Annotated in this window: 110 protein-coding genes, 1 tRNA gene, 1 other RNA gene and 1 pseudogene; 19 read left to right on the top strand and 94 right to left on the bottom strand. The window is 48.6% G+C overall.

What is annotated here, in order from left to right; all coding sequences use genetic code 11:
- Nucleotides 1-92: 92 nt before the first annotated feature.
- From BKD12_RS07290 to BKD12_RS07230, 13 genes are all read right to left on the bottom strand, one after another.
- Complete coding sequence (locus BKD12_RS07290; RefSeq protein WP_070088649.1) at nt 93-752, bottom strand: V-type ATP synthase subunit D; 660 nt, start codon at nt 750-752, stop codon at nt 93-95.
- A 21-nt stretch (nt 753-773) separates the two neighbouring features.
- Nucleotides 774-2,147: a V-type ATP synthase subunit B gene (locus BKD12_RS07285; protein WP_070088648.1), complete on the bottom strand. Its 1,374-nt coding sequence runs from the start codon at nt 2,145-2,147 to the stop codon at nt 774-776.
- Nucleotides 2,148-2,149: 2 nt separating this feature from the next.
- A complete protein-coding gene (locus BKD12_RS07280; RefSeq protein ID WP_070088647.1) occupies nt 2,150-3,919 on the bottom strand; it encodes a V-type ATP synthase subunit A in 1,770 nt (589 codons plus the stop codon).
- 24 nt (nt 3,920-3,943) lie between these two features.
- Nucleotides 3,944-4,261: a V-type ATP synthase subunit F gene (locus tag BKD12_RS07275; RefSeq protein ID WP_070088646.1), complete on the bottom strand. Its 318-nt coding sequence runs from the start codon at nt 4,259-4,261 to the stop codon at nt 3,944-3,946.
- Nucleotides 4,254-5,222 (bottom strand): V0D/AC39 family V-type ATPase subunit, encoded by a 969-nt coding sequence (locus BKD12_RS07270; protein ID WP_070088645.1) that lies wholly within the window; start codon nt 5,220-5,222, stop codon nt 4,254-4,256. Before BKD12_RS07270 ends, BKD12_RS07275 begins: the two co-directional genes overlap by 8 nt.
- Before the next feature lie 18 nt (nt 5,223-5,240).
- On the bottom strand, nt 5,241-5,840 hold the full coding sequence (locus BKD12_RS07265; RefSeq protein WP_070088644.1) for a V-type ATP synthase subunit E: 600 nt from the start codon (nt 5,838-5,840) through the stop codon (nt 5,241-5,243).
- 50 nt (nt 5,841-5,890) lie between these two features.
- Nucleotides 5,891-6,376: a V-type ATP synthase subunit K gene (locus BKD12_RS07260; protein WP_070088643.1), complete on the bottom strand. Its 486-nt coding sequence runs from the start codon at nt 6,374-6,376 to the stop codon at nt 5,891-5,893.
- Between the two features lie 2 nt (nt 6,377-6,378).
- Nucleotides 6,379-8,394, bottom strand: coding sequence for a V-type ATP synthase subunit I (locus BKD12_RS07255; protein ID WP_070088642.1), 2,016 nt, complete (start codon nt 8,392-8,394; stop codon nt 6,379-6,381).
- Nucleotides 8,395-8,452: 58 nt separating this feature from the next.
- Nucleotides 8,453-8,761, bottom strand: a complete 309-nt coding sequence (locus tag BKD12_RS07250) for an ATP synthase subunit B family protein (protein WP_070088641.1) — start codon at nt 8,759-8,761, stop codon at nt 8,453-8,455.
- 107 nt (nt 8,762-8,868) lie between these two features.
- The gene (locus BKD12_RS07245; protein WP_070088640.1) at nt 8,869-9,360 is read right to left on the bottom strand and encodes a tRNA (cytidine(34)-2'-O)-methyltransferase; all 492 of its coding nucleotides are present in this window, start codon (nt 9,358-9,360) and stop codon (nt 8,869-8,871) included.
- A gap of 113 nt (nt 9,361-9,473) precedes the next feature.
- Nucleotides 9,474-10,034: an AIR synthase-related protein gene (locus tag BKD12_RS07240; RefSeq protein ID WP_070088639.1), complete on the bottom strand. Its 561-nt coding sequence runs from the start codon at nt 10,032-10,034 to the stop codon at nt 9,474-9,476.
- A 28-nt stretch (nt 10,035-10,062) separates the two neighbouring features.
- Nucleotides 10,063-11,523 (bottom strand): VanW family protein, encoded by a 1,461-nt coding sequence (locus tag BKD12_RS07235; protein WP_094078743.1) that lies wholly within the window; start codon nt 11,521-11,523, stop codon nt 10,063-10,065.
- Between the two features lie 195 nt (nt 11,524-11,718).
- Nucleotides 11,719-13,455 carry a B12-binding domain-containing radical SAM protein gene (locus BKD12_RS07230; RefSeq protein ID WP_070088637.1) on the bottom strand — a complete coding sequence of 579 codons (1,737 nt, stop codon included), beginning with the start codon at nt 13,453-13,455 and terminating at the stop codon, nt 11,719-11,721.
- A 39-nt stretch (nt 13,456-13,494) separates the two neighbouring features.
- Here BKD12_RS07230 and ffs point away from each other — a divergent pair.
- Nucleotides 13,495-13,757: signal recognition particle sRNA large type (gene ffs, locus BKD12_RS07225), an RNA gene on the top strand.
- Here the strand turns inward: ffs and tadA are convergent.
- From tadA to BKD12_RS07200, 5 genes and pseudogenes are all read right to left on the bottom strand, one after another.
- Nucleotides 13,756-14,238: pseudogene (gene tadA / locus BKD12_RS07220) on the bottom strand (tRNA adenosine(34) deaminase TadA); the annotation flags it as partial. The gene ffs and the pseudogene tadA overlap by 2 nt on opposite strands.
- A 43-nt stretch (nt 14,239-14,281) precedes the next feature.
- The gene (locus tag BKD12_RS07215) at nt 14,282-15,166 is read right to left on the bottom strand and encodes a DUF6128 domain-containing protein (RefSeq protein ID WP_070088667.1); all 885 of its coding nucleotides are present in this window, start codon (nt 15,164-15,166) and stop codon (nt 14,282-14,284) included.
- A gap of 63 nt (nt 15,167-15,229) precedes the next feature.
- Complete coding sequence (locus tag BKD12_RS07210) at nt 15,230-16,657, bottom strand: deoxyguanosinetriphosphate triphosphohydrolase (RefSeq protein ID WP_070088636.1); 1,428 nt, start codon at nt 16,655-16,657, stop codon at nt 15,230-15,232.
- A gap of 15 nt (nt 16,658-16,672) precedes the next feature.
- Nucleotides 16,673-17,770, bottom strand: a complete 1,098-nt coding sequence (locus BKD12_RS07205; RefSeq protein WP_070088635.1) for a hypothetical protein — start codon at nt 17,768-17,770, stop codon at nt 16,673-16,675.
- 110 nt (nt 17,771-17,880) lie between these two features.
- A complete protein-coding gene (locus tag BKD12_RS07200; RefSeq protein ID WP_070088666.1) occupies nt 17,881-18,543 on the bottom strand; it encodes a 4'-phosphopantetheinyl transferase family protein in 663 nt (220 codons plus the stop codon).
- A gap of 254 nt (nt 18,544-18,797) precedes the next feature.
- Here BKD12_RS07200 and aroF point away from each other — a divergent pair, with 254 nt between their 5' ends.
- From aroF to BKD12_RS07185, 3 genes are read left to right on the top strand one after another with little or no spacing between them, the layout of a single operon-like run.
- Nucleotides 18,798-19,811 carry a 3-deoxy-7-phosphoheptulonate synthase gene (gene aroF / locus BKD12_RS07195; RefSeq protein WP_070088634.1) on the top strand — a complete coding sequence of 338 codons (1,014 nt, stop codon included), beginning with the start codon at nt 18,798-18,800 and terminating at the stop codon, nt 19,809-19,811.
- Between the two features lie 47 nt (nt 19,812-19,858).
- Nucleotides 19,859-20,917, top strand: coding sequence for a 3-dehydroquinate synthase (gene aroB / locus BKD12_RS07190; RefSeq protein WP_070088633.1), 1,059 nt, complete (start codon nt 19,859-19,861; stop codon nt 20,915-20,917).
- 26 nt (nt 20,918-20,943) lie between these two features.
- The gene (locus tag BKD12_RS07185; RefSeq protein ID WP_070088632.1) at nt 20,944-21,687 is read left to right on the top strand and encodes an SDR family NAD(P)-dependent oxidoreductase; all 744 of its coding nucleotides are present in this window, start codon (nt 20,944-20,946) and stop codon (nt 21,685-21,687) included.
- A 148-nt stretch (nt 21,688-21,835) separates the two neighbouring features.
- On the opposite strand, the gene BKD12_RS07180 is transcribed toward BKD12_RS07185, so the two are convergent.
- Nucleotides 21,836-22,867 carry a YeiH family protein gene (locus BKD12_RS07180; protein WP_070088631.1) on the bottom strand — a complete coding sequence of 344 codons (1,032 nt, stop codon included), beginning with the start codon at nt 22,865-22,867 and terminating at the stop codon, nt 21,836-21,838.
- Nucleotides 22,868-23,058: 191 nt separating this feature from the next.
- On the opposite strand from BKD12_RS07180, the gene BKD12_RS07175 reads away from it, so the two are divergent.
- The gene (locus BKD12_RS07175) at nt 23,059-23,940 is read left to right on the top strand and encodes a LysR family transcriptional regulator (RefSeq protein ID WP_070088630.1); all 882 of its coding nucleotides are present in this window, start codon (nt 23,059-23,061) and stop codon (nt 23,938-23,940) included.
- A gap of 186 nt (nt 23,941-24,126) precedes the next feature.
- Here the strand turns inward: BKD12_RS07175 and BKD12_RS07170 are convergent, their stop codons facing one another.
- A complete protein-coding gene (locus BKD12_RS07170; RefSeq protein WP_070088629.1) occupies nt 24,127-25,110 on the bottom strand; it encodes a PD-(D/E)XK nuclease family transposase in 984 nt (327 codons plus the stop codon).
- A gap of 384 nt (nt 25,111-25,494) precedes the next feature.
- Here BKD12_RS07170 and BKD12_RS07165 point away from each other — a divergent pair, with 384 nt between their 5' ends.
- Together BKD12_RS07165 and BKD12_RS07160 are read left to right on the top strand one after the other, a co-directional pair.
- Entirely contained in the window at nt 25,495-26,661 is a 1,167-nt protein-coding gene (locus BKD12_RS07165) for an IS91 family transposase (protein ID WP_070088628.1), read from the top strand.
- Between the two features lie 55 nt (nt 26,662-26,716).
- Nucleotides 26,717-26,911, top strand: coding sequence for a hypothetical protein (locus BKD12_RS07160; RefSeq protein WP_070088627.1), 195 nt, complete (start codon nt 26,717-26,719; stop codon nt 26,909-26,911).
- A gap of 138 nt (nt 26,912-27,049) precedes the next feature.
- Here BKD12_RS07160 and atpC read toward each other — a convergent pair whose 3' ends face one another.
- From atpC to BKD12_RS07025, 27 genes are all read right to left on the bottom strand, one after another.
- Nucleotides 27,050-27,466 carry an ATP synthase F1 subunit epsilon gene (gene atpC / locus BKD12_RS07155; RefSeq protein ID WP_070088626.1) on the bottom strand — a complete coding sequence of 139 codons (417 nt, stop codon included), beginning with the start codon at nt 27,464-27,466 and terminating at the stop codon, nt 27,050-27,052.
- A gap of 28 nt (nt 27,467-27,494) precedes the next feature.
- A complete protein-coding gene (gene atpD / locus BKD12_RS07150) occupies nt 27,495-28,889 on the bottom strand; it encodes a F0F1 ATP synthase subunit beta (protein ID WP_070088625.1) in 1,395 nt (464 codons plus the stop codon).
- A gap of 11 nt (nt 28,890-28,900) precedes the next feature.
- Entirely contained in the window at nt 28,901-29,797 is an 897-nt protein-coding gene (gene atpG, locus BKD12_RS07145; protein ID WP_070088624.1) for an ATP synthase F1 subunit gamma, read from the bottom strand.
- A 12-nt stretch (nt 29,798-29,809) separates the two neighbouring features.
- On the bottom strand, nt 29,810-31,315 hold the full coding sequence (atpA, locus tag BKD12_RS07140; RefSeq protein ID WP_070088623.1) for a F0F1 ATP synthase subunit alpha: 1,506 nt from the start codon (nt 31,313-31,315) through the stop codon (nt 29,810-29,812).
- Between the two features lie 5 nt (nt 31,316-31,320).
- Nucleotides 31,321-31,854 (bottom strand): ATP synthase F1 subunit delta, encoded by a 534-nt coding sequence (gene atpH / locus BKD12_RS07135; protein ID WP_070088622.1) that lies wholly within the window; start codon nt 31,852-31,854, stop codon nt 31,321-31,323.
- Nucleotides 31,835-32,335, bottom strand: a complete 501-nt coding sequence (gene atpF, locus BKD12_RS07130; RefSeq protein ID WP_070088621.1) for a F0F1 ATP synthase subunit B — start codon at nt 32,333-32,335, stop codon at nt 31,835-31,837. The genes atpH and atpF overlap by 20 nt, the downstream gene beginning before the upstream one ends.
- 46 nt (nt 32,336-32,381) lie before the next feature.
- Nucleotides 32,382-32,609 (bottom strand): ATP synthase F0 subunit C, encoded by a 228-nt coding sequence (gene atpE, locus BKD12_RS07125; protein WP_070088620.1) that lies wholly within the window; start codon nt 32,607-32,609, stop codon nt 32,382-32,384.
- Between the two features lie 34 nt (nt 32,610-32,643).
- Nucleotides 32,644-33,306 carry a F0F1 ATP synthase subunit A gene (locus BKD12_RS07120; protein ID WP_070088665.1) on the bottom strand — a complete coding sequence of 221 codons (663 nt, stop codon included), beginning with the start codon at nt 33,304-33,306 and terminating at the stop codon, nt 32,644-32,646.
- 371 nt (nt 33,307-33,677) lie between these two features.
- Nucleotides 33,678-34,154 (bottom strand): DUF1648 domain-containing protein, encoded by a 477-nt coding sequence (locus tag BKD12_RS07115; protein WP_083262881.1) that lies wholly within the window; start codon nt 34,152-34,154, stop codon nt 33,678-33,680.
- Nucleotides 34,155-34,156: 2 nt separating this feature from the next.
- A complete protein-coding gene (locus BKD12_RS07110; RefSeq protein WP_176730933.1) occupies nt 34,157-35,467 on the bottom strand; it encodes an amidohydrolase in 1,311 nt (436 codons plus the stop codon).
- A 2-nt stretch (nt 35,468-35,469) separates the two neighbouring features.
- A complete protein-coding gene (locus tag BKD12_RS07105) occupies nt 35,470-36,303 on the bottom strand; it encodes a purine-nucleoside phosphorylase (protein WP_070088619.1) in 834 nt (277 codons plus the stop codon).
- Nucleotides 36,287-36,814: an anaerobic ribonucleoside-triphosphate reductase activating protein gene (gene nrdG / locus BKD12_RS07100; RefSeq protein WP_070088618.1), complete on the bottom strand. Its 528-nt coding sequence runs from the start codon at nt 36,812-36,814 to the stop codon at nt 36,287-36,289. The genes BKD12_RS07105 and nrdG overlap by 17 nt, the downstream gene beginning before the upstream one ends.
- A gap of 125 nt (nt 36,815-36,939) precedes the next feature.
- Complete coding sequence (nrdD, locus tag BKD12_RS07095) at nt 36,940-39,129, bottom strand: anaerobic ribonucleoside-triphosphate reductase (protein WP_070088617.1); 2,190 nt, start codon at nt 39,127-39,129, stop codon at nt 36,940-36,942.
- A gap of 153 nt (nt 39,130-39,282) precedes the next feature.
- Nucleotides 39,283-40,416: an aldo/keto reductase gene (locus BKD12_RS07090; RefSeq protein ID WP_070088616.1), complete on the bottom strand. Its 1,134-nt coding sequence runs from the start codon at nt 40,414-40,416 to the stop codon at nt 39,283-39,285.
- A 144-nt stretch (nt 40,417-40,560) separates the two neighbouring features.
- Nucleotides 40,561-40,893 carry a cupin domain-containing protein gene (locus tag BKD12_RS07085; RefSeq protein WP_070088615.1) on the bottom strand — a complete coding sequence of 111 codons (333 nt, stop codon included), beginning with the start codon at nt 40,891-40,893 and terminating at the stop codon, nt 40,561-40,563.
- Nucleotides 40,890-42,629 carry a hydantoinase B/oxoprolinase family protein gene (locus tag BKD12_RS07080; protein WP_070088614.1) on the bottom strand — a complete coding sequence of 580 codons (1,740 nt, stop codon included), beginning with the start codon at nt 42,627-42,629 and terminating at the stop codon, nt 40,890-40,892. The genes BKD12_RS07085 and BKD12_RS07080 overlap by 4 nt, the downstream gene beginning before the upstream one ends.
- Nucleotides 42,629-44,677: a hydantoinase/oxoprolinase family protein gene (locus BKD12_RS07075; RefSeq protein WP_070088613.1), complete on the bottom strand. Its 2,049-nt coding sequence runs from the start codon at nt 44,675-44,677 to the stop codon at nt 42,629-42,631. Before BKD12_RS07075 ends, BKD12_RS07080 begins: the two co-directional genes overlap by 1 nt.
- Nucleotides 44,678-44,729: 52 nt before the next feature.
- Nucleotides 44,730-45,281 (bottom strand): helix-turn-helix domain-containing protein, encoded by a 552-nt coding sequence (locus BKD12_RS07070; RefSeq protein WP_070088612.1) that lies wholly within the window; start codon nt 45,279-45,281, stop codon nt 44,730-44,732.
- Between the two features lie 215 nt (nt 45,282-45,496).
- Complete coding sequence (locus BKD12_RS16450; protein WP_242872733.1) at nt 45,497-46,462, bottom strand: transcriptional regulator; 966 nt, start codon at nt 46,460-46,462, stop codon at nt 45,497-45,499.
- A 64-nt stretch (nt 46,463-46,526) separates the two neighbouring features.
- A complete protein-coding gene (locus BKD12_RS07060) occupies nt 46,527-47,174 on the bottom strand; it encodes a Spy0128 family protein (RefSeq protein WP_141736935.1) in 648 nt (215 codons plus the stop codon).
- A gap of 20 nt (nt 47,175-47,194) precedes the next feature.
- The gene (srtB, locus tag BKD12_RS07055; protein ID WP_070088610.1) at nt 47,195-48,109 is read right to left on the bottom strand and encodes a class B sortase; all 915 of its coding nucleotides are present in this window, start codon (nt 48,107-48,109) and stop codon (nt 47,195-47,197) included.
- Nucleotides 48,110-48,127: 18 nt separating this feature from the next.
- Nucleotides 48,128-49,273 (bottom strand): DUF7601 domain-containing protein, encoded by a 1,146-nt coding sequence (locus BKD12_RS07050; RefSeq protein ID WP_070088609.1) that lies wholly within the window; start codon nt 49,271-49,273, stop codon nt 48,128-48,130.
- A 57-nt stretch (nt 49,274-49,330) separates the two neighbouring features.
- Nucleotides 49,331-49,837 (bottom strand): signal peptidase I, encoded by a 507-nt coding sequence (lepB, locus tag BKD12_RS07045; protein WP_070088608.1) that lies wholly within the window; start codon nt 49,835-49,837, stop codon nt 49,331-49,333.
- On the bottom strand, nt 49,830-52,670 hold the full coding sequence (locus tag BKD12_RS07040) for a DUF7601 domain-containing protein (RefSeq protein ID WP_070088607.1): 2,841 nt from the start codon (nt 52,668-52,670) through the stop codon (nt 49,830-49,832). The genes lepB and BKD12_RS07040 overlap by 8 nt, the downstream gene beginning before the upstream one ends.
- 375 nt (nt 52,671-53,045) lie before the next feature.
- Nucleotides 53,046-53,903: a tyrosine-type recombinase/integrase gene (locus BKD12_RS07035; RefSeq protein WP_070088606.1), complete on the bottom strand. Its 858-nt coding sequence runs from the start codon at nt 53,901-53,903 to the stop codon at nt 53,046-53,048.
- A 129-nt stretch (nt 53,904-54,032) separates the two neighbouring features.
- Entirely contained in the window at nt 54,033-54,251 is a 219-nt protein-coding gene (locus tag BKD12_RS07030) for a hypothetical protein (RefSeq protein ID WP_070088605.1), read from the bottom strand.
- Nucleotides 54,252-54,338: 87 nt separating this feature from the next.
- Nucleotides 54,339-54,411, bottom strand: a tRNA-Lys gene (locus tag BKD12_RS07025).
- Nucleotides 54,412-54,551: 140 nt separating this feature from the next.
- Between BKD12_RS07025 and BKD12_RS17555 the strand changes: the two genes are divergently transcribed.
- The 3 genes from BKD12_RS17555 to proC all read left to right on the top strand — a co-directional run bounded on the left by BKD12_RS17555 (nt 54,552) and on the right by proC (nt 56,751).
- Complete coding sequence (locus tag BKD12_RS17555) at nt 54,552-55,088, top strand: DUF6512 family protein (RefSeq protein ID WP_334293017.1); 537 nt, start codon at nt 54,552-54,554, stop codon at nt 55,086-55,088.
- Nucleotides 55,089-55,134: 46 nt separating this feature from the next.
- Nucleotides 55,135-55,830 (top strand): L-2-amino-thiazoline-4-carboxylic acid hydrolase, encoded by a 696-nt coding sequence (locus BKD12_RS07015; protein ID WP_070088604.1) that lies wholly within the window; start codon nt 55,135-55,137, stop codon nt 55,828-55,830.
- A 120-nt stretch (nt 55,831-55,950) separates the two neighbouring features.
- On the top strand, nt 55,951-56,751 hold the full coding sequence (gene proC, locus BKD12_RS07010; RefSeq protein ID WP_070088603.1) for a pyrroline-5-carboxylate reductase: 801 nt from the start codon (nt 55,951-55,953) through the stop codon (nt 56,749-56,751).
- A 129-nt stretch (nt 56,752-56,880) separates the two neighbouring features.
- On the opposite strand, the gene BKD12_RS07005 is transcribed toward proC, so the two are convergent.
- The 9 genes from BKD12_RS07005 to BKD12_RS06965 all read right to left on the bottom strand — a co-directional run bounded on the left by BKD12_RS07005 (nt 56,881) and on the right by BKD12_RS06965 (nt 65,505).
- A complete protein-coding gene (locus tag BKD12_RS07005) occupies nt 56,881-57,492 on the bottom strand; it encodes a V-type ATP synthase subunit D (protein WP_070088602.1) in 612 nt (203 codons plus the stop codon).
- A 165-nt stretch (nt 57,493-57,657) separates the two neighbouring features.
- Nucleotides 57,658-59,040 carry a V-type ATP synthase subunit B gene (locus tag BKD12_RS07000; protein WP_070088601.1) on the bottom strand — a complete coding sequence of 461 codons (1,383 nt, stop codon included), beginning with the start codon at nt 59,038-59,040 and terminating at the stop codon, nt 57,658-57,660.
- Nucleotides 59,041-59,060: 20 nt separating this feature from the next.
- Entirely contained in the window at nt 59,061-60,833 is a 1,773-nt protein-coding gene (locus tag BKD12_RS06995; RefSeq protein ID WP_070088600.1) for a V-type ATP synthase subunit A, read from the bottom strand.
- Nucleotides 60,826-61,413 (bottom strand): V-type ATP synthase subunit E, encoded by a 588-nt coding sequence (locus tag BKD12_RS06990; RefSeq protein WP_070088599.1) that lies wholly within the window; start codon nt 61,411-61,413, stop codon nt 60,826-60,828. The genes BKD12_RS06995 and BKD12_RS06990 overlap by 8 nt, the downstream gene beginning before the upstream one ends.
- Before the next feature lie 18 nt (nt 61,414-61,431).
- Nucleotides 61,432-61,740 carry a V-type ATP synthase subunit F gene (locus tag BKD12_RS06985; protein ID WP_070088598.1) on the bottom strand — a complete coding sequence of 103 codons (309 nt, stop codon included), beginning with the start codon at nt 61,738-61,740 and terminating at the stop codon, nt 61,432-61,434.
- A gap of 6 nt (nt 61,741-61,746) precedes the next feature.
- A complete protein-coding gene (locus BKD12_RS06980) occupies nt 61,747-62,181 on the bottom strand; it encodes an ATP synthase subunit C (RefSeq protein WP_070088597.1) in 435 nt (144 codons plus the stop codon).
- Nucleotides 62,182-62,209: 28 nt separating this feature from the next.
- On the bottom strand, nt 62,210-64,147 hold the full coding sequence (locus BKD12_RS06975; protein ID WP_070088596.1) for a V-type ATP synthase subunit I: 1,938 nt from the start codon (nt 64,145-64,147) through the stop codon (nt 62,210-62,212).
- A complete protein-coding gene (locus BKD12_RS06970) occupies nt 64,144-65,190 on the bottom strand; it encodes a V0D/AC39 family V-type ATPase subunit (RefSeq protein ID WP_070088595.1) in 1,047 nt (348 codons plus the stop codon). The genes BKD12_RS06975 and BKD12_RS06970 overlap by 4 nt, the downstream gene beginning before the upstream one ends.
- Before the next feature lie 3 nt (nt 65,191-65,193).
- Nucleotides 65,194-65,505: a hypothetical protein gene (locus BKD12_RS06965; protein WP_070088594.1), complete on the bottom strand. Its 312-nt coding sequence runs from the start codon at nt 65,503-65,505 to the stop codon at nt 65,194-65,196.
- Between the two features lie 179 nt (nt 65,506-65,684).
- On the opposite strand from BKD12_RS06965, the gene trmB reads away from it, so the two are divergent.
- From trmB to BKD12_RS06950, 3 genes are all read left to right on the top strand, one after another.
- Nucleotides 65,685-66,368, top strand: coding sequence for a tRNA (guanosine(46)-N7)-methyltransferase TrmB (gene trmB / locus BKD12_RS06960; RefSeq protein WP_070088593.1), 684 nt, complete (start codon nt 65,685-65,687; stop codon nt 66,366-66,368).
- A 183-nt stretch (nt 66,369-66,551) separates the two neighbouring features.
- A complete protein-coding gene (locus BKD12_RS06955) occupies nt 66,552-66,875 on the top strand; it encodes a thioredoxin family protein (protein ID WP_070088592.1) in 324 nt (107 codons plus the stop codon).
- A gap of 99 nt (nt 66,876-66,974) precedes the next feature.
- Nucleotides 66,975-68,252: a DUF1002 domain-containing protein gene (locus BKD12_RS06950; protein WP_242872732.1), complete on the top strand. Its 1,278-nt coding sequence runs from the start codon at nt 66,975-66,977 to the stop codon at nt 68,250-68,252.
- Nucleotides 68,253-68,347: 95 nt separating this feature from the next.
- Here BKD12_RS06950 and glgB read toward each other — a convergent pair whose 3' ends face one another.
- Both glgB and BKD12_RS16895 read right to left on the bottom strand, forming a co-directional pair.
- Complete coding sequence (gene glgB / locus BKD12_RS06945) at nt 68,348-70,258, bottom strand: 1,4-alpha-glucan branching protein GlgB (RefSeq protein ID WP_070088591.1); 1,911 nt, start codon at nt 70,256-70,258, stop codon at nt 68,348-68,350.
- Nucleotides 70,259-70,363: 105 nt separating this feature from the next.
- Entirely contained in the window at nt 70,364-73,174 is a 2,811-nt protein-coding gene (locus BKD12_RS16895) for a tetratricopeptide repeat protein (protein ID WP_070088659.1), read from the bottom strand.
- A 211-nt stretch (nt 73,175-73,385) separates the two neighbouring features.
- On the opposite strand from BKD12_RS16895, the gene BKD12_RS06935 reads away from it, so the two are divergent.
- Nucleotides 73,386-74,999 (top strand): mannitol dehydrogenase family protein, encoded by a 1,614-nt coding sequence (locus BKD12_RS06935; RefSeq protein WP_070088590.1) that lies wholly within the window; start codon nt 73,386-73,388, stop codon nt 74,997-74,999.
- A 799-nt stretch (nt 75,000-75,798) separates the two neighbouring features.
- Here BKD12_RS06935 and BKD12_RS06930 read toward each other — a convergent pair.
- The 14 genes from BKD12_RS06930 to BKD12_RS06865 form a co-directional block, all read right to left on the bottom strand.
- A complete protein-coding gene (locus tag BKD12_RS06930) occupies nt 75,799-77,679 on the bottom strand; it encodes a beta-propeller domain-containing protein (protein ID WP_070088589.1) in 1,881 nt (626 codons plus the stop codon).
- 15 nt (nt 77,680-77,694) lie between these two features.
- Entirely contained in the window at nt 77,695-78,174 is a 480-nt protein-coding gene (locus tag BKD12_RS06925; RefSeq protein WP_070088588.1) for an RNA polymerase sigma factor, read from the bottom strand.
- Nucleotides 78,175-78,369: 195 nt separating this feature from the next.
- Nucleotides 78,370-80,652: a hydratase gene (locus BKD12_RS06920; protein ID WP_070088587.1), complete on the bottom strand. Its 2,283-nt coding sequence runs from the start codon at nt 80,650-80,652 to the stop codon at nt 78,370-78,372.
- 17 nt (nt 80,653-80,669) lie between these two features.
- Entirely contained in the window at nt 80,670-81,716 is a 1,047-nt protein-coding gene (locus BKD12_RS06915; protein WP_176730932.1) for a PucR family transcriptional regulator, read from the bottom strand.
- 231 nt (nt 81,717-81,947) lie between these two features.
- The gene (locus BKD12_RS06910) at nt 81,948-83,060 is read right to left on the bottom strand and encodes an ABC transporter ATP-binding protein (protein WP_070088585.1); all 1,113 of its coding nucleotides are present in this window, start codon (nt 83,058-83,060) and stop codon (nt 81,948-81,950) included.
- Between the two features lie 350 nt (nt 83,061-83,410).
- Nucleotides 83,411-84,262 (bottom strand): 16S rRNA (cytidine(1402)-2'-O)-methyltransferase, encoded by an 852-nt coding sequence (gene rsmI, locus BKD12_RS06905; protein ID WP_070088584.1) that lies wholly within the window; start codon nt 84,260-84,262, stop codon nt 83,411-83,413.
- Nucleotides 84,263-84,275: 13 nt separating this feature from the next.
- Nucleotides 84,276-85,031, bottom strand: coding sequence for a tRNA1(Val) (adenine(37)-N6)-methyltransferase (locus BKD12_RS06900; protein WP_070088583.1), 756 nt, complete (start codon nt 85,029-85,031; stop codon nt 84,276-84,278).
- Entirely contained in the window at nt 85,024-85,935 is a 912-nt protein-coding gene (locus BKD12_RS06895; protein WP_070088582.1) for a PSP1 domain-containing protein, read from the bottom strand. The genes BKD12_RS06900 and BKD12_RS06895 overlap by 8 nt, the downstream gene beginning before the upstream one ends.
- A gap of 4 nt (nt 85,936-85,939) precedes the next feature.
- Nucleotides 85,940-86,929, bottom strand: a complete 990-nt coding sequence (gene holB, locus BKD12_RS06890) for a DNA polymerase III subunit delta' (protein ID WP_070088581.1) — start codon at nt 86,927-86,929, stop codon at nt 85,940-85,942.
- Complete coding sequence (locus tag BKD12_RS06885) at nt 86,916-87,503, bottom strand: nucleoside/nucleotide kinase family protein (RefSeq protein ID WP_070088580.1); 588 nt, start codon at nt 87,501-87,503, stop codon at nt 86,916-86,918. The genes holB and BKD12_RS06885 overlap by 14 nt, the downstream gene beginning before the upstream one ends.
- Nucleotides 87,496-88,938 (bottom strand): aminotransferase class I/II-fold pyridoxal phosphate-dependent enzyme, encoded by a 1,443-nt coding sequence (locus tag BKD12_RS06880; protein WP_070088579.1) that lies wholly within the window; start codon nt 88,936-88,938, stop codon nt 87,496-87,498. Before BKD12_RS06880 ends, BKD12_RS06885 begins: the two co-directional genes overlap by 8 nt.
- A 7-nt stretch (nt 88,939-88,945) precedes the next feature.
- A complete protein-coding gene (locus BKD12_RS06875) occupies nt 88,946-90,295 on the bottom strand; it encodes a glucose-6-phosphate isomerase (RefSeq protein ID WP_070088658.1) in 1,350 nt (449 codons plus the stop codon).
- A gap of 125 nt (nt 90,296-90,420) precedes the next feature.
- A complete protein-coding gene (locus tag BKD12_RS06870) occupies nt 90,421-91,242 on the bottom strand; it encodes a hypothetical protein (protein ID WP_070088578.1) in 822 nt (273 codons plus the stop codon).
- 139 nt (nt 91,243-91,381) lie between these two features.
- Nucleotides 91,382-92,077, bottom strand: coding sequence for a 5'-methylthioadenosine/adenosylhomocysteine nucleosidase (locus BKD12_RS06865; protein ID WP_070088577.1), 696 nt, complete (start codon nt 92,075-92,077; stop codon nt 91,382-91,384).
- A 173-nt stretch (nt 92,078-92,250) separates the two neighbouring features.
- On the opposite strand from BKD12_RS06865, the gene BKD12_RS06860 reads away from it, so the two are divergent.
- Nucleotides 92,251-92,493: a TIGR03905 family TSCPD domain-containing protein gene (locus BKD12_RS06860; RefSeq protein ID WP_070088576.1), complete on the top strand. Its 243-nt coding sequence runs from the start codon at nt 92,251-92,253 to the stop codon at nt 92,491-92,493.
- Between the two features lie 296 nt (nt 92,494-92,789).
- On the opposite strand, the gene BKD12_RS06855 is transcribed toward BKD12_RS06860, so the two are convergent.
- Entirely contained in the window at nt 92,790-93,272 is a 483-nt protein-coding gene (locus BKD12_RS06855; RefSeq protein ID WP_070088575.1) for a DUF6147 family protein, read from the bottom strand.
- A 72-nt stretch (nt 93,273-93,344) separates the two neighbouring features.
- Nucleotides 93,345-94,271, bottom strand: coding sequence for a DUF4367 domain-containing protein (locus BKD12_RS06850; RefSeq protein ID WP_070088657.1), 927 nt, complete (start codon nt 94,269-94,271; stop codon nt 93,345-93,347).
- Nucleotides 94,272-94,428: 157 nt separating this feature from the next.
- Here BKD12_RS06850 and BKD12_RS06845 point away from each other — a divergent pair, with 157 nt between their 5' ends.
- The gene (locus BKD12_RS06845; RefSeq protein ID WP_070088574.1) at nt 94,429-95,496 is read left to right on the top strand and encodes an undecaprenyldiphospho-muramoylpentapeptide beta-N-acetylglucosaminyltransferase; all 1,068 of its coding nucleotides are present in this window, start codon (nt 94,429-94,431) and stop codon (nt 95,494-95,496) included.
- Nucleotides 95,497-95,538: 42 nt separating this feature from the next.
- On the opposite strand, the gene BKD12_RS06840 is transcribed toward BKD12_RS06845, so the two are convergent.
- Both BKD12_RS06840 and BKD12_RS06835 read right to left on the bottom strand, forming a co-directional pair.
- Nucleotides 95,539-96,099, bottom strand: a complete 561-nt coding sequence (locus tag BKD12_RS06840; protein ID WP_083262878.1) for an RNA polymerase sigma factor — start codon at nt 96,097-96,099, stop codon at nt 95,539-95,541.
- Nucleotides 96,100-96,122: 23 nt separating this feature from the next.
- A complete protein-coding gene (locus BKD12_RS06835; protein ID WP_070088573.1) occupies nt 96,123-96,527 on the bottom strand; it encodes an HIT family protein in 405 nt (134 codons plus the stop codon).
- Nucleotides 96,528-96,614: 87 nt separating this feature from the next.
- On the opposite strand from BKD12_RS06835, the gene BKD12_RS06830 reads away from it, so the two are divergent.
- The gene (locus BKD12_RS06830) at nt 96,615-97,376 is read left to right on the top strand and encodes a sensor histidine kinase (protein ID WP_070088572.1); all 762 of its coding nucleotides are present in this window, start codon (nt 96,615-96,617) and stop codon (nt 97,374-97,376) included.
- On the opposite strand, the gene BKD12_RS06825 is transcribed toward BKD12_RS06830, so the two are convergent.
- The 12 genes from BKD12_RS06825 to BKD12_RS06775 all read right to left on the bottom strand — a co-directional run bounded on the left by BKD12_RS06825 (nt 97,320) and on the right by BKD12_RS06775 (nt 106,547).
- Nucleotides 97,320-97,928, bottom strand: coding sequence for a rhomboid family intramembrane serine protease (locus tag BKD12_RS06825; RefSeq protein ID WP_070088571.1), 609 nt, complete (start codon nt 97,926-97,928; stop codon nt 97,320-97,322). The genes BKD12_RS06830 and BKD12_RS06825 overlap by 57 nt on opposite strands.
- 115 nt (nt 97,929-98,043) lie before the next feature.
- A complete protein-coding gene (locus BKD12_RS06820; protein ID WP_070088570.1) occupies nt 98,044-98,751 on the bottom strand; it encodes a DUF6382 domain-containing protein in 708 nt (235 codons plus the stop codon).
- Nucleotides 98,752-98,755: 4 nt separating this feature from the next.
- Nucleotides 98,756-99,184, bottom strand: coding sequence for a TadE family protein (locus tag BKD12_RS06815; protein ID WP_094078738.1), 429 nt, complete (start codon nt 99,182-99,184; stop codon nt 98,756-98,758).
- Nucleotides 99,181-99,615 carry a prepilin peptidase gene (locus BKD12_RS06810; protein ID WP_070088568.1) on the bottom strand — a complete coding sequence of 145 codons (435 nt, stop codon included), beginning with the start codon at nt 99,613-99,615 and terminating at the stop codon, nt 99,181-99,183. Before BKD12_RS06810 ends, BKD12_RS06815 begins: the two co-directional genes overlap by 4 nt.
- Nucleotides 99,603-100,403, bottom strand: coding sequence for a hypothetical protein (locus BKD12_RS06805; RefSeq protein ID WP_070088567.1), 801 nt, complete (start codon nt 100,401-100,403; stop codon nt 99,603-99,605). Before BKD12_RS06805 ends, BKD12_RS06810 begins: the two co-directional genes overlap by 13 nt.
- Nucleotides 100,404-100,504: 101 nt before the next feature.
- Entirely contained in the window at nt 100,505-101,824 is a 1,320-nt protein-coding gene (locus tag BKD12_RS06800; protein ID WP_242872731.1) for a DUF5702 domain-containing protein, read from the bottom strand.
- Nucleotides 101,825-101,886: 62 nt separating this feature from the next.
- Nucleotides 101,887-102,063, bottom strand: coding sequence for a Flp1 family type IVb pilin (locus tag BKD12_RS16445; protein WP_083262877.1), 177 nt, complete (start codon nt 102,061-102,063; stop codon nt 101,887-101,889).
- A gap of 28 nt (nt 102,064-102,091) precedes the next feature.
- Nucleotides 102,092-103,366, bottom strand: a complete 1,275-nt coding sequence (locus BKD12_RS06795; RefSeq protein WP_242872730.1) for a type II secretion system F family protein — start codon at nt 103,364-103,366, stop codon at nt 102,092-102,094.
- The gene (locus BKD12_RS06790; RefSeq protein ID WP_083262876.1) at nt 103,303-104,019 is read right to left on the bottom strand and encodes a type II secretion system F family protein; all 717 of its coding nucleotides are present in this window, start codon (nt 104,017-104,019) and stop codon (nt 103,303-103,305) included. The genes BKD12_RS06795 and BKD12_RS06790 overlap by 64 nt, the downstream gene beginning before the upstream one ends.
- Nucleotides 103,985-105,217, bottom strand: a complete 1,233-nt coding sequence (locus BKD12_RS06785) for a TadA family conjugal transfer-associated ATPase (RefSeq protein WP_070088566.1) — start codon at nt 105,215-105,217, stop codon at nt 103,985-103,987. Before BKD12_RS06785 ends, BKD12_RS06790 begins: the two co-directional genes overlap by 35 nt.
- Nucleotides 105,214-106,128 carry a P-loop NTPase family protein gene (locus BKD12_RS06780; protein ID WP_070088565.1) on the bottom strand — a complete coding sequence of 305 codons (915 nt, stop codon included), beginning with the start codon at nt 106,126-106,128 and terminating at the stop codon, nt 105,214-105,216. The genes BKD12_RS06785 and BKD12_RS06780 overlap by 4 nt, the downstream gene beginning before the upstream one ends.
- A 209-nt stretch (nt 106,129-106,337) precedes the next feature.
- Nucleotides 106,338-106,547, bottom strand: coding sequence for a pro-sigmaK processing inhibitor BofA family protein (locus BKD12_RS06775; RefSeq protein WP_070088564.1), 210 nt, complete (start codon nt 106,545-106,547; stop codon nt 106,338-106,340).
- A 120-nt stretch (nt 106,548-106,667) separates the two neighbouring features.
- Between BKD12_RS06775 and BKD12_RS06770 the strand changes: the two genes are divergently transcribed.
- Nucleotides 106,668-106,913 carry a YaaL family protein gene (locus tag BKD12_RS06770; protein WP_070088563.1) on the top strand — a complete coding sequence of 82 codons (246 nt, stop codon included), beginning with the start codon at nt 106,668-106,670 and terminating at the stop codon, nt 106,911-106,913.
- A gap of 55 nt (nt 106,914-106,968) precedes the next feature.
- Here BKD12_RS06770 and BKD12_RS06765 read toward each other — a convergent pair whose 3' ends face one another.
- From BKD12_RS06765 to BKD12_RS06740, 6 genes are all read right to left on the bottom strand, one after another.
- Complete coding sequence (locus tag BKD12_RS06765; protein ID WP_083262875.1) at nt 106,969-107,457, bottom strand: deoxycytidylate deaminase; 489 nt, start codon at nt 107,455-107,457, stop codon at nt 106,969-106,971.
- Between the two features lie 33 nt (nt 107,458-107,490).
- Nucleotides 107,491-108,120, bottom strand: a complete 630-nt coding sequence (upp, locus tag BKD12_RS06760; RefSeq protein WP_070088562.1) for a uracil phosphoribosyltransferase — start codon at nt 108,118-108,120, stop codon at nt 107,491-107,493.
- Between the two features lie 16 nt (nt 108,121-108,136).
- Nucleotides 108,137-109,201: an L-threonylcarbamoyladenylate synthase gene (locus tag BKD12_RS06755; RefSeq protein WP_070088651.1), complete on the bottom strand. Its 1,065-nt coding sequence runs from the start codon at nt 109,199-109,201 to the stop codon at nt 108,137-108,139.
- A 20-nt stretch (nt 109,202-109,221) separates the two neighbouring features.
- Nucleotides 109,222-109,917, bottom strand: a complete 696-nt coding sequence (locus BKD12_RS06750) for an N-acetylmuramoyl-L-alanine amidase family protein (RefSeq protein ID WP_070088561.1) — start codon at nt 109,915-109,917, stop codon at nt 109,222-109,224.
- 61 nt (nt 109,918-109,978) lie between these two features.
- Nucleotides 109,979-111,952, bottom strand: a complete 1,974-nt coding sequence (locus BKD12_RS06745; protein WP_083262874.1) for a glycosyl hydrolase family 18 protein — start codon at nt 111,950-111,952, stop codon at nt 109,979-109,981.
- Nucleotides 111,953-112,067: 115 nt separating this feature from the next.
- The gene (locus BKD12_RS06740; protein ID WP_070088560.1) at nt 112,068-112,280 is read right to left on the bottom strand and encodes a hypothetical protein; all 213 of its coding nucleotides are present in this window, start codon (nt 112,278-112,280) and stop codon (nt 112,068-112,070) included.
- 438 nt (nt 112,281-112,718) lie between these two features.
- Between BKD12_RS06740 and BKD12_RS06735 the strand changes: the two genes are divergently transcribed.
- Nucleotides 112,719-113,447, top strand: a complete 729-nt coding sequence (locus BKD12_RS06735; RefSeq protein WP_070088559.1) for an adaptor protein MecA — start codon at nt 112,719-112,721, stop codon at nt 113,445-113,447.
- Nucleotides 113,448-113,484 lie beyond the last annotated feature (37 nt).

Genomic DNA, 113,484 nt, shown 5'->3' with positions numbered 1-113,484 from the left:
GTGCGCCGCCAGGCGCACATCTGCAAAAAGCGCCGCAGTCTCACCTTGTCAAGGTGCTCCTGCGGCGCTTTGCTTTTTCACTTTCTGCTGTCTTAAGCCCTCTCGCTGTAGTGATGGGCCTCCTCCAGCATCATATCTTTTACTTTCATCAGACGAATCTGGGAGCTTCTCTCGTTCTCATCCAGCTTCATCGTGATATATTTGATGGTCTCCTGTGCTTCCGGGATGATCACATGCTCCAGTGCATTAACACGGCGTCTGGTCTTCTCGATCTCTGCCGCCATCAGCTGGCACGCTTTCTCCCTCTCCGCAAGCTTTAACATATCCGGCAGGATATCTGCCAGGGATTTTACCGCTCCATCCAGATCGCTGGACGTAAAAGCAAATCCGTAAGAGTAAATATCGTTTGCGTCTGCCGTCCTGGTCTTTGTCTCAAACACCGGAATATTAACGCTCATGACATTTTTCTTATCTACTCCCAGGCTTACTTCCTGCTTCGGCGCCATCAAAGCCGTATTCAGAGTTGCCTCATCCATTCCGGCTTTCGCAATGACAAAGTTCTTATTTGCAGAGAGGATCCCGGCTTCTACCTTCTGGCGGAGTTCCATGTTCTCCTTCGCCATCTCCAGGAACTGACGCATCAGCTCGTCACGTTTATCCTTCAGAAGCTTATGGCCCCTTCTGGCGGTAGCAAGCTTTCTTTTGGTTTTTGTCAGTTCCATACGGGTAGGCGTGATCTGCGTAGATGCCATATATCTGCCTCCTTCTATGGCTTATTGTTTGCCGTAGTACATATCTAAGAACTTGTCATCGATACGTTTCAGCTCGGATCTTGGCAGGATGGACAGTAACTTCCATCCGATCTCCAGCGTCTCTTCGATAGACCGGTCTGTATTGTAGCCCTGGTTTACATATTCCTTTTCAAAAGCGTCTGCAAACTGAGCGTAGATCAGGTCAATCTCTGTCAGAGCCGCCTCTCCTAAGATGGTCATCAGCTCTTTTGCGTCTTTACCACGGGAGTAAGCCGCAAACAACTGGTTCATGGTGTTGGAGTGGTCCGCTCTTGTCTTGCCCTCGCCGATACCTTTGTCCTTCAGACGGGACAGGGACGGCAGCACGTCGATCGGCGGCTGGATGCCCTTGCGGTACAGGTCACGGCTAAGGATTACCTGTCCTTCGGTGATGTATCCTGTCAGGTCAGGAATCGGATGGGTCTTATCATCTTCCGGCATGGTCAGGATCGGGATCATGGTGATACTTCCGATCTTGCCTCTCTGACGTCCGGCACGCTCATACATCTGAGCCAGGTCAGTGTACATGTATCCAGGATATCCGCGGCGTCCCGGGACCTCCTTTTTCGCTGCTGAGATCTCACGAAGAGCGTCCGCATAGTTTGTAATATCTGTCAGGATGACCAGTACGTGCATATCCTTTTCGAACGCCAGGTACTCTGCTGCTGTCAGCGCCATACGCGGCGTGGAAATACGCTCTACCGCCGGGTCATTTGCCAGGTTGACGAACAGGACCGTTCTGTCAATGGCTCCTGTCTCTTTAAAGGATTCTACGAAGAAGTTGGATTCTTCGAATGTGATACCCATAGCTGCAAATACAACGGCGAAGTTTTCATCTTTGCCGCGTACCTTTGCCTGTCTTGCGATCTGGGCTGCCAGCTGTGAATGTGGCAGACCGGAACAGGAGAAGATCGGCAGCTTCTGTCCACGTACCAGAGTGTTCAGTCCGTCGATGGCTGACACACCGGTCTGGATGAACTCGGAAGGATATACACGGGCCGCCGGGTTCATAGGCAGACCATTGATATCTCTTCTTTCTTCCGGAAGAATTTCCGGTCCGTCGTCGATAGGGCGTCCCAGTCCGTCAAAGACACGTCCCAGCATATCTCCGGATACGCCAAGCTCCATGCTGCGTCCCAGGAAACGTACCTTACTGTTGCTTAAGTTGATGCCGGCAGCATTTTCATAGAGCTGTACTACTACATTGTCTCCGTCTACTTCCAGCACCTTGCAGCGGCGCTTCTCGCCGTTTGCAAGCTCGATCTCGCCCAGCTCGTCGTAGGCTACGCCTTCGACTCCTTTTACCATCATCAGCGGTCCGGCAACTTCCTGTATGGTTCTATATTCTTTTGGCATAATTAGAAGTCCTCCTTCCCGAATGCACCGGCGATCTCTTCACTCAGTTCATTCATGATCTTTTCATACTCGGTCTCGATATTCTCTACCGTAGTATATTTATAACGGCCGATCTTTTCTCTGACATCCATGCTAAGCAGCACTTTCATGGAAGCGCCCTTGTTCAGAGCTTCTAAGGACTGTTCATAGAACGCCAGCACCAGTTTCATCATCAGATACTGTTTCCGGAGTGGCGTATAGGTATCTACTTCATGGAAGGAGTTCTGGTGCAGGAAGTCTTCACGGATAGATCTTGCAGCTTCCATTTTCAGACGGTCTGTCGGCGACAGGGCATCCATACCTACCATCTGCACGATCTCTTCCAGCTCTGCCTCGTCCTGCAGAAGGCTCATCATCTTCTGACGGTCTTCCATCCAGTCCTCTGCCACCGTGCTGTTAAACCAATCGCTGACATTATCCAGATACAGGGAGTAACTGGTCAGCCAGTTGATGGCCGGGAAATGTCTCTTGTATGCCAGGTTGGAATCCAGTCCCCAGAATACCTTTACGATACGGAGGGTTGCCTGGGATACCGGCTCGGAAGTATCACCACCCGGAGGAGATACGGCTCCGATTACGGACAGGGAACCTTCTCTTCCCTCTTTTCCAAGAGAAACCACGTGTCCGGCTCTTTCATAGAACTCTGCCAGACGGGATCCTAAGTATGCCGGGTAACCTTCCTCACCAGGCATTTCTTCCAGACGTCCGGACATCTCACGAAGGGCTTCCGCCCAGCGGGATGTGGAGTCTGCCATCAGGGCTACCGAATATCCCATATCACGGAAATACTCTGCGATCGTGATTCCTGTATAGATAGAAGCTTCACGGGCTGCAAACGGCATATCCGAAGTGTTGGCAATCAGAACGGTCCGCTCCATCAAAGAACGTCCGGTCTTCGGGTCTTTCAGCTCCGGGAACTCGTTCAGAACGTCGGTCATCTCATTTCCACGCTCTCCGCATCCGATATAAACCACGATATCAGCTTCCGCCCATTTTGCCAGCTGATGCTGGATGACTGTTTTTCCACTTCCGAAAGGTCCGGGAACCGCAGCCACACCCCCTTTTGCGATAGGGAAGAAGGTGTCAACGACACGCTGCCCGGTAACCAGCGGCTTATCAAGCGGCAGCTTCTTCACATACGGACGTCCTCTTCTTACCGGCCATTTCTGGACCATGGTAAGTTCCTTGTCTCCGTCTTTGGTCTCGATCACGGCGATCACGTCTTCTACCGTATACTCACCGGATTTGATTTCTTTTACGGTACCTTCCACGCCATAGGGAACCATGATCTTCTGCTGCACGATGGCAGTTTCCTGTACGGTTCCCAACACGTCTCCGGCTTCTACTTCGTCTCCGGCCTTTGCCACCGGGACAAACTCCCATTTCTTATCTCTCTTCAGGGCAGCTACCTCTACACCTCTCTGCAGGTTGTTGCCTGAAATCTTCATAATATCGTCAAGCGGACGCTGGATTCCGTCATAGATACTGGAGATCAGTCCTGGTCCCAGTTCTACGGACATCGGCGCTCCGGTAGACTCTACCGGCTCGCCCGGGCCAAGGCCTGACGTCTCCTCATATACCTGGATCGACGCCTCGTCTCCGTGCATCTCGATGATCTCACCGATCAGACGCTGCTTGCTTACACGTACAACGTCAGACATGTTCGCATCGCGCATGCCGGATGCAATGACCAGCGGTCCTGCTACTTTTTTTATCGTACCTGTACTACTCATAATGGACGAATCACCTCTACTTTCTTAGTTACTGAATAAGATATCAGAGCCTACCGCCTGTTCCACAGACTTCTTGACTCCCCGCACTCCGTTTCCGGTATTTCCGGAAATTCCCGGAATTTCTATGATTGCCGGAATCAGCTGATTCTGATATCTTGCAATCTCATGCTTCATTCCTGCCGCCAGCGCTTCTGTGATATAGATGATTCCATATCCTCCCGCCGCCAGCTCCTGTAATCGTTCTCCGGCTTCCTCCTGGGCCGTCACGGGAAATGTATCCAGTCCCAGCGCCGCAAAGCCGTAGATACTGTCATAATCGCCTACTACTGCAATCTTATACATACATCTCCCTTACCCTTTCTCGGATTGAATCATCCGGTAAGTCATTGAGTTTGCCGGAAAGAATGATTCGTACCGTTTTTATTTCATTTTGTCTGGCAATCACATAGGCGATTACAGGTCCTATCGTAAATGCCTGATATTTCTGCGGACTGATCGTCTGAATGATCCGGTTGTCGCACCAGCGTTCAAATGCAGACGGCGATTCCGCAAGCGCCTCTGCTCCTTCCGCATAGGCTGTGCCCTGCAGGTAATCACGGATCGCATCCATGCCGCCAAGCGCTGCTTTTGCAAGCTGGTCTACATTCACACTTTCACACTCTGCCATAGCCCGCTTCATAAACTCGATTGATTTCGCGGTTTTCTGTGAACGGACAGCGATCTTGATATCCGCCACGGCCACCGTAGACTCCGCATAATCACGGATGATCGCGGCGTCCGAGCGTTTCCCCGCCTCATAGATGGCGTCTAGCGCCGCCCGGTCAATGATGCAGTCGCACAACTGTCCGTCCCCGGTATGGAGAAGTGACTCGTAAGCCTCTTCTGCCGCATGCTGCATATATGCCGGAAGTCTTCCGAACTCCTTTTCCCGAACGATCTCGGACATGACACTTCCCGGAATCTGCACATCCTCATAATAAATATGCTGGATCTTTGCTCCCGTACATGCCTCTTTCACCGCAGCTTTCAGGTTATGGAAAATCTTCGGATAGGAAAGTACTGCAAAATGCTCCATGTCAATATGCAGATCCTTTACGACCTCCCAGATCTTCTCTTCCTCTCTGGTCAGCATCGCCTCTGCATTGCCGGAGCTCTCACTGTCTCCCCAGCCCTTTTCCTCCAGAAACTGCAGGCACTGTCCGTAATCCTGGCAGGCAATGAGCTGCTCGATCGTACTGCCTGAAAACAGTCCAACCTCCAGGGCACGTATGCGCGCAACCGCGTAGGTATATTGTTCGCTCATTTTATTCCTCCCATCTGGTTACGCCTGTAAAAATACTAATTGGTGCACAATGTCGGACAGTTCGTCTTTCTTTGCATCAAACATGGCCCGGATCGTACAGTTTTCTTCAATCCCGCCATAAATCAGAATAAATCCGTTGTCAATCTTTCTGCCTTCCCTGGACAGTCTTAAGCTACCGCCCTTTGAAGCCGCGGTTTCAGAAACCTTTGCTTCAAATCCATCCGGCAGCCTTGCTAGGTCAGCCGCAGAAAAGCAGATCTCCCCTTCTTGGGGCAGCGCATACTTTTCTACCATTTTAAGGAGCATAGAAAAATATTCCTCCTCACTCATGGCTTTTACTTTTTCGTATGCTTTCTCCAGCACTTCGGCGATCACTTCCTGCTTTGCAGCCAGGATCTTGGTCCTCTTCTGCAGGTCGATCGAGGACACCATGCGCTCCTGATAATTCGCCACGTCTTCCTCTGCCTTTTTCTGGATGCTCTCTGTCTGCTTTGCCGCATCTTCTTTTGCCAGGCGGATCATCTCGTCTGCCTGTGCGTTTGCCTCGGAGATCTTCTCCTCGGCAGCTTTCTTTGCTTCGTCCAGGATCTGACTTTTCATTTTATCTAATCCAGTCATAAACCCTTGCACTCCTTTTTTTGATTTCTGCTGCTTTTCGTTTCCTGTGACTAAACCTGGATCGCAGTAACTGCCAGGATAGAAATCAGAAGTGAAAGGATCGCGTAGGTCTCAACCATTGCCGGGAACAGCATGGCTTTACCAAACTGATCTGGTTTCTTTGCAATAATGCCGATCGCTGCCGCGGAACACTGTCCCTGGGATTTTCCTGAGATCAGTCCTACAATACCTACCGGGAGGCACGCTGCCAGGATCAGAAGTCCGGTCTGCGGTGTCAGCTCTGCCGCGCCGCCGCCTAAGAGACCGATCTTGGAAAGTGTGATAAATCCTACCAGAAGTCCGTAGATACCCTGTGTACCAGGCAGAAGCTGCATAACAAGAACCTTTGCAAATTTACTCGGATCTTCTGTTACAACTCCGGAAGCCGCCTGTCCCGCGATACCTACACCAAGCGCAGAGCCCGCGCCTGCCAGAAATACTGCTGCCGCCGCACCAAGAAGTGCATATACCAGTCCTAAATTATCCCATATACTCATGATTAACGTTCCTCCTTAATATCTACATATTTTGTATCTGTTTCAAACGGTTCAAACGGCCGTCCGCCGCCTTCATAGAATTTTCCGAAGAATTCTACAAACTGGAGACGATTGGTGTGTACATATGCCCCCAGAAGGTTGATCGAAAGGTTCATTGCATGACCGATGACGAAAATGATCGCAAATCCGATGGCTCCTACAATTCCTCCGCCCAGCATGCTTCCCATCTGATTAACTACGGATGCAATAACACCTGTCGCAAGGCCAAGGGCCAGCAGACGGGAATACGACAGCACGTCGCTGAGCCATCCTGTGATATTGTAAATATCATACGCACCAAGCGCCAGCCGCAGCACCGGATTTTTGCTGGATCTTCCTGACATCAGCAGAAGTCCGACAGCACCGATAATAGACAGTGCCTTTGCCAGTGTATTAAGCACCGGCGGGAATACGATCTTCACCTGTGCGATCGATGCAAAGATGTCCGACGGGATCAGCATCATGATCAGGCCGATCAGGAAGATAAACCACAGCACCACATCGCAGAAGAAATCCAGGTACTGTTTATCCTTGATCTGCATATAGCCCTTGATCCCAAGACCCACAAACAGGTGTACCAGTCCAAAGGCCATAGAATAGATCAGAAGCTTCATCGGATCATTAAGCGGTGCGAACCAAAGCGGCGGCACAGACACTTCCACTCCAAAGAAGGTTCTTCCGATCACATCCACCGCATCGCCGAAATATCCCGAAAACAGGATTCCCCATACGATGGTGGAAAGTCCGCAGAACATAAACAGCTTTATCGACTTGTGCATACTGGCGCTCATCCGCGGATATTTCTTGAGTACCACGAAGCATGCGATAGCAACAATCGCTCCATATGCCGCATCTGAGAGCATCATTCCGAAGAAGAACACGTAGAAAAATGACATGATCGTCGTCGGGTCAAACTCTCCTTTATGCGGAAGTCCATACGCCTCCAGCACACCTTCCACGCTGGAAGAAAATGCATTGTTCTGGAGTACGGTCGGCGGTTCCTCGTCTTCCTTCAGTTCATCAATGTCGATCACACAGTCGTAATGCTCACCGATGGCCTTTTCCACTGCCCCGGCTGCCTTCTTCGGAATATAACCGCTGATCACGAAGGTTCTCTGTGACTGTGGAAGGGTTCCGAGGATCTCATACTTCTTCGCCCTCATCCGGTAATAATCACCGATCACCTTCAGCTCTTCCCGGAATTTGGCACATCCTTTGATTTCCTCTTCAATCTCTTCGATCTTCTTATTCAGTTGTTCAATTTTCGTTTTTAACTCTGCCGTTTCTTTCGCCGGCACCGCATGTACGGTCTGCGAAGGCTTTGCAAATCCTGCCGCCCTTAAGGCCTCTTCCACTGCCCCGGCATCTGCCTTCAAACATAATACAGCCAGATATGTGGCATCCTGATCACTGTTTATGATCTCTACATCCACGGCATCTGTTTGTGCTTCCCCGGTCTGGATCTGTTCATAGACCGATTCCAGAGTTGTTTCTCCCGGCATGGTCCCCAGAAGCATCGCCGTCTTCCCGGTGCCTTTGCAGTTCATCGGCACATCCAGGGAAAGCCACGGCACAAGAGCTTCGATCTGATTTTCCAGCTTTGCACTCTCGGCCTTATGCTCGGCAATTTCTTTATTGCAGGCAACAATCCTTTCGGCTTTTTCCAGAATTTCTTCTTTTTTTGCCGTGATCTTTGCAAATTGGTCGGATTCTACCAGCTTCTTGCCTTCCAGGCTGGCAAACATAGACTTCTTTTCCGGTGCATAGGCATCCAGGATATCGAGTGCTGATTCGGAAAGCGACGCTTTCTTTTCAAAGCTCTGCCTGGCGCTTATGGTATCCATCTTTTCAAAGCCGTCTTCGTCTTCTGCAACCTGGCTCATTTCCATGATGCCCATTGACTGTATCTTTTCCAAGATTGCCTTTCGGTCTTTTTTCAGCGCGCAGATACTGATTCTTTGCATCTGCAAAACTGCCATAGCCTCATCCCTCCTTCTTTTTGCATTTTTTCTGGCTTCTCATTCAAGCGAAAATAGGTCAGACGAGTCTTGCGATCACCGCAGATACAGCCGCATCCTCCTTGGCTAGCGCTGTCCCCCTTAAAGATGCAATTTGCTCTTCCGTTTCCTTCAATGCATCCTGCATCGTTTGTGTCCCAACTTCTTTTGCTGACGACAGACTGGCCTCTGCCTTTTCCTTAGCGTCCCTGACCGCATCTTCCTTGATCTTTGCAGCCTTTTTTGACGCTTCTTCAAGAATCCCCGCACATCTGGCATCCGCGTCTTTTATGATCTCTTCAGCCTCGCGCTCTGTCTCCTTGATGGTCTGAATGGTTTCTTCTACCATCTGTCTGTTCACCACCTCTCTCAATATGAGTCCTGTAGTTACGATTATAATATGAATTTTAACAAAAGTCTAGCGCAATGAATAATCTTACAATATTTCTTGCATTTTTACCATTTTAATCTGTGTAAATGTCCCTCCAGATTCAGCCCTGCAAACTGGTTCTGGCGGAGCGCTTCATACAAAATGATTGCTGCGGAATTACCGAGATTCAAGGACCGGATATCTCCGATCATCGGAATCCTGATGCAGTCTTCTTTATGCTGTACCAAAATCTCTTCCGGTATACCTGCGCTCTCTTTTCCGAACATAATATAACAGTCCGGTTCATACCGGACTTCTGTATAGACCTTTGCCGCTTTGGTGGTTGCCATATAAATTTTTGCTCCAGGATTCTTCTCCAGGAAATCTTGATAATCAATGTAGGTTTCCACATCCAGATCATCCCAGTAATCCATACCTGCACGCTTCAGATTCTTCTCATTCAGCCGGAAGCCAAGCGGCTCGATAAGATGCAGCTTCGTGCCGGTCGCCACACAGGTCCGCCCGATGTTTCCTGTATTAGACGGAATTTCTGGCTCAAGCAGTACAATATGAAACATATAGCGCCCTCCTTTTATCAACATTTTAAATAAATGAAGGGCGCTCGTCAATATACACATTTGTTAAAAATGTATCATTATTTTTTCTACTTTTTACTAATTTTATCAATTTTTTACAATATTTTTGCCAATTCATCCGGCGCCGGACGGTCAATATACCGGATATCTTCCCCATTTCGGATAATTTTATCGTTATTATTGGCAATTTCACCAATTACCGTTCCCCGGATTCCCTGTTCTGCCAGCAGTCTTTCTACACGGCTTTCTTCATCCGTTACGATCAGAAAACATCCTTCTGAGCGCAGCTGGTAAGGATTCAAGCGATAACATTCACAGATCTCAATGGTCTCCTGCAGGATCGGAAATTTTTTCAGATCCAGCGAGATCCCTTTTCCCGCCGCCTTTGCCAGATACCACAGCGCTGCCAGGATTCCTCCTTCCCCCACCGGATATACGAAAGCATCCGTAATCTCTTCTATTTCTTCCTCAGAACAGACATTCCTTTCCTCACCCCGGGCCTTCGCCTGCATAAGGAAGGCCGGTGCAAATTTCTGTTCCAGCTCCCCTCTCTTCTTTTCCAGGACACACAGCATCCCGTCCAGTCCGATCCATCCGGTCAGAATGATCTTTTGTCCGGCCCGGAAGCTCTGCTCTTTTGCTTCTGTATTTCTCATATATTACCGCCCTTCCCGCCCGCTGTCTCTATAAGGACTGGGCCTGACTGATCGCCGCGCTGATCTGCGCCTGATCCTGAGACGCGATCGCGTCCCGCACTATTTTTGATTTCGCCGGGTCATCCGATGCCGTTCCCACCAGGATGATCTGATCCGACTTTTCATACACACTCTGATTGATGACTTCCCGGGATTCTTCCACGCCATCCTGGTATACCACCTTCCACAGCTGGGCCGTAGTACCGGTGTGAGGGCTGCCGGAATACTCCATGCTTCCAAGCGCCGCTTCTGCATCTTCTTTATATACTACACTGTATTCCTCTGTTTCCAGAGTTTCGCTCTCATATTCTACCGTCCGGCCCTCCGGACGCGTATCCTTTCCATAAATAGTAAAGCGCATCTGGTTGGCCGCGTCGATCTCACCTGCAATATAAATAGGCGTGTCATAATTATTGGTAAAAACAAAGTCCAGGATCCCTTCCGCAATCGCCGCATCCCTGGACGGCTTCACATAATTCACCAGCATCGAGTGAGGATATCTCTTATCCACCTGCAGCTCCGCATACAGGACCGCATTGTATAAAGTGGTCGAAACCTGGCAGATCCCGCCTCCGTAGGAATCCACCACCTGTCCGTTCTCATAGGATCCCGCTTCTACATATCCATGCTCCGCATCATAGGGCGCCGTGGCATCACAGACAGACAGGCTTTCTCCCGGCATGAGTATGGTGCCGTTCAGTTTTCCAACACCGGTGCTTAAGTTCTGCCACCTGTCTCCGCCCCCGGCATCCGTAGAAAAGCTTCCGAGCTCATCTTCGATGGTCGCAAGATCTGCCGCCTTGATCTTTGGTTCCTCCTTGACCAATGTAAGATCAACTGACAGATCCTCATGGTCCCAGTTTTTTTCTATAAACTGCTCCATACTCTCAATGGACGCCTCTACATCCACCGTATAGCCTTCTTTCTCCTCCACGACAGAAAAGGAGCCTTCTCCCGTACGCTCAATGTATGCATTTTCCGCCCGCACCGTAAGCGGTACCGCCCGCTCATTTATCACAGCCTTTGCCGTCTCCGGATCCAGCCGCATCGCCTCTTTCACTACATGCTTTTCCTTAGACAGTCCCCGGATCTCGCGCAATCTTTGTACCACCGACCCTTTCTTGCCATAATCCATTGCCTGCTTTACCAGCTGGTCTGCATCCTTGTACTTAAGCCCCAGCTCCCCAAGACTTGCTTTTGCAGATTTTTCGCCCACACCCATGGTCACCATATTCCCCAGATGCTCCTGGTGGTGGGCGTCTACCGCCTGCCTTGCTTCCTTTTCCTTCATACCGGAAACATCCAGCGTCCCGATATATACATTTTGAAGAACCCGGTTCTGCGGAAAGCGGTTTACATAATGCCGAAGCCCGCCATAAACGATCCCGCAGACCGCAAAAAAGCATACAAAAACCAGGCCGCACACCAGGTACGCCCTTTGCTTCTTCATTCGTGCTATTTTTTTATTTCTTTGGATTCTGCTCTTCAGCCGCCTATCCGACATACTTGTCCCCCAGACTCTTTTCCTTTCCTTACTGCAGATTTTATACCATCAGATACGGGATCACCATTGTCGCGACCATGGCCACAATAACTACAATGATGACAATAGCGATCATTCTTCTGGTTCTTTTGTTATTAAAATTCATAGGTTCTCTCCTTCTCTATTCTCTATGATACAGGTTCTTGCTTCCTGATTCAATGGGTTTCTTTCCAGATAATCGAATAATACATATTGCTTTTCTTTCTCAAAATACTCCAGATGCGTCATCCTCCGCATCTGATTTTTATCATACTTTTCATATTCCGGCAGATATTTTCTTAGCCGATCCTCGTCTTCATAAAACGCCCGCCGGATTTCTTTCGTCATCTTCGGCTCTCCGGCAAAGGCCGGCCTGGTCTTTGCATTTTCCCTCAGATAATAATCGTAAATGAGCCATTCCCGGATTTCTTCCTCCTTATCCGGAAACTTCTCCTTTACAAAATCCAGGAATATTTCATATCTTGCACTGCGTTTATGCTGGACATCCCAGATCCCCCGGCTCTGATAATATCTCCACAGACCCTTATACATCGAAAATGCGGACGCAAAGCAGTTTTCCATAGCTTCTACTGTATGAGTAAACTGGCGGCTGTTATAATACACCTCTACCATCTCTTCCACGCCTTTCAGGCAGAGTATATCCTCATAGGAGAGCCAGTGTGTCTTCAGCACCTCATAAGGCGGCCTGCTCTTACAGACCAGCCCGTACGCTTCTTCCTGTTCTTTCATATAAGAGCCTTTTAGCACCTTCAAAAATCCAAGCTGAAGCTGATCCGGCCTCAGTCTGTACACCTCGTCAAAGGATCTTTGGAAGCTTTCCAGATCCTCATAGGGAAGGCCGGCGATCAGATCCAGATGCTGGTGGATATTTCCGGCTTTTCGGATACGCCTCACGGCCGTTCCTACTTTTTCAAGATCCATCTTTCTTCGGATTTCCCGGATTGTCTCCGGATTGGTCGACTGCACGCCAATTTCCAGCTGTATCAGCCCCGGACGCATCCCGCTGATCAGTGCAATCTCCTCCTCATCTAAAAGATCCGCCGCAATCTCAAAATGAAAATTTGTCTTTCCCCGGTCATGTTCCTTGATATAACGCCAGATCTCCATGGCATGTCCATGCACCAGGTTAAAGGTCCGGTCCACAAATTTTACCTGCGGCACCTCCCGGTCGATCAGGAACTGAAGCTCTCTCTTCACCAGAGAAAGATCCCGGAACCTCAGCTTTTTATCTATGGAAGACAGACAATAGCTACAGGAAAACGGGCAGCCCCTGCTGGATTCATAGTATATGATCCGGTTCCGGAAATTTTCCAGATTTTCATAGACGAAGGGTACCTTGCTAAGGTCGATGGGCGGCCTCCATGGATTCTCTGTGATTTCTCCGCCGCGGCTCCGAAAAGAAATTCCCTTGATCCCGGCAAGTGCCTCCTCAAAAGAGCACTCTTCTTCGCAGCTTCTGTCCCGGTACGCCCGGACAAGTTCTTGAAAGGTTTCTTCCCCTTCCCCTTTCATCACTCCTTTTACCTGCGCAAAGCGGCGCAGTACGTCTTCCGCGTCATAGGAAACCTCGGGGCCTCCCAGCCAGATTTCCGTCTCCGGACAGAGCTTGGCAAATTCATGCGCCAGGCTTTTTATCAACTCTATATTCCAGATATAACAGGAAAAGCACAGCACATCCGGCTTTCTCCGATACAGATCTCCCAGGATGGCGTCCTCTGTCTGATTGATCGTGTATTCGGCGATCTCCACACAGGAATCCTTCACATAGGCCTTCAGGCTGTAGACCGCCAGGTTTGAATGAATATATTTTGCATTAACTGCCGTCAAAAGTATCCTCATATTCTTGACATTTCCTCCGAAATAGGGTAAAATTAAGGCTCGTGCAGCCGGGGTGTTAGCGGTACCTTGTACCTGCAATCCGCTATAGCAGGGGTGATATTGCGCAGAGGGCACAGCTTTGCAGAGCTGCCCTTGACAAGTGGCATTGAGGCTTGGGTCTTACGCGACGGAAATCCGTGAACCGTGTCAGGTCGGGAACGAAGCAGCACTAAACGGAATCTTCCGGGTGCCGTAAGGGTGCCTGGGCTGAGTTAACTATCAAGGTAACGTCTGTGAATCTGCGCTCGAAGCGCAATGCACGATTTTTTTCTTTTCACGCAGTTCTTTAAAAAATGCTTTCATCATCTGACTGCATTCTTCCCCCAGTATTCCCGTCTGAAGCTCCGCCTGATGATTGAACTCCTTCATCTGAAGCAGGTTAAGGATCGATCCCGCACAGCCTGCCTTGGGATTCATACAGCCCACCACGACCCTCGTAAGCCGGGACTGTACAATGGCACCGGCACACATCTGACAGGGTTCCAGCGTCACATACATCGTACAGCCCTCCAGTCTCCAGTCATTCATCCTTTTGCTGGCTTTCCGGATCGCGATCATCTCTGCATGTGCCAGTGTATTTTTATCAATGGTTCTCCTGTTGTATCCTCTTCCGATAATCTTATCCTGATAGACAATCACACAGCCGATAGGCACCTCACCAAGCGCATAGGCCTTCTTTGCCTGCCGGATTGCCTCCTTCATGTATTTTTCATCCTTCTTCCGAGCTTCTGTCTGTTCTTCCATCTGTTTTCTCCCGTTCTATAGCGGCCACTTTGCGGCCACTGTTTTATGTCCGCGGACAGAGCGGTGTCTGCCTTCGCACACACCGGCACCAGTACCCAAACTTTTCTTCCGTCTCCTGTTCTTCTTCACTTAAATCCACTTCAATATCGCATCTGCGGATAAACTCCGGAAATCCGAATGCCTCCGCCGCCTTTGCTTCTTTGGGGTGAAAGATCCCCGGTACTCCCAGCCGCAGCCATTCTCCGTCATCCAGAAATACCAGGTGATGATAATTGAAATAGCCATGCAGAAGAAAGCTGTTGTTGGAAAGCTTCCACTCACACCGGGGAAGCCTGGCCAGATCATTTCTCTGGATCTTCTGACAGCGAAATCCTCCCTTGGATATCTGGATCTCTTCTGCCTCCTCCACTTCCTGTCTTTCTTCCGTTTCCTTTAATGTCTTTTCCTCTGCCGTCTCTTCCTCTGCTGTCTCTTCCTCCGCCATTTCTTCTGCCGATTCTTCCGCTGGTTCTTCCGCCAGTTCTTCTTCCCTGGTTCCTTCATCCGGATCCCAGATCCGCATAGCGCCTATATCTGGCTGTTTCTCATCCCATACCGCCGCAAATCTTCTGCCATCGCCGCTCTCCAGGATAATTCCGTTGATACGGTCAAAATTCTCCCGTCCCCCGGTATCTCCACTGGTAAAATACATCCGGTAATTAATGGCAGGGTTCACATTCTCTGCATCCCCCTGCCATATTCCGACACATTCCCCATCCTCTACGAAAAACAGGTACAATTTCAGGACTTTTGGCTCTCCCAGATTCAGGCCCTTCCCATGGATATGGAGCACACAGTCCTCCACTCCCTGCTCCGCCTTTACAAAGCCCACATTCCGGAGCTTTTTTCCCTGTTCATACTCGTACAAATAACGAATAAACCGCTTCACTCTTTTCTTTCCTCCATGCTGGTTCATTTACCACAATCTATTCCCCCGCATGTGGAAATATACCTAGATCATCGCCTTCAACTCCTGGTACAGCCTCTTGGCATAGCTGTCTGTCATTCCGCAGATATAGTCTGTCACTAACAGAATCCTCAGATACAGCTTCTCCACGTCTGACTTCCCTCTGGCGTGATAGTGATACGCATTTTTATAATTATTAGAAATAAAATAAACCATCCTCTGATCTATAGAATTCAATGACTGAGACGGATCGTCATATTTGATGGCCGCCCTCATAAACTGATCCATCAGATCATTAAGGATCACCGCTTCCTTTACCTCCATCCGGTAAATCGTCTCCGAGGTAAATACCTTTCGGTTTGCAAGATCCCCCAGCAGATCCATCAACTTTTCTCCAAAGGTCTGATAGAAGAGATCGTGACAGTATGTTCCGCTCATGATCTCTCTGTAATTGGATGTAAATCCAAAAGTTGCACAGCTGATCAAAAATCCCTGCACCCGGACAATCCAATTTTTCACCGCATATTCCTCCGGATCAGCTATGCCCTTTTCAAAGGCCCGGCGGTAATATTCCTCCAGCTTATCCGCTGCCTGGAACGCACCGTCCTGATTCTTTAAATATCCATCCTGCAGAACCTTTAGTTCCCTCAGAAGCCTGGAATAGCTGATAAACCCTTTTACAAAAGCATCTTCTATATCGCCGGTTTTATAGGCAATGTCATCCGCAGCTTCCAGGATAAATGTAAGAGGATGCCGGCATCCGCAGGCGCCCGTCTCTTTTTCAACCTCTTCAAAGATCTGCCGGTCCGCCAGATAATACCCCATCTTCTTTGTTTTAACATCCCCGGAATCCGCATCCACTTCCACAGATGACACCGGATATTTTAAAATAGTCCCAAGAAGTGCATAGGTCAGATTCATTCCATTTTCATCGACCAGGAAATGAAGCTTTGTCACCAGCCGCAGCGCCTGGGCATTTCCCTCAAAATGGTAAAAATCCTCCCGCATCTGCGGCAGGAGCACCTGGTCCAGAGGCTTTCCGTGGTAGGTAAGCCTTGGAAGATTCCGCTGGAACCACTCCCGGATGGCAATCTCTCCGAAATGCCCGAAAGGCGGATTGCCAATATCATGGATCAGCCCCGCACATTGCAGGATATGACAGATATCCTCTTTCATCCTCGGAGTGAAACTGGAATCTTTCTTATATTCCAATATGTTTTCTCCGATATTCTGTCCCAGAGATTTGGCAAATGAAGAAACCTCCAGGGAATGTGTCAGTCTGGTCCGGATAAAATCACTTTTATCCAGAGGGAACACCTGCGTCTTGTCCTGCAGCCGTCTGAACGACGCGCTTCCGATTATCCGGTGATAGTCCTTCTCGAACTCACTTCTTAAGTCTGTATTTTTATAACGGCGTGTCTTCCCCGCACTTTCCCTGCTTCTTTTTGTTGATAATAATTGTTCCCAATTCAATCTTTTACGCCCTCTTTAGTCCAGATAGATCGGCGGCACGTAATCCTTGCCAAGCAGTGCCTTTTTTCGCTCCTGATATCCCAGGAATGCCCACTCGGTCATATCAGTCCAGGTATGTGTGCCTCTGTCATAAACCTGCACATAGCCGATGCGGGTCGGATGCATCCGGACACTGTTGCTTTTGTATTCTCTCCCGGTATAAGGATTAATATCCCCTTTCTCCAGATCCTCTTCTTCGGCTGTGAACTCCTCAAGCTCTGCAAGCGCTGCTTCTCTGGCGCTTCTTTCCGCCTCATCCTCTTCTGCCTCTTCCTCATAGAGCAGCGGCTCTTCCTGTTCCAGCACATATTCTTCTGTTACGGCCTCTGCTACCGGCTCCGGCGTACGGATCTGAACGTCTGCCGACTCGTTTTCTGCTTCCTGCGTCATTTCCTCTGCAGGCGCCGGCTCTTCGGATTTCTCTTCTGCTTTTTTCTCTTCCGGCTTCCGGATACGGCGCAGCAGATACTCCCTCCAGCCATGCTTCTTTTCTTCTTTTTTAGGCCCCTGCTTTTCTTTCGCCTTTTCCTCTTCCCTGTGTGGTTCCTCTTCTTTTTCTTCTTCCTCTGCGGCAACCTCTTCAAGGAGCTCTGCCACCGGCTCTTCCAGCGGCGGAAGTTCTCCCTGTTCCCGCTCGATCATTGCGTCCAGTTCTTCGTGGATATCCACCAGTTCCCCGATGGTTATATCCCGTTCCTGCACCTCTGCCGGCCCGGCAGCTGTCTCTTCCGGCTCCTCCGGGGCCGCGGCTTCCGCATACATCTCTTCCGGCTGCTCTTCCCAGACTTCTGCCGGTTCCTCCCAGGTCTCTGTCTGTGCATGATTATTCTGTGCTTTTTCTATGGAAACGCCGTCTTCTCCAAGAATACTGAGCTGAAATGGGCAATCAAGAATCTCGGCGATCATACGCATGTCCTGCTCCTGGAAATTATCCCGCCCCAGTCTCTGGGTCAGATTCTGGCGCGACATTTTCTTTCCGGTACGTTCCTCAATGGTCTCTGCGAGTTCCTTGATTGTCATGCCCCTGCGGCTTAAGATGATTTTCACTTGTTCTCCAAATGTTAAATCCAGCATAACATGTCCTCCTTATTAATTTGAATTTTATACTCTCCCGACAGGCCTTATCTTTTGTGTAAACTATTCTGTTTCTTGATAAACCCAGTCTTTTCCCTTTTACTATTCTATCACCTGCCCGAAGCCTCGTCAACTACTCCTTCCCTGTCAAACTCCGTCAGATGAAGCTCCTCGTCAATCCGGGGATCCGTTGTGCATACCGCCATCCTGCCAGGGATCTGCGGATGTGAATATTCGCAGTAATGATATATACCCGGATACTCCTCCGGCTGCTTCCCAAGCACCGGTCTTCCCGTGCTGTCCCAGTCTATCCGGAACGCTCTGGTACTAAGCCCCATCCCCCTTCGGGTGGCTTTCATAAAGCTCTCCTTCAGAACCCAGTAACGGTAAAACAATTCCTTCCGCTCCTCTTCGCTGTCTGTTCCTATTATATGTGCATATTCCTCCCCGCAAAAAAAGCGCTTTGCAACTTTCTCCCGGTATTCTCCTATCATCTCCAGATCGCAGCCCACCTGCGCCTCTTTGCAGTCACTGAAGGCGCACAGCACATATTCCCCGGAGTGGGACAGATTGAAGGGTGTATCTTCTCCCAGCTTCTCCTGTTGCTGCAGCCTGGTCCAAAGAGACCACGCTCCCACACTCTGGGCTTTTGCATTTTCACTCTTGAGGCGGTCTGCTTTTTCCTTTCTCCATTCCGGCAGCTTTTCATAATAAAATACATAATTCGTTTTATCAAAAAGCGGCGTAATCCGTGCCGCCCAGACTTTCACCATCTTTTTTTCTCCTGCTTTTTGTGTTATGATATGGGATACCAAAAGGGTCTTGACCCATGCTTTCATTATAGGGTCCTGCCTGTCATTTTACAAGCAGTCCCTTTTCTTTTGCTATTGGTGAAATTTTTTCGAAATGGTTGACATCTTCCGTATATTAAGGTAGTATACTATTGTTTTCACACTTTAAATAGCTAAAATTTTACAGTGTAAATATTTCAATATTATCATACAAATTTTTCCTGGAGGGACTTATTATGATTATCGTATTAAAACCACGTGCAAAGCAGGATGATATTACCCGTGTTGAACAAATGGTCAAGAGAAAAGGACTGGACACCCACATTGTTGTCGGTTCCGAGATGACCATCATCGGCTGTATCGGAGACACCACCCAGGTGGATCCTAAGCTTTTCGAGGTTGATTCTGCCGTCGACAAGGTCATGCACGTTCAGGAGCCATATAAACTTGCCAACCGCGCCTTTCATCCAGAGGATTCTGTCATTGATGTCTCGGGAGTAAAAATCGGCGGCGGACATCTTGGACTGATTGCCGGTCCATGTTCTGTAGAATCCGTAGATCAGGTTATGGAAATCGCAAAGGCCGTTAAGGCCTCCGGCGCCAACCTCCTGCGGGGCGGGGCATTTAAGCCGCGTACAAGCCCTTATTCATTCCAGGGGCTTGGCTTAAAGGGACTGGATATTCTCTGTGAGGTAAGAGAGGCCACCGGTCTTCCTATTGTTACCGAGCTGATGTCTACAGATTATCTGGATCTTTTTAACGAGAAGGTGGATCTGATCCAGATCGGCGCACGGAACATGCAGAATTTTGACCTCTTAAAACAGCTGGGACAGGTAGACCGTCCCATCCTGTTAAAGAGAGGCCTGAACGCTACCTATGAGGAATGGATCATGTCTGCGGAATACATTATGGCATCCGGTAATGAAAATGTCATCTTATGCGAGCGCGGAATCCGCACCTTTGAAACCTATACCAGGAACACGCTGGACCTCCAGAGCATTCCGGTCCTGCGCCGTCTGACTCATCTTCCGGTCATCGTAGACCCAAGCCATGCCGGCGGAAAATGGTGGCTGGTAGATTCCATGGCAAAGGCCTCTGTAGCCGCCGGAGCTGACGGACTGATGATCGAGGTTCACAACAACCCGGAATGTGCTCTGTGCGATGGCGCTCAGTCGCTGAAACCAAAAAAATATGACGATCTGATCAAAGAGGTTTCCCAGATTGCCAAAGTTGTCGGAAAAACCCTGTAATTACAGCTAATTCCCAAAAGCAGATGCTAAGAAAGGGGACGCGGATTATGAAACTTACCGTAAACCTGGGGGCAGACAGCTACCCTATTTATATTGAAAACCATATTCTGGAACATGCCCTTACCTACATTTCGAAAATATTTTCCGGGAAAAGGATCATGATCATCTCTGATGACCAGGTCTATCCCCGGTATGGCAGCGCTCTGAAAGCTAATCTGGAAGCCCAGTATGAATGTTTCCACCTGGAGCTTCCCCACGGGGAAACTACAAAAAACTTCAAGACTCTTCCTGTGCTTTACAGTGCCATGCTGGACGCCGGAATTTCCCGTAGCGACCTGGTCATTGCTCTTGGCGGAGGTGTCATCGGCGACCTGGCAGGATTTGCCGCCGCCAGCTATCTGCGCGGCGTAAAGCTGGCACAGATACCCACCTCTCTCCTTGCACAGGTGGATTCCTCCGTAGGGGGAAAAGTGGCCGTTGATCTTCCTCAGGGAAAAAATCTGGTAGGAGCCTTTTATCAGCCCTCCCTGGTCCTGATCGATCCCTCGGTCCTTGACACCCTGGACACCAGATTCGTAAACGACGGCATGGGCGAAGTCATAAAATATGGATGCATCAAGGACCGGGAGCTTTTCGACCTGCTTGCCTCCTACAGTTCATTTGAGGATCTGAAGCCCAGACTCGCCGAAATTATCGGCCGCTGCGTCGACATCAAGCGCTGCGTTGTGGAAAAGGATCAATTCGATACCGGCGAGCGGATGCTCCTAAATTTTGGTCATACCCTGGCCCACGCTATCGAGCAATTCCACCACTATGAGCGGGAAAGCCACGGTGAAGCGGTCAGCATCGGCATGTATCAGATTTCTTTGCTGGCAGAACAGGAAAACCTGACCCGTCCCGGAACCGCAGATCAGATCCTGAAGGTCCTTGATATTTACGGCCTTCCCCATTCCTGCGGAATCCCTCTTACAGAGTTAACAGAGGCCATGACCCGGGACAAAAAAAATCTGAATAATAAATTGAACCTGATCCTGCTGAACGAAATCGGCGTCAGCCGTATCTATCCGGCTTCCGTTGATTTCTTCCACAGTGACCGGATCGTATAATATTTACAGCTATTGGAGGGATATAAATGAGATTAAAAGATAAAGTCGCCATCGTCACCGGTGCCGGAAAGGGAATCGGCCGGGCCGCCGCACTTGCCGCGGCAGCCGAAGGAGCCACTGTTGTCGCAGTCGCCCGTACACAGTCCGACCTGGATGAAACAGTACGGCTGATCCGGGAAAAGGGCGGAACAGCATCCTCGCTCTCCCGGGACCTGACCTGCGGAGAACAGGCCGCATCTATGGTGGACAGCGTCCTGCAGATGTATGGCCGTATCGATATCCTAATCAACAATGCGGGCGGCTATCCGAAGGAAATTTATGAAGGCAGGGAACATCAGGCGATCCGGCTCTGGGAGTGGAGCGAAGAGCAGTGGGATCAGATTATCCGCACCAACCTTCGGATTCCTTTCTTATGCATGAAGCATGTGATTCCTGTCATGATCCGTCAGGGAAGCGGCAAGATCGTCAGCGTATCCTCCCGCATGGGCCGCATTGCCTCTCAAATGGGCGCCTATTCTGTAGCCAAGGGCGGAATCGTTACCATGACCAAAACTGCTGCTATCCAGACTCAGGAATACGGCATCCAGGTCAACGCTGTTGCTCCCGGCATGGTAGATACGCCGGGCCAACGGGTTTACAACCACTCTGTGGGACAGGACGATGCCGTTATGGGCAGCGCCGACGACGTGGCCAGAGCCATTGTCTACCTGCTCTGCGATGCTCCGGACGTGATGACCGGGCAGTGCATCGATCTGTTTACTACGTTATAAATAGGAAAAAAGCCAAAATACCACCCTGGTCTTTCCGTACGGGCTATCGCAAATTTTAATTCTGCGATCCCGCACATATTCAAGGTGGTATTTTTATTTTGTTATCAAGTCTTTTTTCAAAGTTTTCTTTCTCTTATCCTGCGTCTTTCTACCAGATCCCTAACACATGCTGCATAGCAAGACTTACCACTGTGATCCCGATCCAGCACGCCATTCCCATCAGAATCGGTTTGCCTCCGGTCTTTACCAGCTTCACAATATTGGTATTCAGGCCGATTGCCGCCATCGCCATCACAATAAAAAACTTAGACAGTTCCTTCAACGGCGCAAACACATCTGCCGGCACGCCTGCCGCTGTTGCAGCTGTGGTAATCACGGATGCACCGATGAAAAACAGGATAAAAAACGGGAACACCTGCCTGATAGAAACCTTCCCGGCACCCTCGCCTTTTTCCCGTCTTGTACGGATCAGCGCCAGCACCAGCGTAATCGGAATAATTGCCAGAGTCCGGGTCAGTTTTACCGTCACCGCCTTATCGAGCGTCTGGCTGCCCAGCCCATACAGGCTGTCCCAGGTGGAGGCCGCTGCGGTTACAGACGAGGTATCATTTACCGCCGTTCCGGCGAATACCCCAAACGCTTCTCCAGAATTTGTTGCAAAGCCGAGGAAACCTCCCAATGTCGGAAACAAAATCGCCGCCAGCACGTTGAAAAAGAAAATTACCGAAATCGCCTGCGCCACTTCCTCATCGTCCGCATCAATGACCGGCGCCGTCGCCGCAATGGCAGAGCCTCCGCAGATCGAAGATCCTACCCCCACCAGCGTCGATATCTTTCCCGGAATACGCATTGCCCTATGCAAAACATAGGCAATAATCAAAGATGTGGCAATCGTTGAGAAAATAATCGGCAAAGACTGTTTTCCCGTCTGAAGAATCACCTGTAGATTCAGGCCAAATCCCAAAAGGATCACCGCATACTGCAGGATCTTTTTAGATGTATATTTAATGCCACTTTCCAGGGCGCTCTTATCCCTGATCCCCAGCGTCAGAACCATCCCCGCCAGGATCGCGATCACCGGTCCCCCAATGATCGGAAAACGCTGACCCAGCAGCCAGGACGGCACCGCGATACAAAAGCAAACCAAAATTCCCTTCCAGTTCTTACTCACAAAACTCATATTCGCCCTCCACATTTCACTCACATACATATCCACATAACTTTCCACATTTTTCACGAAACAAATCATAACACACGATTATCATAATGTAAAATTATAAATCTTTATTTTTCGATAAAAATATGTTATTATTCCTTCAATGGGGACGGGGGATTTCCAGAAATCCCCCGTCCCCATTGAAGGAGGTAGCCATGCTTGATCATCGTGTTTTGACATTTCTTACTGTTTGTGATGAATTAAATTTTACCCGTGCGGCGCAGAAGCTTCACATTTCCCAGCCCGCGGTGTCGCAGCACATTCAGTATATCGAGGACTATTACCAGGTCCAGGCTTTCCGCTTCCAAGGAAAACGGATCTTTCTTACGGAAGCAGGAATCCTGCTCCGGGATTCCCTGACTTCGCTCTACAACAACGAAATGTACTTAAAAGAACAACTTATGTCGATCACAGATCTTAAATATCGCGTCCACTTTGGTGCGACTCTGACCGTGGGAGAGTTCATGATCGCCGAGCCACTGTCCCATTTCCTGGCGGCCCACCCGGACTCGGATCTTTCCGTGACCGTGGCAAATACAGAGCTTCTCCTGCAAAAGCTGGATGCCGGCGAAATTGATTTTGCCATCCTGGAGGGGAACTATCCCCGCCATTTATACCGTCATGTCCCCTATGTCAACGAACGCTTCATTCCCATCTGCGGGGAACGGCATGTATTCAAAAAGACGCCCCGAAGTCTTCTGGATCTGACTTCGGAACGTCTTCTTGTCCGGGAATCCGGCTCCGGCACCCGCCGGATCCTGGAGGATGCCCTGGCCGAATATGACCTTGGTATTGAAAATTTTCGGCACATTACCACCATCGGTAATATGAACACCATTATAGATATGGTGCAAAACAGCTGTGGTATCACTTTTCTCTATGAGACTGCGGTCAAGGAGGACTTAAAAAGTGGTGCGATCCGCCGGATCCCTCTTCCCGGCTGGGATATCCGCCATGAAATCTCTATCGTGTGGAAAAAGGATCACTTATTTGAGGAGGCTCTCCTTGGGCTTATCCAAGAGCTTTTCCATGTGTGATCTTCATACATGCACAGAAAAAGTTCTTAAGTTTTCAAAGTTTGTTTACAATTTTTTCTTATTTTAAACACAGAATCATCACAAACTTTATCTATACTATAATTGTTCAAGAAATTGAACACAAAATCTTTTTCATAACTTTTTCCTCAGGACTGCACTCCTCCCAAGAGCAGTCCTATTTAAATGCTATTTTTCATGCTCCTGCTTCAACTGCTTTATTTCCTCTTGAAGACTCAGGATCAACGCTTCCTTCTCATCCAGTTTCCGTCTCTGCTCATCAATTTCTTCCTGCATCTCATCGATCATATACTGCACTGTATTGCGGTCCAGCTCCTGCAGTTCCTTTGAAAACATTTCCATCACCCTCTCCACATTCAGGCACAGGCCGTAAACCTCTGCATACAGCTTCCTAAACTCCGGGTAGGCTTCCACCAATTCTGCGATCTCCTCCGGGCTGTCTGTACTAAGAAATTCGAGCCATGCTTCCAACTTGTTTCTGATACCTTTATTGTGCACAATATCCCGAAATACGTCAAGCGGAATGTAAACGTATTCCTGAAGGAGCTCCATCTCTACGCCAGTATCCGATTTCTGCGAAAAATGATGGATATAATCTTTAGGAAAATCTTTAAATTCTCTGGGGCTTTTTTCATATAAAACTATTGTATAGACTTTCTTAATATCTCTGTAACTGAATGTCTTTCCTTTCTCTCCTTTTACTCGTTTGTACTGTCTCAAAAGCAGATCTGCCGAATAACAGGCACTTCTCTGCCCGGCGAAGAGATACCCGATCTTCTGCACCTCCACATTTGCAATACTGTGATCTTCCATCTCTATCACAATATCCATGATAACCAGAGAGCTTTCATCTGCAATCCGCACTGTATCATTAGGCAACACCTTTAAAATCTTCACTTTCTGCTCCAGTATCAAGGACAGAAACTCTTCCAGTCTTTCCGGAGCATTTTCCGGGTTTAAAATTTCCTTGAAAAATGCGTCATATAGAATCTTAATTCCCTTGTTCCCGGTGCAAAATTCCAAAAATTCCTCCTGCTGCTCTCTGTTCCACTGCTGGTAAATCTCCAGAAGTTTTTCTTTTTCGGAAATCTCCTGCCACACCTCCTCCCTTGTACGTATCATTGGAAAATACTTTTGCAGAATATTCGCCATTCCGTCTCCTCCTTTATTCTTTTTTCAATCGCTTTTTCATTTACGGGTATCGTGCTTCAGATCAGAAGCTTCCGAAAAAATGAACGCCTTTCGGCTAAATGAATTCTTCTCTTGCTTTATGTAGAGAAGAAGCTCCGACGCCAGAACAGCGCCGATATTGATACGCTAACTATAGCACATACAAAAACGGCAGGCAACTTCTTTTTCTCAGAAGAGACAAAAGGTACATTCCGGAATTGTAAGCAATCGCCAAGGCTTCGGCAAGCCCAGACTTTGGCTTGTCGCAAGCGTAAAAAAGTGTCTTCGACACTTCAACTCCCCTACCCCTCAATCTTGAGGGGATTAGGGGTTACTTTTTGCGTCTTTTTCCCTCATAATAGTCTTATGAATATCCTACAAAAAATTTTTACAGACCATTTTGAAGAAATGCTCTATATCCAACATCCCCGTGACTCTGTCATTGAAAATGTAGAAAAAATGATCCATTGCGGCGACCCCTCTTTTGGCGGCGCCATGTATGCCTGCCCTTCCTGCCGAAATTTCAAATTTGTCCCCTTCCGCTGTCATTCCCGCTTCTGTCCTTCCTGCGGCAACATGTATGCCATTGACAGGACTACCTCTATGTCTTTTAAGATCATCAATGTCCAGCATCGCCATTGCGTTTTCACTATCGCCAGGGAACTCCGTCCTTTGTTCTTATCTGACCGTTCTCTTTTAAACAGCCTTTTCTCTTCCGTTAACAGTGTTGTCTCTCGTATGTTCCATAAAGATAACAAATCCGAACTCTTTACTCCTGGGTTTATCTGTGTCCTTCATGCCTTTGGCAGGGACCTGAAATGGAATCCCCATATCCATTGTCTCGTTTCTGAAGGCGGGGTTGGGAATTCTCTTCGCTGGCGTCATAAAAAACACTTCAACTACAAACTCTTGCGTGACTCCTTTCAGACCGCCCTTTTGAACGAATTGCATTCCAAAATCGGCGATTCCTTTAAAAAGCTTAAGGCTTCTGTCTATGCCGACCACAAAAATGGGTTTTATGTCCGAGCCATGCCCAATAAATGTAATCCTTCCCAAGTGATCAAATACATTGGCCGTTACCTTGGCAGACCAGTTATCGCTACTTCACGTATTGACTCCTATGACGGCGAATTTGTTACGTTTCATTACAACCGCCATGAAGACGGGAAGCTGGTCACGGAAACCATCCCCGTTCTTGATTTCATGGCACGCCTCACCCAGCATATCCCGGAAAAACATTTCAAAATGATCCGTTATTATGGGATTTATGCCAGACATCGTAAATCTGACAGATATCTTCACAGGGCTATCTCAAGGGACAAGCATAAAATATTTCTTTCTTTTAACCGTTGGCGGGATTCCATCCTGCTTTCCTTCGGATATGACCCTTTAAAATGTCCTTCCTGCGGTACGCCCATGCTGTTTCTTGAATTATATTTCAACCACAAACCCGTTCCTTTGCACGAATTATATGAAAGGGCCATGCGAAAGCACCGGTGCCGATCCCCTGCCGCTTTTTCTTCTCTTCCATAGTCTCCTGCTGCATGGTACAATCAAGATATCTGATACAGAAACGGAGACGGTCAATATGAAACGAGTCACTGAGGCAGAACTTGCAAAGGAACTTCGGGAACAGTATATGAAAAATCCTCCAGAAGGCATGACCTCTGATGAAGTCCGCGACATGAGTGATGACGACCTTTTGGACATGGATTATTTCTTACACGAATTTGATGATCTGGATGATGACGATTTCGGTGAGGAAGGTTTTTACATCTTCTGACCCTGAACCGTCTAATTGCCATGCCCGCTTTTCAGCGGGTTTTCTTTTTCTCAAATTTCCTCAATCATGCATTTTCCTATAAAGCAAAAAAGGCATGCCACATTTCTGCAGCATGCCCAAATATGACGCTTGTCCTCCCTATATATCCCCATGTTTATTCCTGGACGCCTTTAGCCTTGCCATCGCCCGGGCAAGTGATGCCTGGGACAGATGATACTCCTGGATGCTCTGCTTCTGACGAAGGCGTTCTTCCGCTCTTTCTTTGGCCTCTTCCGCCCGCTTCACATCAATATCCTCCGGTCTTTCCGCTGTATTCACCAGCACCGACACACGGTTGTTCATGATCTCCGCAAACCCCATGGATACCGCGGCCGTCACCCACTCACCGTCAGGTGTTTTAAAATGAAGCTCTCCCGGATCCACCGCAATCACCATATTCTCATGGTGGGGCAGAACACCCTTCTGCCCATCCGGAGCCGGAACCGTCAGATACTGACATGGGCCCTCATAAAATATTTTATCACTGGATATGATCTTTAACGAAAATGTTTCCATAGCTTACCGCACTCCTTATACCTGCGCCTTAAGCATTTGCTTTTGCCTTCTCCTTCACATCTTCAATGGTTCCCACATTAAAGAATGCGCTCTCCGGATACTCATCCATCTCACCATCAATGATAGCCGCAAATCCACGGATCGTCTCCTCAAGCGGCACATATTTTCCGGGTGTGCCTGTAAATACCTCTGCCACTGAGAACGGCTGGGAAAGGAATCTTTGCACCTTTCTGGCACGGTTAACCGTCATTTTATCTTCATCTGACAGCTCTTCCATACCAAGGATCGCAATGATATCCTGCAGCTCTTTATATTTCTGCAGAATCTCCTGAACCTTTCTTGCCACCCGGTAATGTTCCTCTCCTACCACGTCTGCCTCCAGGATCCTGGATGTGGACTCCAGCGGATCCACCGCCGGATAAATACCCTGCTCCACGATCTTTCTGGAAAGAACCGTAGTAGCATCCAGGTGAGAGAAGGTAGTGGCCGGCGCCGGGTCCGTCAGGTCATCGGCCGGCACGTAAACTGCCTGCACTGAAGTAACCGAACCCTTCCGGGTAGATGCGATACGCTCCTGCAGCGCACCCATTTCATTCGCCAGCGTAGGCTGATATCCTACTGCGGAAGGCATACGTCCAAGCAGCGCTGACACCTCTGAGCCAGCCTGTACGAAACGGAAAATATTATCGATAAAGAGCAGCACATTCTGATGCTCTTCATCACGGAAATACTCTGCCATCGTAAGTCCGGTCTCCGCCACACGCATACGTGCTCCAGGCGGCTCGTTCATCTGTCCGAATACCAGGGCCGTTTTATTTAAGACTCCAGACTCACTCATCTCGGTCCAGAGGTCATTTCCCTCACGGGAACGCTCTCCTACACCTGTAAAGATAGAATATCCGCCATGCTCTGTCGCAATATTATGGATCAGCTCCTGGATCAATACGGTTTTTCCAACACCCGCACCTCCGAACAGACCAATCTTTCCTCCCTTAGCGTAGGGAGTCAGAAGATCAATAACCTTGATCCCCGTCTCCAGTACTTCTACCGCCGGGCTCTGCTCCTCGAAGCTTGGCGCTTTCCGGTGAATTACCCAGTGTTCACTGTCCTCCGGGATTTTTTCTTTGTCATCAATCGTCTCTCCCAGTACGTTAAAGAGACGGCCCAAAGTCTGTTCTCCTACCGGCACCTTGATTCCGGCGCCTGTTGCGGTTACTTCCATTCCCTTATAAAGCCCGTCACTGGACGCCAGCATGATACAACGGGCCACATTATTTCCAACATGCTGTGCAACCTCCATTACACAGCGCTTTCCGCCGTTGTCTACCTCCAGCGCATCCTTAATAAACGGAAGCTCTTCTTTGCTCTGAAACTCTACGTCCACGACAGGTCCCATAACCTGTATGATTTTTCCCTTTGTCATAACGTTCCTGCTCACTTCCTTTTCTGTGCATTCGCCCCGCCGATGACCTCGGTCAATTCCTGAGTAATATCAGCCTGGCGCACACGGTTATATGTTATTGTCAGTTCATCCAGCATATCCGATGCACTGTCTGTCGCATTCTGCATTGCCTGCATCCTGGCATTGTGCTCGCTGCAGTAAGATTCTACCAGGCACCCGTAAATAATCCCTACCGCATAGTTCGGTACGATATTGTCCATAACACTATGGGCTGATGGGTACAGAGTCATTCCCTCCTGATAGACTCCCGCCAGGGACGGCATATTTTTGGGGGCAAAGCTCACTCTGTGCAGGGGCAGGAGCTTTATCACCTCTGTATTTGCCTGCATAGCGTTTTCCATTTTTGTATAAATGATATAAACGTCATCCAGCTCGCCCTCTTCAAACAGAGACACCATTTCTTCCGCGATCACACGCGCCCGGTACAACGTCGGATTCTGCACGGTATACCGAAATGAAGTATCCAGCTCCAAATCCTTCTTCTTGGAAAAATACTGCCTTCCCAGCTCGCCCAGCACATACATCTTGTGGCTCCCGGGTTCTTTCAGCATCTCCTCCGCCTTTTTGATCACATTGTGATTATAGGCGCCCGCCAGACCCTTGTCCGCAGTAATAACAATATACCCGATCTTTCGCTCTTCCGCCGGGATTTTCTCCCTGATGTCAAAGAAATGGCTGTGCATATCCGGAACATGCCGGAGTATTCTGGAAATCTCTGCCTGCATTGCAAAAAAGAAGGGCTCCGTATCCGCAAGTTTTTTTCTGGCCTGCTTCATTTTCGAAGAGGAGATCAGATACATGGCATTCGTAATCTTTCTGGTCTCCTGGATACTGGCCATCCTTTCTTTCAGCTCTCTTGCATTTGCCATAGTTACACCTGCTTATCTGCTTTCCTTAAATTTCTTCACTGCATCAATGATCTGCTCTGTCAGCTCGTCATCCAGAACTTTCTTTTTCTCCAGAGCTTCTCCGGTCTGCGGATATTCCCGGTCAAAAAATGCCAGCATCTCTTTCTGGAACTCTTTGACTTTGGACGTTTCCACATCCATCATCAGCTTATGCGTTGCCGCACACAGCGTGATCACCTGCTCATGCATAGACAGGGGATGTCCCAGCGGCTGCTTCAGAAGTTCTGTCAGCACGCTTCCGTATTTCAACTGTTCCCTGGTCGCATCATCCAGGTCAGAACTAAACTGTGTAAACGATTCCATTTCTCTTGCCTGTGCAAGATCGATACGGATACTTCCGCTGGCCTTTTTCATGGCTTTTGTCTGCGCTGCCCCACCCACACGGGATACGGAAAGTCCTACGTTGACCGCCGGACGCATACCTGCATTGAACAGGCTGCTTTCCAGGAAGATCTGTCCGTCAGTAATAGAAATAACGTTGGTCGGAATATAAGCTGACACGTCTCCTGCCTGGGTCTCAATAATCGGCAGTGCCGTGATCGAACCGCCTCCCGCTTCTTCATTCAGACGGCTGCTGCGCTCCAGAAGTCTGGAATGCAGATAGAATACATCTCCCGGATAAGCCTCACGTCCCGGAGAACGTCCCAGCAGCAGCGAAATCGCGCGATACGCCACCGCATGTTTGGACAGATCGTCATAAATGATCAGGACATCCTTCCCCTGATACATAAAATACTCTGCCAGGGCTGTCGCCGAATAAGGAACAATATACTGCAGCGGCGCACACTCACTGGCCGTTGAGCAAAATACCGTCGTGTAATCCAGTGCGTCATTTTTACGAAGTGTATTTACCAGCTGTGCCACCGTAGATGCCTTCTGTCCGATTGCCACATAGATACAGATCACATCTTTTCCCTTCTGATTCAGAATCGTATCCAGCGCAATCGATGTCTTTCCCGTCTGCCTGTCTCCAATAATCAGCTCACGCTGTCCCCGTCCGATCGGGAACATGGAATCAATAGACAAAATACCAGTCTCCAGCGGTACACTGACAGATTTACGCTCTACGATGCCGGGAGCCTCCTGCTCTACCGGGCTGTAATCCTCCGCCTTAATTTCTCCCCGTCCGTCGATCGGAGAGCCCAGCGCATCCACGATCCTTCCGATATATCCTTCTCCTACCGGAATTCCCGCGCGCCTCTTTGTACGGGAAGCCTTCGTTCCCTGTGTGATTCCGCTGTCATCTCCGAACAGGATGCAGCTGATCTCATTTTGCTTAATATCCTGAACCATACCCTTCAGTCCGTTTTCCAGGGTAATGATCTCTCCATACATTGCATGGTCCAGACCATAGATTGTGGCGATACCGTCTCCGACAGAGACAACTGTTCCTACCTCCTGATTCCGGCTGACTTCGTCATAGTTACTTATTTCTTCTTTTATTATAGAGATAATCTCATCCGAACTGATTGCTCGCAATCCTCTCACCTCCAGGTTAATTTTTCTTCCAGCCGGTTCAGACGTCCCTGCACGCTATAGTCATATTCCTTGTCTCCTATAGACAAAATAAAACCGCCTAATAGAGAAGCATCTTCCTCCAGCACCCAGCTGACTTTTCCTGCATGCATCGTCTTTTTGATCCATGCTTCCATTTTTTCCTTCTGCTCCTCTAAAGGCAATGTCGTATAGCGTAAAACTGCCGTCACGATACCTTCTGCTGCCTGCTTTTTTTCTTCATAGCCCTGGAAGATTTCTTCCAGGATCCCGGCCTTTTCGTGGTCCACCAGCACCTTCAGAAAACTTCTCATTTCCTTCGGAAAGATCCGGTCAATGATCCCATGCTTCTGCTCCTTCGAAACCGCCGGATTAGAAAGCACCTCAGGAAGCTCCTCTGAAACTTCCCAAAGCCTCTTTGTCTCACCGATAGCCTCCTCCGGCACTTTCAACTGATACAGGACCTCTGCATAACGCAGTGCCGCCAGCGAACAGTAGCCGGCCCTATTCTTCTGTTCTGTCATGCGGATCACCTGCTTCTTTCAGAAATTGATCATAAGCTGTCCGGCCGCCCGCGCCGGGACCTTCATCCATCAGGACCTTTCTTGCAGCTTCCATTGCAAGAGATGCGACCTGTGATTTCATATCTCTTAATGCCTGTTCCCGTTCTATATCCACGGTCTCTCTGGCACTCTTCATCAGCCTGTCGGCCTCTGCCCCCGCATCCTGCAGGATACGGTCATACTCTGCCTTGGCTTCCTGCCGGGCGCGTTCGATCATCTGAGAGGATTCCTCCCCTGCTCCCTTTAATTTCTCCTCGTACTGGCTCTTGAGCTCCAGCGCCTGGTTCTGGCTGTCTTCCGCATTCTTCAGGCCGTCAGAGATCATCGCCTCCCGCTTTTCCATGATATTCATGATCGGGCGGAATAAAAATTTACGCAGAATCAAAAACAGGATGACCAGATTGATCATGGTAAGAACCAGATTAAAATCTATTCTCAGCACTTATTTTTACCTGCCTTTCTCCTTCGAACTGCTTTTTCGGATCCTCCTACTGCAGGAAGAAGATGATCAAAATGGCAATAATAAATCCATAGATCGCTGTTGCCTCTGCCAATGCACATCCAAGAATCAGGGTCTTGCTGATCTTTCCTTCTGCCTCCGGCTGTCTTGCGATAGCATCTGCTGCTTTCGCTGTGGCAATACCGATACCGACACCTGCTCCAATACCTGTCAAAACTGCTACTGCTGCTCCGATTGCAATAATTGTACCTGTCATAATTGTTTAATCTCCTTTTCTTTCTCTCTTTTGATTATTCCATTTCTTCATTCATAAATAATGCTGTCAGGAACACAAATACATATGCCTGTAATAAGCCGTCGAAAATGTCAAAATAAAAGCTTAACGGGATCGGCACCAGGAAAGGCACCACCGCTTTTACCAGTTCCATGACCACAAATCCGCCCAGCATATTTCCAAAAAGACGCATGCACAGCGACAACGGACGGATAACTATCTCCATCAACATAATCGGCGCGACCACCGGCACCGGCTTGGCAAAATGCACACACCAGTGCTTCAGTCCATTTTTGTGTATTCCGGAATATTCGATCAGGATCATACTCATGATCGCCAGCGCCGCCGTAACATTCAAGTCCTTGGTCGGCGGCTTAAAGCCCGCAAGCCCGATCAGGTTCGCCACTGCAAGATACAGGGCTACCGTCATCAGCCACGGAACATAGCGTCTGTTCGACTTCCCGATAATCCCTTCAAAGAAATCGCTTCCCCATGTGATTACCGATTCCAGTGCCAGCTGCACCTTCCCCGGATTCTCCACCTTCAGATTTCTCACAAAAACGATAGAAAGGACCGTCAGGACCGCCATAATGATCCATGTCACAACGACCGCTTCATCCACGGCAATCCCGCCAAAAATGGGAATTTCAAAGACTGTCTGGCAAGTCAGTTGTTCCAACAGCTCATTCGTTAATTCTTCCGTACTATCCCCTTCCTTCAATAAGTTTTTCTAAACATTACTGCTAATCGAAAGAAAAGTCAAGAACTCCAAAATATTTCTTAACAAAGAGGTTTTGTCATTTTATTTTCCGTATTTTTTATGCAATTTTAATATTTTTTCACTTAATTCCCCCGTCTCTTCTGTGAATAACGACGACATTCTGATTCCATATGGTAAATTCCCCTAATTTTCCAGGCTGTTTTCACAAGTATTTTCGCTATTTTTCGTCTATTTTCTCCAAAAACCACAAAAATATTTTCAAGGGGGACAGGGGGAAATGCGAAAGGGGACGTACACTTTTGCAAAAAGTGTACGTCCCCTTTCGCACATTACCGGCACCGCACCAGCCGTATGATCCAGAAGGCCATATCTCCGAAGACCAGCACCAGGAATACCGGGGTGAACCATCCTCCCAGCGGCCGGCAGAGGGTGATGTTTACGATCATATACGCAAAGTCCGCGGTTACGATCAGCTTGAGTGAAACCACCATGTATTTCAGTGTACGGTAAACCCTGGCCTGATTTGCGGCCGTCACCTTAACGCCCGTGTTCCAGATCTGAGGAAACCTTTCCACTGCGCTGATCACAAGATACATGATCCACCATAGCACTACCAGGAAAAGTATCTCTCCTTTTCCTCCCCAGCGGTCGATCTCTCCCGCCGCCCCGTAGTGCATCGGCACTTTATCCGGAAAGGAAGACCAGCCGATGATCAGATACAGCGACACTCCCACCATCAGCGCCAGACCAAGTCCCTGCATGATCTTATCCGCAAGATTGCTTCTTATTTTCACGACAGTCTCCATCTTTATGCCTCCTCTCTGCAGCGCCGGATGATCTGATTTGCTTTTTCATAAATATATTCCGGATCCTCCCCAACAAAGAACTCTCCGTTTTCATATAGAATACGCCCGTTTACCATGGTAAGCTTTACATTCTGCTTGCTCCCGCTGTACACCAGGTTTTTCGCAATGTTATTTAAGGGTTGCATATTTGGCTGATGCAGATCGATCATGATCAGATCCGCCAGCTTCCCTTCCGCAAGCGCATCACATTCGTTAAGTCCGCAGGCCTTCGCCCCGCCTGCCGTCGCCATGTAAAGCACCTGGCCCGCATCCACCACAGCCGCATCCTTCTCTCTTAGCTTTGCAAGTCCGGTGGTCAGGAACATTTCCCGAAACATATCCAGGCAGTTGTTGCTGGCCGGTCCGTCGGTCCCGATGCCAATATTGATCCCAAGCTCCATCATTCTCCGGATCGGTGCGATCCCGCTGGCAAGCTTGGTATTGGAGCCGGGGTTTGTCACCACCGACAGCCCTCTCTTCTGGAATATCCTCAGATCCTCTTCTGTCATGTGCACACAGTGAAAGCCTCCGCCGCCATACTCAAACATCCCAAGACTGTCCAGATATGCCGTAGGCGTCATCCCGGTCCGGGCAATACACTGCTCCACCTCCGTACGGGTCTCGGAATTATGGGTATATACCGGAGCCTGAAGCTTCCACGCCAGCTCTGCAATCTTCCGGAGCAGCGGCTCCGAAGTGGTATACTCTGCATGGAATCCCAAGCGGAAACTGATAAGCCCTCCCAGCTCCTTCTCCTCCCGATACTTCAGGTACCATTCCTCCAGCTCTTCCGCCGACTGGGTAAAATCATTGACCGCCCCGCACAGCACTGTCCGAAACCCGTAGTCTTCCGACGCCCTGGCAATCGTGTCCGGCGTCAGGTACATGTCAAAATTCGCCGTGATCCCTCCAGTCAGATATTCCAGGATCGCAAGCTTCGACAACAGATAAATATCTTCCCCGTCAAGCTTTGCCTCCATAGGAAACACCTGCTCCGTAAGCCATGACTGCAGCGGCAGGTCATCTGCATAGGAGCGAAGGAACGTCATGCCGGAATGGGTATGTGCATTTTTAAAACCCGGCATCAGCAGATTCCCGCATGCATCGATCTCCCTGTCCCAGCCTGCCTTTTCACCGGCACAGGCGCCGCTGACACCGCTGCCTACGTAAGCGATCCGGTTCCCGCATACATGAAGTTCTCCTTCCGTGATCTTCATCCGGTCCGCCTCGTCCGCCATAGTCAGGATCCTTGCGTTGTAAAACCGTATATTCAAGGCTACTCCCCCTTTGCCATATTGACGATTGATGCCGTTACCAGCTTTTCAAACAGCGGCGCTACCCGGTCCGCCGTCTCCTGTACCTCCTGATGAGAAAGCGGCTGGTCCGTAAGCCCGCAGGCCAGATTTGAAATGCAGGAGATCCCGCAGATCTTCATCCCCATATGGTTCGCCGCAATGCCTTCACAAGCCGTACTCATTCCTACCGCATCCGCCCCCAGAGCCCTGCACATCTTAACCTCTGCCGGCGTCTCAAAATTCGGGCCGGTCAGCTGGATATAAACACCTTCCTGAAGAGGGATCCCAAGATCTTTAGCCGTCTTTCGGATGATTTCCTGCAGATCCTTGTCATAAACCTCCGACATATCACAGAACCTTGGCCCCAGCTCCTCCAGATTCGCTCCGATCAGGGGCGAGGGTACAAAGCTTGCGATCTGATCCTTGATCAGCATAAAATCTCCTGCTGAAAACTCCGGATTCACGCCGCCCGCCGCATTGGTCAGGAACAGGATCCCGGCTCCCAGAAGCTTCATCAGGCGAATCGGCAGTACCACGTCCGTCATCGGGTATCCTTCATAATAATGAACCCGCCCCTGCATAGCCACCACCGGCACATCATCCACATATCCGAACAGAAACCGCCCCTTGTGCCCCGGCACTGTGGATACCGGAAAGCCTTCGATCTCATGGTAATCCAGCACCTGAGAGATCTTGATCTGCTCTCCGTAGTTTCCAAGCCCCGACCCCAGCACCAGCGCTACCCGGGGCTTAAAATCCACCTTTTCCCGCACTGATGCATAGCACCGCATGAGTTTTTCATACACCTGGTTCATACAATACCACCTCTTTCTTCCTTAAGCTCTCCTGCACATTGATCAGCCGCTGATTTGAGGATCCGCGGAACAGTAACGTGATGTCTTTTTTTGCCTCCACAAACCTTCCGTCCACCAGTACATCGATCATGGAAAGCATCTCGTCCGTCCACCGGCACCTGGCCCGGCTTTCTTCCAAAAGCTCCCGGTCAAACAGATACCCTGTATAACACCATACCGTTTTTTTCGGAAATCGTTCTTTAAATTTCCGCAGAAGCCCCACCAGCACCTCCTGGTTGGCCGGCTCAAAAGGCTCGCCGCCAAGGAGGCTTAAACCAGCGATATAGCCCGGCGCTAAAGCTTCCAGGATCTCCCGCTCTGTCTCTTCGGTATAAGGCTTCCCAAATCCAAAATCCCAGGTCTCCTGGTTAAAGCACCCCGGACAGTGATGGGTACACCCGGATACAAACAGGGAGACCCGGACCCCCTCCCCATTTGCAATATCATATTTTTTGATTTCCCCATAATTCATAAACCATTCTCCCAACTGACTGTTTTTATGACTGCCGCGGATCGCTCCGCATTTCCTGTCTTTAGTATAACAAAGGCGCCAAGTCTTTCAAAGACTTAAGCGCCTTACTTTTTACAAATACTGTTTTATAAATGCAGTACCCGGTCCTTGATCTCCTGGGTCCTTCCCTGGTTCCAGAACTGGGTTCCGATATAACCGCAGGTTCTTCTTGCCACAAACATCTTATCCTGATCGTGGTTGCCGCAGTTCGGGCACTCCCAGATCAGCTTGCCGGATTCGTCCTCCTTGATCAGGATCTCTCCGTCATATCCGCAGCACTCGCAATAATCACTCTTGGTATTCAGCTCCGCATACATGATGTGGTCGTAGATATACTGCATTACAGAAAGCACTGCCGGCAGATTGTTCTGCATGTTCGGAACCTCGATATAGCTGATAGCTCCGCCCGGCGACAGCTTCTGGAACTCCGCCTCAAAGGACAGCTTATGGAAAGCGTCAATCTCTTCCGCCACGTGTACATGATAGCTATTGGTAATATAATTCTTGTCTGTCACACCTTCAATGATGCCAAACCGTTTCTGCAGGCATTTTGCAAATTTATAAGTGGTGGACTCCATCGGAGTTCCGTATACGGAATAACTGATGTTCTCTGCCTCTTTCCACTCTTTGCATTTATCATTAAGCCGCTGCATAACCTGCATTGCAAACGGTCTCGCTTCCGGATCGGTGTGGGATTTGCCCAGCATCCGCACGCACATCTCGTAAAGCCCCGCATAGCCAAGAGAAATGGTGGAATAGCCATTGTAAAGAAGCCGGTCGATCTTCTCGCCCTTCTTCAGTCTTGCCAGCGCGCCATACTGCCACAGGATCGGCGCCACGTCTGAAATGGTTCCCAGAAGTCTTTCATGTCTGCAGCGCAGCGCCCGGTGGCACAGCTCCAGTCTCTCATCCAGGATCTTCCAGAAGCGCTCCATGTCTCCTTCCGCGGAGCACGCCACATCCACCAGATTGATGGTAACTACGCCCTGGTTAAATCTTCCATAGAACTTGTGGCTTCCGTCAGCATTTCTCTGAGAATCTTCTACCGTCAGGAAGGAACGGCATCCCATACACGGATATACCTCTCCCTGCTTCAGCTCTTTCATGATCTTTGCGGAAATATAATCCGGAACCATCCGCTTAGCGGTACATTTTGCCGCCAGCTCCGTCAGATGCCAGTACGGAGCATCCTCGGTAATATTATCCTCGTCCAGCACGTAGATCAGCTTCGGGAACGCCGGTGTGATCCACACGCCCTTTTCATTTTTGACACCCTGCATCCTCTGGATCATCACCTCTTCGATGATCATTGCCAGGTCGTCTCTGGTCTGCCCTTCCGGCACTTCGTCCAGGTACATGAACACCGTTACAAACGGCGCCTGTCCGTTACAGGTCATCAGCGTGATCAGCTGGTACTGGATCGTCTGGATACCGCTTTTGATCTCGTCTTTCAGGCGCTTCTCCGTCACCTTCCTGATGATCTCTTCATCCAGGGACTCTCCACACTCTTTTCTTTCAGCAATCACGTTTTTCTTGATCTTCTGACGGCTGATATCTACAAACGGCGCCAGATGCGCCAGTGTAAAGGACTGACCTCCGTACTGGTTGCTGGCTACCTGCGCCACGATCTGGGTGGTTACGTTGCAGGCTGTGAAGAAGCTGTGCGGCTTCTCAATCAGCGTTTCGCTGATCACAGTGCCATTCTGCAGCATATCCTCCAGGTTGATCAGATCACAGTTGTGTTCTTTCTGTGCAAAATAATCCGAATCATGGAAATGAATGATTCCCTTCTCATGCGCTTCCACGATCTCCTCCGGCAAAAGCACACGTCTGGACAGATCCTTGCTGACCTCTCCGGCCATGTAATCCCTCTGCGTAGAGTTGATCACCGGATTTTTATTGGAATTTTCCTGATTTACTTCTTCATTGATGTGCTCGATCAGCGCCAGGATCCCGTTGTCTGTGGTATTGGACTTTCTGGCCAGTTCTCTTTTATAACGATACCGCACATATTTCTGCGCCACCTCGTAGCCTCTCATCTCCATGATGCTGGTTTCCACCAGATCCTGGATGTCCTCCACATTCACCGCGTGTCTGGACTCCATCACCATTTCAGCAATCTTCTCGGCAATCGCCACGATCTGATATTCGTTCATCTGATGGATTCTGTCCACCTCTGCATTTGCTTTTGTGATCGCATTGACGATCTTGGAAATATCAAAGGAAACCTCTTCCCCATTTCTCTTGATTACTTTAGTCTTTACGTCTAAGTTCATGTATCCCCTTTTCCTTTCTACCAAATATTGCGATATATAAATTTCTCAAACACTAGATATTGTACAGGTATCATCATACACTAAAACACCAGAAAAGAAAAGGGGGTATTTTTTAATATTTTTTTAACAATAGGAAACGGTCTCTATTTCTTTTTACAAAGCCAGCTTGCCCGCAAAATCTGACATCACTTCAGAAATTTTGATCTGCTGCGGACAGACAGCTTCACAGCTTCTGCACCCAACGCAGGCGCCCGGACGCTTATCCTCCGGATATCCGCCCAGAACCATAGGTGCGATAAAACCGCCTCCGGTAAAGTTATGCTCATTATACAGTTTTAACAGCTCCGGAATATCCAGTTCCTGAGGGCAATGGCTTGTACAGTAGTGGCAGGCCGTGCAGGGCACCGTGTTTTTCTCCAGCATCCTGTCCGCAATATGAAGGATTGCTTCCATCTCCTTTTCATTTAACGGATGATCCTCTTCAAAGGTATGGATATTATCCTTTAACTGTTCCATGCTGGACATGCCAGACAGGATCACCTTAACCTCCGGCAGCGACTGCAAAAAGCGGAACGCCCACGCCGGAACACCTTCCTCCGGACGGAGTCCCTTTAATTCCTTCTCATATTCCTCGCCCACCACAGCAAGCTTTCCGCCCCGCAGCGGTTCCATGACCCACACCGGAATATCATATTCCTTCAAAAGCTCCACCTTTTCCTTTGCCTGCTGGAACTTCCAGTCCAGATAATTGATCTGAAGCTGACAGAATTCCATATCTTTTCCGTATTTTTCCAGAAAACGCTTCATGACTTCCATTCCGCCGTGGGCAGAAAATCCAAGATGACGGATCCGTCCGTTTTTCTTCTGCTCCATCAGATAATCATAAATGCCATGGCTCTCGTCCAGATAATCATCAATATTCATCTCACATACATTGTGGAACAGATAGAAATCAAAGTATTCTACCTGGCATTTCTCCAGCTGTTTCTCGAAAATCTCCTTCACCTTATCCATGTTTGAAAGGTCATACCCCGGGAACTTGCTGGCCAGATAAAATTTCTCTCTCGGGTGCTTTTTCAGCGCACGACCCACTACCAGCTCTGAATTGCCGTTGTGGTAGCCCCAGGCCGTATCATAATAATTAATGCCCTGTTCCATGGCATAATCGATCAGCTCCGCCGCCGCCTTTTCATCAATCTTTGCATCGTCTCCGTCGATGACCGGCAGACGCATGGTGCCCAGTCCAAGGGCTGAAAGCTTCATATCCTGAAAATCTCTGTAAATCATAATGTCTCCTCCTTCCAATGATTCTATTATAATAATTTTTGCCGGCGTTGTCGAATACTTGTGAAGTATCATGAACGATTCTTTTTAACTATCATCATAGAAAAACGCCGCAGCCTTCCGGCCACGGCGTCCGCCAATATCATTTTAACCTTTCTCGATCAGCATCCACACAAGGGTTGCATTTTCCCCGGAATCATTCATGCTTTTATGCATCTCGCCGGCGGGGATAAAGGAAGCATCCCCCGCCGCCATTTCATGAACCTTCCCATTGCTCTCGCACTTGACTCTTCCGGATATAATGTAAGAATATTCATCCCCGGTATGGGAGGCAGGAGGCACTACTGTTCCCGGCGGGAACACTGCATACCCCATAGACACTTTGCCGTCCGTCTGGCATGCCTCTCCGAAAAAATCCGTCATCTCTACATGATCCGCCCGTACATGTACCGGCACTTCTTCTTTCTTTCTGACGATCATACATCCATCACCTGCCTTCGCTCTTCGGTAAAGCCTCTGACCTCAAATGTTTCCGGATCCACAATTACACCATAATCCTTTTCAGCCTGTTCTAAAGAAATGTATTCGTTCTTTACGTCCCAGGCTACGCGCTCCGGCGCTCTTTTCAGAGGATTTCCATATCCTCCGCCGGTACAGGTCACCATACGCACCACGTCGCCCCTGTTCATGACACGTCTGGCCGTGATCCCCATCGGGCCTTCTACCGTGCCATCTGCATCATGGAATTCAAAATAGTTGTAGGAGCCGTCTTTTCCTCCGGCCGCTCCCCAGGCAGGAAACTTATTCCGTCCAAAGGATGCCGTAAAAAGCTGCCCGTCCGTCATGGCCCGGTAGGAACGCACCGCGCCGCTTCCTCCCCGGTATTCCCCGGCACCGGCGCCGTCCGTATGCAGACTATACTCATCCACCATGATCCCATACCGGTTTTCCGCCATCTCCACCGGAACATTATAGGTCTCTCCATCACCAACACAGAACTGTCCTACTTCGCCGTCTTTTCCAGCGCTTGCTCCCCAGCCTCCGCCGGTAGGCTCCACGATCAGGAAGGGTTCGCCGCTTCCCTGCTTTGTTCCCGCAAGGACTACCGAGCACACCGACAGCATATGTCCGGCTCCCAGCATCTCCGGAAATACCGGGGCCAGAGCCCGCCATACCACATCCGAAGAATAGATCATACTCTCAAAATAGCAGGATGTGGGTGCCGGCGCATGGCATCTGAGTACAGAGCCATCCTCCGCAAAGATACGCATAGGCTCAAACACACCATCGTTTACTGCCAGCTCCGGTCCTAAGATTGACATATAGATTACTTTTACACCAGCACACAGGGAACTGTATCCCGTGTTGATCGGACTTGCCACCTGAGGGCTGCTCCCTGTAAAGTCAGCGATAAATTCATCTTCCGTAATGGTAAGCTTCACTTTTAGCTTCACCAGATTTCCGTAGCCGTCATCGTCCATATACTCTTCCATCTCCCAGGTTCCCCTTGGCAGCTCCGCAATCCTCTTGCGGGCAATCTTTTCTCCCTGGGCCAGAAGACGCTTCATCGATTCCTTTACCACATCTACCGTGTATTTGTCACACAGCTCCCCAATCCTTCGGTAGCCGGTTCTAAGGGATGCGATCTGTCCCCACATGTCACCCTCGGAGGTCTCCGGGAACCGGACATTGCTTTTGATCATCTCCAGTAGCGGCTGGCAGATTTCTCCACGGTCCAGAAGCCTGACTCCCGAGAACCTTAATCCCTCCTGGAATGCGTCCGAGGAGTCTGTTGTGAAGGATCCTGCCGCCATGCCTCCCACGTCTGACCAATGGGCTTTATTCCCGATAAACGCAATCAGCTCATCCTGATAAAATACCGGCATGACCATCCCGATATCTGACAGATGCGTACCGCCTCCCATGTAAGGATCATTGATCAGGTACACATCCCCGGGATGCAGGTTTTCTTTTCCGTATTTCTGAATAATTTCCTGGATCATCGGCGCAATCAGCCCGATAAATCCACAGGCACCGTTTCCCTGTGTCAGCAGCTTGCCATTTACATCCGCGATTCCACTGGCATAGTCCAGCGTTTCATAGATGATGGGGCTCATAGACGTCCGGGCAAACGCATAAAACACCTCATTGCTGACAGCGATCAGGGAATCCTTTACAATGTCCAGTGTTACCGGACTTACTTTTACTTCTGCCATCACTCCTGCACCTCCGTTTCAATGATCAGATTTCCGTAATCGTCCACCGTGATGCGCTGTCCCTTTGCCGCCACCGCAGATGCAGCCGCTTCTTCTACGATCACAGGGCCGTCAAGTACCGCTCCTCTTCCCAGTTTCTCTCTTAAATAAACCGGGGTATCCATCCAGCCGTCCTCTGCAAAATAAACTTTCCGGATTTCTTTTTTCGCATTTTCTACAGGGCCCTCCTGCGGCGGAATCTTCGCCAGTTCCGGCTTTGTCAGACGGCCGTACGCCACCAGATGCAGGTTTACGATCTCTGTCGGAGTATCTGTAAGGCGGAATGTATAAAAATGCTCATGGGTGTCATGAAATCTCTGGATGATCTCTTCCTTCGTCTCCTCACTCCACGGAATCGGCGGTACATTCACCTTCACAGTGTGTTCCTGGCCCATATACCGCATATCCGCAATGTAATTGCAGACAATATTTTCTTTCGGGATGTCTTCTTTTTCAAACTGCTCCTGTGCCTGGGAAAGAAGGCCCTCCCACATATCATTCAGTTCCTCTGCACTGACTTCATTCATCCTGCGAATGTTTGTCTGGATATAGTCATGCCGCACATCCGTCATCAACATTCCCCATGCAGAGAATACCGGAGCCGCGATCGGAACGATAACCTTGCGTATATTCAGTTCCTTTGCAAGATATGCACAGTGCATGGGTCCGCCGCCGCCAAAGGCTACCATAGTAAAGTCTCTTGGGTCGTAGCCTCTTCTTACAGAGATCAGCTTCAGCGCATTATACATATTGGCCTCCGCCACCCTGAGGATACTCATGGCTGCCTCGTCTGTATCCATTCCAAAGGCATCTCCTACTTTTTCCTGAATGGCCGCACGAACCGCATCCATATCAACCTGATTATCAAAATTTTCCGCTGACAGTCGTCCCGTCACCAGACATGCGTCTGTGGTGGTCGGCTCTGTTCCGCCGATACCGTAAGCCACGGGCCCCGGAACCGCTCCTGCCGACTGCGGCCCTACCTTCAGAGAGCCGGCCTCATCGATCCAGGCGATGGAACCACCGCCGTTTCCGATCTCCACAATGTCCACTACAGGGGCCATGATCGGATATCCGGCGTAGCTTTCCGTCCGTTCGATCCGATATTCTGTCGTCACCTTTACTTCCCCGCTGTCGATAAGGGAACACTTCGCCGTGGTCCCGCCCACGTCAAATGCGATGATATTACGCTCCCCGATCATCTTTCCCAGGATCGCGGAGCCATACACGCCCGCTACCGGGCCGGACTCCACCATATTGATCGGCGTCTGCTTTGCCTGTTCAAAGGTAGTCGTCCCTCCGTTGGACTGCATAATGTATTCCTTGGCGTGACATCCGGCTTCCTTAAGCCTCCGGTCCAGATTATCTATGTAGGAGGACGCTACCGGCGTGACATAAGAATTCAGAGCAATCGTAGACGTCCGTTCATATTCTCTCCACTCTTTCGTCACTTCTATGGATGATGTGACAAAGACCTCCGGCCAGAGCTTTCGGATCAATTCCACCGTACGCTTCTCATGCTCGTCATTTGCATAAGAGTTTATATAGCAAACAGCAATAGCCTCTACCTTCTCTTTCTTAAAATACTCTACTGCCGTCCTGATATCGTCCTCGTTCAGAGGTGTTACGATCTTCCCGTCAAAGCTGACCCGCTCTTCAACCTCCTTCCTGAGGTAGCGGGGTATAAACGGTCTTGGCTTTGCAAATACCATGTTAAAGAGATCCGGCCGGTTGCATCTGGCGATCTCCAGCACATCCCGGAATCCCTTTGTGGTGATCAGTGCCGTCTTTGCTCCTTTCCGCTCTGTCAGCGCATTGATGATCGTCGTCGTCCCGTGGATAAAGTCTTTGATCTCCTGCGGACATACACCGCTCTTTTGAATGACCTTGATCACGCCTTCTTCAAAGTTCGGCGGCGTCGTATGACTCTTTGTCAAAATCGTCTTCCCCTGGTCGTCCACTGCCACCAGGTCAGTAAATGTTCCGCCAATGTCTGTCGCAACTCGCAATATGATCCCACCTTTCCTTCTTTCAGTTCTCCGCCTATACAGCAATCACGTACTAAAATATAGTCGGTGTTACTATACATAAAAAAACCAGTTCCCGGTTTTCTATGTTCACAATACTATGCAGCAGCGTAGAAGGATAATGAATAGATTCTCCTTCGGTAACCACATACTCCTTTCCATCAACGGTAAATTTTGCCGTTCCCTCCAATATATAGATAAACTCCTCGCCTTCATGGGTACAGGGTTCAAAATCACTCCTCAAAGGCTCCATGCGGAGCAGGAGGCTTTCCAGCTTTCGCCCTTCAAACCTGCCGCTCAGGCGCTCGTAGCCCGCATACTTTTTCTCCAGCCCCATGATTCCTGTTCCATCGCTCTCCCGATGTACAAAACGACCGTCAGGTTCCGGTCCATCATCAAAAAGCTCCCTCATCGTAATATTTAACGCCTCAGCGATCTTCTTCAGAGATACCAGCGTAATTGATGAAACGCCCCTCTCAAACTGAGACAAGAAGCTGACCGACAGATCTGTCCTCTCACTTAACTCCTTTAATGTAATATTATTTGCTCTGCGTATTTTTCGTATTCTATTGCTGACTGACTCCATTTATCTCCCTCTTATTCTTGTGTTTTTATATTTATATGACTAATTTTTTCATTCATTATAAAATAATTACAGTGATACTGTAATTATTTTACCGCTTTAGCACAGAAAATTCAAGTGTTAAGTTATTGTTTTCTGACTTTTTAGATGCATATTTCAATATATTAAAAAAATGTCAGAGAACGCTCTGTTTCCCCTGACATTTCTGTGTTCTAAAATCACGACTGCTCTATGACTATCAGTTTTCCATTTTCTTTTACAACATCAAACTTTAGTTTATGTTCTTTGGCCCATTCCGGATTTTGCTCCGCTTTCCTTTTCCACTCATAATAAGCTTTCAAAAAGCCGTCATGGATCACCTTTTCCGCATCCATCCTTGCTTTTACCGCTTCTTGATATTCTGTATAACTCCCAAGATAAAACCTTTGCCTTTTAAACCCGATATTTACCCGGTATTTTCCTTCTTTCGTTTTGAACACACCCCGAAAACCACTGGAATTATCTTTACGGTATTTTCGCTTCTCCAATATTTCCACACAGGTTCCGTCAACCCGGTGAAGCCTGCCGCTAATCCGCTTCTGGTTTTCTCTCTTCAGACATCCGCAGCTCATAACATTTCCCTGCACAAGACAATCCTCGGTAACCTCCGTTTCATTCCCACAGCTGCAGACACACCGCCAGTATATCGAGCCTTTTCGGTCTCTTCTTGCTATTGGCTCTACTGCTGTCAACCTTCCAAATAACTTTCCCGACAAGTCTACCCTATTGCCCTCTCCATCATGCGTACGGCATCCACAGCTCTTTACTTTCCCTGCTTTCAGATCTCTGGCTGTCACAGTCTTTTTCTTTCCACAGTCACATCTGCACATCCAACAGGTTCTTCCATTTCTATTCTCTACTCTATATAAAACAGTCAGCGAGCCAAACCTGCGGCCGCTTAAATCTTCTGCAGTCCGTCCTCTTCTTGCAGTCGCTTTAGGAATACATCCGCAGTTTGTTACAGTTCCGTTTTTTAACCGCTTCGTGTTAACCAGAATCTCCTCCCCGCAATCGCATCTGCACCGCCATACCCTGTAGTGTTCCTGTGTTTCTCCCGTTTTTTCCACCACAGTCAGTTTTCCAAATTTTCTGCCTGTCAGATCGCATTTCCCACCCAAGTGTCCTACCTCTTTTCTTTGACCCATTTCCGCGCCAGATTAAAAGCGCTGACTTACAGCCGGATACTCCATCTGTATATCAGCGCTTCTATTAGTTCATTTTTCCAGAATCCGAACTTCTCTTTTTATATACTGTTACGAGCACTATCACTGCCAGAGCTCCTGCTGCCAGGAAAAACGGAAGTGCCTGAACCGGATCCCCCGTCTTTACCGTGGATGCCTTTTCCTGATCACCGCTGCCGCCTGTCCCGGTTTTATACTCATAGCCGTTTTCAAATACAGCGCTGGAAACTTTTTCACCGGCGCTGTTCTGAAGGATCAGCTCCGCCGCAAGTCCCGTCTGCGTATTTCTCACAAAAAACGTAGCTTTGTATACTTCTTCATCAAAGAAATATCCTTCCTGCTCTGCCTCTTCTGCCATCCGTAGCTGATATGCGTATACCCCGGCATGATCAAACGTGATCGCTTTTGTCTCTGTTTCTATATTTCCAACCATCTGAAAGCTCCACATCCCCTGCGCGCTTCCTTCCGGCATCGGATTCTCTTTCTCCAGAGGGGTAAGCTGATAGGTAAATTCACTGTTTACGGAATCATCTCCCCCACTGACCGAAAACTTCTGCGCCACAGGTATCGAAGCTTTCACCTGCTCTCCTGCCGCCTGTGCCGGAACTGCCGCAGCAAGCAGCACTGCAAACGAAAGCAAAATCCCTGCCGCTTTCCATTTCACTCGTTGTTTCATATCCCGCTTGTTCCCTCCCTTCACTTTTCTCTTCTCTTTCGGATTAAGATTACCAGAGTTATGACCATGACGATCAGCGCCGCTGTCAAAAGCGCCAGGATCATCCGGCTATTCTGCTCCGGCCTGGAAATTCCTTGCCCACGATCGTCATCCGTTTCCTGAAATGGATCCTCCGGCACTTCATCCGTCAAAATTCCTGCCAGGATGTGGCGTCCGTTCGTAATATCCGATGTACAGGTACTAAGAAGTACAATCCTGTCACTATCCGTCACAGCTACATTCCGCCAGTACATTGCATTTTGGCGTAGCAGTTCCAGATAAGCCTCCTCAGTCCCCTCTGCTGCTCCCGGATCATAAATATCCGAATTATAGGCGTCCACTTCCAGAAATGCGAAAAAATCAAGTCCGTAATATTTCCCGCCATAGAAAATCTGTCCGTATCTGTGCCGGTCGAAATAATCTTTCTCCTTAAAATAACCAAGCTCACCGAACATGACTTCATCCTTCATGTGGTGGCCATAGATGATACTGTTAAAATCCGACATGTCCCGGCTGTTCCGATAATCCAGAAACAACGAACCCGACAGCGAATAACTGCCATCCGCGGCAGTGTTGAGATACTTATCATTATCCTCTCCCTGTACCAGCGGATAATCAATGTTGGTTCCGTAAACATTAAGCCATCCAAAAACCTCCGGGTTCAGTCTCTGAAAATCTTCAAAGGAGCGGGTGTCTTCCTCTGTCGGCCGGTATTTTGTATAAAACTCACTCTGCGCCTCCCTTTCCACCTGCCGGGTATCCCATAAGGCATAACACCCAAACGCAAGAAAGAGCAGGAATACCAGGAGCATCACCGTATCCAGAGCGCTGTTTACCAGCCTGACAATTCTTCGGCCCGTCCGTCCCCCGGACGGGCCTTTCCTTTCAGAATACATCTGTCATGATCACTTCGATTAACGGTTAAATCTTCTTCTGCTCACTGCATAAAGCGCGATTCCCGCTGCCGCTGCGACAATGAGAAGAATGAATGGAAGGTTATTGATAATGATACCAGTCGGGGTTACACTTGCATCATCGTATGTATTGGTTACGGCAGTGCTGTTGTTCGCCCCTGCTTTTACCAACTTATCAGAGACAGTGAGGTTTGCTCCCTCCTGCGCATCATTTACATTTGTTACATCTTCTCCCTCTGTTACAACTGCTGATCCAGTGTATTTCGCTGTTCCGGTCTCAACAACCGTATACTTCGTTCCGACCGGAAGGCTGTCGAAGGTAAGAGATTCCCCATGCTTCAGCGTTACTTCTTTTGCTGTCCCCGGTTCAAATGTATAGCTTTCATCACCTACGTATCCTGTATAGCTTTCATCGCTGGCTGTTGCGGCCCTTGTAAGGGTAACGCTAAACGTAAAGTCTTTTGTATGATCACCATATTCTCCTGCTACCGTTTTGCTGATAGTCAATGCTTTTGCATCAGGATCATCCGGATTTCCTCCCTGTTCTGTATAAACATTCACAAATCTGAAACCATTTCCGATTCCCGGAGTCTCTGGCTGCTCCGGATCAACTTTACCAGTGCCTGTCTCGCCTTCGTCATTTTTATCCTGGTTTACGGTTACACTGTAAACATAAGTGCCATCTACGCCATTTTTTACATAAACCTTCATTGTGTATTCAGCCTGAGAATCATCCATCCCTTCTACTCCGGTAGCTGTCTCGACAACGGAATACTCATAAACGCCTGCCGCCGGGAAAGTTTTGCCCGCAAAAATATTTCCAGTTTCCTTCACTACTGTTGTAAGCCCATCACTCGTAGACCCTGGCTCTGTTCCATCATAAGAAATCGTCGTATCCAGATTTGGAGTTCCTGTCGGAAGCGCAGTGCTTCCTTCAAAGGTATCTGCTGTAAAGTCAAAGGTAAAATCTACATCCGGTGTTTCTACTCCTTCTGCGAACTGCAGCTCCTTTGTAACCGATGCCTTAGCAGGATTTGCTTCTGTTCCTTCCTGTGGCTGCGGTTCTTGTGCCATCGCTGTCGCGCCCATTCCCATAACCATTGTGCCGGCTAATAATACACCCAGCATTTTTCTTCTAAGTTTCATGTTCTTCCTCCTTAATTTCTTTAATGAATCTATATAAATTCTGGGCTTTCCCGGAATTTATATCCCCCTTCGCCGCAGGACCGCCATTACTTTGCCTCTCGTATCCTCTGCTTTAACCGGTCCATAAATACGGCTGTCTGTAGCGTGTTCTCTTGCATCTCCCAGCAGAAAGATTTCTCCTTCTTCCAGTGTCACCGGGAACTCAATGCCTTCCTCATACCGGAATGTCTCTTCATATATCTCCGTCTCCTGCTGGAGCGCCCCGTTTACCATAAGTCCTTCCTCTGTAATATCCACCGTATCTCCGGCAGCTGCCGCCACGCGCCTGGGGGAAAGTTCCCCTTCATATTCCACGACAGCTACGTCTGATACTACATAGTTCTTATCCAGGCGGTAATAAATCACCAGGTCGCCATCCTTGACCGCCGGTGTCATACCGCCTTCTCCGCATCGGAAAATCCCATAAATAAACGTAAATAGCGTGAAGATAATCAGGCAAATGATCCCCATTTTCGCCAGCAGGAACAACACATCCTGAAGAAGAGACGGCTGTTTCTCAGGCATTTTTTCTCCTTCTCAGGAAGAAGACAACCGCCGCGCCGACGGCTGCCAGTCCAATTCCGGCTCCAGCCGCTGTTCCTCCCAGGGTAATTCCGCTGTCCGGCGTTACCGTCCGGGAATTGATCACTGTTACTGTGGTATGTCCTTCCAATGCCACATCAGACGGCGCTTTGTCAGACGGTTCTCCATCTCCTGTCTGATAGGTAGTGGTATAGCCATTCGGCAGAGATTCGATTTCTTCTACAGAATATTGATATCCCGAAGGAATATCGGTAAGTTCTGCCTTCTCTCCATCCTTTAGCTTTATTGTCGCAGTACCATTTTCAAATGTCACATTGCCATATTTCCCACTTACCGGATTTCCTTCTGTATCATTTAAGGAAATCTGGATTTCATAGGCACGGGTCAGATCTCCATCTTCCTGCACATCCTTGCCTACGGTGAGCGTGTAGGTGGAAAGATCATAGAAGAGTTCAAGAACATTAGATATTCCTGCTTCATAACTCGGATCCAGTTCGTCAATTAACTTCACAGACCGCACAGATATATCTTCATTTACTGCATAATCTCCTTCTGGAGGATTCTCATTTAAAATGACAGCAGTGTCGCCTACGACACCCGCATCCACTGTTGTGCGATATTTGCTGTAACTTTTCTGGTCTTTAACGATATCTCCCTGTGGATCTTCTTTATAATAGTTAATCGTAATTCCCGCCGTCGCAGGATCGGCTTTCACATCATTCCACTGTGCGACAAACGTGAACGTGTGCCCTTCGTCAGCATAAACGTCTCCCTCTGCATATTGAATACTTTCGGAATCAATAACAAATTGCTGATTCGAAGTATAAATCGTATCATTTACCGGCGTTCCATTCTGACACAATTTCCAACCGGCAAATACATAGCCCTCTTTTACCGGTTCCGCAATCGGCATATTGGAAAATGTATCCCCGTTTTGCAGCGTGTAGGTAAGCAGATCGCCATTTTCATCTTTTTCTGTAACTTTCCCATCACTGACCTGATACTTTGATGTATCCAGTCCGGTTCCGTCATAAGTTCCTCCGCCCAGGTCAAAGACCATGTTATAAAGATAGGGATGCGCCGCCAGCTCCAGCCTCTGGTTATAAGATTCATTCTGCTTCAGGACGAAGGTATACTGGTATCCAGCCTGCTGGATTGCTTCCAATAACCCGTCATAATGTCTGTGGTCACTTGTAAAGAGTATTTCTTCTAATTCATCCACAGTGACCCATGGCCTTCTGCTGGTATCCCCCATCCGTGTTTCAAACAAATCATCTACATTGTCCTGCTCGATCCAGTCATAAGAAACCTTTAAATCAACAGTATATGGGTTGTAACCCGGCAGAACAGAATAAAGATAGATATTATATGCTGTTGCTAAACTTCCCCATATATTTCTCCCCTCATTAAAAAAGGCATTATAAGAAGTATTTCCATCATTTTCTTGAAGGGTGTAGTAATAATGATTTCCCTCAAGCGCAACTCCTCTTATCTCTTCATCTACCGCCCCAACACTGGCAATTCCTTCTTTGGGAATCATCAACATTTCTCTGTCATCCCTTTGCTTGAAATACCCTTCAAAGGAAAGATCTGACATCACTTTTTCTGCTTTGACCTCATAAATAGTTCGATATTTATCATTCGTTGGCAAAAACGAATCATCACCTTTCCAGCCAATTTGATGATCCACATAAAGAAGTTTAACCGTTATTTTTGTTCCGTTTGACAATGTTGTAGCAACCGGCTCCACCGCCTCAACATCTGTATCGTCATTGGGGGCTATCTCCGGGAATCCTACATCTTCTCCGTTTACCGTCAGCTGGGTCAGGTGGAAATCACTTCCTCCGGTATTAGATTCGGAATACATCCAAAAAGTAGAAGTACCTCCTGCCTCAACATCCGGTATAACTTCCGCATCATCATTCAGACATAAATCTCCATGATGGATTCCTGTATTTTCTGCATTATTAGGGTCTTCATTTTCAAAAATCCTATATGTCCCGTCTTCGCCAAACCGGATATTTACGGTAATATCATCTTTAATCTCAGACGATGGTATATTCAATGTCATGCTGTCCAAGTCTGTAATCGTACCATTTCCGCCAGTTCCATCATCACACTCCCATGTGATCTCCTCAATGTGATATAACGGAGCTGCATTGATTACTACATTCAGATCATTTCCCTTTACAAGCACCTCTGGCCCCGAATAATTTCCTCCATTCTCTGGAGTACAAATATAATTCACCTCATACTGACTCGCACACAGCAGGACAATAGAAGCCCCTTCATTTAAAAGGATACCCACATCCTCCTGTTCTCCCAGAGAGTAATAGATTTCATCATTATATTTCCCGACTCTTACAATTTCGCTCTCGCTTCCATCCTGCAGCCGCACAACTGCTTTTTGGAACACCGTATTTTCCGAAAGATTCAGGCTGTCCAGATTATCTTCTATCAATCCGGCCGGATATATGATATTTTCTTCATTCCCGTCAATACTAAGCGTCACCTCCACATCCTCCAGGCTGTTCCGCACTGCCTGGAAAGATATCCGCGCCGCCGGTTCGGAAATCTCTGCCGGATTTAACGCTGTGTTTTGCTCTCCTGCACTCGCCACTGACGCTGCTTCTTCTGATTCAACCGGCTTTGATTCATTTCCCTGGTCTTGTCCCTCTTCTCCACTTTCTGTCGTTACCGTAGTTTCTTCTTGCGCGGAGACAAAATAGGGTTGAATCAAGGATACCGTCAGAAGAAACGTAAGCAGCCCGGCCGCCGCTCTTTTAAGAAACGACCTTTTTTTCTTCTGCCTCATTTCCTTTCATCCCCTCCTTTTCTTATTTGTATGGATGTTCCTCCATACCGTTCAGGATTACAACATAATATACATTATGTTATGATCCTCCTAAGGACCGATGATAAAATAGCTTTCTTTTTCTATTAGGGAGAGATCGAAGACTAGATAGAATCGACTTTTTGATCAGAATGATCTGTGAGGGTCTTTTTCCCATGCGATAAAGTCGAAAAAAGACGCAAAAAACCAAGCAACAACCGATAATTGCCCGTTTAAGTCATTGATTTTTATGTATTTTTGTGTTACTATTCTTTTGATTAAATGGTTGTCAGAATGACCGATACCATTTAATGTATATTATGTTGTAATTATTTTCACACGTTCTGTGTGATTTTTTTATTCTTCCACTAATTTCAGATGATCCAGTTGTTTCTGATAATATTCCACTCCGCTTCTCGCATACAATCTTGTAACCGCTATATTACTGTGCCCCAGCAAATCTGCCAGACCGACAATGTCCCTTGTCGCATTATAAAATACCCGTGCGAAAAGGTGCCGGAAATTATGGGGAAATACTTTGTCCGTATCCACTCCGGCAGCTTCCGCCAACCGTTTTAGTTGCTTCCATATATTACTGCGATCCACTGGCTGGCCTGTCCTGGTCCGGAATACCGTTCCGCTTACAATCCCGTTTCTTTCTATAAAATATCTGAGCTTATGCTGTAGTTTTTCAGGAATTAATATCATCCTTTGCTTTCCCTTATTCTTCACGAAAACTCTCCCCTTTTTTACTGCCTCTGCCGTAAAATATTTTAATTCTCCAATTCGGATTCCTGTTCCCGCAATAGTCTCAATCATAAGTCCTATCTTCTGCTTTCCCAATTGTTCTGCTGTCATTCTTAATTGCCGATATTCTTTCTGAGTTAATTCTTTTTCTTCTTCCCGAAAACACTGCGTCTGTACTTTAAATCTCCGAAGTTTCCACCGTTCCACCCCAAAACAAATCAAAAACTGGTTTAAGGCTGCAATCATAGAGTTTGCGCTGCTCAATGCGTAGTTTTCAGACAACCACTGCTTATAGCCGATCAGCTTTTCCTTATTTACTTCCCTGTCCTCCCTCATAAATTGCATAAATACTCTTATGTCCGAAATATACTTCCTCACAGTCGCTTCCGTATTTTCCCGTTCCTCCAGATACTTGCGAAATCCATCCAGCATTTCCCAACTCATGATAAATTTTTCTTTTTCATCCATAATTTCTTCTACCTTTCCTTTTCTTGCAAATTCTGCAAATTTATTATAATAATCATGACATAGACTGCCCAGACTATGGGGAATAAATACAAGTCCCTTCCGCAGCGCACACCTCGATTTCGCTTCTCTTCATCTCGGTCGTGGCTTTCGCCGCATAAGTTCTGACGCAATCGAGCAACGCACCTCGATTCCGCTTCGCTCCATCTCGGTCGTGGCTTTCGCCTCCTCTCTTTCCACGGCTTTCGCAGCGCCCATCTCGATTCCGCTTCGCTTCATCTCGATCGCGGCTTTCGCCGCATAAGAAAAGGGACGTGCCGCCAGATGAATACAAGTATTCTCTGACGGCACGTCCCTTTTCTTGCGCTGCTCAATGCTTCGCGCAAAAAAACCGCCGACCCCAAGGCTTCTAAATCCTTAAAATCAGCGATTTCTAAGTGCGCGATCAGGGGTTCGAACCCTGGACACCCTGATTAAGAGTCAGGTGCTCTGCCAGCTGAGCTAATCGCGCATATTTTATTTTCGCATTGACTTTTCCGTTCAACGCAAGAGTCATTATATAACAGATTTTTCTATAATGCAAGTATTTTTTTTCGATTCATTCATATTTTTTCTTTTTCACTCATATACTGTACCAGGGGAGTGATAAAAATGATGATGCCTTTTCAAAAAAATATCCGAAAATATGTGGACAGGCAGGATCTGCCTTTTTTTCTGCTGGTCGTTTTTCTTGGATGTATCAATCATTTTGTCTACGACTGGTCACATGGTCTGGCCCTGGCAGCTCTATTCTGTCCGGTCAGCGAGTCTACCTGGGAACATCTAAAGCTGCTGTTTTTCCCGTTCCTTCTTTCTTCTCTTCTTTATTATTACAAATACAAGCCCAGGACAGCACGCTTCCTATATTCAAGATTCCTCGGCGCAGTCTGCGGAATCTGTTCTATTATCGTGTTATTTTACACTTATACCGGAATCACAGGACAAAGTTTTCTTATCATTGACATTCTGATTTTCTGTCTTAGCACAGGTTTATCATTCTTAATGTCTTCCTTTTTTTACCAGACTCTTTCTTCTATTCCTTCCAGTACCGTATCTGCTGCGCTCTGGATCATCCTGTCCTTTGCATTTTTCTTTTTCACATGCTATCCCTTGAATCTCCCATTGTTTTTCCCACCAGATATAGTATAATCAAATTAAAGATTTCATTGATCAATTTACGGAAGGAGTAAACATTATGAAAAATGAAATTGTCAGCTGCAAAATTGAACATCATGCCGTTCTTTTTGCATTACTGGCAAAACGCGCAATCGAAGAATGCGGTGATCAGGGCCGCGAAGCAATCCTTGCCGGCATGACCGCATATGGAAATGAGCGTGGTATGCGCATGGCGGAAAACGCACTCGCCCATGGAGACGAACTGACCACCATGACCAATCAGGCTTATGGCGAATGGCAGCCGGATTATGAAGGACAGATGGAATTCGGACAGCTCAGGACAGAGCCGTCTCTGCAGACCTACATATCCAAATGCGCCTGGTGTGAAGCCTGGAAAAAATACGATCTGCTGGAGTACGGCAAACTATATTGCGTAAATGTTGACAACGCCGTCTACCAGGGCTTCCGCTCAGACTTCGTCTGTACGCACCTGTCCACCCCCATGAGCTGGGGCGGTGAACAATGCAAATTCGACTGGGGACATCCTCTCTCCCCACAAGAGGTCGAAGAACTGGCAGCAAAGAAAAAAGAGCTGGGGACATCCTGTATGAAAGACTTCAGCTTCCATACAGCTCACCTGAAATACACAATCAGCCGTTTCCTTATCAATTATCTGGGCGAAGACGGACAGGACATCGTCGAACTGGCGCTTCAGGATTATGTCGACCTCTTCGGCCAGGAATACCTGGACGTATTAGAGGGGCTGTATCCTTAATCCATTGGGGACGGGGGATTTTCAGAAATCCCCCGTCCCCAATGGATTTAATTTTAAGTTATCCACATAACTATCCACACAATTATCCACATACTTATCCACAAAGAGGAGGTCTTTACTATGTCAGTCACAAAGAAAATCGGTATTATCGGTTGCGGGAACATGGGCGGAGCTATTTTGTATGGCGCACTGGAAAGCGGTGTCCTTTCAAAGGAAAACGTCTATGTATACGATATCAACCCGGCCATGATGGAGAAGGCCGACAGCTGGGGCGTACATCTTGCCAAAGACGATGAAGATGTCTGCGAAAACAGCGATCTGATCCTTCTCGCCGTAAAACCACAAAATGCAGCAGAAGCGCTGTCTCAATGCAAAAAGGCACTGGAGGGCAAAGCTTTGATGTCCATTGTCGCCGGTATCAGCGTTGCACGCCTCCAGAATATGGTCGATGGCACGCCCCGAATCCTGAGGATCATGCCAAACACTCCGGCCATGGTATTCGAGGGAGCTTTTGCACTCTGTTCTGATAATGATTTTACCGAAGACGAAATGAATACAGCCAAAACGATTTACTCTTCCATTGGTATTGTGGAACTTGTTCCGGAGAATCTCATCGATGCCGTGTGCGGACTTAGCGGCGGGGGCCCCGCGTATGTGGCCATGTTCATCGAAGCCATGGCTGACGGCGGCGTAAAGCAGGGACTGCCCAGGAAAACCGCTTACCGTCTGGCCGCCCAGACCTGCCTTGGCACCGCCAAGATGATCCTGGAAAAAGGTATCCACCCCGGCGAGTTGAAAGATATGGTCACCTCTCCCGGCGGAACGACCATCGAGGGCTGTGAAACTCTGGAAAAAGGCGGCATGCGTGCCGCTGTCATCGAATGTATCAACGCCGGTACAGAAAAATCCAAAAAACTGTAAAGGAAGATCATCTGGAAAATATTTAATATTTTTCAGATATCTGTCCACATACTTATCCACAAAGTTTTCCACATTTTGTGGATAAATTTAAATGGGGACGGGGGATTTCTGAAAATCCCCCGTCCCCATTTAAAACATCCGCTTAATCACTTTCAGCCGGGTAAACTCTTCTCTTTCTTTTTCCTCCAGCGCATTGTTTATGGTATACACCAGATTGCTATACATAGGTATAGTTATATTCTTCAGCGCATTCGCACGCTTCTGCGTCTTTTTAATATTTGTCGCAAGCCGGTATGCCGAGTTTTCCACCTCTGAAAGCTTAATGGTCAGTTCCTTTACCTCTCGAAATGCTTCTCTCGCAATATCAATAGACTCTCTCGTCGTTCCGAAGGAATATGTCAGATCATTCTGCTTGTCATCATATTTAATATGCGGGATCTCGGTCCCCATGATACTTCTCGTCTGTATGCGAATAGAATCTTCAATCGGCACTGTATAGGCCAGCTCCTGTACCCAGCTGATCCCATGCTCAATATTTGCCCGCTGCAGACAAGCGTACGCCTTTGTAAAAGTCTCGTCAATCTTTTCCTGGATATCCTTGGCCTCGTCAATCAGCCCCATCAGTTCCTTGAGCAGGATATTCCTTTTTTTATCCATCAGATCGTATCCCTGATGTGCCAATGCCAGAGAATTCTTTGCAAGCATTAAATTTCCCTTGGTTGGGAACTCCCGTGGATCCATACATACGCCTCCTTTCCACTCCCAGACATGCCCTCGGCCCCTCGCTCTCCCACGTGAAGCAGACTTGCCACGTGGACTTCGCGGCTCCGCCGCTCAGTCACGTCGCTCCCAGACATCCAGCAGGCCGTAATGGAATACAAGTATTCCTTACGTCCCGCTGGATGTCTAGTCTGCTTCACGTGGATAGTATTTTTCGATCAGCTTGGTGTCGATACGATCCAGCTCCTCCTTCGGCAGCATCCCCAGAAGCTCCCAGCCAAGATCCAACGTCTCCTGGATGCTCCGGTTCTCATTCGGTCCCTGTCCAATGTAGCGATGTTCAAACTCCTCGCCGAATTTCAGATACTGCTTATCAATAGGCGACAGTTCATCTTCTCCGATGACCGACGCCAGATTCCTGGCCTCCCCCACCTTCGCATAAGCAGAGAACAACTGATTCGCCAGATCCTGATGATCCTCCCTGGTATACCCTTCACCGATACCGTCCTTCATCAGACGGGACAGCGACGGCAGGATACTGATAGGCGGATACACCGCCTGGCCATGCAGATTCCGGTCCAGCACGATCTGCCCTTCCGTAATGTAGCCGGTCAGATCCGGGATTGGATGGGTAATATCGTCATTGGGCATGGTCAGGATAGGCAGCTGGGTCACGGACCCGTTGGCGCTCTCCACGATCCCTGCCCTCTCGTAAATTGTGGCAAGCTCACTGTATAAATAGCCAGGGTATCCCTTTCTGGAAGGAATCTCTCCCTTAGAAGATGATACCTCACGCATCGCCTCTGCAAACGAAGTCATGTCCGTCAAAATGACCAGGATATGCATATTACATTCAAAAGCCAGGTATTCCGCTGCCGTCAGCGCCACCTTCGGTGTGATCAGACGCTCCACCACCGGATCATTGGCCAGATTCAGGAACATACATACATGATCCGACACACCGCTCTCCTCAAAGGTCTTACGGAAGAACTCCGCCACGTCATGTTTAACACCCATGGCACCAAACACCACAGCAAACTCCCCCTCGGCCCCCTCGCCCAGAGACGCCTGCTTTACGATCTGCGCCGCCAGCTGGTCATGAGGCAGTCCATTTCCCGAAAAAATGGGAAGCTTCTGCCCCCTGATCAGCGTCGTCAGCCCGTCAATGGCAGAGATCCCCGTACGGATATAGTTCCTGGGATACTCTCTCTTCACCGGGTTCAGCGGCAGACCGTTTACATCTCTCCGGTCCGTGGAAACAATCGGTCCCAGCCCGTCAACCGGTTCACCGATCCCGTTAAAGGTACGTCCCAGCATATCCGGAGATACCGCCACCTCCATCGGACGTCCTGTCAGCTTGGTATGGGTATTTTGAAGCGACATATTCTCCGTCCCTTCAAACACCTGGATCACCGCCTTGTCCTCATTCAGCTCAATGATCCTTCCCATCTTCTGCTGCTTTCCTTCTATTGTAAATTCCACGATCTCATCATAGAATGCGTCCTGCAGGCCTTCCAGCACCACCAGAGGACCATTTATGCTGCTCAGCCCCAGATATTCTATCGCCATCCTCTAAGAGACCTCCTTTCCTATCCATTCTTCTCGATCACACGGTTGTAAAACTCATCAATATCCCGTTTGTACAGATCCAGAAGCTGCAGATTGTCATTGGGCACATCGTACTTAATGGCAATCACTTTTTCAAAAATCCCTTCTGCCTTCAAAACCGACATCGGCATCCCCATAGCCACCAGTTCCCGGCTCTTTTTATAGAGATACAGGATTACATCCATCATCTTAAACTGCTTCTCCATGGATACGCAGGTATCATCTTTATGAAATGCATTCTGCTGCAGGAACCCTAAACGGATCACCTTGGCGATCTCCAGCACCAGCTTCTGGTCATCCGGCAGTACATCGCCCCCGATCAGCTTGACGATCTCCATCAGGCTGCTCTCCTGATTGAGAAGCGCCATCAGCCGGTTCCGGTAGTCTACAAACTTCGGCGACACGTAATCCGTATACCATCCGCTTAAGTCCGTCAGATATTCGCTGTAGCTGGAGAGCCAGTGGATCGCCGGAAAGTGCCTGGAATAGGCCAGCGACTTGTCAAGTCCCCAGAAACAGCGCACGAAACGCTTTGTATTCATAGTCACGGGCTCAGAAAAATCACCGCCCTGAGGGGATACCGCCCCGATAATAGATACGGATCCTGTTGTCCCGTTCAGATTCTGCATCATGCCCGCCCGCTCATAAAAAGCAGACAGCCTGGAAGCCAGATAAGCCGGGAACCCTTCCTCTGCCGGCATCTCTTCCAGACGTCCGGAAAGCTCTCTTAAAGCCTCCGCCCAGCGGGACGTGGAATCAGCCATAATGGCCACGTCGTACCCCATATCCCGGTAGTACTCCGCCAGTGTAAGTCCCGTATAGATAGAAGCCTCTCTGGCAGCTACCGGCATGTTTGAAGTATTGGCGATCAGAGTCGTGCGGTCCATCAGAGGATTTCCGCTCCTTGGATCCACCAGTTCCCCGAATTCTTCCAGCACCTGGGTCATCTCATTGCCCCGCTCTCCGCATCCGATATAAATAATGATATCTGCATCCGACCACTTGGCGATCTGATGCTGCGTCATCGTTTTTCCGGTTCCAAAGCCTCCCGGTATCGCCGCCGTTCCGCCCTTCGCGATAGGAAACATGGTATCCAGGATCCTCTGCCCCGTGATCAGCGGTACACTGGCCGGATATCTCTGGTGCGTAGGTCTTGCCACACGGATCGGCCAGCGCTGCATCATAGACAGCTCTTTTCTGGTGCCGTCCCGAAGCTCGACCGTCACCAGCGTATCATGGATCCGGTACTCCCCGTCCGGCTTCACCTCCACAACCGTGCCCTCCACGTCAGGAGGAACCATACACTTATGGACGATCGCCCGGGTCTCCGGCACCTCGGCAATGATCGTGCCTCCATGCACCAGCTCGCCTGGGCTGACCATCATATGCGTATCCCAGAGCCGGTCCATATCAAGCGCATCCACACTGACTCCCCGGGTAATAAATGCTCCGCCGCTGTCAGCGATCCTCTCCAGAGGCCGTTCGATCCCGTCAAAAATATTATTTAAAATACCAGGCGCCAGCGTTACCGACACTGCCGCTCCCGAACCTTCCACCAGTTCGCCGGGCTTCAGGCCACTGGTTTCCTCGTACACCTGTACCGTGGTCATTTCCTTATCCAGCGAGATTACTTCACCCACCAGCTTTTCATTTCCTACATAAACCATTTCAGACATCTGAAAGTCCGTCTTCCCCTTCAGGTAGATGACAGGGCCATTGATGCCGTATATTTTCCCGATTCTGACACTATGCACCCTTCTCACCTCCCCGGAACAGGAATTTCTGGTACTCGCTCTCAAGCGCTCCCTTAAATGCATGATCGATCAGAATATTCCTGCCTCTGAGCACCGCGCGGATGCCTCCCTTAAAATCCTCCTTGCTGACGGTCAGCTCCATTCCTGTATGCTCTTCCAGATAAGCCTTTTTATCCGCATCAGTCGGATTGATATAGATCGTCATCTCTCCGCCGTCCGCAAACGCCGCAGCCTTCTCAATATATTCCACCAACAGCCTTCGGTAGGCCTCCGTCTCCATATATTCTTTCAAAAGGGTCTCAACTTCCTCAAACAACTTTTTCTTGAGTTCCATTTGTGTCCTGCCAATTTCTCTCTTTAATTCCAGCTGCGCTTTGGACGAAGCCATATTGAGCTGCTGCCTGGCATTTACCTTTTCTGCCTTGATCCGGGTCTCTGCCTGGCGCTTCGCCTCCTGACAATGCTGTTCAAACACTCCGTTCAACGCTTCCTCATGCTGCCGTATGATCGCATTGCCCTCTGCTCTTGCTTCCTCCATTGCTGCAGTCTGCAGATGAAACATCTTTTCCTCTGTCGTCAAGCGTGTCACCTTCTTTTCCTATAGTTTCAAGCCGATTGCCTCATTTACATAAGAAGTGATAAAATCTTTCTTTCTTCCGGTTCCATGCCGGTCAGGAATCTCTATCAGAAGAGGCATTGTCCGCTCCAGCTTGATCTCATTGATAAGATCCGGGAACTCCCTCCCAAACTTTTCTGTCAGCAGGATGATCCCTACGGATTTGTCATTCATGGCCGTCTCGATGGCATTTTTCAGCTCCTGTCTTTCATGTACGACCACTCCGTCTACGCCGGCCAGCCTCATTCCCGTCAAAGTATCGACATTATCACTGATCAGATACATCTTCATCTCAGATTATAACTGTCCCAGGATCATGAAGGAGATGATCAGACCATACAGGCAGACACCTTCTGCAAGACCTACAAAGATCAGAGATTTTCCAAGCGCGCTGGAGTCCTCGCTGATAGCACCAAGGGCTGCACTGGCCGCGCTGGCCACCGCTATACCGCCGCCCACACAGGAAAGTCCGGTGGACAGAGCTGCTGCAATATATCCGAATCCCGTTGCATTTGAGACGGCTGCATCTGCAGTTTCCGCTGCCTGCACCGGGCTTCCTCCAAACAACATGATCCCTGCGATCACAAACGCTCCGAAGAAGAAAAACAGATTCGTCCCCAGAGCACGCTTATAGCGTTTCTTATTTCTCTCCCCGATCAGGAAGTACCCAAATGGAATGATGATGCTTAAGATCAGTGCTGCAATGAGTAAAAATTTCACCGTTAATGTCATGGCTTATATCCTCCTTATTTATAAAGCATTACCGTTTTTTATGACTGTTAAAAGGTTTGAACTCTCTTCCGCTGCCCTTGTAAAAGCGGCTGAACATCTCATAATATTCCAGACGCAGTACCTGGATTCCCACGACCAGTCCTTCCAGTCCGCAGACTACGATATTTCCGATCACCAGAACAATCCAGTTCGGCGTCCCTTCCTGTGCACCCGCAAGCATCAGCACCACCTCCATGATGGCAGCATGGCTTACTGCAAACGCTCCGATACGCACATAGGAAAGCGTATTGGAAAAATAACTCAACAGCGTTTCAAAAAGTTCGAAAAATCCCTGTACCAGGAACATCACCTTTCCGCCTTCGATCTTCTTGTGATTGCGTTTCACCAGATTTGCCAGGGGCTCCTTAAACAAAAAGATCAGGATCGGGATTCCCAAAAATACCGCAAGCATAATGTTGCCGGGGACCTTGTGTCCCGTCATATACAACACGATGGTCAGTACCAGGAATCCATAAAACAGAAGCCCTGCCACTCCATTGTTGGAAAACCATGCATTTTCCGTATCGTGGGCCCGGAAGGCATTGACGATCTGAAAGATCATCACCAGCAGGTTCAGCCCCATGCCAAAGGCAATGGCCACCACAAACACCGTATTCAGCTGTCCGATAAAAGGCAGGTTCGTCATCGCCGATACTGGATGCAGCCACAGGGCCGGGATCACATCCTCAAATCCAAATACGCTTCCGTACAAGACTCCGAAAAGCATAGAAAACAGTCCCGCCACCGAGATAATGCCCGCCAGATTGATCTTCTTCGTCAGATAGAGGATCCCGCCAATCGCAAAAAGACAGAACCCTTGTCCCAGATCTCCGAACATTGCTCCGAAAATAAAGGTATATGTCAGCGCCACAAAGATCGTCGGATCCATTTCATTGTGGGCCGGCATCCCGTACATCTGGATAAACATCTCAAACGGCTTAAAAAACCTGGGATTCTCCAGCTTGGTCGGCGGCTCTCCAAAGTATTTCTCCCGGTCTTCCTCTACCACTACCAGCACTTTGTCATCCTTTTCTGTTTCCTTCAGGAAGGCCTCCACGTCATCTTCGCCCATCCAGCCGCAGATGATATAATAGTCCTCCTTGTTCTCATCATCCTCCATCCGCGCCGCCATCTTGCGTACATCGAAATTATTGGCCAGCTCCTCCAGGCGTCTCTGCGCTCCCAAAAGCTGCGCCGCATGGCTCTGGATCAGTTCTGCTATCGCGCGGTCCACGCTCTCAATCTGTTCCCCGTCATGCTCAATATCCTGCTGCAGGCTCTCACAGGCCTGAGCCGGTGTACCGATATACTCTTTCGAAAGCGGGATCTTTTCAAAATGCAGGGAATGAAAAATCGCATCCGTTTTGCCGGCATCTGCATTTGCCACAAAATAGCAGCCGTACACATAGTTTTCATTCCGCACGCCCTCCAGAAATACCGCTTTCAGGTCTTCATACAAGTATTTTTCAAGTCTGCGGTAATAATCCACATTGATCCGTCCGAACCGTACCCGCATATAGCGGTATCCCATAACATCATGCAGATTTACCTCCAGCGGCCGGAAAGGCTCCAGCACATTCAGCTTCTCTCTTAATTCCTCCGCATGCTTCTTCAGACGTTCTCTCCGTTCGGTCAGCTCCAGATACTGGTGGTTCAGATCACGGATCATTCCGATCATTGCGTCCTGGTCCATGGTAAGATCCGGCTCCACCTTCCCGTCCTCCAGAAGCCCTATAAATTCTTCCGCTTTGTTCAGCGGTTCTCTATATGGATTCACTTCCGCAAAAGGAATCAGATTTTCCGTCGTTTTCAGTTCAGCGATGGCATTTTCCAGCTGCATCTCATGCCTGGACAAATATACCTGACACATGCGGTCGATATCTGTCCTTGGCCCGCTGATACTCAAAAACTTCATCTTTACTATCATTGTTTCACACCTCCCAGGTACGCAAGCGTCTCTCCCCTCGGCAGGCCGTACCGGATACATTCCATAGCCGTGGTCAGTGCATCGATCTCCTCCTCCTTCAGGAACAGATAAGTATAGATCGAAGCTATCGAGTACGGGTTCTGCCTTCGGTCCGCCAGGTACAGCTTTTGCAGGCAGTCCTTGTATATCCGCTCGATGGTTCTGTCGCTGCCGAAATGATATTTCTTTGCATAATAGGTATTTTCCAGCTGTCTTTGAAATTCCTCCACACTGGGAGTCTCCACCAGCGTTTTATATTCTTCCACACTCAGGCGGTAGTGGATCGGTATCGTCAGGGAATAGATGTCGGGCGGGAGCATGTGATAATATTTCTTTGCCCGGTATACCCACTGGATATTCAGAAGGTCGATCTTTGTCCCGCAGTCCCGGATATACATTTTCTGCTCTTTTCCCTTCAAAAGCCTCCGCTGCCGTTTCCAGAGGGTTGTAAAATAATAAAGCTCCAACGCCATGTCATAATCAAATAGGGTGGCCGTCTTAAGCTCCTGGATCTTTTTAAGCGATTTATAATACTCTGTATTCTGCAGATTTTCCACCAGCTCCGTAACATTTTTCGAACTCACCAGTGCGTCAATGGATATCTGTGAATACTTTTCAAAATATTCCTTCTTATAGTCCAGATCCATCGGTTTTTGATAGTGGTTAAATACGATCCGCAGACAGTAATTGATCACATCAATCTCATAGCGTTTCCAGTATGTCTTTAAAAACTGCTTCTGCTCCATTCCGCCAAACCGGAATATCCTGCTAAAATCATCAAACAGCGACTGATACAGCACCTTTTCTACATTTCCCCTGTGGTAGAACGTACTGTCCATATTCTCCAGGTACGGGGCATAGGCCGCTTTCTCCTTCAGATATTCCGTCACCTCCGCCACACTCTTAAGAGACGCGATCTGTTCAAAATCTTCCGGTTTCAGAAGCTTTGCCTGCATCGCCCGGATCTTTGTCGTGATCCCGCTGTATGTCATAACACTTCCCATAGGCTACACCTCTGTGATATTTTTCAGGATCTGCCGCGCATACCAGGTGTGCCGCTCCTCATATTCTTTCTTCAGATCTTCAATAGCAGAGCGGTTTTTCAGCCTCTGCTCCTCCAGCGCCTGATCCATCTGCTCTTTTGCTTCCGTCCGGATCCTCTCCACTTCTCTCCTGGTACTCTCTTCCAGCTCCCGGTCAAAAGCGTCCCGTTTTGCCTGTATCCCCCGTTCTACTTCATACTTCTGAGCTTCCGCATGCTCCACGATGGCCTCGGCCGTCTTTTCGATTTCCGCCAGCTTTTCAACGATAGAATCCATACTCCGCCCTCCGTTTTCATTCTACAAAATAAATCTATTATTAATAATACACTGAATTTTTTGAAATTTCCACAAATATTTCTGGCAAATCCACCCTCTAAGATACTGCGTTGACTTTTTGCTGACAAGACTATAAACTAAGGTGAGTAAAAAATGCTGAATTTTAAGGAGGAAACGCTATGCGCCTTAGAAATATCCCGCGCGCCGAGAGCGTTCTAAGGGAATGTAAAGAAGTTGTTAAGAATGCATCCGAACACAAGAACCACTGGAAAAAGGTCTTCGGAAACGATCACCCGGTCCATATTGAGATCGGAATGGGGAAAGGGCAGTTTCTTCTCACTCTGGCCCGCCGGAACCCGGAGATTAATTATATCGGTATCGAACGCTATTCCAGTGTGCTCCTGCGTGCAGTTGAAAAATATGAAAAGTTTTCCGCAGACACGCAAAAGCCACTTCCCAACATCCGTTTCATCTGCATGGACGCAAGGGAGATCACGGAAGTATTCGCTCCCGGCGAGGTAGAGAAGATTTATCTGAATTTTTCAGATCCCTGGCCCAAAGCACGCCATGCCAGAAGACGTCTGACTTCATCCGATTTTCTCGCCCTGTACGACCAGATACTGACTTCTGACGGAACCGTTGAATTCAAAACAGACAACCGTGTCCTGTTTGACTTTTCTGTAGAGGAAGTCAAAGCCTCTTCTCTGTTTGAGTTGACCGGACTCACCTATGACCTGCATCATGACAGCAGTATGAACGCCGGGAATATCATGACAGAGTACGAAGAAAAATTCTCCTCCGCCGGCGGGGCTATCTGCAAATTAGTCGCCGCAAGGAAAGGTTCCGCTGCCGGATGCATATAATGTAGGGAGAAACAAGATCTGGAAGTCATATATGAAACATCGAAGCAGAAAAAACTTACGGCAGAAAATGTGTGCGTTCACCTATCGGAATCCACATTTCCGTCTGATACTACGCCGTCTGAACTGTTCTATACAGGAAGTTTTTCGTATATTGAACCCCAGATGCTAGGAGGAAAAGCAAGGATGCTGCATTTAAATAAAGACAGCTTTTCTGCCGCTCTTGATGCCTCTCCTCTCCCGGCCGTCGTCATGTTTTATGCCAACTGGTGCAGTAAATGTGCGATGATGAAGCCCGTGGCCGAGGATCTGGAAGCTTATTTTCAGAACCGAGTCCTCTTTTATGAGGTCGATGTGGAAGAATCGCCGCAGCTGGCCGATCAATATGCCGGCGAGCTGGTCCCCACCTTTGTCTGTATCAGCCGGGGAACCGTTGTCGGCGCAATGAGCGGTATCATCGAAGAAGGGCTGTTAAAAGGGCGGATACAGAAAATCTTCAGAAATAGTTAATGTAGTTTTTATTTGCATTTATTTACAGATATGTTATATTGAGTAATGTATAAATTAAGGAAAAGGGGGCCTGGTGAACACACCATGCATATGAAAAAAATGAAAAGAACACTACCAGTATTGATGGCAGCTGCTCTTGCCACGGCATCATTACCTCTTGCCGTACAGGCGGACAGCTCCAACGTTGTAACTCTGGGCGCTAATCTCTCGGAAGAGCAGAAAACGTCCATGTATGAATATTTCGGGACCTCTAAAGATCAGGTCCAGACCATCGAAGTCACCAACGCCGATGAGCGTCAGTATATGGAAGGCATTGCATCCGAGGAACAGATCGGTACCAGGACTTACAGCTGCTCTTATGTACAGCCCACCTCTGACGGAGGAATCCAGGTCAAGGTCGCGAACCTGACCTATGTAACCAGCTCCATGATCGCAAGTACGCTGACCACTTCCGGAGTAGAAAACTGTAACGTAGTCGCTGCCTCACCCATCGCAGTATCAGGAACCGGCGCTCTGACCGGTATCATGATGGCTTATGAAACTGCCAGCGGCGAGACTCTGGATGAAGGACAGAAGGCTGCCGCTACAGAAGAGCTGGTAACCACCGGCGAGCTGGCCGATGCAGTCGGACAGGAAGAAGCCACCGGACTGATGAATGATGTAAAAGAGCAGGTCATTGAAGACGGCATTACAGATCCTTCCCAGATCCAGGATGTAGTCAATGACGCGGCTAATACCTACAACATCACCCTGACAGAGGATCAGATGAACAAGATCACCTCTCTGATGGAAACGATTTCTCAGTATGACTATGATGTCAATGCTCTGAAAAACACTCTGGATAACTTAAATGGGGAAAGCGGAGGATTCTTCTCCAATCTCTGGGATTCCATCACCGGATTTTTCGGCGGCGGAGACAGTAACGGCGGTATTATTAACGATACCAACGATGATGTACTTGGTTCCGATGTTGTGACAGACAGTACATTAGAAGATTCCGGTTCTTCTGATTCTTCCTCTGACAGCACAGAAGAAGAGGGCGGCGGCTTCTGGGACAGCATTGTCGGCTTCTTCCAGAATCTGTTCGGCGGCGGAGATGACACCAAGGACGAAACCACCGATGAATCTGCCGAGGAGACCACAGACGAAACCACTGACCCGGCTGCCGATGAAACCACCGATGAGACACTGGATGAGAACAGTGAAAACACAGATGGCGCCGAGACAGAGAATACAGACGAGAATGCGGACGGCACCACGGAGGCTGACGGAACCGACAGCCCTGCAGCTGATGAAAATGCAGACGGTACTGTTTCCAACACTGACAATACGGGAACAGCAAATGATCCTGCCGCAGCTGAAACTCAGAACAACTAGGAAGGCGTCTTAGCCTGACCATAGAAAAAGAGCGTAAGATCAAAGTCTTACGCTCTTTTTCCATCCCTTTTCTATCCTGTTTCAGCAGTCAATCTCTAAAATTCAAAGATTGCCACGCCATAGGGTGACAGCGGGTAAGCAAAGGAGTACGGTCTTCCGTCACACTCCTGCTTAACGGCCTTGTAGACCGGCTGCTTCTTCCGTCCGTTTCCGCCATACTGTTCCTCGTCACTGTCCAGTACCAGCTTATACTGCTTTCTTCTGGGTACGCCAACCCGGTAATCCGCCCACTCCATTGGCGTAAAGTTACAGATGAACAGCAGATTCTTTTTATTATCCTTGGAATGTCTCATAAAGCTGAAAACACTTCTGTAGCGGTCATCCGCATTGATCCACTCAAAGCCTTCCCAGGAATCATCCATCTCATAGAGTGCTTTGTTTTTCTTATACAGGTGCAGCAGATCACGGAACCAGTTCTGGACCGCCTGATGCTCCTTTTCCGCCAGCAGGAACCAGTCAAGCTCCCTCTCCTCGCTCCATTCCCGCAGCTGGGCAAATTCCTGTCCCATAAAAAGGAGCTTCTTTCCTACATGCCCGATCATAAAAGCATAGCCTACCTTCAGATTGGCATACTTATCAAATCCAAGTCCCGGCATCTTATTGAGCATGGAGCACTTCAGATGCACCACCTCGTCATGGGACAGCACCAGGATATAGTTTTCACTGTATGCATAACTCATGGCAAAGGTCATCAGATTATGATTGTCCTTCCGGAAATACGGATCCAGTTTCATGTATTCCGTAAAATCATGCATCCATCCCATGTTCCACTTCAGGCTGAATCCCAGTCCGTCTTCCTCCACCGGCCCGGTCACCATCGGCCACGCCGTAGACTCTTCCGCAATCATCAGCGCTCCAGGGTTTCTTCCCAGCACCACAGAATTCAAATGCTTAAAGAAATCAATGGCCTCCAGATTCTTGTTGCCCCCATATTTATTGGCTACCCACTGGCCGTCCTGCTTTCCGTAATCCAGATAAAGCATCGAAGCCACCGCATCTACCCGCAGACCGTCTACATGATACTTTTCGATCCAGAACAATGCGTTAGAAATCAGGAAGTTTCGCACCTCATTTTTTCCATAGTCAAAAATCTTGGTGCCCCAGTCCGGATGCTCTCCTTTTCTCGGATCCTGATATTCAAATGTCGGCGTACCATCAAAATCCGCCAGGCCATGGGCATCTCTTGGGAAATGCGCCGGTACCCAGTCCAGAATAACACCTATTTTATTTCTATGGAAATAATTTACCATCCAGGCAAAATCTTCCGGCGTTCCGTAACGGGACGTGGGTGCAAAATAACCTGTCACCTGATATCCCCAGGATCCGTCAAAGGGATGTTCCGCAATCCCGATCAGCTCGATATGGGTATAGCCCATATCCTTCATATATTTGACGGCTTCTTCTCCAAACTCCCGATAGGTATAAAATCCTTCGTCCTCCCGCCCGGGATGCCGTTTCCAGGAACCAATATGCGCCTCATAGATTGACATCGGTTCTTTGGTGTGATCCCAGCCGGCACGCTTCTCCATCCAGGCGGAATCCGACCACTTGATCCCGGAAAGGTCATAGACCTTGGACGCCGTTCCCGGCCGCAGTTCGGCATGGAACGCAAAGGGATCCGACTTAAAAATATAATCTCCCCTGTACGTCTGGATGCAGTATTTATACATGGCATACTGCTGGATTCCCGGAATAAAGCAGGTATAGATGCCCAGCGGCTCTTCCCGTTCCATCGGGTTTGCTTCCGTATCCCAGTCATTAAATTCTCCGACTACAGACACACTTTCCGCATGGGGCGCCCACACCGCAAAATATACCCCTTCTTTTTTTCCATCCTTCACAAAGTGGGCCCCCAGCTTATTATAGATTTCATAATGATTTCCCTGCCCAAAGAGATACTGATCCAGTTCTCCTACTTCATATGGTTTCTTTTTCTTTTTTGCCATACTGAACCCCCACAATCTGTCCTAATATATCCATATTATACTTTAGATGGCCGAAAAAAAAAAGAGTTTTGACAAATCTATCTGTCAAAACTCTTAATTTTTTGATTAAATCTTAAAGTCTTCTTCCTTTAAGATAATTCTGTCAGAATCGTCTGTTCCCTTGCCGAATACACGTCTTGCAAGATGCTTTACATTGGCCTTCTGGGAATGATCAATAGCTTCATCCATAATCTCCTTAACCTCAGCAACGGATACGGCATGATCCTCTCTCTGCATTACATCAATCCGGCTGTACAGCGCCAGGATTCCCATTTCATCCAGCTTATAGCCATTCTCCTTTGCATAGGTCTGCCCGAAGGTTACCAGCTCATCATTAATGAATACCGGAAGCTCCAGCTTGGAAGTAAACTTCTTCTTGAAATCTGCATTGACAGCCAGCATCCTCTCCAGAGGCTTTCTCTGATCCTCCAGCACGAACAGGAGCTCTCCTGTCTTCTTCTCCATCAGGTAATTCAGTTCCTTGATGGTCCTGGAGTTTAACTTTCCGGCCTTCTCAATGATGATAGCTCCGCCCTTGAGCTTCTGGATGATATTGGTCAGTTCCTTCTTATTCAGAGATTCACCGGTCACGATAGCAACCTTGCCCTGCTTCAGGTTTCTCTGCTTCTGGATCGCCTTTACGATATCTACCGCCAGCACGGTCTTACCGGAACCTTTCCGTCCCACTACCAGCAGGTTGCCGGTCTTGGATGTTCCTTCTCTCTGCGCTCTTCTGTCATTGTCCAGCACTTCTACGATCTGTTCGCTCATACCTCTTACCGGAACAAAGTAAGAAAATAGTTTCTTCTGTTCCTCCGTAAGTCCGGCCTTTAACCCAATCTCACTGGTCGCACTCAGATCATATCGTCCGGTTACTACAAATCCTGTATCAAACGGAACGCCGCTTCCTTTGGACTTTTTGATTCTCTCCTGGATCTCCTCTTCGGAAGGCTCTTCGATTTCCAGTTCTTCTGCCTCAAACTCTTCTTCGTCATCTTCAAAGTCCTCTTCCTCAAGGTCCTCTTCTTCAAAGTCTTCTTCCTCGAAGTCCTCCTCATCAAAGTCCTCTTCCTCGAAGTCTTCCTCATCGAAGTCCTCTTCTTCGAAATCCTCCTCATCAAAATCCGCATCCTCGAAGTCGTCCTCGTAATCATCGTCGAAGTCGTCCTCAAAGTCGGCATCTTCAAAGTCCTCTTCAAAATCGGCATCTTCGAAGTCTTCTTCCTCGAAGTCCTCTTCGTAATCGGCATCCTCTAACTCTTCTTCGAAGTCCTCTTCGTAATCCGTGTCCTCCGGCTCCTCATCCTCAAACTCTTCACCAAAGTCTATATCTTCAAGACTTAACTGTTCCGGCTCTTCTTCAAACTCAAAGTCTTCAAAGTCCTCATAGGTATCTTCACTTTCCGGAGACTCTTCTTCCTTTTCGTCCTGATCCATTTCTGCCACCAGTCTTACCAGATCATCCGGGATTCTCTGTGTCTTTCCTTCTGCAAACGCATTATCCAGCAAGGCTTCTTTTTCAGCTTCCTCTGCGGCCTTTCTTGCCGCCTCTTCTTCTGCCGCTTTTCTTGCTGCTTCTTCCTCCGCTGCCTTTCTTGCTGCTTCTTCCTCTGCTGCCTTTCTTGCTGCCTCTGCTTCTGCTGCCTTTCTTGCTGCTTCTGCTTCTGCCGCCTTTCTTTCTACTTCTCTTCTCTCGGCTTCCTGTCTGCGCCTTGCTTCCTCCCGTTCTTTTTTCAGCCGTTCCTCATCTTTCGCCTTCTGCTGTGCAATGGCTTCTGCATTTTCCTTCTGTTTTTCTTCCCACTCCTGAAGGATATCGTCAATCCGCATCTGACTGGTTACCCGGAGATCCTCTTCCTTCTTTTCCATTGCCTCTTTCTCAATATTAATGCCACTGGCAATTGCCACGCCATTAGCCAGTGCTTCTTCCAGCGTAGCTCCCTTTACAACCTGTGTAATGGAAGATTTCTTCTTCGGCTGTTCCTCTTCCTTCTGCGGTTCCTCTTCCGGCTCTTCTTCCTGATTTTCTTCTGCCGGCTCTTCTTCCGGTTCTTCCACAGCCTCTTCCTCTGATTCTTCTTCAGAATCTTCCATGCTCTTTTCCATCTCTTCTACCGCCTGTGCCAGGCTGACTGCGGAAACTGGTCTGGACACCTCTTCTTCCGTATCTGCCGCAGATTCCTCCGGTTCTTCCGTATCTGCCACGGATTCCTCCGGTTCTTCAGTCTCTTCTACAGCCTCTTCCGCCGCCTCCACGGCTTCTTCTGCCTGCACTGGTTTCGCTGCCGGTTTCTTCGGCGCTCCCGGCCTGCTGTCATATTTTTCCTGCTGCAGCGGTGTCAACGGTTTATACTTCATTTTCAATTCCATCGCTTTATAGACATATTTGCCCTCGCTGAACCACAGGATCAGGTCATCACATTCCTCCAGGCACTCTGCAGTCATACCTGCCTCATGATAAAGCTCCGCCAGCTCATACGCCCATTTTTCTACATACTCGGCTTTCTTAAAATCTTCCAGTGCCGCGATCTGTTCGGTGAGCGGCGCCCCTTGTGCCCTTAAAATACGGTATTTTAATATGTACTGATTCGGATCTCTCGGAGCCAGCTTCACAAACTCCTCATAACAATCCGATGCTTCTTCTACATCATTGATCTTCAGCGCCAGAGTTCCCAGGCGGTATACGATCTTTCTGCTTCCCGGCGATCTGTCAAACGCTACGAAAAGAATATCCCGGCTTTTTTGGAACTCACCATTATATTCGTATATCTCACTGACCGTGTTCAACATCGACGCACTCTTTACCCTGCGCCAGTCGATGGTGTCCGCGATCTCCATTGCCTTCTTGTACTGCTTGCTCTCCAAATATTCAAGCATTTGCTCTGTTTTTACCCGATATTCATATTTATCCAAATCTCTCACCTCAAAAATATATTTTTAATCCTCTTAATTTTTACAATTTTACGTATATAAGTTTATCATACGCTATATCTATTGTCAAAATATACGAGAAAATTTGTTACAAAAATATTACAAACCGCGCATTTCATGCTATTATAGAAATATATCTAAACTAAGGAGGCGCAACATGAAACTTTCACTAAACGGAATTAAGAACAAATCGGACTGGGAAGCTACAAACATCACACTGCCCGGCTATGACGTGGAAGCGGCGGCCGAAAAAGCAAAAGCAGCTCCCCGCTGGGCTCACTTTGGAATCGGCAATATCTTCCGTATCTTCATCGGCGGCATTGCCGACGGCATGCTGGAGGATGGAGACCTGGATACTGCCCTCACCTGTGTGGAGACCTTTGACTATGATGTCGTGGACAAGATCTATCGCCCATTCGACAACCTGGGATTAAGTGTCATTCTGCATACAGACGGCACCAGAGACTGCAAGGTCCTTGGCTCCTTCGGAGAGGCCATAAAGGCACAGAGCTCTGATCCGGCACAGTGGACGCGTCTGAAGGAAATCTTTTCTGCCCCCTCCCTTCAGATGGTTTCCTTTACAATTACCGAAAAGGGGTATGCTCTGACCACTTCAAGCGGCAGCTACCTCCCTTATGTGGAAGCAGATATTGAAAACGGACCGGACAAGGCTGTTGGCGCCATGGGCGTCTTAACCGCTATGCTTCTTGCGCGCTACCAGAACGGCAGGGCTCCTCTTGCCCTTGTTTCCATGGATAACTGCTCCAAAAACGGCAGCCTTCTTCGCAGTTCTGTGCTGACTATGGCCGAAGAATGGAAGAAGAAGGGATATGTAGACGAGGACTTCTTCGCCTATGTAAGCGATGAATCCATCGTTTCCTTCCCATGGACCATGATCGACAAGATCACTCCCCGCCCGAACCCTGACATCGCTGCTGATCTGAAGGCTCTTGGCGTAGAGGATATGGATCCTGTAGAAACCTCAAAGCGCACCTATATCGCTCCTTTTATCAACGGCGAAGATCCTCAGTATCTGGTCATCGAAGACAGTTTCCCGAATGGCCGTCCTCCGCTTGAAAAGGGCAAAGGCGTTTATCTTGGCAGCCGGGATACCGTCAACAAATCCGAACGCATGAAGGTTACCGCTCTGTTAAACCCGGTTCACTCTGCTGTCGGTCCTTTCGGCGTACTGCTGGGCGAGGAATATTTTGCCGACATGATCAACCGTGATGCAAAATTAATGAAGCTGGCCAAATCCGTATGCTATGATGAAGGATTCCCGATGGTAGAAAGCCCGGAGATCATTGACCCGAAAGCATTTGCCGATGAGCTGTTTAATCTCCGGTTTGTCAACGAATATCTGCTGGATACCAATCTCCGGCTCTGTACCGATGAGTCCCAGGGACTTGGAATCCGCTTCGGCGAAACCATCAAGGCGTACACCGCCAAATACGGCAGCGCCGAACAGCTGATCGCTATCCCCCTCGGTATTGCCGGATGGCTGCGGTATGTTCTGGCAGTAGATGATGCCGGCAACACTTACACGCTGGCTCCTGATCCACTGGCCGGCGAAATTGCTGACGCTTTGAAGGATGTCGAGATCGGAAATCCGGAAACTCTGAAGGATCAGTTAAAGCCAATCCTCTCGAATGAAAAGATCTTTTTCACCAACCTTTACGAAAACGGTGTGGGTGAAAAGATCGAAGGGCTTTTCCGTGAAATGATTGCAGGTCAGGGCGCCGTTCGGGCAACAATTGATAAGTATATGTAATTTTGTTTGAAAACCGGCAGGATGCGTGATTCGTATCCTGCCGATCTTTTTCCGGACTTTCATGTACAACAAAACAGCCATTACGATCACCGTGACCATAATGGCTGTTATATATTTAATTTTATCATATTTTATATTTTTAATCGGAGGATCTTCTGTAATTCTTCTCGTTCCTTATTTATACTCCTTCTGTTTCTATATAATCTACTTTCGTGGTTATTATAATATCTATAACTGTTTCCATCATAGCCAGTGCCCTTATCATTTGTCTATGATCGTATTAAGTTATTCCTTCTATAACCTTTCGTTTATATAGTGTTTCGTATAAATCTGTGATATTAGGTAATGTTTCTTTACACATTTTCTAATATTCCGAAATTAATGTGGTATTGTTTTCAATATGTCTGCAGATAGAATTTCTTTTCTTTCAATGAATCTCCGGCTTGTTTTTCTTCTCCGATTTCTCTTTTCATTCTGTATTTGCCGGTTTATCTTTCTTTATGGTAAAGGCTTATTCTACAGGAACGATAATCTGCCATACCACTAACATATTGAATTTTAAATTCTGCTGCTGTGTCCAATGGATTAAGCCTCCTTTTCTTAAATTTCCAAATCAATGTATTTTTTATGATTCCCTTTCTCGTCAGGAACTCATTTCTTATTGATCTTTGGATTGATTATATAGTAGCACCGGCGCTTTATTTTGTCAACACTATTTTTGCATTTTTTATTAATTAATTTATAACTATTTTGTTTTTGTATAAATTTACAGAATATTTTGTTTTATTCCTTTTGTTTACTACAATATAATATCTCCCGTTTTCTGATAATCTTCCAAAGAATAGGACTCGATCACGTTCCCCTGCACCACGTATAACACCTGCCCGATATACAGACCTCTTGCACTCCTGCTGCCGCTGCCGTTGATTTCCTCCTCCATCCGGCAGGTAAATCCGTTCATCTCATCATATTCAAACAGAAAATATATTTCTCCGCCTTCTCCATAACTGGAAAATCCGATCATATTCTGATCCGGTTCTATCAGCACTGCCTTATAGTTGTTAAACAGATCCGTATAATAAATGTGTTCCAGAACAACGGTATCTTTTTCTATCACATTCCTGGGGTCTGTAATATCAAACATTGTCAGCTTTATTCCGCCTGTGACCTGTGTTTCCTCACCTACCTCCATGCCGATTCCCAAAAGCTTTCCCTCTCCGTAAAAATGAAGATATTCTGAAAACCCGGGTATCTTTAATGCCCCTAGTATTGTCGGATTCTCCGGATCGGAAAGATCCACGCTAAACAACGGATCCGTCTCCCGGAAGGTCACAAAATAGGCAATGTCACCCATGAATCTTGCAGAATAGATCCTCTCCTCTTCAGCCAGCCCTTCAATAGATCCCGTCTTTTCCAGCTTCTCATTCAGGATATATACAGAATTGGTATCATCTACCGTAGACACCACACGAAGATATCCATTATATTCATCGATCGAAAAACTATCGTTCAGATAACCGTCGAAACTACCCTGCGCTGTTCCAGTAAGCTTTCCATCTGCATACGCTACTCGCCGGACCGCAGTGACGGTTGATCCGGAAGGCTGCCAAATAGTCTCATAATAATAAATATTCTCGTTGCTTACATACAGCTCCCCGCCTTTGGACATCAATGCCTTACTGTCCTTTACCTGATCCGGCTGATCCGGATTGATGGAAACGATGACCTCATACATATCCGCCCGCTCGGTCTGCGGAAGATAAATATCTGTTTCTTCCATGACTTTATCGTTTATCGCCGGCAGATAGGTTCCCGGTTCCCGTGGATCCGGCTCATTCCACAGATCAATATAATGATTGGTAAACAGATAAACAAAGCCATCTGACAGCCGGGAAGACTGATATCCTCCACTTTGGATTACCCGGCCTTCTTCCTTAGGTTCTGCAGGCTTCTGGATGTCATAAGTGATCACTTCTGTCTCCTGGGTGTTATCAGCCCCACTGTCCGCTACCAATATCATTTTCCCATCCATAAGATAGATTTCATATATATATTCCCCGTCTTCCAGCCTGATCCTGCCCACTGTTTCCATCTGTCCGCCCGCCGTATCTACAATAGCCACCGTCACGCCGTCATCCTGAAGCACATACAGATACCTGCCATCCGTCTTGACCACATCTCCTTCGTCCACGCCTTCCTGCCTTACATTGGTCTGAGAATAATTTTCAGCAGATGAACGCCCGGCTTCTGTTCCGGAACTGGCTGTCCCTGCATCGCCGACTGCCATATCGCCTTCAGACGCCGATTCTTCCACTGCAGATGCTCTGAATCTTTCTACACTCTTTTCCACATATCCATAAATTTCATTGTAGCTTTCTGCAGTCCGGATCATCCCGCCCGTATCTGCCAGCGTATCCTCCATCCAGGATACTTCTGTCTGCGAATTTCTGCCCTGTTCCTGCCTGTCTCCCCAGATCAGCAGACCTGCCGCAAACACAACGCAGGCTGCCGCCACGGATCCCGCCGCATAAAGCCTCTTCCGATATTTGCTCTTTTGCATACTGGAAGTTTCCTTCCGAAGTCTCTTTTTCATTTCCTCCGGGTAAAGTGTCTCCGGGACCTGGATCTCTTCAGCCCGTTCTCGTATACGCTCAAGAATTTCCTGCTCTTTCCTGTCCATATGTCCTCCTTTCACTCACCTTAACATGACTTCCATTTTCTTTAACGCACGGCTGCGCCTGGATCTGATCGTGTTGTCACTTTGGTCCAACATACGCCCGATTTCCCGGCTGCTGTATCCGCCAAACACTGACAGACCGATGATCTCCTGTTCTTCATCTGTCAGAACAGCAAACGCCCTTCTGACATCCAGCGCCGCCGCATGATCCATTTCCTCAAACGGAACGCACTCTCTTTCACTTCCCTCTGCCTTTTTTCTTTCTCTGGCTTCCGTCCTCAGCCGTTTCCTGCAAACGTTTGCCAGAATCGTGAAAATCCAGCTTTTGAAAGCTTCACGCTTCCGAAGTTTCCGGATATTTACATAAGCTGCCGTCACTGCCTCGCTGACTGCATCCTCCGCATCCTGCGGATGTCCCAAAATGCAGAGCGCATAACGGTACAGGTCTGGAAAAACGCTTTCATACAGCTTCGCAAACATCTCCTCATCACATTTCATATCTTCTCCTCCCTGCCAGATATGACCTACAATACACATTACTATTGTTCTATATATTAGAGTCAAAAAAGGTGGAAACTGTTGCATTTATATTTAAGAAAAACATCCCGGATACGGCCTCATATGATGCCGCACCCGGGATGCTCTGTATTTTGTCGTTTTATTTTTTTCTTATCCGATCTTCAAACCAGCCTGTTATCCACGATAATAGTTGATCAGGCAGCCCTTGGTGATGATCTCTCTTTCTGCATCTGTCATATCTCCAAGCTTGAAGGTCACTTCCTTAAGTTCTTCGCCTTTTACCACATATGCAGTGATTTCCGAAACTTTTTCGGCAACTGCCTTTTTGATATCCGGCACAAAGATGTAATCTCCATTCCGGAAGCTTAAGCTTTCATGATCTTCTTCAGTAATAAACGGAAGCATACCCCAGTTGATCAGGTTAGAACGGTATCTCTTGGTAGCATATTCATTGGCAATATTCGCCCAGCCGCCCAGTACCTTCTGGCAGGAAGCAGCCTGCTCTCTGGCGGAGCCGTCTCCCGGCTTCACTGCAAAGATGGTGCTGCCGATGCCTAAGTTGCCTTCTCCCGCTTCCGGGAACTTCGTCTGTACCGTCTTCATCACCGGCTTTAATTCTTCCAGGACTTCCAACGGGCATTTTCCGGCTTCGATAGCCTTCTCTGCCTTCTGGATCTCTTTCGCACGTCCCACATAAGCCGGATCCTTTCTGGACAGGGCAAACTCTGCCAGCCCCAGCGGGTTCGAGCGATAGGAAGAAGTCTCTCCGGACGGAATCAGCTCGTCTGTGGTGGTTACCGGATCATGAATCTCAGATACCACTTTCAGGAGCAGGTTTTCCGGAAGTGCAGGCATTTCCGGCCAGTCCTTGATATTCGGTCCGAACTTGATCTCCACAGACGGATCTGCCACGCCTTTGCTGTCGAAGACACGGTTTGCATAAATCTTCTGGTCGAAATGATATTTTCTTCCTTTATATTCTACATCCATATCTGTTGCCGGAGTCAGGAAACCTTTATTAGCTGCTGTTGCAGCAATGGAACGGGCATCCATCAGCGCCACCGATGCGATCTGTCCGCTCTGCAGCTTGGATCCTTCCCGGTTCGGGAAGTTTCTGGTGGAATGGCGGATAGAAAATGCATTGTTCGCCGGCGTATCACCAGCTCCGAAGCAGGGACCGCAGAAGGCGGTCTTCACAATGGTGCCGGCCTCCATCAGGTCTGCCACCGCTCCGTTTTTCACCAGTTCCATATAGATCGGCGTGCTGGCCGGATATACGCTGAAGGTAAATTCATCCGCTCCGATATAATGTCCCCGGATGATGTCCGCCGCCGCACAGATATTTTCAAAACCGCCGCCGGCACATCCGGCGATGATTCCTTGATCTACATATAATTTTCCGTTTACGATCTTATCCTGAAGAGAATAATCCACAGCTCCGTCCAGGCTTACCAGCGCCTTCTTCTCTACATCGTGCAGGATGTCCTTAAGATTTGCGTTGACCTCGTCGATAGTATATGTATTGGACGGATGGAACGGCATTGCGATCATCGGCTTGATCTCACTTAAGTTGACATATACCATGCCGTCATAGTAGGCCACTTCTCCCGGATTTAATTCCTGATAATCCTCTTCTCTTCCGTGGATTTCATAAAATTCCCTGATCTTCTCATCGGTTTTCCAGATGGAGGAAAGACAGGTGGTCTCTGTGGTCATTACATCAATACCGATCCGGAAGTCCGCACTCAGCTTCTCCACGCCCGGTCCCACAAATTCCATGACTTTATTATTCACATAGCCGTTTGCAAAGGTCGCCCCGATAATGGCAAGCGCCACGTCCTGCGGACCTACGCCTTTCACCGGCTCGCCATCCAGATAGATACCTACTACCTGCGGCATTTTGATATCATACGTCTTGTTCAACAGCTGTTTTACCAGCTCCGGACCGCCTTCTCCCATAGCCATGGTACCCAGGGCTCCATAGCGGGTGTGGCTGTCGGATCCCAGGATCATCTTTCCGCCGCCTGAGAGCATTTCTCTGGCGTACTGGTGAATAACCGCCTGGTGCGGCGGTACATAGACGCCGCCATATTTCTTGGCACAGGTCAGTCCAAACATGTGGTCATCTTCGTTGATCGTTCCCCCTACCGCACACAGAGAATTGTGGCAGTTGGTCAGCACATAGGGGATGGGGAATTTCTCAAGCCCGGACGCCCTCGCCGTCTGGATGATCCCTACGAAGGTAATATCGTGAGACGTCAGCTTATCAAATTTGATCTGAAGCTTTTCCATGTTCCCGGAAGTATTATGCGCCTCCAGAATCCGGTAAGCCATCGTATTCTTCGCCGCATCCTCACTGGATACCTTCTGTCCGGTACGGGCTCCCGCCTCTTCTGCATTTTCCACGATCTCGCTTCCGTGCAGAAGATAAACACCACTGTCGTACAATTTTATCATCTTGTCTTCCTCCTGTCCTAGTTTTTCTCATTTATATCCTTCATATGATCTGCCACCATCATGGCTATCTTAAACGTCAGGGCGTCGTCAAAGACTCTGACGTCCAGTCCAGTCTTTTTCTGGATCTTTTCCAGACGGTACACCAGTGTATTTCGGTGTACATAGAGCTGTCTTGCCGTCTCTGAGATATTCAGGTTGTTGTCAAAAAACGTATAGACCGTGGTCAATTCTTCTTCCTCGAATTTTTCTTCCGGCCCGTTCTCAAATACTTCCTTCAGGAACATCTCGCACAGCGATGGCGGAAGCTGATGGATCAGCCGTCCGATTCCCAGCTCGTCATATGCCAGAATATTTTTTTCCACATAGAAAACCCTGCCTACCTGAAGAGCAAGATCCGCTTCTTTATAAGAACGGGATACATCTTTTAACTCTTCTACAATCGTCCCATATGCGACCCGCACCCCGACCATGGCCTCCATATTCAGAGTATCCACGATTTCGTGGGCGATCCGGTTCAGTGTCTGATAATCATCGGTATTTTCCAAAGCCTTTACCAGGATCACATGCCGCTCGTCTACCGCCGTTACAAAGTCTTTCATCCCGGTGGCATACAGACCACGCATAGTCTCCAGAATCAGAGTTTCCCCCTCGTTCTTGGACTCAATAAGAAATACTACCCGCCGCTGTTCCACGGGTATCTTCATTTTCTTAGCCTGGTTATAGACATCTACTACCAGCATATTGTCCAGGATCAGATTCTGGATAAAACGGTTCTTATCCATCTTTTCCTTATATGCAAACAGCAGGTTGGCAATCTGGCTGGCTCCAAATCTCCCCGCCGTCACAGCCTCATGGCTGCCGCCTTCCATCCCTAATATGTATACCGGATCCTCTTCATCCCGGATCAGGAATAAGCAGATCTCCTCTTCAACCCGCTCTTCCTCTCCGCTCTCGCCAAAGGAAACGGCTTTCTCTTCCCAGGCAGGCATCTTTTCACTGGTCATGACCAGGCAGACGCCTTTTTTATCCCAGACGGCACACTCCAGTCCGCTGATTCTTTTCATATCCTGTACGGCTTTGTGCAATAGCTGATTCGAAAGCAATCGGAACCCCTCCTGTTCTCTACATGTGAATTTTATTTTACCACAGGACCGCGCCAGTGTACAAGTGAGAAATCCCCCTGCGGCTGTCCGCCGGCTTTTCTCCCGTCTCTGTATTCTCCCGGCATGTTGTGGTGACTGATGAAAGAAAAAAGGGGTCCCGACTCCGGGATCCCTCTTATTTCATTTTCCAGACTAGTTTGTGATTGTCTGCTCTGTTTCTTTATCAAATACATGGATCTTCTCAGCATCCAATGCAAATTTTACGGTATCGCCTGTTCTTGCTGTTGTTCTTGGATCCACTCTTGCAGTCATGCTTGCGCCTTCATAGTCGAAGTACAGGAATACTTCTGCACCGAGCATCTCGTATACACGGATCTTAGCTTCGATCACGGTGTTCGGAGAAGCCTGAAGGAATGCAGGCTCATCATGCACATCTTCCGGACGGATACCAAGTACAACGGTCTTTCCATCGTATCCGCCGTCGATCAGCTTCTGTCCCTTTGCTGCAGGCAGTTCGATCTCGGAAGGTCCTGCTACCAGGTATACCTTGCCATTCTGTACTTTACAGGTAGCATCTACAAAGTTCATCTGCGGAGATCCGATGAATCCTGCTACGAACAGGTTGCACGGATAATCATACAGTGTCTGAGGTGTATCTACCTGCTGAACAACACCAGCGTTCATAACTACGATTCTGGTACCCAGTGTCATAGCCTCTGTCTGGTCATGAGTTACATAGATGATTGTTGTGCCCAGTCTCTGATGCAGCTTGGAAATCTCAATACGCATCTGTCCACGCAGTTTTGCGTCCAAGTTGGAAAGAGGCTCGTCCATCAGGAATACCTTCGGGTTACGTACGATCGCACGTCCCATAGCAACACGCTGTCTCTGTCCACCGGAAAGAGCTTTCGGCTTACGATCCAGCAGAGCTTCCAGATCCAGGATTCTTGCTGCTTCACGAACCATCTTGTCGATCTGATCCTTCGGTACCTTTCTCAGTTTCAGACCGAATGCCATGTTGTCATATACGGTCATATGCGGATACAGAGCGTAGTTCTGGAATACCATCGCGATATCTCTGTCCTTAGGCTCTACATCGTTTACAACCTTGTCGCCGATCTTCAGTTCTCCGGAAGTAATGTCTTCCAGACCTGCGATCATACGAAGCGTTGTAGATTTTCCACATCCGGATGGTCCTACAAAGATGATAAATTCTTTATCTTCAATCTCAAGGTTGAAATCTTTTACAGCTTCGAATCCGTTTGGATAAGTTTTGTTGATATGCTTCAGTGATAAACTTGCCATTGTATTTTCCTCCTAAAAATGACTTTCGTTTCCGTTCTGTTAAAGAGTATAGTAAATATTTCTTATTTCCGAAATACCAAAGTTGAACAATCTTTTCCGGCAATTCTATACAAGTTGACGAACCAGCGTGTTACAGTCCCCACCGAACCCAGACAAGAGCAGAAGGTCTTGCCATGCTCGCATGCAAAAGACCTTCTGCTCTTGTCTGGTGAGAGTGAAACTCGTAACCGCCATCCTCATAAGCAGTCTTTGCACGAAGTGCAAAACAAAAGCGCGCCAGCGCTGGGACTGCGCATGGGGACGGCGGTTCGGTGGGGACTGCTATTTGCAGTACAAAAGGAAAGTCTTTCTTATTCTTCTTCCGAAAGCAGCGCCTGATACACGTCCCTTTTACTGATCCCCCGGTCCTTTGCCACCTGCTTCATGGCCTCTTTTTTTGACATTCCTTCCGAAAGATACCTCTCCATATGTTCCGCCAGCGGAATCTCCTCCCACTTCGCCTGCTGCTCCTTCCTGATCTCTGTGCGGCTTTTCCCTTCTACCACCAGCACGCACTCCCCTTTCGGCTCCTGTTCCTCATAATACGCAGCCGCGCCGGAAAGGGTACTCTCATAGACCGTTTCATGCTTTTTGGTCAGTTCTCTGCACACCCGCACCTGCCGGTCTCCCCCCAGCGTTTCTTCCAGAGTCCGCAGGGTCTTGACGAGCCTGTGGGGCGCCTCATATATTACAATGGTCCTGGTCTCTTCCTTTAGCTCGTCAAGGATCTGCTGCCGCTCTTTCTTGTCCGCAGGAAGAAAGGCTTCAAAAACAAATCTCCTGGTAGGAAGACCCGAAATCGTAAGGGCCGTGATGCAGGCTGCCGCTCCCGGGACAGCCGTCACCTGGATCCCGGCTTCCCGGCACATCCTCACCAGCTCCTCTCCCGGATCCGAAATTCCCGGCGTACCCGCATCTGTGATCAGCGCAATATCGGTCCCTGCCTGGAGCTTTTCCAGAAGCTTGCGTCCTTTTTCGATTTTATTGTATTCGTGGTAGCTGGTCATCGGCGTTTTTATCTCAAAATGATTCAAAAGCCGGATACTGTTGCGAGTATCCTCTGCCGCGATCAGATCCACTTCCTGCAAAATGCGCACCCCGCGGAAGGTCATGTCTTCCAAATTGCCGATAGGGGTCGCACAAAGATACAAGGTTCCTGCCATGGTACGCTCCTTTCTACTTCATTCCATACATCGCCCTCAGTTCCTGCGTATATGTCCCGTCTTTTTCATACACGATCAGCGGTGGTTCCACTTCCATCCTGGGATTTCCGCCCTTCAGGCCCTCGATCAGGACCATATTGGGCTCCTTATCTACATATGGATATACCAGCCGCATCCTTTTGGGCTCCAGCTTTGCAGCCGACATTTTTGCCAATAGCTCCGGCAGACGAAACGGCCGGTGTACCATGTAAAACCTGCCCTTTGACTTCAGGACTTTTGTGCTTTCCCGCAGAATATCGTCAATCGTACACAGGGCTTCATGGCGGGCGATGTACAATGCCTCGTTTTCATTTTTCAGGCCGTGGCTTCCGATCATGTACGGAGGGTTGGTCGTAATAACTTCAAAAGAAGCGGCTCCAAAGATCGAAGCCGCTTCTTTGATGTCGCCTGTCACAATATCTATTTTTTCTTCCAGTCCGTTAAGCTTTACACTGCGTACGGCCATCCCCGCACTTTCTTCCTGGATCTCCAGGCCCGCATAATGCTCGCCCGGATACTTAGCCGCAAGCAAAAGTGGCAGGATGCCGTTTCCACAGCCAAGATCCAGAGCTCTCTCACCTCTTCTTACCTTCGCAAAAGCACTGAGCAGCACCGCATCCATGCCAAAGCAGAAACGCCCCGGGTTCTGAATGATCTGATAGCCACGAAGCTGAAGGTCATCCAGCCGTTCTCCGGCTTTTAAATACTGTTCCTGGTCTGTTCTATTCATCGTCTAACTTTGACGCCCCATTCTTTTCTTCTAAATTCCTGAGTTCCGCCATCTCTTCCTTCGAAAGCTTTACATCCTTTTTCTTTCGTCTGGGCTTGAACTTAAGCTCCGAGGCCTTGTACTCCCGGATCTCTTTCTCATCATTATCCAGAGTAACAACCACCTTCACCTGCTGCCGCAGCACATTGACTGCCTGCACATCACCCTTTAATCCTTCCGGAGTCGTCACATGGTCGCCATTTGCCGGCAGATGACGGTTCAGCTCTTCGTAGGTCTGCTCTTCATTGGTCAGACAGCACATCAGCCTGCCGCACACTCCGGAAATCTTGGACGGGTTCAGAGACAGATTCTGCTCCTTCGCCATCTTGATAGATACCGGTGCAAATTCCGACAGATAGGTATGGCAGCAAAGCTCCCTGCCGCAGATGCCAATGCCCCCGCGGATCTTCGTTTCATCCCGCACGCCGATCTGCCGAAGCTCGATCCTGGTGCGGAACACACTTGCCAGGTCTTTTACCAGCTCCCGGAAATCAATACGTCCGTCTGCCGTAAAATAAAACAGCACCTTATTGTTGTCAAAGGTATATTCAGCATCGATCAGCTTCATTTCCAGCCCGTGTTTCCGGATCTTTTCCAGACAGATGCCAAAGGCTTCCTTTTCCTTCTCCCGGTTTTTCTCTTCCCTGCGGATATCATCTGCTGTCGCAATCCGGATCACCGGTTTCAGAGGCTGCAGGATCTTGTCATCCTCCACCTCTTTTGGCCCCGTAACTACGGAACCAAACTCCACACCCCGGGCCGTTTCCACGATCACCTTGTCCCCGGTGCGGATCTTATATTTCCCGGGCGCAAAGAAATACACCTTCCCCGCCCTGCGGAATCTTACTCCTATCACTCGTGTCATATTACTAATTCTCCTTTATCGTCAAGAACAAAAGTTCCATTACCAGATCAAAGTTTACATTGGCACGGAGACGGGATTTCGCCGTGTCCAGCGCCTTCAGGATCGTCTCGATCCCTTCGTAGGAGCTTTTCTTCGCCTGCTCTTTGATGTAGGAAATCTGCTCCTTGAAGACAACCTTGTCCATATCTTTTGTCGCTTTATATAACAGGACATCCCGATACCAGATCATAATGATATCCAGATAATCCGTGATTTCTAATTTATAGGCTGTGATCCGGTTTACCGCCTGGACAATCTCACTAAGCTCCATCTCATGGATATATTTCAGGAGCTGTATCGCCTCTTCCCGGATCTCATTAAAATGCTCCGAATTTGCCAGCATGATAGCCCTCCCCAGATTCCCCTGGGCAAACGCCGTACACATGTCTGCTTTATAATCCGGCACTTCGAGCACTTCCATCAGATATTTGCGGATCAGAGTATTCCGGATATTTCGAAGCTTCAGCATCACGCACCTGGACGTGATGGTCGGAAGCAGCGCCTCCGCATTTTCTGTCAACAGGAAAAATACTACATATTCCGGCGGCTCTTCCAGTGTTTTCAGCAATGCGTTCTGCGCCTGCGGGGTCATCAGCTCTGCGTGGTCGATGATATATACCTTGTAAGGTCCCTGATATGGCTTGACCATCACCGTATCATTGACCTGTTCCCGGATATCATCCACACTGATCGCACCTGGTTTCTCATGGGTCACCCGGAGGATGTCCGGATGGTTGCCGCTCTCTGCCTGTCTGCAGGAATGGCACACATTACAGGGCTCCGGCCCTCCTTTTTCACACAGGAGCGTCATGGCAAACAGGCTTGCCAGCATCTTCTTTCCGGAACCTCTCTCCCCGTTCAGAATATAGGCATGCCCTACCTGTCCGTTTTCCACCGAACTCTGAATGTACTTTATAATGTCTTTGTGACCAACTACATCTTTAAAACTTCCCATGTCGTATTTCCCCTATGATTTCATCTAAACATTTTCCTTTATCTCGATTGGAAAACCGTTTCCGGATCCCCAGTCTTGCCAGATTCTCTTCAGAGAAGTCCTTCTCATCCGCCAGGAATCGCCGGCACATCTCCGCATATTTCGGCTCCCGCTGCTCCCGCTCTCTTGCAAGGGCCCGCTGAAGCCTTTCACCGTCCTCTACTTCCACGTAGAGCGGCACCAGATTCTCTTCACCGTAGAACCCGCGCATCTTTTCGTAAGACTCCAGGGTGCCGATTACCAGGTAATCCGCCCTGTCAAGGTCTACCTGGCCGTCATCCACGGTAGCGTAGCGCCACAGCCCGCAGACCGTATTGTAGGCGCGCTGCTCTACTACCTTTCCCTGCTTTTCATAACAATCCAGTGCGGCATCATCTACGAAAAAATACTCCACGCCGTCCCTTTCTCCTTCCCGGATAGGGCGGGTCGTGTACAATGTGATGGTCCTAAGCTCCGGAAAAGCCTGCTTTACCTCTTTAAAGAGAGTGTCCTTTCCGGAAGCGCTTTTCCCCATCATATAATATATCTTACCCATGCTTCCACACCTCGATCCAGGAATCTTCCTTAAGCCCTTCCACGGCAAATCCCTGTTCCTGATACCATTGTAACATATCTGCCGTCTCTTGTGACACCCTTTCTCCCGGAACGATCATCGGGCATCCCGGAGGATAGAGATACGCATACTCCATAGCCACCTCACCCACACAGTCCTTCCAGGAAACCTTTCGGATCCCGGCCGGATCTTTTTCTCTTAAATCCTCGGCTTCGCCCGGAGCATATATCAGTTCCTGCCTCGGGAAACCTCCGGCTCCCGGGCACTCCATCTGACCTTCCCAAACGGCATCTTTGGCTTTTTGACGCTCTTCTGCCTCTCTGTCGATGGAAAAAAGAGCATTTACAAGCCGCTCCATCCCTTCCTCCGTATCACCTACGGATGTCATCAGAAGCACATAGCCGCCCGCCCGCATTTCGGGCTGCAGATGATAGTCATCCAAGAGCTTCCGGTACAGCTCACGGCTGGAAATTCCGCTGCCGGCGCAGGAGATCACCAGCTTGGAAGGCTCCATGTTATCCGCTTTCGCAAGCCGCAGGCGCTTTAAAGCTCCCAGCTCATTTCTTGTCCTTTTCAGCATCTCCACATAGGGCCCGAATAACTCTTCCCTTCGCTCCCGCAGCATGTGGATACAGGCGTCGATTCCTGCCATCAGTACATAGGACGGACTGCTGGACTCCAGCATATGCAGATATTTTCGTATTCTGCGCCGGTCCACTCTTTCTCCGTTGATATGCAAAAGTGCCGTCTGTGTCAGAGACGGAAGCGTCTTGTGCAGACTGTGGATCACGATATCAGCGCCTTTTTGATTGGCATTTTCCGGAAAACAGGGGTGAAAGCCAAAATGCGCCCCGTGTGCCTCATCCACGATCAGTGGAATGTCATGCACATGGACCGCCTCTGCGATTGATTCCACATCGGATACTATCCCGTCATAGGTCGGCGATACGATCACTGCCGCCCGGATGTACGGATGCGTTTCCAGCGCCCGCCGGATATTGTCTGCGGAAATCTCTGTATTCAGCTGTGTGTCCGGATCGGAGCCCGGATAAACATACACCGGATGAAGCCCCTGCATTTCCAGGGCATGATACACCGATTTGTGGCAGTTTCTTGCCACCAGGATCTCATCGCCTCTCCTGGTCACTCCCAGAATGGCACTCAGGATTCCGACCGTGCTTCCATTGACCAGAAAGTGGGTCTCGTCTGCATGGTACGTCTCTGCCGCCCGTTCCTGGGCCTCTTTCAGGATACCCTCTGCGTGATGCAGATCGTCAAACCCGTCGATCTCTGTGATATCGATCTGGCAGGGTGTAACTCCCCCCAGCATGTCCAGCTTCCGTTTATGGCCCGGCATATGGAACCCGTAATAATCAGAGGCCCCATATGCCGTCAGCTTTTCTAACAATGTACTCATCTTGTCCCTACAGTCTCTTCAGCAGTTCTTCTCTTTCTTTTTCATAGCCCGGCTTTCCAAGAAGCGCAAACATGTTTTTCTTATAGCTCTCCACGCCTGGCTGGTTAAATGGATTTACACCCAGAATATATCCGCTGACTCCGCAGGCAAACTCGAAGAAATAGAACAACTCTCCCAGGGAGAACTCGTCCTGTCTCGGAATGTTGACCATCAGGTTCGGCACATTTCCGTCTGTATGCGCCAGCACGGTTCCGTTCATCGCGCTCTTATTAACAAAGTCCACATTTTTGCCTGCCAGATAGTTTAATCCATCCAGATCTACCGGCTCCTCCTGAATGATGATCTCTTCTTTTGACTCTTCCACATTCATGACTGTTTCGTACAGGATCCGGTTGCCGTCCTGGATGAACTGTCCCATGGAATGAAGGTCTGTGGTCAGGTCTACAGATGCCGGGAAGATTCCTTTCTGATCCTTGCCTTCGCTCTCGCCGTAGAGCTGTTTCCACCATTCAGATACATAATGAAGGCTTGGCTCATAATTTGCCAGGATCTCAACAGTCTTTCCTTTCCGGAGCAAAATGTTGCGGACTGCCGCATACTGCATCGCGTCGTTTTCCTCAAAGTCCGCATTCAGCGCCCTCTCTCTTCCTGCTGCCGCTCCGGCCATCAGCTGGTCGATATCCGCGCCGCTGACCGCGATCGGAAGAAGGCCTACTGCCGTCAGTACAGAGAAACGTCCGCCTACATCATCCGGTACCACAAAGGACTCATATCCTTCTTCGGTCGCCAGGTTCTTTAACGCTCCCCTTGCCTTATCAGTCGTTGCATAGATTCTCTTTGCCGCTTCCTCTTTGCCGTATTTCTTTTCCAGCATTTCTTTAAAGATACGGAAGGCGATGGCCGGCTCTGTGGTCGTTCCGGATTTGGAAATAATGTTCACGGAGAAATCTCTGTCTCCGATCACATCGATCAGATGCTTCAGATACGTGCTGCTGATACTGTTTCCTACATAATAGATCTCCGGAGTCTTGCGGATCTCTTTTGATACCATATTATAAAAGCTGTGACGCAAAAATTCGATTGCTGCTCTTGCGCCAAGGTAAGAGCCTCCGATCCCGATTACCAGAAGCACCTCTGAATCACTCTGGATCTTTACCGCAGCCTGTTTGATCCGCGCAAACTCTTCCTTATCATAGTTAACCGGAAGATCGATCCATCCAAGGAAATCATTCCCCGCTCCTTCTCTTCCGAGAAGCTCTGCCTTTGCTGCTTCAGCGATCTTTTTCATAGATACCATCTCGTGGTCTGAAATAAATGTTTTTGCTTTTGAATAGTCAAACGTAACCTTACTCATGATCGTGACTCCTTCCATTCCTAATCCTTTGCGTTTATCCAATTTGTGCTTCGGCATACGCCGATACATACATTTATTATATTAGCAAATCAAGGGTCGTTTCGCAAGCGCTTCGTCCAGAACGTATGTCAGGCCATGTACTCCTCCAGGATCTGCCGGATCAGCACGTCCTTGTCCACGGCTTTTTTCTCCTGCTTCTCCGAAGCCTGTACTTCTGCCTGCTCTTCTTTTGCCTGCGCCAATACCGCCGGCTCCTGTTTTATATTCTGGATCCTTTCTGATCCCTTTTCAATTGCCGCGTCGATTGCCTCCTGATTCCGTCCCTCTGTGACCCTGGTTTCTCTGACCGGGGTTCCTTCCGGCTCGTCCACTTTCTGAAAGCTTTCTGTCCCGTGCGCCTCCGGCGCCATGACCTGGATCTCTTTCTGGTATGCCTTTTCATACTTACGGCGGCATACATTTTCCAGATAGTCTACCATATAATTTTTCACTGCTTTCAGACGATACCCCTCATCTGTAGTCAGATGGAACAGGTACACTGCTATCGCAAGAACTGCTCCTGCCGCCCCCGCACGGAGCACCGCATCGCCCATGCCCTCCAGGGCATACCAGCCTGCTGCCCCTGCTGCTCCCAGCAAAAGACATCCTGCCGCAGACGCTTTTTCCAGCCGCCTTAAGGTATGAAGCTTCATTCCCAGAACCCGGTACTCATACAGGTACTTATCCACAAATACTCCCACATTTTCCACAGTATCGCTTACCATACAGGCGTGTTCAAACTTGGCTTTTACCAGCCGCATCAGCGGGTGATTGCTTTTATTCATATTACCCGCCGCCCACACCAGCCGTTTCAGCGAAAGGTTGACCGCAATCTTGCTTAAGATACCCACGGCCGCTACGATCCCCATCAGCACATATAAGATGCGCCCCTCCAATATCACTTCTAACATATAAAAAGCCCTCCTTTTGATTTGCATTATACTGGAAAATCAAAAGGAGCGCCTAAAAAGCGTTCTACAAGTTCCGCACAGATCCCGGCGGATCCTGTCAAACTATATTATATTTTGTCTAAAACTTTTTAAAATGTTTTTACAGTGATCTCATCAATTCTCTGACCAGCGCCACGCTGTGGGCGATTGCCTGCTTTTCGAAGGCCGGATAATCCATGACCGCACTGTTGTCGGCTTTATCCGAAATCGCACGAATGATGACACACGAAACTTTGTTCAGATATGCCGCCTGAGCGATTGCCGCCCCCTCCATCTCCACGCAGAGCGGATGGAATGTGTCCCGGATCCGGTCTTTCTGCTCCTGTCTGCCGATAAACTGGTCCCCGCTGGCAATGCGTCCGGTAAAGGTCTGGATATCCGGATTGGCTCTCCGGTTTGCCTCTTCCGCCTTCTTTACAAGCTCCGGATCCGCCGGAAATGCCAGCACATCCATCTGAGGAATCTGTCCCAGCGGATAGCCAAATGCTTCTGCGTCCACATCATGCTGTACCGCATCTGTGGAGATCACCATGTCCCCGATATCAATCCCGGCGTCTAAGGAGCCTGCAATTCCTGTGTTGATCAGCCTGGACACCTGAAAATGCTGGGCCAGGATCTGGGCGCAGATCCCGGCATTGACCTTTCCGATCCCGCTGCGTACTACTACCACGTCCTGTCCTTCCAATGTCCCTTCTACAAACTCCATGGATGCGATCTCCGTCACCGCACGAACGTCCATGGCTTCCTTCAGAGCGGCTACCTCATCCTCCATTGCTCCAATGATTCCTGTCCTCATCTTCGTCCTCCTTCTGTGATTTTTATGAAAACTCTGCTAACGCTCCAGTAAATAAAGCTCCGGCAGCCTGCAACTGCTGGGGCTTCTGCCTTTCACTCTAGCAGAATCCCTTGAGAACTGCAATATTTTCTGTTATAATCTCTTTAGATTTCGAAGGAGGAGGCATCATTGATATGGAATATATACCACACGGGGTCTGTTCCCGCCTGATCCACGTAGAATTGGATGGAAATATCGTTAAAAATGTAGAATTTGTCGGCGGGTGCAGCGGCAATACTCAAGGGATCTCCCACCTGGTAAGAGGGATGGATGTCCACGAGGCGATCTCAAGGCTGCAGGGAATCCGCTGCGGAAATAAAGCGACATCCTGCCCGGATCAGCTTTCTTACGCCCTGAAACAGGCAATCGGCGAATAGTGCGTAAAAAGGATGCGGCATGGCGCCGCATCCTTTTCTTTTTGAACCCTTTGCGTTTTGTTCATAGACATTGGCCAGGAAGGCTGTGGGACGCGCTGTCGCGACGTCTTCAGCCCGTAACGTGGGCCTTACGGTTTCTCAATGTAAGGATTTATTTAATTTTTAATTCTTAATAAAATAAACAACTTGCGCCGTAACAGCGCGCCCCACAGCCTCCCCGGCTCCACGTCATACCGGTTAACCGGTGTATAAATTTTGTTAGTTAAATAGTTTCCTTCTCTGTTTCGTTTAGATGGTTATGGTTCTTCTACGTAGACACCGTCGGTGAAGGAACTGCTGACATCATCGTTAGCGGAATGTGTACATCTAACGCGATAATAGTATCCGCCTTCTACCTCTAAGGTACGGTTGGATCCTACGCGATCTGTATTTTCATTTTCTTTTTTCCAACTATCATAAAATGTCCACTCGGTATCTCCTTCTTGTGCTCTCTCTACCATAACAGATACTTTTATACGTTCTACTGTATGAGCTGCAATAGTCGTTCCCCCAGCATAAATTTTTCCTGGTCCTAAGCGAACTACTTTGGAGTACCCCGCCATCAGATCTTCTCCTCTGGTAATTTTTACATCATCCCCAACGGACTCATTATCATGAGTCAACTCTGAACCATCTAAAATAGGCTTGTCAGTCGCCGCTTTTACTTGCCCTGCTGAAAAAAATGGCATGCTGAAAACCAACAGGGCCACACAGCAAGCTGACAGAATTTTCTTTTTCAAGTCTCACCTCCCTTTTCACTCACTATTCCCTCATAATATAAACACATACATAGACAAAAACTGACGCTATTCTTAATAAAAATGCAAATTTTCTAAAATTATTTCTAAATCATTTTGTTTCATAGAACCAATCAAAAAATATTCTAACCCCTTATAGCTAAATTGCGCCGAATATCTTCTTTGTTCATCCGAAATCTCATATTCCTTAATTTCTATTTTACAATTATCTATCTCCTTAATCTGAGAACTAACTATTTTATCCTCTATATCCATTCCCCATGACGCACCTCTATACGACGCATCAACAAAATAAACAATAGCTTCTTGTTCTAACTCATACCACAATTCTGCTGTTTGCTTCGCTTCATCGAAAACCATTCTATCAAAATACATATCCTCTGGCCGTCCAAATATTTTTACCGGCTCTACCCCAAACTCATCACTAATTTTCTGATATGCCTCTTCTTCGTCTTCCTCCACAATCACAAGATTCTCGTCACTGGAGTTGACTTTCTCTACTTCTCTGTCCCCAACTGCCTGTCTGACCATCATAATCATCTGTTCTGGCCCACCAACCGCAGTGATGCCAACAGCTCCCATCGTTACGAGCACTGCTGCCACAGCAATATATATCTTCCATGGTTTGCGGCCATGCCTCTTTCTTGTATGCTTCTTTGTGGATTCTTCTGCGGGCATTTCTTCTGTTCCATTTGCTTTCGCCCGCTCTTTTTCCTCCTGAATGATTTTCCGTCCACGCTCCAGAGCATAGCGGTCCTCTTCGGAGAGGCGGCTGTAGATCTCTTCTCTTTCGGCTTCTTTGATTTTTTCTATCTCATCATCCAACTTTGCACGGATAGCTTCTTTAGTGCCTTCCGGCATACGGATGTCATCTTCGGATCCATGATTTTTTATATGATTTATCTGCTGTTCTTCCTCTTTTGCCAGCTCTATAAAATTTTCGGCGAGATGCTGTTCCAGCATGTCTTTCTTTTTCTCCATATTTCTTTCCCCATTATTATATGCATTTTTATCATGCATCTTGTGTCACGCAGGACGTTCTTTCTCTTGACCAAAGCTACAGGTAACGTATAATATATAAGATATAGAATATGCTTCATCACAGCATATGATACGTATATTAGCTTGGGAGGTCTTTATGAAACGTATTATCTTAACCGGTGGCGGCACTGCCGGCCACGTTACTCCTAACATTGCATTACTGCCGCGGCTTAAGGAATTACAATATGATATCCACTATATCGGTTCTTATAACGGTATCGAAAAGGAACTGATCGAGCAGTTCGGAATTCCTTATCACGGAATCTCTTCCGGGAAACTGCGCCGCTATTTCAGTGTTCAGAATTTTACGGATCCCTTCCGTGTTCTGAAAGGGCTTGGTGAAGCCAAACGGCTGATCAAAATATTAGATCCGGATGTGATCTTTTCAAAGGGAGGCTTTGTCTCTGTCCCGGTAGTCATGGCCGGGAAGGGCAAAAAGGTTCCCGTGATCATCCATGAATCGGATATGACACCCGGTCTTGCCAATAAACTGGCTCTTCCTTCTGCTACAAAGGTATGCTGCAACTTTCCAGAAACCCTGGAGCATCTTCCGGAAGGAAAAGCTGTTCTTACCGGTTCCCCTATCCGGCAGGAATTATTATCCGGTGATAAGTATAAGGCAAAGGAGTTTTTAAAATTCACTTCCGACAAACCGGTCATTCTGGTCATTGGAGGAAGCCTTGGATCCGTCGCTGTAAATGAAGCGGTCCGCAGCGTCCTGCCTGAGCTTTTAAAATCCTTCCAGGTCGTACACCTTTGCGGAAAAGGCAAGGTAGACAGTTCACTTAAAGATCTTGAAGGCTACGCTCAGTTTGAATACATCAAAGATGAATTAAAAGATTTATTTGCCCTGACAGATCTTGTGATCTCCCGTGCGGGGGCTAATGCTATCTGCGAACTGCTTGCCCTGCACAAGCCTAATCTTTTGATTCCTCTTCCTGCGTCCCAGAGCCGGGGCGATCAGATCCTCAATGCCCGCTCTTTTGAACGCCAGGGCTACAGCATGGTACTGGAAGAAGATTCTCTGAATCAGAAGGTTCTTCTGGATGCCATCCATGAATTATACGAAAACCGGGAATCCTATATTAATGCCATGAAGCAGTCTCCGCAGCAGAATTCTATTGATACTATCATTGATCTGATCGAGTCTGTGGCAAATGCTTAATATCTGCCCCCGCCTGACCACACGGGTCAGCTGCGGGGGTTTTCATTCTCCCTGGAGTTTGTCATATCTCTCTTTGTATTTCTCCCGTATCCACTGCTTCGCTCTGTAGAGCATACTATGAAACGATTCCAGATCCATTCCCATGGTCTCTGCTACTTCCTTTTGTGGTTTCTCCAGCACATAAACGATCGTGATCGCATCGTACCACCGCTGATTTTTACGATATAACGCCGCAAATATATCCCCGGTCAGCTCAGTAAACTCTTTCTCCTTCAGTCTACGGATCAGAATTTCTTCAGGATCTTCCACAGATTTTGATATCCTGCGTTCCTCTTCCTCCGTAAACTCGGCAACAAGATATTCACGCGCCGTATCTCTTCTCCAGTTCATTGCCGCATACTTTGCGGTCAGAATCAGCCACGGCTTTGCAGCCTCGATATTTGTATGTTCCATATTCCGGAAGAGTTTCAGAAACGTATCTTGTGCTATCTCCTCTGCCGCATGATGATTTCGTGTATATCTTTTCGCCGTCAGATAGATGGTTTCTATATTTGCTTCATAAATGGAATCAAATACTCCTCTTCCTTCTGTCTCCGCCCTCACACCTTTATCCTTCTCTTCCTTTGTTACATTTTTGACAGGATGTCGTTTTTATCTTCCTCCGTCAGCTCGCCCATCTTCCAGGTCACTCCTACTCCGTCATCCTTAAATCTCGGGATCAAATGCATATGAAAATGGAACACTGTCTGTCCGGCGGCCTCTCCGTTATTCTGCACGATATTATAACCGTCGCAGCCCAGGATATCTGTAAGCTTTGTGATCATCTTCTTCGCCAGCACCAGCACCTTCCCTGCCAGCTCATCATCCAGCTCATACAGATTTGCATAATGCTCCTTGGGAATAATAAGCGCATGTCCTTTTGCCGCAGGATTTGCATCCAGAATTACTCGGAAATCCTCGTCCTCATACAGGGTAGCGGTAGGGATCTCTCCTCCTGCAAGTTTACAAAAAATGCAATTTTCGTCTTTCATACTTTTTTCCTTCTTTCTAAAAATTTTGTGATTGATTATTATATCCGCCAATGCTAAACTGATAAGTCAGAAAGGGCGGTAATATCTATGTTTCAGGCGACAGACTACGACAAATTACAACAGATCATGGAGGAAAGCTCCGAAAAAAAGGAACTCCTCACCAGACTTTTAGAATCTCAAAGGATGCAGATCAGCACTATCAGCCATGAGATCCGCAACCCGCTTTCTCTCGTGTACAGCTCTCTCCAGCTGATTGAAAAAGAGCACCCGGAGGTCGTTGATTTCCGGCATTGGAACGAAATGCGCAGAGATATTGAATACATGACTCATCTTTTGGAGGAATTATCTTCATTTAACAACAGCGAAAAACTTCATCTTACAGATACTGCAATGACCTCATTCCTTCGAACTCTAGCATTGTCCTTTGCAGCTTCTTTGATCGACACGCCTATTGAATTTATCTCCCGGATCGATCCGGAGCTTCCGATCCTTTCCATCGATACTGTAAAGTTTCGGCAGCTGCTTTTAAACCTGCTGTCCAACGCAAGGGATGCTCTGTCTGCTCCCGACACTTCCTCCGGTCATTCTCCCACACTTACTTTTTTAGCAGAAGTACGGCAGTCGTCTCTACTTCTTACTGTGAAAGACAATGGGTGCGGCATCGCTCCTGAAAACCTGTCGTCTGTCTTTGAACCCTTCACCACCTACAAGCAGGGCGGTACCGGACTTGGGCTTGCCATCGCCCGCCGGGTTGTCCTGGCCCATCAGGGAACGATCCAGGTATCTTCCCGCTTAGGCGAAGGAACCATATTCACGGTGACGCTTCCGATACAGAAGGATCCCGCATAATATTCCCGCTGCTAATCCTCCCACGTGTGCGGCATTATCCACACCTGTACTGGAAAAGCCAAAATACAGACTGATCGCAATCATAACAAACATCCCCCGGCTGGAGATGTCCCGCAGCCGCCCGTGGTTGCAGACAACTACATACAAAAGCGCCCCTGTGATTCCGAAAATAGCTCCGGAGGCTCCTGCGGATACTGCAAAATCCTGCAGCCGGATATCCAGGAATCCGGACAGAATATTTCCTGCAAGGCCGCTGACAAAATATGTAATCACATAACGGACTCTTCCCATCTCCAGCTCCAGATTCCAGCCGATCATCAAAAGCATGACCATATTATTGAACAGATGCTGAAAACCGAAGTGTAAAAAGATGCTGGTCAGCAGCCGGTAATATTCTCCATTTTCCAGTATATAAGGGACATACATCGCACCATGTGCCAGCATATATTCCCCGTTCTCTGTCATCCCTCCAAAGGACAGATATAGAAATACGATCACATTTGCTGCCGCGATCGCTATGGTGCAGTAAGCCTTGTCATTTTTATTTCCCATCCTGTCTTTATCCACCTTCCGGCCTTATCTGATCTGCTGATTTTCGTATGTTTAGTATAGCATAGATTCCGGATAATTCACCACTTCATTTTTCGAAATACGTCGACATTCTTCGTCATAATTCTTCCTCTTCTATATGCAGTCCATCCCAGTCTCCCCATCTGTGCTTTTTATGCTTATTTAAAAAATGCTTTACCGGAGTCCACATGTTATCGGTTTCTCTTAGGATTGAACTGCCCATTTCCTGTTCCGTAATCCAGTCATGCTCGGCAGTATCATAGCTGACTTCTTTCTTCTCCTTTTTTTCCGGTTGTTCCTCCTGATAAAAACATTCTTTTATCAGCTTTTCCATGCTGTAATTCTCTTCCATAGTCCCTTTATGAAGGAAAAATATCATACGCACAGCTTCTTTATCCTGATAATCTGCTTCCTTTACAAAATACTCTGTCAGGCGATGAAACTCTTCCCACAGATCCTGCCTGGCCGGAGGATAATAGCAGAAATAGAACCTCCCTTCCTCGAAAAAAATGTATTCCGGCTTCAGAAGGATTCTATGTACATCCAGCAGATAAACCTCTGCTTCCCGTACCGCCATCTGAAATGCCGTAAGGAAGTGACGCAGGTCTTCCTCCCCTATTTTCCCCCTTTCATACATAGCCTTCATCGAGACTTTTCCGCTGACATCATACTCATAATAACTGCAGTCATCTACTCCCCGCCCCCGCACAGGCAGAAAGCCATCCGGAGCATTTACTTTAAGCATCCGCATCTGATAATCTTCTTCATAGAATCCCTGCTCTTCAATCGTGATCTTTCGTTCCATTACCCTATTTGATGAACCTCCTCCATTTTCTGATTTCCTTTTCCGGCTCTGTCACCGCCGCCCGGTGCTCCAGCGCAAGGCTCATCCCGCCCTTTGCCGCTGTTATCTCCACCTTGATCTCCTCTTCGCTTACGGAAATGCCTGCCTGTGCTCCCGCAAACAGAAGACATTTCCCCTGTATCCGCTCTGTAAACAAAGCCTCCAGCTCTGCTGCATCCACACCGTCTTTCTCCCTGGCCTTCGTGCTCCCTGCCACTGCTGTCTCATATGCAGCGGCTGACAGGATATTTTTGTCATGAAAATAAAAAATCACCAGAATACAACTCATGATCAAAAACAATGCGAGCGGTACCAGTACCGACATCTCCACGGTAAACACTGCCTGCAGATATCTTCCCCGTCGTTTTCTCTTCTTTTTCCTCTTCCGGCTCATACATATCCGCCTCCCCATACGCTGATCAGGTATCCTGCCGCCAGGAACGGATAAAAGGGTACGCTCAGACGTCTTGACATTCTCTTTCTTGCCAGCAGCACCACCGAAACCAGGGTCAGCAAAAGAAATGCTGCCGCAAGGACTTCCAGGACGCCCCACAGCCCCAGGAAAATCCCCAGAATCAGGATTGCCCAGCTGTCGCCGTATCCCACTTTCTGTCTGCTCGCCCAGCTGATCCCCAGAAAAACAAACCCTACCGCCACGCCTCCCAGTACCAGCCACAGGTCTTCCCTTTGAAACATGATCTGGTAAACAAGTACCGCCAGATTGGCTGCCGCCAGGATCTCCACCGGCACCTTGCGAAATTGTATATCAACAATGGAAAGCACGCTCAGCATTCCCATACCTATGATTTGACTCAATGTCCACATTTAGAACAAGCCCCCTTCCCTATAACCTCTGACAGCGGCACTGCATACACGGTACGCTTCAGGCCGCTGCAGGAAAGAGAACTGTGATAGCGGTCGCCGTAATCGGTAATATAGGCCGGTCCTCCTCCTTTTCCCCCGCAGTGTTCGCAGGCATAGTACCTTCCTCCGCTTTCGTTCCGCAGCCCAGATATCTCTTTCCCCTGAACCATTCGTATCGACAGATCCAGGTATGTACAATGGTAATCTTTATGATAGACAAGTCCGGTCTCTGTCACATAGACGGTCTCATCCTCCTCTTTGCCAAAGCCCCCCTTTTCGTATCCTGTCCATCCCTTTATCCTCATAGTCTCCTCATACTCGATCAACGGCAATGAGAATATGGGAATCGGGATCCGCACCTGATAGGATGCAGTGATCTGTCCGATCCCGGTACCCATCGACATCCAGGAGCTGTTGCAGTGAATTCCTCCGCTCCCTCCTTCTATAAGACTACGCTCCAGCCTATACGCCCCGATACTTTCTACCACATCCGCTTCCAGACTGGACGGCTGAAGAAGCGGCGCGGCATAAGCCTCCTTCGCCGCCTGCTTTCCGGCATACTGAAGGCCGGACCGCACCGCCGTCCCAATCGCCATGAGCTCCAGAAGATAGATCAGGCACACCAGCGCAAAAAAGAAAACAGGAACTGCCAGGGCTGCTTCTATCGTAACCGAGGCGGACACGGATGCCCTCCCATGCTTTCTCACACAGACAGTCTGAGGGCGAGTCTTCCTGATACGGTTTGACACGAATCCTTCTCCTTTCCATTAGAATATATATGACGGCTTTTCAGCCCGAGAATTGAGTTTGGGAAATAATTAAGATGCCGGAAGGGCATCCGTGCCCGCCCCTATTGATAGCCAAAATATGTTGGAAAGTCATATCGGATCCCTCGTCTTAGGGTTACCGCGGATACAAGTTCCATACGGCTTACGCAGATATCTGCCCGGAAGCCGGCCTGCCCATGCCTTTGCCGCAGGTTTTGTTCTATGATCCCCAGTGCCCGGACCGCGCAGCTTTCCTGCTTCTCCAGAAACAAAAGCATCCGCAGATATTCCCTATACAAAAGGCCTCCTTCTGTATCCATTCCCTCGCTTTGGTCTTCTTCCGTCCCCAGCGTGAGCAGGGAAGACAGGCTAAGCTGCCAGCTTTCTTTTGACTTTATGAGAGGTACCCGGTTTCCCGCAAGGAGTGACCTAAGATCCATGACCGTTTCTCCGTAGGCCCATGCCAACAGGATGACCTGGGCGGCTGCCGCGGTAATTGCAGGTACCGCCAGCAGCGAACACAACGTCAGCGCCATTGCCTCTGCTTCTGCCTTCATGGCGGCGTCTGTCTGAATATAGGCATAGTTGGGAACAAATCTAAGAAGCATCAGCTTTTTCACGACCGCCTCCAGATTTTCCCGGTCACTTGCCTTGCCCTCCAGGATATATTCCAGCTCATAGTCCAATGCTCCTGTCTTTTTCTCATCCGTAAACATCGAAAAGTGTTCCAGCAGATATTCCCCGAATAGCAGCGTTGTTATTGTCCCGCCCGCTTCTGCCACATCCGAAAAATCTCCCCATCCGGTGTTTTTCTCTCTATGTTCCAGAAGGTCTGCTTCAGCAAGCTGCTTTTCTGATACCGCTGCATCCTTTGGCAGCACCAGCTTTAAGATCGGAGATTGCTGAAGCTCCCCCACATGGGCAATCGGATTTTCTTCCTCAGGAAGCTCTCCTTCATTCGCATTCAGCAGATCCTCCAGCTCCTGCTCCTTTTCCTTTTCCTCTGTCTGAAGCTTCCCCGCCTGATCTTCCTGCTGCCCCCATACGGATGTCATCCCTGTCCAGTCTTTGACCTTATCTATCCCATATTTTTGTTCCATATAGTACGCCGTCTGCTCTAAAAATGACTGGCATCCATGGTCTGTCAGGAACTGAATCCTGTTGATCCTGTGCTCCATGCTGCCGGCTCCGTAATACTCCAGCCGGTCTATAAGATTCTGCTCTGAATATCGCCCTGTCTCATAACCGGCATCCAGGGCAAAAATCTCATATTCCTCCAGAAGTTCCTTTTGATATTCCGCAAACACGCTTTCTATCGCCCGGTTCATATCCGCCCGCCGGTAATTCTTTGCCATCTGGATCGATGCACTTTCCATCACCGCACCTGCAAACGAAACTAACAAAATAAATATCAGGCTTAAAAATACGGTAATCTCTCCTTTTAGCTTTCTGGCGTCTGATCTCTTTAAATTCCCGCACTTTCGCTGGTAATCTTTTCGAAAATTGTCTGCACCAGACTGGTAAGCTGAGATTTGAAAATGATGACAAGACCGATCAGCACCACAAGAATTAAAATAATCTCCACCACACCAATCCCTTCGTCGTCCCGCAGCGTACTGATTAAATATCTGATTCTCCACATAGCCATTCCCCTTTCATTTTTATTATATTCACAAAATCTGCATAGACAGGAATGCCGGCACTATGACAATCACCAACACTACCGTCAGCATCAGGAACATTGGGAGCAAAAGCTTTGTTCCCGCTTCCTCGCCCAGCCTCCTGGCCCTCGCCTTGCGGTCCTCAAAGGCCTGGATAGCTTCCATCTTTAATAATTCGGTCAGCCCTCTGGTTCCTTTCCGCAGGTTCTGTGACAACAACGCCCCGAACCTTACATAGGCCTGAACCTTACACCGCCGTCCAAAGTTCTCATAGCTTTCTGCTTCTGTATGGCCACTTTCCATTTCTCTGCAGGTTTTCTGCATCTCCTCATAGGCGCAGCGCACCCCTGTCGTTTTTTTCTGCCGCTCATATTCTTCCACCACCTTTCGAAATGCCCGCTTTACTGTCATTCCAGCTCCCAGATACAGCGTCAGTTTTCCTATAATTTCTGGATAATCCCGGATCATCTGCCTGCTTCTTCTGGCCTCTTCCTGCATTTCGTCCTGCTTTTTTTGTGCGATCAACAGCGAAATGACAAGCAGCGCCATTATGATCAGTACCAATCCCCGTTCATCCATCTGACGATAATATGATACGGCCTTCCCCCGGATAGCCTCCGGCAGATTCCAGTCTTTTTCCTCTCTGTTTTTTCTTTCTGATGCCGCCAGCGTCTCCTCAATCTCCTGTTTTCTTGCTTCTTCTCCGGAAAGTACCCGGGGATACAGATGCGCTGTACACTGATACGCTGCCTGCTTTGTCTCATCCTCCCGGTAGGTCAGAACCGCATTTAAAGTAACCAGTGTACCTTCCGCGTCCAGTGCGTCTTCCTGGATCTCTCCCTGGATATTCATTACATCATACCGGTCAAGTTCCCATGAGATGTCTACCGGCTCTTCCGGTACCGCTGTCACCAGATCCAGATCCTGTTCTACCCGGTCCAGGCTTTCATTCCCATTTAAAATTTCGCTCTCCAGCTTCCGGATCACACGGTCAAACATTTCCTGGATCTCATCAGCCGTATATCTTTGCTCCGCCACCTCAATCTCTACCGGAATCCTCTCTTTCCTTCCTTCTATTACCACATCCAGGACTTCCGTACTGCTTCCCTCTCCATACGCATTTCTTATGATACCGCCATCCAGCTTTGTCATAGATGCCGCATAATCTGCCGTCAAAAGAACGATTCCTGAAAGCATCACAAGCACTGCCGTCCCGGCGATCACACTTCGATCCTTATGATTCTTAGCCCAAGATAATAGGCGCCTATGTAAACCATCAGGCATACTGTCATCACCCCCGTCCCTGCCACATTTCCATATAAGCTGTCCATAAATTCCGGAAAGCTGAAGGACATATATCCAATGATCACATAGGGCACTGCCGACATGACCCGGAACTCATACTGCTTTGCGGCCAGGATTGTGTCAATTTCTCTTTTTACATCAATCTTATCGCTGATCTGTCCCGCCGTGTCCTTAATGATTGCCAGCATATCGCCGCCACTGCGTTTTGCCGAGATGAACACTGACGCAAAGCTCCTTAAATCTTCCAGCTCCACCCGTCCTGCGAACTCCTCCAGCACCTGTTCTACCGTCACCTGGAGCCTGAGCTGGCGGACAATGATCTGCAGTTCTTTGGAAATTCTTGCCTTCTCCGGATAGATCAGCCTCATCTCCTTTTGCGTTTCCCGAAAGGCATTTTCTACAGAATATCCGGTGTTTAAGGATGAAGAGAGGGTCAGGATCGCCTCTTTAAACTGTTGGGCAAAATCACTTTCCTTTTTCCGATACTCCTCCCTTACCATCAGGCGCCAATGCCAGATCCACAGAGGAAACAACAGGATCCCCGCCCACAGGGACCGGTAATACAGCCATGCCGTCACCGCCGTGATTCCCGTAGCCTTAGCTGTGATCCACAGCCATTCCCGTTTTGTCATATCCTGACGCCAACAGCTTGTCCCTGCGGCTAAGTTCATGATATTTTTTCCAGCTTCCTTCAATCCTGCCATTCTTCATCCCCTCCTCCTCAAACCGGTACAAAGTCTGCAGGCAGATCTCTCCCTCTAAATATCCCAGTACCTCTGTCACCTCCAGCACTTTCCGGCTCTTATCTCTGAGCCTGCCCAGATGGACAATCAGATCAAGGGCAGACGCAATCTGCCTCTGGATCGCGGGGAGGGGCAGTTCCATCCCCATCAGGACCATTGTTTCCAGCCGGGACAGCATGTCCTTTGGACTGTTGGCATGTCCGGTGCTTAAGCTCCCGTCATGTCCGGTATTCATTGCCTGCAGCATATCGATCGCTTCCGCCGAACGGACCTCTCCTACGATGATGCGTGTAGGGCGCATCCGGAGCGCCGCTTTAATAAGGTCACGTATCGTTACCGCCCCGGTTCCCTCGATATTGGCATTTCTTGCCTCAAGGCTCACCAGATTGGGAATCCCTTGGATCTTCAGCTCACTGCTGTCCTCAATTGTCACAATTCTTTCATCTCTGGGTATATACTGCGATAATGCATTTAAGAAAGTGGTTTTGCCGGAACCGGTACCGCCACTGATAAAGATATTGTAGCCGGACTTTACCAGAACATCTAAAAACCCGGCAATCTCCCTGCTTATGGATCCCCATGCCATCAACTGTTCCATGGAGGCTGCCTCTTTTGAAAATTTTCGTATCGTAACGACTGGTCCATTAAGCGCTACCGGCGCCAGCACTACATTGACGCGAGAGCCATCTGCCAGCCGCGCGTCTACAATCGGCGAAGCCTCATTTACCAGACGGTTTGCTCCGGATACGATCTGCTGGATCACATCTTCAAGCTTCTCTCTGGACACAAATCGGCGGTCTGACTGATACAGTCTTCCGTTTTTTTCATAAAAAATGTATTCTGTACCATTGATCATAATCTCCGTAATCTCGTCATCCTCCAGAAACTCCTGTAAAAGATCCAGCTTACGAAAAGCATTAAACAAGTCTTTGCCAAGTGCCGTCTTCTCCGCCAAAGATAAATGCTCCTCCCGGGATGCTTCGCTTAAAACCTGATAGATCAGCTGCGTCAGTTCCTCATCCCCGACCTCCCTGGTCATATCAAGCTCGTCCATGATCCTGGCATGAAGCTGTTCTGCCCGGATCATCGCAGACTCTCCTTTTTCTGAAGCTTCTTTCTGACATCATCATATCCAAGCAGATGCAGCTCTTCTTCAAACTGAAGCATTTTAGAAGTTCCGATCCGATCCTGGAGCACCGGCACATGAATCTCTGTACACATCCGGAGCAGTCCGTATACACCCTGTATCCCCTCATCCAGGTCCAGAATCACCGCCTCATACATCCCCTCTGTCAAAATCTGGCGGAGCAGCTGTTCCCAGTCCTTTGCCGGGACTGTCTTAATATCCTCAGATACCCTGGCCGGCAGCAGATAGTCCAAAGGCCCCATATGGCTGACCATCCCGGTCAGCATCCAGCCCAGATCCTTCCCCTCCATCCTGGAATAGTACAACGCATCTGCGATAGTACTCCCTTCTTCGGGAAAATGTCCGCCAACCCCTCCATACAATTCCATATTCAGATACAGCGTATGCGCTGATACTCCGATCTTCTGCCCAATCCGCAGCGCGTAACTTGTTTTTCCTGTACGGTGGACCGGGGAATAAACACCGATCACCCTCACACTTTGCTTCTTTTTCTGCAGAAAAATCTCTCCGGCTGTTCTAAGCTCCTGACCACAGTTCTGAAGTATCTCTCCCAGAAGCGTCTCTCCCGACTGATAACGATATAGGGGAGTTTCTCCCGGATTTACTTCTGTGTGCTCCGATTCTGTCAATACAAAAATGTTTCCGGCATGAAATTTCTTTCGACGGGCCCGGGGGCAGGCATCTGTGATCACCAGAATATCCGCCGGCCTGTCCTTTTCCATTTCCTCCGCCTGATCCGCATCCGTACAGATCCGGATCTGAAACGCCAGTTCCTTTTTCTGCATCAGAAACGCAGCCAGCGCGGCAGCATAGCCTTCTTCCTGATCACAGATCACAAAGCTGCTTCCCACATATGATCCCTCCTTAATAGCATAGCTGTCATATTGTAACGTCTCTTGTTTTGAATGTCTGCCGATACGGCATTGAATGTTGAATCAATCGAATCTATCATCAGAATCAAACAGATACAAGCTGGAAGTTCAGCTTGTAGGACGATTATACTCCCGGGATGTCTGCTTGTCCATCCCGATTTTAAAAAATGCAAATCTTTGTGCAAGACTCACAGAATTCCGTAAAAGCTAATGCCATATAAAAGCGCAACCCCCGGAACTCCAAGGATTCCTGATGTCAAAACAGTAATGGGATTAATTCCAACCTGCACCGGCACTCCCTGCAAAGACATAAATTCATTTACAAAGAAAACTAAAGCTATCCCAACTACAACCCGCACAAAAAAGTTTACCATTATCCGAACCCCTTTTTCCGCCATACAATTTCCCTCTCTTTCATCTTTATTCCATGTATATCCCGGATTCTGGTATTTTATTCCGGAATCCCGACATACTATTGCTAAACAAGAGATTATCAAAAGACTAACGGAGGTGGCATTATGCAGCTATTTCACCGCAGCCGGGCAGAACACAAAGATCACGATACCCCTTACTCCTGCCCGCCGCCAAGTGGCCTGCTCGAGGAGATCGAGCTGGCAAAACGAGAGATGAATGATGCTTATAATCATTTTCAGAGCGCCTCTGATCCGGACCTGATCGACTGCTGCATTTACAGAGGAAATGCGGCGTGGAAAAGGTACCAGTTTCTGATCAGAGAGGCAAAACAAACGCAGATGGGGACGTAGGCTTTTTGCAAAAGCCTACGTCCCCATCTGCGTTGTCCTATGTCCCTAACCGCACCTATAACCGTATTGTGATCTCCCGCTCCGTGCGGTGGTATTGATGATAATTGACGCCTGCCGCATCGAACATCCGCATGGATGCCTGCACGGAAGGAGTGTCTTCGTATTTATTGCTGTCGTAAATGACCTCCTTGATCCCGCTCTGAATAATGGCTTTCGCACATTCATTACAGGGAAAGAGAGATACATAAAGCTTTGCCCCCTCCAGGCTTCCGCCCCGGTAGTTCAGGATAGCATTAAGCTCGCTGTGAACGGTATATACATATTTTGTCTCCAGCGGATCATCGCCCTCCCTGACCCAGGGAAATTCATCATCCGAGCAGCCCGTCGGAAGGCCATTGTAGCCCATAGACAGGATCTTATTATCCTGGCTTACAATACAGCATCCCACCTGCGTATTCGGATCCTTGGACCGCAGGCCGGACAGGATCGCAACTCCCATAAAATACTCATCCCAGCTGATATAATCTTTTCTCTTTGCTCCCAAGACTCTTCCTCCTTCCTCTTTGCACTTTCCGCTCTATTTCGTACCAAAAATGCGGTCGCCCGCGTCGCCCAGTCCCGGCACGATATATTTATGCTCATTCAGACGTTCATCCAATGCACCGATATACAGATCCACATCCGGATGCTCCTTTTGCATCCGCTCCACGCCCTCCGGCGCAGCGATGATGCACATCAGCCGCATATGGCGGACGCCTTTCTCTTTCAGAAGCTGTACAGCCGCCGCACAGGATCCGCCTGTGGCCAGCATAGGATCTACCACGAATACCTCCCGCTCCTCGCAGTCGGCCGGAAGTTTGCAAAAATATTCTATCGGCTGAAAAGTTTCAGGATCCCGGTACAGTCCGATATGCCCTACCTTTGCCGCCGGGATCAGACTTAAAATGCCGTCTACCATCCCCAGTCCGGCTCTCAGGATCGGTACCACCGCCATCTTCTTGCCGCTTAGTTCTTTCCCTGTCATTTCGCAGATCGGAGTCTGAATCTTCACATCCTTAAGCTTCAGATCTCTGGTTGCCTCATAACACATCAGCGCCGAGATCTCGCTGACGATTTCCCGAAATTCCTTGGATCCCACATCCTCTCTGCGGATGTAGCTGATCTTATGCTGGATCAGTGGATGATCCATTACCTGTACTTTTGACATATGACTCTCCTCCCACTTATGTAATCCGGATTACCTGATGCCCTGCCGCCTTCAAAAGCCGGTTCATAACCGCCGCTCCGATGCCGCCGGAGGCAAATGCCTCACTGTAGATCTCGTCCACGCCGTCCCCGTCAAACTCCCGCAGGATTCCGTACAGGCTGCTGGCGATGGTCGCCTCGTCAGCCCGCGTTCCCGCCACTTTCACATCTCCGTCAGGATAGCTCTCCTTTGTCTCCTCTGTGGCAATGATCCCTACCCTTTTCCCTTCCTGCTGTTTTGTGGCGGCTGTCTCTCTGATCCAGGCCGTCACCTTTTCTACCTCTCCTTCCACGACCACAAGATTCGCTTTTGGTGCATAATGGCGGTACTTCATGCCAGGAGCCTTCGGAGCGGTCCTGCTGTCTGCCTTCAGGAGTGTCTGGTCCACGGCCACCTCGCCGATCAGCTCTTCCAGCATCTCACGAGTCACCGCTCCCGGCCGCAGGATCATTGGAGGGGTGACCGTCATATCCAGGATCGTGGATTCCACTCCGATCTCTACCGGACCGCCGTCCACGATCATTTCAATTCGTCCGTCGAGATCCTCCGCCACGTGTTCCGCTCTCGTAGGACTCGGTCTTCCGGAAGTATTGGCACTGGGTGCGGCAATATATCCTCCTCCCGCATCAATCACGGCGCGGGCCGCCGGATGGCTTGGCATCCTCACAGCCACGGTTTCGAGCCCTCCGGTCGTGCCGTAAGGTACGATCTTTGTCTTCTCAAAAATCATGGTCAGCGGGCCGGGCCAGTATGCTTCGGCCACTTTCCTGGCCGCATCCGGGATCTGACTGACAATCTTTCCCAGAGCAGCCATATTCGTAATATGGACGATCAGCGGATTATCTGATGGACGTCCCTTCGCCGCATAAATCTTTTTCGCCGCCTCTTCATTCAACGCATCAGCACCCAGTCCGTAGACTGTTTCTGTAGGGAAGGCCACCAGCCCTCCCCGCTTCAGGATATCTCCGGCTTCCTGCAGTGTTTTTCTGTTTTCTTCTTGATATTCTTCACTTTTTCTAAGTTTTCGTATTTTTGTTTCCATGTGTCTCATTATACTACACTCTAATCTCCCACACAAGCCAGGATTCCCTCTGCAATGGCGTGTGCAAGCTCCTGCTGGTAGGATTCATCTGTCAGAAGATCCAGCTCTTCCGGACAGCTCAAGAAACCACACTCCACGATCAGCGTCGGTACCTCTGTCCGTTTCAGGAGATAGTAGTCTCCATTGGCTTTTGACTCCCTGATCCGTCCTTTCTCCACCCCTGCAAACACCCGTTCCATCTGCCGGGCCATCCATTCTCCCTCCTGCGATCCGGAATAATAGAAGACCTGGATTCCCCTCACGGACGGATCCGTATAGCTGTTCTGATGAATGCTTACCGTCAGATCCGGTCTCGTCCGGTTGATCAGTTCGGTCCTCGCCTCCATATCCGCAAGCTTCCTGCCGCCCTCCTCCCCTTCTCCAAGTTCCTCATCCTCCGTGCGGGTATAGATGACCTGGACACCGGTTTTCTGGAGTTCTTCTCCCGTTTTTTTCGCAATCTGCAGATTCAGATCCTTTTCCAGGATCCCGCCTTCTCCCACCTTCCCCGGGTCCTTTCCCCCATGGCCGGCGTCGATGACCACCTTTCTCTCTTTTTCATCCGCTTTTGTCGACGACTGCACTGATTCAGCCGTCTGCTCGGAAAGCCTCGTGTTTGCCAGGGCCAGAGCTGCAAGGAGAAGGAGCATCAGCGCAAGCCTTATGATTTTTTGCAAAAAAATACCTCCTGTAAGTCATTTTTATTATAAATATATGACCACAGGAGGTATTCTATATTTAATTTACATACTGTTGGATCAGAGTCCAGATATCCGAACTTTCCTGTCCCAACGCCCATGCCGCCGTACCTGCAAGCCCGTTTTCCTTCATGAGCTTAAGCTTCGGCTCTATGGACTCGGCGTCCTCAAGCCAGATCTTGTAGGTCACGCCTTCCACTTCCCAGGTCGCATAGTTCTGCTGTGCGTCTTCATCCCAGGTCGCTGTTACTCCGGCCTGTGCTACCGTGTCTGCCGCCGCAGTCATGCCCAGCGCCTCGCTGGTCACGTTGGTCGTATACTCAGCTTCATCCGTTCCGGCTGCCGCCGCGATCTCCTCTTCCGTCTTTGGCGTCTCCTGCCATAATCTGGTAAAGAAGGGGATTCCGCTGATTACCTTTTCTGCCGGCACTTCTTCCAGGGTGGCTTCGATCCCGTTCTTAACGAAATCATAGGACGATACCGGTCCCGCTTCCGGTGACCCCGCATAATGCTCGTCATAGCCCATGATCACTACATAATCTGCCACGATTCCCTGCTCTTTCCGGTCGTACTGCATGTTGTATCCCATTGGAACATAGTTGTCTACAGACAGGACCAGCCCGTTCTGCCGGCATCTGACAGACAACTCCCGGATAAACTGGATGAAATGCTCTCCGCAGTCCTCCGATATCCTTTCAAAATCGACATTAATCCCGTCGATACCCACTCTGAGCGCTTCCGAGATGAGCTGATTGATCAGCTTGGTCCTCTTTGACGTATGGCTCAAAACTTCATAAGATTCTTCATAGGAATCAATCCCGCCGTCAAAATCCCGGATCGCAGCCCATACTTCAATGTTGGACTGATGTGCATAATTGACATATTCTGTTGATGCGATGGATGTCAGATTCGCATCCGTATCCGCCACATGGAACCAGGTGGGAGCGATCGTCGTAAGTCCCTTGGTCTGTGCGATCATTTCCAGCACACCCGAATTGGCATCGCTGTTGGTCACATTATGCCAGACCATATTGATCGTATAGTCCTTGGAAATATTCGTAAACTCCTGCTCCTCAAAGTCTCTGGAAATCTCTTTTGTCTCTTCATCCCGGAGCGCACTGTTCTTCACATAGCCGATAAATCCGTCTTTGGTGCGGACCTTCTTCCAGTTCTCTTCCCGCTCTACGATGGTCACCTCATCGCCTTTGCTGATCTGTGTCAGGATCGGACTCTTTACCCCGCCCTGATAGCGTACCTGCGTATTGCGGCGAACCTCGGCAACAGTGGTCTCTCCCCAGTCTGTGACGATCATCACGCGGCTTGGGTCATCATACACCTCATAGTCTATATTGGTATACTGCTGGATAAAATCCAGGGCAATATATGCTGTGCTTCCGTCCGTTCTCAGAATAACGTAGTCTTCGCTCTGCTTTTCATTGGACACCGAGTAATCCTTGCTCCCCACTTCCACCGATACCATATCGGTCGGCAAAGTATACAGCAGGGTATTTTCATTAGGATCCCAGTAAAATCTGCTGTTGATATGATCCCGGACTATCTCATACTGTATATATGCCTTTCCGTCCGCAATCATTCCCAGTGGCTCTACAACCTGATTGTCCACCGTGATCGCCAGCTGCCCTTCCTGTTCTATCCCAAAATACGCATTCCTGTCATACTCTTCATCAGAAGGGCTGTAACGTTTCCACAAAAATGCACCGACAACTGCCGCAATCACTAAAATGATCAAAAGAGCAATCTTAATGCCCAGATTTCTCTTTCTTCTTCGCTTCGACTGTGGTTTCCTTACCGGTCTCCTGGCTTCGCCTCTTCTATCTTCAGGCCTTCCCCTCTCGGGCCTTCTCCTTTCAGTCTGTCGGTTCGGCGGCCGTCTGGATCCTTTTGTCCCAGCTGCCGCTTTTCTTTTTGCAGCACTGCGCTGCCTGATACCATCCCGGCCAGCGCTGCCCGTACGGGACGAACTCGTGCGGCTGTTTTTTTCTTTTTCTTCCATGCTGCACCTCCTACTAGACCTTATTATAGCAAAAGGGCGGACCTACGTCATTAATTATTTCGACAATTTTTAGACCATCTGATATGATCTGCAGGGTGTTTTCGTTCCTTTTTGTTTACAGTTCCACACGGGTAAACCACAGCGCCTTGATATCTCCCTCTTCATTCAGCACATAATCCCTCATATAAACCGTGTCCTCGCACATGAGATGAGCCTGTACGATCTGCATGGGACTTGCCGGCAGGCCGTCAATTCCAAGGCCTACCTTCTGTTTCTCGTACTCTGTCAATTCCTGGAACATCGCCCGGAGTTCTTCTTTCTCGGACATATCTTGATCCCTCTTCTAATGCCGGATGATAGCTACGGCTGCAAATACATATCCCATGCCAGAAAAAAGGTCTATGATACGTTCCCACTTAAGATATGACGCAGCTAAAGCGTACTAAGAAGACAGCTTTGGCATTATTTTCCTTTCTTTTATTTCTCTAAAAAATGTGATAATTTGCCTGAAATGGCATTATTCGATTGACTGCTGATAGATTCTGAAATTTACATTGAGAAATGAAATGAATTGATTAAAATTCTCCCTCCTTTGTTCTAAGAACGTAGCTATCAGGGAAAACTATCTTCTAGTATCGTTTATTATATCCGATGCGGCTCCTGAGCGCAAGTGCTTTTTGGGGTATATCCTTTTTTTATTTTATATATATTTTATTTAACATCTCTCGACTGCTGTGCTATACTAAATTAGAAGGAAGTGATGATTATGAAGATTGAAAAATTAAGCGACAATCAGATCCGCTGCACTCTGACGCGCGCAGACCTTGCTGCCCGCCAGCTTCAGCTCAGCGAACTGGCTTATGGAACCGAAAAAGCTAAGTCACTTTTCCGCGATATGATGCAACAGGCAGCCTTCGAATTTGGATTTGAGGCGGATGATATCCCGCTGATGATTGAAGCCATCCCAGCTTCCGCAGATTCGATCGTGCTGATAATTACTAAAGTCGAGGACCCGGAAGAACTCGACACTCGTTTTTCAAAGTTTGCTCCGGCTTCCGGTCCGGATACAGATTTCCAGAAGAATCAGCCGAGCAAGCTGGAGGGGGCAGATGCACTGTTAGATCTTTTAGATAAGGTGAAAGAAAAAATGTCTCCTCAGGACAGCGAACAGTCATCCGTTGAAAAGACGGCTTCCGTAAGGCCCGCGCTTCGCCTGTTCTCTTTCTCCACGCTTGACAACGTGCAGAAGGCAGCCGGCCTCTTAAGTACCATGTACTCAGGTTCCAACACCTTATATAAGGACGAGGGCGAAAACGTATATATCCTGGCTCTGTCACAGTCCGGACATACAGATCTTGATTTTAACCGGATCTGCAATATGCTGTCAGAATACGGGTCTCTGGAAAAAACCTCCGGATCGACCCTGGCATTTCTGGAGGAGCACTGCAAAACGATCATCTCCTCAGATGCCGTCCATACACTTGCAGCGATCTAAGTACAAAACATTCATGAATCGAGTAGGAGGGAGTGAT

Source organism: Merdimonas faecis (genome assembly GCF_001754075.1).
Taxonomy (GTDB): domain Bacteria; phylum Bacillota; class Clostridia; order Lachnospirales; family Lachnospiraceae; genus Merdimonas; species Merdimonas faecis.
The sequence above is the reverse complement of the archived record's forward strand: the minus strand, read 5'-3'. Positions and strand labels throughout refer to the sequence as shown.

What these genes read in the sequence shown, in the direction of transcription:
- BKD12_RS07015 (WP_070088604.1), top strand. Translation starts at nt 55,135, where the DNA reads ATGAAAAATGAAATTGTCAGCTGCAAAATTGAACATCATGCCGTTCTT.
- BKD12_RS06920 (WP_070088587.1), bottom strand. Translation starts at nt 80,652, where the DNA reads ATGATAAAATTGTACGACAGTGGTGTTTATCTTCTGCACGGAAGCGAG.
- BKD12_RS06930 (WP_070088589.1), bottom strand. Translation starts at nt 77,679, where the DNA reads ATGGACAGGAAAGAGCAGGAAATTCTTGAGCGTATACGAGAACGGGCT.
- BKD12_RS06985 (WP_070088598.1), bottom strand. Translation starts at nt 61,740, where the DNA reads ATGAAGATGTATCTGATCAGTGATAATGTCGATACTTTGACGGGAATG.
- BKD12_RS06885 (WP_070088580.1), bottom strand. Translation starts at nt 87,503, where the DNA reads ATGGGTAAGATATATTATATGATGGGGAAAAGCGCTTCCGGAAAGGAC.
- BKD12_RS06830 (WP_070088572.1), top strand. Translation starts at nt 96,615, where the DNA reads ATGTTTCAGGCGACAGACTACGACAAATTACAACAGATCATGGAGGAA.
- BKD12_RS07085 (WP_070088615.1), bottom strand. Translation starts at nt 40,893, where the DNA reads ATGATCGTCAGAAAGAAAGAAGAAGTGCCGGTACATGTACGGGCGGAT.
- BKD12_RS07050 (WP_070088609.1), bottom strand. Translation starts at nt 49,273, where the DNA reads ATGAAACTTAGAAGAAAAATGCTGGGTGTATTATTAGCCGGCACAATG.
- atpE (WP_070088620.1), bottom strand. Translation starts at nt 32,609, where the DNA reads ATGACAGGTACAATTATTGCAATCGGAGCAGCAGTAGCAGTTTTGACA.
- BKD12_RS07260 (WP_070088643.1), bottom strand. Translation starts at nt 6,376, where the DNA reads ATGAGTATATGGGATAATTTAGGACTGGTATATGCACTTCTTGGTGCG.
- nrdG (WP_070088618.1), bottom strand. Translation starts at nt 36,814, where the DNA reads ATGAATTATGGGGAAATCAAAAAATATGATATTGCAAATGGGGAGGGG.
- BKD12_RS06915 (WP_176730932.1), bottom strand. Translation starts at nt 81,716, where the DNA reads ATGAAAAGAATCAGCGGACTGGAGTGTGCCGTCTGGGATAAAAAAGGC.
- BKD12_RS07160 (WP_070088627.1), top strand. Translation starts at nt 26,717, where the DNA reads ATGAAACGAGTCACTGAGGCAGAACTTGCAAAGGAACTTCGGGAACAG.
- BKD12_RS06815 (WP_094078738.1), bottom strand. Translation starts at nt 99,184, where the DNA reads ATGAGCCGGAAGAGGAAAAAGAAGAGAAAACGACGGGGAAGATATCTG.
- BKD12_RS07105 (WP_070088619.1), bottom strand. Translation starts at nt 36,303, where the DNA reads ATGAACCAGGTGTATGAAAAACTCATGCGGTGCTATGCATCAGTGCGG.
- BKD12_RS06975 (WP_070088596.1), bottom strand. Translation starts at nt 64,147, where the DNA reads ATGATAGTAAAGATGAAGTTTTTGAGTATCAGCGGGCCAAGGACAGAT.
- glgB (WP_070088591.1), bottom strand. Translation starts at nt 70,258, where the DNA reads ATGGCAAAAAAGAAAAAGAAACCATATGAAGTAGGAGAACTGGATCAG.
- srtB (WP_070088610.1), bottom strand. Translation starts at nt 48,109, where the DNA reads ATGTATTCTGAAAGGAAAGGCCCGTCCGGGGGACGGACGGGCCGAAGA.
- BKD12_RS06970 (WP_070088595.1), bottom strand. Translation starts at nt 65,190, where the DNA reads ATGGGAAGTGTTATGACATACAGCGGGATCACGACAAAGATCCGGGCG.
- atpH (WP_070088622.1), bottom strand. Translation starts at nt 31,854, where the DNA reads ATGACAGAACAGAAGAATAGGGCCGGCTACTGTTCGCTGGCGGCACTG.
- BKD12_RS06755 (WP_070088651.1), bottom strand. Translation starts at nt 109,201, where the DNA reads ATGGAAACAAAAATACGAAAACTTAGAAAAAGTGAAGAATATCAAGAA.
- BKD12_RS07170 (WP_070088629.1), bottom strand. Translation starts at nt 25,110, where the DNA reads ATGGCGAATATTCTGCAAAAGTATTTTCCAATGATACGTACAAGGGAG.
- BKD12_RS06735 (WP_070088559.1), top strand. Translation starts at nt 112,719, where the DNA reads ATGAAGATTGAAAAATTAAGCGACAATCAGATCCGCTGCACTCTGACG.
- BKD12_RS16450 (WP_242872733.1), bottom strand. Translation starts at nt 46,462, where the DNA reads ATGGGTCAAAGAAAAGAGGTAGGACACTTGGGTGGGAAATGCGATCTG.
- BKD12_RS07090 (WP_070088616.1), bottom strand. Translation starts at nt 40,416, where the DNA reads ATGATTTACAGAGATTTTCAGGATATGAAGCTTTCAGCCCTTGGACTG.
- BKD12_RS17555 (WP_334293017.1), top strand. Translation starts at nt 54,552, where the DNA reads ATGATGATGCCTTTTCAAAAAAATATCCGAAAATATGTGGACAGGCAG.
- BKD12_RS07200 (WP_070088666.1), bottom strand. Translation starts at nt 18,543, where the DNA reads ATGGTGAAAGTCTGGGCGGCACGGATTACGCCGCTTTTTGATAAAACG.
- BKD12_RS06745 (WP_083262874.1), bottom strand. Translation starts at nt 111,952, where the DNA reads ATGGAAGAAAAAGAAAAAAACAGCCGCACGAGTTCGTCCCGTACGGGC.
- BKD12_RS06955 (WP_070088592.1), top strand. Translation starts at nt 66,552, where the DNA reads ATGCTGCATTTAAATAAAGACAGCTTTTCTGCCGCTCTTGATGCCTCT.
- holB (WP_070088581.1), bottom strand. Translation starts at nt 86,929, where the DNA reads ATGGGAAGTTTTAAAGATGTAGTTGGTCACAAAGACATTATAAAGTAC.
- BKD12_RS07255 (WP_070088642.1), bottom strand. Translation starts at nt 8,394, where the DNA reads ATGGCAGTTTTGCAGATGCAAAGAATCAGTATCTGCGCGCTGAAAAAA.
- BKD12_RS07070 (WP_070088612.1), bottom strand. Translation starts at nt 45,281, where the DNA reads ATGGAGTCAGTCAGCAATAGAATACGAAAAATACGCAGAGCAAATAAT.
- BKD12_RS07280 (WP_070088647.1), bottom strand. Translation starts at nt 3,919, where the DNA reads ATGAGTAGTACAGGTACGATAAAAAAAGTAGCAGGACCGCTGGTCATT.
- BKD12_RS07180 (WP_070088631.1), bottom strand. Translation starts at nt 22,867, where the DNA reads ATGAGTTTTGTGAGTAAGAACTGGAAGGGAATTTTGGTTTGCTTTTGT.
- proC (WP_070088603.1), top strand. Translation starts at nt 55,951, where the DNA reads ATGTCAGTCACAAAGAAAATCGGTATTATCGGTTGCGGGAACATGGGC.
- BKD12_RS07115 (WP_083262881.1), bottom strand. Translation starts at nt 34,154, where the DNA reads ATGGAGACTGTCGTGAAAATAAGAAGCAATCTTGCGGATAAGATCATG.
- BKD12_RS06835 (WP_070088573.1), bottom strand. Translation starts at nt 96,527, where the DNA reads ATGAAAGACGAAAATTGCATTTTTTGTAAACTTGCAGGAGGAGAGATC.
- BKD12_RS07080 (WP_070088614.1), bottom strand. Translation starts at nt 42,629, where the DNA reads ATGGCAGAAGTAAAAGTAAGTCCGGTAACACTGGACATTGTAAAGGAT.
- BKD12_RS06860 (WP_070088576.1), top strand. Translation starts at nt 92,251, where the DNA reads ATGGAATATATACCACACGGGGTCTGTTCCCGCCTGATCCACGTAGAA.
- BKD12_RS07040 (WP_070088607.1), bottom strand. Translation starts at nt 52,670, where the DNA reads ATGAGGCAGAAGAAAAAAAGGTCGTTTCTTAAAAGAGCGGCGGCCGGG.
- BKD12_RS07240 (WP_070088639.1), bottom strand. Translation starts at nt 10,034, where the DNA reads ATGAGAAATACAGAAGCAAAAGAGCAGAGCTTCCGGGCCGGACAAAAG.
- BKD12_RS06845 (WP_070088574.1), top strand. Translation starts at nt 94,429, where the DNA reads ATGAAACGTATTATCTTAACCGGTGGCGGCACTGCCGGCCACGTTACT.
- BKD12_RS06965 (WP_070088594.1), bottom strand. Translation starts at nt 65,505, where the DNA reads ATGGATTCTATCGTTGAAAAGCTGGCGGAAATCGAAAAGACGGCCGAG.
- BKD12_RS07270 (WP_070088645.1), bottom strand. Translation starts at nt 5,222, where the DNA reads ATGAGCGAACAATATACCTACGCGGTTGCGCGCATACGTGCCCTGGAG.
- BKD12_RS07250 (WP_070088641.1), bottom strand. Translation starts at nt 8,761, where the DNA reads ATGGTAGAAGAAACCATTCAGACCATCAAGGAGACAGAGCGCGAGGCT.
- BKD12_RS07035 (WP_070088606.1), bottom strand. Translation starts at nt 53,903, where the DNA reads ATGGATGAAAAAGAAAAATTTATCATGAGTTGGGAAATGCTGGATGGA.
- BKD12_RS16445 (WP_083262877.1), bottom strand. Translation starts at nt 102,063, where the DNA reads ATGTGGAGAATCAGATATTTAATCAGTACGCTGCGGGACGACGAAGGG.
- BKD12_RS06775 (WP_070088564.1), bottom strand. Translation starts at nt 106,547, where the DNA reads ATGGCGGAAAAAGGGGTTCGGATAATGGTAAACTTTTTTGTGCGGGTT.
- BKD12_RS06740 (WP_070088560.1), bottom strand. Translation starts at nt 112,280, where the DNA reads ATGTCCGAGAAAGAAGAACTCCGGGCGATGTTCCAGGAATTGACAGAG.
- BKD12_RS07175 (WP_070088630.1), top strand. Translation starts at nt 23,059, where the DNA reads ATGCTTGATCATCGTGTTTTGACATTTCTTACTGTTTGTGATGAATTA.
- atpD (WP_070088625.1), bottom strand. Translation starts at nt 28,889, where the DNA reads ATGACAAAGGGAAAAATCATACAGGTTATGGGACCTGTCGTGGACGTA.
- BKD12_RS07230 (WP_070088637.1), bottom strand. Translation starts at nt 13,455, where the DNA reads ATGAGGATACTTTTGACGGCAGTTAATGCAAAATATATTCATTCAAAC.
- BKD12_RS06865 (WP_070088577.1), bottom strand. Translation starts at nt 92,077, where the DNA reads ATGAGGACAGGAATCATTGGAGCAATGGAGGATGAGGTAGCCGCTCTG.
- BKD12_RS06795 (WP_242872730.1), bottom strand. Translation starts at nt 103,366, where the DNA reads ATGCCTGATGGTTTACATAGGCGCCTATTATCTTGGGCTAAGAATCAT.
- BKD12_RS06935 (WP_070088590.1), top strand. Translation starts at nt 73,386, where the DNA reads ATGAAACTTTCACTAAACGGAATTAAGAACAAATCGGACTGGGAAGCT.
- BKD12_RS07060 (WP_141736935.1), bottom strand. Translation starts at nt 47,174, where the DNA reads ATGAAACAACGAGTGAAATGGAAAGCGGCAGGGATTTTGCTTTCGTTT.
- aroB (WP_070088633.1), top strand. Translation starts at nt 19,859, where the DNA reads ATGAAACTTACCGTAAACCTGGGGGCAGACAGCTACCCTATTTATATT.
- BKD12_RS06880 (WP_070088579.1), bottom strand. Translation starts at nt 88,938, where the DNA reads ATGAGTACATTGTTAGAAAAGCTGACGGCATATGGGGCCTCTGATTAT.
- trmB (WP_070088593.1), top strand. Translation starts at nt 65,685, where the DNA reads ATGCGCCTTAGAAATATCCCGCGCGCCGAGAGCGTTCTAAGGGAATGT.
- BKD12_RS16895 (WP_070088659.1), bottom strand. Translation starts at nt 73,174, where the DNA reads ATGCTTGAATATTTGGAGAGCAAGCAGTACAAGAAGGCAATGGAGATC.
- BKD12_RS06825 (WP_070088571.1), bottom strand. Translation starts at nt 97,928, where the DNA reads ATGGGAAATAAAAATGACAAGGCTTACTGCACCATAGCGATCGCGGCA.
- BKD12_RS06895 (WP_070088582.1), bottom strand. Translation starts at nt 85,935, where the DNA reads ATGACACGAGTGATAGGAGTAAGATTCCGCAGGGCGGGGAAGGTGTAT.
- BKD12_RS07235 (WP_094078743.1), bottom strand. Translation starts at nt 11,523, where the DNA reads ATGAAGAAGCAAAGGGCGTACCTGGTGTGCGGCCTGGTTTTTGTATGC.
- lepB (WP_070088608.1), bottom strand. Translation starts at nt 49,837, where the DNA reads ATGCCTGAGAAACAGCCGTCTCTTCTTCAGGATGTGTTGTTCCTGCTG.
- BKD12_RS06790 (WP_083262876.1), bottom strand. Translation starts at nt 104,019, where the DNA reads ATGACAAAACGGGAATGGCTGTGGATCACAGCTAAGGCTACGGGAATC.
- BKD12_RS06870 (WP_070088578.1), bottom strand. Translation starts at nt 91,242, where the DNA reads ATGTTAGAAGTGATATTGGAGGGGCGCATCTTATATGTGCTGATGGGG.
- BKD12_RS07205 (WP_070088635.1), bottom strand. Translation starts at nt 17,770, where the DNA reads ATGCTGGATTTAACATTTGGAGAACAAGTGAAAATCATCTTAAGCCGC.
- rsmI (WP_070088584.1), bottom strand. Translation starts at nt 84,262, where the DNA reads ATGGCAGGAACCTTGTATCTTTGTGCGACCCCTATCGGCAATTTGGAA.
- BKD12_RS06770 (WP_070088563.1), top strand. Translation starts at nt 106,668, where the DNA reads ATGCAGCTATTTCACCGCAGCCGGGCAGAACACAAAGATCACGATACC.
- BKD12_RS07290 (WP_070088649.1), bottom strand. Translation starts at nt 752, where the DNA reads ATGGCATCTACGCAGATCACGCCTACCCGTATGGAACTGACAAAAACC.
- BKD12_RS07185 (WP_070088632.1), top strand. Translation starts at nt 20,944, where the DNA reads ATGAGATTAAAAGATAAAGTCGCCATCGTCACCGGTGCCGGAAAGGGA.
- BKD12_RS07285 (WP_070088648.1), bottom strand. Translation starts at nt 2,147, where the DNA reads ATGCCAAAAGAATATAGAACCATACAGGAAGTTGCCGGACCGCTGATG.
- BKD12_RS07000 (WP_070088601.1), bottom strand. Translation starts at nt 59,040, where the DNA reads ATGGCGATAGAATATCTGGGGCTGAGCAGCATAAATGGTCCTCTGGTG.
- atpC (WP_070088626.1), bottom strand. Translation starts at nt 27,466, where the DNA reads ATGGAAACATTTTCGTTAAAGATCATATCCAGTGATAAAATATTTTAT.
- nrdD (WP_070088617.1), bottom strand. Translation starts at nt 39,129, where the DNA reads ATGAACTTAGACGTAAAGACTAAAGTAATCAAGAGAAATGGGGAAGAG.
- aroF (WP_070088634.1), top strand. Translation starts at nt 18,798, where the DNA reads ATGATTATCGTATTAAAACCACGTGCAAAGCAGGATGATATTACCCGT.
- BKD12_RS06810 (WP_070088568.1), bottom strand. Translation starts at nt 99,615, where the DNA reads ATGTGGACATTGAGTCAAATCATAGGTATGGGAATGCTGAGCGTGCTT.
- BKD12_RS06910 (WP_070088585.1), bottom strand. Translation starts at nt 83,060, where the DNA reads ATGGCAAGTTTATCACTGAAGCATATCAACAAAACTTATCCAAACGGA.
- upp (WP_070088562.1), bottom strand. Translation starts at nt 108,120, where the DNA reads ATGTCAAAAGTACAGGTAATGGATCATCCACTGATCCAGCATAAGATC.
- BKD12_RS06980 (WP_070088597.1), bottom strand. Translation starts at nt 62,181, where the DNA reads ATGACATTAACGGTGAAATTTTTACTCATTGCAGCACTGATCTTAAGC.
- BKD12_RS06950 (WP_242872732.1), top strand. Translation starts at nt 66,975, where the DNA reads ATGAAAAGAACACTACCAGTATTGATGGCAGCTGCTCTTGCCACGGCA.
- BKD12_RS07165 (WP_070088628.1), top strand. Translation starts at nt 25,495, where the DNA reads ATGAATATCCTACAAAAAATTTTTACAGACCATTTTGAAGAAATGCTC.
- BKD12_RS07275 (WP_070088646.1), bottom strand. Translation starts at nt 4,261, where the DNA reads ATGTATAAGATTGCAGTAGTAGGCGATTATGACAGTATCTACGGCTTT.
- BKD12_RS06820 (WP_070088570.1), bottom strand. Translation starts at nt 98,751, where the DNA reads ATGGAACGAAAGATCACGATTGAAGAGCAGGGATTCTATGAAGAAGAT.
- BKD12_RS06850 (WP_070088657.1), bottom strand. Translation starts at nt 94,271, where the DNA reads ATGGAGAAAAAGAAAGACATGCTGGAACAGCATCTCGCCGAAAATTTT.
- BKD12_RS07265 (WP_070088644.1), bottom strand. Translation starts at nt 5,840, where the DNA reads ATGACTGGATTAGATAAAATGAAAAGTCAGATCCTGGACGAAGCAAAG.
- BKD12_RS06900 (WP_070088583.1), bottom strand. Translation starts at nt 85,031, where the DNA reads ATGAATAGAACAGACCAGGAACAGTATTTAAAAGCCGGAGAACGGCTG.
- BKD12_RS07245 (WP_070088640.1), bottom strand. Translation starts at nt 9,360, where the DNA reads ATGTTTCATATTGTACTGCTTGAGCCAGAAATTCCGTCTAATACAGGA.
- BKD12_RS06785 (WP_070088566.1), bottom strand. Translation starts at nt 105,217, where the DNA reads ATGATCCGGGCAGAACAGCTTCATGCCAGGATCATGGACGAGCTTGAT.
- atpG (WP_070088624.1), bottom strand. Translation starts at nt 29,797, where the DNA reads ATGGCAAATGCAAGAGAGCTGAAAGAAAGGATGGCCAGTATCCAGGAG.
- BKD12_RS06925 (WP_070088588.1), bottom strand. Translation starts at nt 78,174, where the DNA reads ATGAAATGTGATGAGGAGATGTTTGCGAAGCTGTATGAAAGCGTTTTT.
- BKD12_RS07005 (WP_070088602.1), bottom strand. Translation starts at nt 57,492, where the DNA reads ATGGATCCACGGGAGTTCCCAACCAAGGGAAATTTAATGCTTGCAAAG.